Origin of the sequence: Arthrobacter sp. KNU-44, assembly GCF_051843155.1 — a bacterium.
Lineage (GTDB): Bacteria > Actinomycetota > Actinomycetes > Actinomycetales > Micrococcaceae > Arthrobacter.
On record NZ_JBPXNG010000002.1, the window covers coordinates 573,312 to 686,865 of the forward strand.

Genomic DNA, 113,554 nt, shown 5'->3' on the forward strand with positions numbered 1-113,554 from the left:
CCGCGTCAGCAGTTCCATCGTGGGCGTGACGTCAACGGTCAGGAACTCCGTCACGTGCGGCGCCGTGAAAGCACTCTGCACCATCGCAGCGGCCGTGAACTTGCGGACTCCCTTGATAGGCGTCCGCGTCTCCCGCTCGGCGGAAACCCCGACGGCGGGAACGGCGACCGGTGCGGCCTCGGGAACCGAGACCTGTGCCTGGGCTCCGGCCGCGAAGTCCTGGACGTCGGAACGGGTGATCAAGCCTGCCGGCCCGGTTCCCGTGACCAGCGCGAGGTCAATTCCAAGATCCCTCGCCAACTTGCGGACCGGAGGCGTGGACCGTGGACGCTCCTGCTCCACCACGGGCTCGTTTGGAACGGCGGGCGGTGCGGGCTGTTCAACGACAGGAACGGGCTCGACGGCGGGAACGGGTTCCGGGGCGGGCTCGCGTTCGGCGGGGCCCCCGTCAAACATCCGCTGGCGTCGCGCCGGGCGTCCGGACTTTTCGACGACGGCGCCATAGCCTACGAGGTTCGGCTCACGCTTCGCCGCGGCCTCCGCCGTGCTTTCCGTGGAGGCGGCCTCACCGGAACCGGCAACGCCGGAAGGCGCAGTTCCGTCGTCGTCGACTTCAAAGGAAACGATCGGCTTGCCGACCTCCACAACGGAGCCGGCCTGTTCGTGCAGAGCGGCCACGGTTCCGGCGAAGGGTGAGGGCAACTCAACCACGGCCTTGGCCGTCTCGACCTCGGCAATGACCTGGTTCAGGGTCACGGTGTCCCCCACCGCGACCTTCCAACTGAGGATTTCCGACTCAGTGAGTCCTTCGCCGAGGTCGGGCAGCCTGAATTCCTTGATCATGGTGGCGCTCATCCTTCCAGCCCGCTCAGGGAGTTGCCGCGGCCGAGTGCCCGGTCCACACCGTCAAGAATCCTGTCCAGATCGGGCAGGTGGTGCATTTCGAGCTTTGAGTACGGGTACGGGATGTCGAATCCGGTGATCCGGACCGGCGCGGATTCAAGGTAGTTGAAGCACCGCTCGGTAATGCTGGCAGCAATTTCGGCGCCGAGCCCGCCGGACTGCGCGGCCTCGTGGGTGATGACGAGCCTGCCGGTCTTTCGGACGGACGCCTCCACTGCCTGGAAGTCGATCGGAGCCAGCGAGCGCAGGTCGATGACCTCCACGGAGACTCCTTCGTCGGCGGCGGCCATGGCCGCGTCGTTCGCGGTCTTCACGAGCGGGCCGTACGTCACCAAGGTGACGTCGCTGCCTGGTGTGACGACCTTGGCCTTCTCCATGGACAGCGCCATGGAAAGTTCCGCGGTCTCATCCACTTCGCCCTTGTCGTGGTAGCGGCGCTTGGGCTCGAAGTACAGCACCGGATCATCCGAGGCGATGGCCTGCTGGATCATGGTGTACGCATCCTGCGGGTTGGAGACGCTGATGACGCGCAGGCCCGAGGTGTGGGTGAAGTACGCTTCCGGAGACTCGGAGTGGTGCTCGGGTGAGCCGATTCCGCCGCCGAAGGGAACGCGGATGGTGATGGGCATCTTGACGCGGCCCTGTGTCCGGTAGTGCATCTTGGCTACCTGGCTGACGATCTGGTCGAAAGCCGGGTAGATGAAGCCATCGAATTGAATTTCGCAGACCGGCCGGTAGCCGCGGTAGGCCAATCCGACGGCGGTGCCGATAATCGCGGATTCCGCCAAGGGAGTGTCAACCACCCGGTGTGTGCCGAAGTCTTTCTGGAGGCCGTCGGTGACCCGGAAAACACCGCCGAGCGCACCGATGTCCTCGCCCATGAGGATAACTTTGGGATCGTTTTCGAGGGACTTGCGCAGGCCGGCGTTGATGGCGCGGGCGAAGGTCAGCTTGCTCATCAGAGTGCACCTTCCTGGGTTGATCCGCTGAAGCTTTCCAGATAGCGGGAGTAGTGGTCCTTCTGGCGTTCGATCCAGGAGTTGGGAGTGCTGTACACGTGCTTGAAGAGGTCGAGCGGCTGGGGATCGGGCATATTGATGACTCCTGCCCTCAAGCTCTTTGCGACCTCGTCCGCTTTGGCCTGGGTCTTGGCTTCAAGCCCTTCCGTCAGGAGGCCCTTGGTCCGAAGCAGCGCCTTGAGCCGGCTAATCGGGTCCTTGGCCGCCCAGTCCTCAAGCTCGTTGGCGTCGCGGTAACGGGTGGGATCATCCGCCGTCGTGTGCGGGCCCATGCGGTAGGTCACGGCTTCGATGAACGTAGGTCCGCCGCCCTTGCGGGCCCGGTCCAGCGCAATCCGGGTGACCGCCAGAACAGCCAGGACGTCGTTCCCGTCGACCCGCATGCTGGGGATTCCGAAGCCCGAGGCACGGTCGGCGATCTGGATGTGTGACTGGATCCGGACCGGTTCGGAGATGGCCCAGTGGTTGTTCTGGCAGATGAAGACCACGGGCACTTGGAAGCTCGCCGCGAAGACCATTGCCTCGTTGACGTCGCCTTCGCTCGTGGCGCCGTCGCCGAAGTAGGCAACTGCAACGGAGTCTGCACCGTCGTACTGGATGCCCATCGCGTAGCCGGTGGCGTGCAGCGATTGCGAGCCGATGATGATCTGCTGGGTGGCAATGTTGTGGCGGTACGGGTCCCAGCCGGCCGAAGCATTGCCGCGCCAGGCGCGGACCAAGTCTGTTGGTTCCACGCCGCGGCAGTAGGCGACGCCGTTGTCACGGTAGCTGGGGAAGACAAAGTCGTCGTCCCGGAGGGCCCGGCCCGAACCGATCTGCGACGCTTCCTGGCCAAGCAGCGGCGGCCACAAGGCCAGTTCGCCCTGACGCTGCAAGGCCGTGGCCTCGGCGTCGATGCGCCGGATGACCATCATGTCCTCATACAGCGAGCACAGTTGCTCGTCCGTAACATCGCTGACCCAGAGATCGAACTCCGGGTGGCTGATGCGTTCCCCTTCCGGGGAAATCAGTTGGACCAGATCCCCGCCGGTCCGACGCGGGCTTGCTGCACTGATTCCGGGATTCGAAGCCTTGTAGGCGTCCTGGCCGGGTTCGTCCGTCAACACAGTTGATCGCACCTTTCAGCTCGTGCTCGCAGGCCTTTGGAGGGACTTGTGATCCAACCGCGGGCCAGCATCCGGGCGTCGTCGCCTGGATTAATTGTGACCCTACTCACAATGCTCATTGGGTACAACCACCGCTGAAAATTCTGCGCATTCTGCCCTATCCAGACGGTGGGCACCGTGCTAACGTTGCGCATTATGCAAGCTTTGGATGGCACCGACACACGCCTGCTTTCGGCCATGGCGAAGGACCCCCGCGGCACGGTTGTCGCCTTGGCGCAGAAGCTGGGATTATCGCGGAATACGGTTCAGGCGCGGATGGCCCAACTGGAAAAGAAGCACGCGTTTCTCTCCTTCGAGCGGCGCATCAACCCTGCGGCCCTGGGCTATCCCCTCATGGCGTTCATCTCGGTGCATGTGCAGCAGCAAAAGCTTGGACAGCTTGCCTTGGACCTCGCGGAAATCCCGGAAATCCTGGAGGGGTACGGCCTGACCGGTTCGGCTGACCTGCTGCTGCGGGTGGTGGCGCTCGACGCCGAGGATTTGTTCCGGATCAACGGCAAGATCCTTGCGTGTGACGGAGTGGAACGAACCGACACCGCCATGTCGATGGGCGAATTGATTCCCTTCCGGGTGCAGCCGTTGTTGAACCGGAACACCAAGAAAGCGCTCCGTACCGGCTGAGTCGGGACAACGTCGAAAAAATTCGTCCCATCCCACCCATCCATAACCCCGGGTGGTCCGAATAACTGGTTGAGAGCCCCGTCCGGGGTTTCGAACACAAGGCCGGATATGAAACCGGCCATACCGGAAGGTTTGGACCATGCGCACTTCGCCCAACCGCCTGATCGCCACCATCTTTGGCGCCGTCTACCTGCTCGTGGGTGTCGTTGGATTCTTCGTCACCTCGGGAATTGGATTCTTCGCCACCGAGGGTGCCAATCTGATCATCTTTGCGGTAAACCCCCTGCACAACATCATCCACCTCGCCATCGGCGCCGCCCTTCTCTACGCGGGCATGAACAGCACTGTGCTGTCCAAGACCATCAACACCACGGTCGGCGCGGTCTACTTGCTTGTCGGCATCCTCGGACTGTTCCTTGTGGGCTCCGCCCTTAACATCATTGCCCTCAACGGCGCAGACAACGTCCTGCACCTCGCAAGCGCAGTGGTGCTCCTCGGCATCGGGCTCTCGCAGGACAAGGTTCCGGCCGCCACCGCCAGGGCCCACGTCTAGAAACCTCGAAACCCATAAGGAGCCGTCCGTGTCAGCTCAAGCAGCGACGTCCGTTGGACCCACCGCCGGGGCATCCCTCACCCTGTTTTCGTGCTTCGCGGGCATGGGGGCCGGCCTCGTGGAACTTTCCATCGCATCGAGCTACATTTCGAGCCGGGGACCGCTGGTGTGGGCGGGCGGCGTCTTCGCGGCCTGGGGCCTGGCGCTGCTGGCGAGCTCGATTGCCAGTCTCCAGCGGGGGCGGCTCCGGTTCCGTAAGCCGACAACCATGGGCCTCCTCGTCGCCGTCATTGTCCATGTTGGATTCCTGGTTGGCGGCATGGCCCAAAGAGTGCTCGACGGCGGGCATCTGGCGGCTCTTTTCCTGGTCCTGATGGCTCTGGGATCCTCTGCCTGGCTCGCCCGCAGGTTCCTAGAGGACGACGGCGGAGCCACCTCGGGTTCCCCGAGGGCCGGCGCGCTCTTAGGGGCTGCCTTCGCCGCCGCCGTCGTCGTCGCAGCAATTACGACGCCGGGCCTCGCCGCCTCGGTGGCCGGAGCGCACGCCGTCCCGCACGGAGAGCACTCGCTGCCGGGCGGCCATAACCACTAAGGCGTCCCGCCAATCTGCAGCAGAAATCCCTCCCACACTGAGTGCGGGAGGGATTACTGCTTGTTGGACCGGTAGGCCTAGTGGTTCACCGCTTTCTCGGCTCCGACGCCGGTCAGGGAACGGACTTCCATCTCGGCCTGCTTCGACGTGTCTTCGCGCCGCTTGTCCAGGACGGTTCCGAGCCAGCCAAGCAGGAAGGCGAGCGGAATGGACACGATACCCGGGTTGCTCAGCGGGAAGATCGCGAAGTTAGCGCCCGGGATCATTGACGTTTTGGCACCGGAAACAACCGGCGACAAGGCAATCAGGATGATGGCCGCCGACAGTCCGCCGTACATGCTCCACGTGGCGCCCTGGGTGGTGAACTTCTTCCAGAACAGGGAGTAGAGGATGGTCGGCAAATTCGCTGATGCCGCCACTGCGAAGGCGAGGGCGACGAGGAACGCTACGTTCTGGCCATTGGCGAAAATACCGCCAATGATCGCAAGGACCCCGATGACCACCACGGTCCGCCGGGCCACTTTGACCTCGGTTCCGGCGCCGGCCTTGCCCTTGGAAATGACGTTTGCATAGATATCGTGGGCGAACGACGTCGCTGCCGTGATCGTCAAACCGGCCACCACCGCAAGGATCGTAGCGAACGCGACGGCCGAGATGAAGCCGAGCAGCAAAGGCCCGCCCAGGTGGAACGCCAGGAGCGGCGCAGCGGAGTTCACCCCGCCCGGGGCCGATTTGATGGTGTCGGCTCCAACGAGGGCTGCCGCGCCGTAGCCGAGGACCAGGGTAAACAGATAGAACAACCCGATCAGCCAGATGGACCAGACCACCGATTTGCGGGCTTCCTTCGCCGTGGGCACAGTGTAGAAGCGCATCAGCACGTGTGGCAGGGCGGCCGTGCCGAGGACGAGTGCCAAGCCGAGGGACAGGAAGTCCAGCTTGGAGGTCTCGGTCTTGCCGTACTGCAGGCCGGGGTTCAGCACGTTGGGGTTCTTGGCAGAGTCTGCGGCAGCACCCAACAGGTTCGACAGGTTGAAGCCGTAGATGGACAGCACCCAGAGCGTCATGACTGCCGCACCGCAGATGAGCAGCACGGCTTTGATGATCTGGACCCAAGTGGTGCCCTTCATTCCTCCGATCAGCACGTACATGATCATGAGGGCGCCGACGACGACAATCACCAAGGCTTGTCCGCCCCAGTCGCTGATGCCCAGGAGCAAGGAAATGAGGCTTCCGGCGCCGGCCATCTGCGCCAGCAGGTAGAAAAAGCAGACGACCAAAGTCGTGAGGGCCGCGGCGATCCGCACCGGTCGCTGGCGCAGCCGGAAGGAAAGCACATCGGCCATGGTGAACTTACCCGTGTTGCGCATGAGTTCGGCGACAAGCAGCAACGCGACAAGCCATGCGACGAGGAACCCGATCGAATACAGGAAGCCGTCGTAGCCGTTGACGGCGATCGCCCCGGTGATCCCGAGGAAGGAGGCCGCGGAGAGGTAGTCGCCGGCGATGGCGGTGCCGTTCTGCGAACCGGTGAACGAGCGCCCGGCGGCATAGTAGTCGGCAGCCGTTTTGTTGTTCCGGCTGGCCCGGAGGACGATCACCATGGTGACCAGGACAAACAGGGCGAAGATTCCCATGTTCAACAGCGTGGTGTCCTTCAGAGCGGCAACGTTGACCATCGGGACCATGGCACTCATTTCGCTGCCCCCCTCACGGTGCTGCCCTTGTCGAACTCATGGCCCTCGATCTCATTTCGGATTTCCGTGGCTATCGGGTCCAGTTTGCTGTTGGAGTAGTGAACGTACCAGCCCGTAATTCCGAAAGTTGAGACGAACTGCAGCAGGCCCAAGACCAAGCCGACGTTGATGTTGCCCCACAGCTTGGTGGACATGAAGCCCACCGCGTAGTCAGCCAGCAGGACGTAAGCGAAGTACCAAAGCAGGAATGCGATGGCCATTGGAAAGACAAAACTGCGGTGGCGCTTGCGAAGCTCCTGAAACTGCCCCGTTTGCTGGACTTCCTGGAAATCAACGGACGCTGCTGCGTCCGGTGTCTGGGCCTCGTTACCCATGGCTTCCTCCTGGTTGTGGACGTCTACATCGACCACACTCCTGGCCGATGTGACTGGAATCACTATCCGCCCGGCGGCTGCGCCACTTCCAGATTCACCGGCACAGGCGTCGCCCAGCGGGCACGTTGCTGCGCCGAACGGTGGGTTCGCTAGTCTTGCTCCATGCCGGATTCCCCGCTCGTCACCGCCGCCGCCATTGCGGTCATCGTGCTCGCCGTGGCGATCGTCGTCGGGGTCGGCCTCAAGGTGATCCGTTCCTTCCGCGAACTGGGAACCGATGCCGAGAGGGCCACCTACCAGACCCTGCACGCGGCGTCGCGCGCGGGACAGCACCTGCGCACCGGGCTCCACGCGGCGGGAGCGGCCAAGGCGAGCAAGCAATTGCGTTCCCTGCTTGGCTGCGACGCCCTGGCGATCACCGACACCGAGTCAGTCCTGGCGTGGGATGGCGCGGCGGAAGAACTCAAAGCGGTACTGATGGAGCTCGCCTCGGGAGTGCTCTCCGACGGGCGGACCGTGGTTGTCCCGGCTTCGCACGCACTGAACGCCGTCGTCGCGCCGATCAGGGCCGGAAACCGCGTGGTGGGAGCCGTCGCAGCCTTCGCCCCGCAAACCGGTGCCGGGTTGGTCCGCGCGACAAGCGAGCTGGCCGACTGGGTGGCCGTGCAAGTCGAATTGGCCGAGCTCGATGCTTCACGCACCTTGCTCATGGAGGCCGAAGTCAGGGCCCTGCGCGCACAAATCAGCCCCCACTTCATCTACAACTCGCTCAACGCAATTGCCTCATTCATCAATACTGACCCCGCCAGGGCGAGGGAGTTGGTGGTCGAGTTCGCGGATTTCACCCGGTATTCCTTCCGCCGCCACGGTGATTTCACCACCCTGGCGGAGGAACTTCGGAGCATCGACCGCTACTTGCTGTTGGAGAAGGCACGCTTCGGAGACCGGGTGCAAGTGAGCCTCCGGATCGCGCCCGAAGTCCTGAGCACTGTGATTCCCTTCCTGAGCCTGCAACCGCTCGTGGAAAACGCCGTGCGCCATGGGCTTGAAGCGAAGGAAGGACCCGGGCACATCACCATCTGCGCCAACGACTCCGGGGCGTTCGCGGAGGTCACCATCGAGGACGACGGCGTGGGCATTGATCCGGAACACCTGCGCTCTGTCCTGGCGGGGCACGCCGACGGCGACCACGTTGGACTGCGAAACGTCGATGCCCGACTTCGGCAGGTCTACGGGGACGAACACGGCCTCGTCATCGAAACCGCACCGGGCGAGGGCACCTTGATCACCATCCGCGTGCCAAAGTCCCAGCCGAGCCATGATGCCTGAGGCTAACCTATAACCATGATCAACGTACTCGTCGCCGACGACGAGCTCCCCGCCGTTGAAGAGCTCGCCTACCTGCTGGGTCGGGACGAGCGCATCGGTGCCATCCACCGCGCAGTCTCGGGCGCCGAAGCCCTCAGCGCCCTCGAAGCGGAATCCGTGGACGCTGTCTTCCTGGACATCCACATGCCCGCGCTTTCCGGTTTGGACATCGCCCGCGCCATCTCGCGCAGCGCCCGCCCTCCCGCCGTCGTCTTCGTCACCGCCGACGAGGACTGTGCGCTTGAGGCGTTCGAACTGGCCGCGGTCGACTATCTGCTCAAACCGGTGCGTGCCGAGCGCCTGGCGAGGTCCATCAGCCGCATCAGCGAGCTCATCAAGGACGGCAGCAAGGTGCCCGAGATGATCACCGTCGACCAAGGCGGAACCACCCGCATGATCCGGAGGGACGACGTCAGCTACGTCCAGGCTCAGGGAGACTACGCCCGGCTGCACACCGCAGAGGCGAGCTACCTGATCCGGGTATCCCTGAGCGACCTCGAACAGCAGTGGGCGGAAGCCGGATTCATCCGCATCCACCGCTCCTATCTGATGTCCCTCAACCACGTGGGGCATATGAAACTCGCCGCGGCCCGGCCAAGTGTCACCGTTGCCGGCGCCGAACTGCCGATCAGCCGCAGGCATCTTCCGGCCGTGCGGGACAAACTCGAGGCCACCCGGATCCGGCCACAAGGATGACCCGCGTCAGGGTCACGGCCCCGCAGTCAGCTGCCCGGATAGCCCCGATGCGTCCATACCATTCGCGCGAGGCCGCCGAGGACTCGGACGTCGGGCAGGTCTTCGTCCGGTCACTCATCCGTTCGCAGTTGCGCCTGGCTGTGGTTGTGGCTTCCGGATTCCTGCTGGTCCTGGCCGCCTACGGCTCCATGGTGGCGCTGGTCCCCCCGCTCGCGCAAATGCGGATTCTCGGCATCCCGGTCAATTGGATCATTCTTGGAGCGGCACTTTATCCGGTGATCGGCCTGAGCGCCTGGCTGTACAACCGCTCCGCGGCAAGGAACGAAGCCCGCTACCGCGATCTTGTGGAGGAGAAGTGAATCCCGCCGTCGGGCTCGCCGCTTTTGTGGGTGTCGCGCTCGCGACGGCGGCGATCGGCTTCTACGGCTTGCGCATTTCGCGCACCACCGGCGACTTTTACGTGGCATCCCGCACTGTCCGGCCATGGTGGAACGCCTCGGCGATCGGCGGCGAATACCTGTCGGCCGCGAGTTTCCTGGGGGTCGCAGGACTGATCCTACTGACCGGGACGGATGCTCTGTGGTTCCCCGTGGGCTACACGGCCGGCTACCTGATGCTGCTGCTGTTCGTGGCCGCGCCCTTGCGACGATCGGGCGCCTACACGATTCCGGATTTCACGGAGGCCAGGCTCGAGTCGAAAGCCGTTCGACGCGTGACGAGCCTTATCGTCGTGGCAGTCGGATGGCTCTACATCGTGCCGCAGCTTCAAGGCGCCGGGCTCACCATCCGGATCAGCACGGGATTGCCTTCCTGGGTGGGCTCCATCGCCGTCGTCGCCGTGGTCTGCGTGACGGTAGTGGTCGGTGGCATGCGCTCCATCACCTTCGTCCAGGCTTTCCAATACTGGCTCAAGTTAACGGCGTTGGCAGTGCCTGTCGTGTTCCTGCTGCTGAACCAGACCGGCGGCGGCTCACCGGTCCTTGCGGAGGCATCCAGCAATCCCACGGGCCTCCCCGCAGCCGGGCTCTACCAGACTGTCTCGCTCCTGGTGGCACTGCTTTTCGGAACGCTGGGACTCCCCCACGTCCTTGTGCGCTTCTACACCAACCCGGACGGCCAATCGGCCCGCCGGACCACCCTTATCGTGCTGGGCCTGTTGTCGGTCTTCTATTTGTTCCCGACGGCGTCCGGCCTGCTCGGGCGGGTCTTCGCACCTGAGCTTGCACGCAACGGACGGCCCGACGCCATGGTCCTGCTGCTGCCTGGAAAGCTGCTCGGTGGCGTGCCCGGCGATCTGCTGTCGGCGTTGGTGGTCGCTGGCGCATTTGCCGCATTCCTCTCGACGACGTCGGGATTGGTGGTTTCGCTGGCCGGCGTTATCAGCCAGGACCTTCTTGGCGGGAGCGTGCACGGATTCCGGGTGGCCACCCTCCTGGCGGTCGCCGTCCCCCTGGCTTTTGCGTTCACCACGGATTCGATGGCCCTGGCCGGCAGTGTAGGGCTGGTGTTCGCTTTCACGGCGTCCACCATTTGTCCGGTCCTGGTCCTGGGCATTTGGTGGCGGGGCCTGAGCGACGCAGGCGCGATTGCCGGCATGCTGACGGGAGCCGTCCTGTGCGGGGGTGCGCTCGTATCGAGCACGATCATCGGTTCCGCCGCGCCCGGATGGATTGCCCAGCCCGCGGCGTGGACGGTTCCGGCCGCGTTTGCCGTGATGGTGCTCGTCTCGCGGGCCACGAAACACCGGATCCCCGGGACCGTGACCCGGCTTATGACCAGGCTCCATGTCCCGGAACGGCCGGTGGCCACGGAGCGCCAGCTCCGTTGAGGGATTTCGGCCGAGGGCGCTGAAGGCGCCGGGCGCTGAAGGCGCCGGGCGCTGAAGGCGCCGGGCGCTGAAGGCGCCGGGCGCTGAAGGCGCCGGGCGCTGAAGGCGCCGGGCGCTGAAGGCGCCGGGCGCTGAAGGCGCCGGGAGCCCGGCTGTCTTTGCTAGTCGATCGCCGCCATGAGCTCGACGACCCGGTCTAGGAAAGCATCAACCTGCGCCTCTTCGTAGCCGTCGCGCCCGCGGGCCTCGGAGAATGCGGCTCGGCGGACGTTGTCGACGCTCAACGGTTTGTCGTTCTCCAGGTAACCGATCAGGGAGACGCACAAGGCATCGACCTCGGCGATGTTGTAGCTCCGCGCACGCTTCTTGTCCGGCCGGCGGAAACGTTCGCCATCGGGCCTGTGCAAACGGCCGCGCAACACTCCGGAGAGTTTGCCGATTTTCAGCAACCAGGCGTCCTCGCCTTCGGCAGCGATCAGCTCGTCGCGTTCACGCCGGGCGAAGGCATCTTCGAGGCGGTCCAATGCGGCGTCCACAGCGGTGGCGTCGTAGCCCCCCTTGACAGGATCAAACGAAACCGCACGGACATCGCTGCTGCCGATTTTCTCCGAGGCCTCGGCCCTGTTTTCAAAAGACAACCGGGCGCGCTGGAAAAACTGGTCCACTTGCTTTGCGTTGTAGCCGTACTTGCTGTGCGCCACGCGCTCAAATGCTGCGGGGATCTGGCGACGAATGTCCACTGCCACTGCTTTCCTTCTGGGTGGTTGTCAGGCGCCGCTCAACAGCGCGAAAAGAATATATGCTGACGGAGCCGCGAAGACGATCGAGTCGAGCCGGTCCATGATCCCGCCGTGTCCGGGCAGGATGCTACTCATGTCCTTGACGCCAAGTTCCCGTTTGACCATGGACTCCGCGAGGTCACCGGCGGTAGCCGCGGCCACCATGCCTACGGCAAGCACCACGCCGACCCACCAGGGCCTGCCCAGGACGAAGATGCTGGCGAGGATCCCGATGACCATGGCGCCTGCCACCGAGCCAGCGAACCCTTCCCAGGTCTTTTTGGGGCTGATCTTGGGAGCCATCGGATGCTTGCCGAACAGCGCCCCGACGAGGTACCCGAAAGTATCGTTGGACACTACCAGCAGCAACATCACGGCAATCTGCCAGGCACCCGCCGGAACCTGCCCGGCGGGCCAGGGACCCGCCGTCGTCGCTCCCCCGCCCGTGTGGAGAGGCAGGATGGCAAAGCTGATCAGGAAAGGCACCCAGGCAAGCGTGAAGATTCCGGAGAAGACGCTGCGCGGAGCGCCGGCAGCGCTTTCAAGCGAACGCCAGAGCAGGACGGCCGTGCTGCTCAGCACCATCGCGAAGAGCAGGCTTTCGGTGCCACCGAAGTAAGCCGCCAGCGGCATCGCCACGGTACCGGTCAGCACGGGGATGATCGGCATCCTGGTGCCCTGGGCTTCGAGCGCACGAAAAATTTCCCACACGCCGAGGACCGCAAACGCGGTGGTCAGGAGAACGAAACCCAGCGGCAGGAACAGCAGCCCGCCGAGAACGGCAAAGAGCATGGCGAGCCCGACGCCGATGGCGGCCGGAAGATTCCGGCCGGCCTTGGGCGTTGGGTTGCCTCGTTGGCGTCTGGCGCGGGTGGGAATTCCCTGCGCGGGCGCCGGCTCAGCCTCGCTCATCAGACCTCGAGCAGCTCGGCTTCCTTGCGCTTGAGGAGCTCGTCGATACCGTCGACGTGTGCCTTGGTGATCGCGTCGAGTTCCTTTTCGCCGCGGGCACCCTCGTCTTCGCCGGCTTCGCCGTCCTTGACGAGCTTGTCCAGGGCGTCCTTGGCCTTGCGCCGGATGCTTCGGATGGAAACCTTTGCGTCCTCACCCTTGCCCTTGACGATCTTGACGTATTCCTTGCGGCGTTCCTGGGTGAGCTCCGGGATGGTGATCCGGATGACGTTGCCGTCGTTGGACGGATTGGCGCCGACCTCGGAGTCGCTCAAGGCCCTTTCGATGTCGCGCATTGAGGTCTTGTCAAAGGGCGTGATCAGGATGGTCCTGGCGTCCGGAATAGCGAAGGAAGCCAGCTGCTGCAGAGGTGTGGGGGTGCCGTAGTATTCCACGATCACCTTGTTGTAGAGTCCGGGGTTCGCACGACCGGTACGGATCGACGCGAAATCCTCCTTGGCTACCTCGACCGCCTTGTCCATCTTTTCCCCGGCTTCGAGCAAGGTTTCTTCGATCACGGTTTCTCCTCAGAAATAGTCGCGCCCCGGTCCACGGGCCGCAATGCACAATAAATTTCCGCCCCTGCGGGCGGAAGAGTCCTAGAAATATCCTAGCCCTTGCTAGGGGGTGACCAGGGTGCCCAGCTTTTCGCCGAGAATGGCCCGGGTGACGTTCCCTTCGCCTTCCATGCCGAAGACAACCATGGACAAATTGTTGTCCTTGCACATGGTCATGGCCGTCTGGTCCATGACGCGGATGTCACGGCGCAGGGCCTCGTCGTAGCTGAGCTTTTCGAGTTTCTCGGCCGTGGGATCCTTCTTGGGATCCGCGGTGTACACGCCATCCACACCGCTCTTCGCCATGAGGACGACGTCGGCATGCACTTCGAGTGCACGCTGGGCCGCCACGGTGTCAGTGGAGAAGTACGGAAGACCTGCGCCTGCACCGAAGATGACGACGCGGCCCTTCTCCATGTGGCGGATGGCACGGCGCGGAATGTAGGCCTCGGCTACCTGTCCCATCGTGATGGCGCTCTGAACGCGGGTCTCGACGCCGGCCTGCTCCAGGAAATCCTGCAGCGCCAGGCAATTCATGACAGTGCCGAGCATTCCCATGTAGTCGGCGCGGGAACGGTCCATGCCGCTCTGTGACAGTTCGGCGCCGCGGAAGAAGTTACCGCCGCCGACGACGATTGCCACCTCGACCTCGGAAACAGCGGCGGCGATTTGCTTGGCGATGGCGCGGACGGTTTCCGGGTCCACACCAAGCTTCCCGCCTCCGATGACCTCGCCGGACAGCTTCAGCAGTACACGACGACGGGTCTTCTCCGGATGGCTTGCAGTGTTCTCGGTTTCCATGGTGCCTTCCCGTTTGTGGACTCTGGCTAGATTATCTTGCTGGGGGCCGGGCAGAAAGCTGCCGGCCGTGGATGCACTCGGTGCGGGCCTGTCGTTGCATGCAAAAGGGGCGGCCACCGAAGTGACCACCCCTTTTGTATGTCTAACTAGTTTCCGACGCGGAAACGGGCAACGGCAGTTGCCTTGACACCGGCCTCTTCGAGGACCTGTGCAACGGTCTTCTTGGAGTCCTTGGCGAATGCCTGGTCCAGGAGAACTTCACCCTTGTAGAAGCCCGTCACGCGGCCTTCGACGATCTTGGTGAGAGCGGCTTCCGGCTTGCCTTCGGCCTTGGCGGTCTCTTCGGCGATGCGGCGCTCGGACTCGACCAGCTCGGCCGGGACGTCTTCGCGGCTCAGGTAGTTCGGGGCCATTGCTGCAACGTGGACGGCAACGTCGTGGGCTGCGGTAGCAGCGGCGTCGCCCTCGCCCTCAACGGCGAACAGGACGCCGACCTGGGCCGGGAGGTCCTTGGAGGTCTTGTGCAGGTAAGCGTCAACCGTGCCGCCTTCAATGCGGGCAATGCGGCGGACAACAACCTTTTCGCCGAGAACGGCGCCTTCTTCGACGACAACCTCGGAAAGGGGCTTGCCGTCGACGTCGATGGCCAGCAGGGTCTCGAGGTCGGCAGCGCCGGACTCGACGGCGACGGCCAGGACCTTGTCGGCCAGCTGGATGAACTTGTCAGCCTTGGCGACGAAGTCGGTCTCGCAGTTGACCTCGATCATTACGCCAACGCCGCCGGTGACCTTGGCTGCAACCAGGCCTTCAGCGGTGGAGCGGCCTTCACGCTTGGTAGCGCCCTTGAGGCCCTTGATGCGGATGATCTCGATGGCCTTCTCGGCGTCGCCGTTGGCCTCGTCAAGAGCCTTCTTGACGTCCATCATGCCGGCGCCGGTGCGCTCGCGCAGGGCCTTGATGTCAGCAGCAGTGTAGTTCGCCATGTGAACCCCTCTGTCTAGAAATTTATGTGTTTACGGACTGACAGGACGGCAGCCCACCTAGTGGGCCGCCATCCTGTCAGTAGCTCCCCGCATCGAAATTGGTGCGGGAAAGGTCCGGATTTACTTGTCTGCTTCGGCTTCGCCAGCAGCAGCTTCGGTGGCCTCGGCGGCCGGGGCTTCGACAGCTTCCGCAGCCGGAGCTTCAGCAGCTTCTGCAACCGGGGCTTCGGCCGGAGCCTCAGCAACCGGAGCTTCAGCAGCTTCGGCCTTGCTGCCTTCGAGGAGCTCGCGCTCCCACTCAGCCAGCGGCTCTTCCGGAGCCTCTGCAGCACCGGTTGCGCGCTGGTTACGGGCGATGAGGCCCTCAGCAACGGCGTCGGCAACCACGCGGGTCAACAGGTTTACGGAGCGGATGGCGTCGTCGTTACCCGGGATCGGGAAGTCAACTTCGTCGGGATCGCAGTTGGTGTCCAGGATGGCAACAACCGGGATGTTCAGCTTCTTGGCTTCGTCAACAGCCAGGTGTTCCTTCTTCGTGTCAACAACCCACAGAACGGAAGGAGCCTTGGTCAGGTTGCGGATACCACCGAGGTTGGTTTCCAGCTTGGTGAGTTCACGGCGAAGGAGCAGGAGCTCCTTCTTGGTGTAACCCGAGCCTGCGACGTCCTCGAAGTTGATCTCTTCGAGTTCCTTCATGCGCTGGATGCGCTTGGCAACGGTCTGGAAGTTGGTGAGCATACCGCCCAACCAACGCTGGTTGACGTACGGCTGGCCAACACGGGTAGCCTGCTCGGAAATTGCTTCCTGAGCCTGCTTCTTGGTGCCGACGAACAGGACGGTGCCGCCGTGGGCGACAGTAGCCTTGACGAACTCGAAAGCGCGGTCGATGTAGGACAGCGACTGCTGAAGGTCAATGATGTAGATGCCGTTGCGCTCCGTGAAGATAAATCGCTTCATCTTCGGGTTCCAACGACGGGTCTGGTGTCCAAAGTGGACGCCGCTGTCAAGCAGCTGGCGCATTGTTACGACGGGCATGCCGACGCTCCTTCCGGCAGGTCATTCATGAGAGAGCCACACGGGCCGCTCTTACCCTGCCAATAGTTGACGGTTAATTAGCCGGACCCGAACGGGCCGTGGCTCCTGGCATCCATTGCACTTCTCATCCGGCCAATGACTCGCCGGACCGCAAGAGGCACAATCCTCCGCAGCACTGAATCCATGAGGATTCGCAGTTGGAGGGTTGGATACGCGTAGTCAGCCTGGGACCCCCGCGCAACTGAATGAGAAGCGCTTCTGAACAAGCTTGAGGGCACAGCAAACTGCTCCACCAAGTGTACTACAGCGCCTCCAGCCTTATGACCGCAAAGCCCCGGATTCAGCCTCCATCCTCCGGCAGGTTTCCCGCACCGTTTTCCACATAGCCGAACTGGCGGCTTCCGGACACTCCGGCGCCGACGAAGGCTTGGTCCATGAGAACTGCACATCTTCCGGCCCACGTTCTTTTGCTCGTTGCCTTGGGCACGGCGCCTGCCGCCGCGTCGTCGCCGCCGGGCGCGACCAGCCCGTCCGGAATCCGCCCGGGCTGGGCGTGGCCGCTCTCCCCCAAGCCGGCGGTCCTGCGCGGCTTCGACCCTCCGGACAAGCCGTGGTTGAGCGGGCACCGCGGCGTGGATTTACGAGCAGCGGACGACGGCGTCACAGTCGCCACGCCCGCCGACGGCACCGTGAGCTTCGTGGGCGTCGTGGTGGACCGCCCGGTGATCACCATCGACCACGGGGGCGGGCTACGGAGCAGCTTAGAGCCCGTGGACAGCGAACTCGCAGAGGGCGCCACGGTCAACAAGGGCCAATCCATCGGCGTAGTGAGAATCGGCCACTGCGCGGGATCACCGTGCCTCCACTGGGGAGTGCGGAATGGGGACGACTACGTCAACCCGCTCGCCTTCGTCACGGATCTCCGGCCTTCCGTGTTGCTTCCGCTACACGATGTGCTGCCTCTAGACGATGGCGGAAATGCCCGTGATGGCCCTTCCCGTGACAAGGGTGTTGATTTCGTGGGTGCCCTCGTAGGAGTAGATCGCCTCGGCGTCGGCGAAGATCTTTGCCATCCCATAGTCCGTGACAATGCCGTTGCCGCCCAGGATGCCGCGGCCCAGGGCAACGCTTTCGCGCATGCGGGCCGTAGTGAAGGCTTTCGCCAGCGCGGACTGCTCGTCCTTGGCCACGCCGGCATCCTCAAGTTGAGCGAGACGGACCATCATGCCCATGGAGCTCACTGTGTTGCCCAGGATCTGCACGAGTTGTTGCTGCACCAATTGGAACGATGCCAGGGGCCTCCCGAACTGCATCCGTTCAACCGCGTAGCGGCGGGCGACGTCGAATGCCGCAAGCTGCTGGCCCACAGCCTGCCACGCGACCGAAAGCCGCGTGACTTTGAGCACCTTGTTGGTGTCCCTGAAGCTGTTGGCATTGGCCAGTTTGAAGAAGTCCGGGACCACCACGTTCTCAAGGGTGATATCGGCGTTCTGGACGGTGCGCAGCGAGATCTTGTTCTCGATCTTGCTGGCCTTGAAACCGGGGAGGCTCGTGTCCACCAGGAACCCCTTGACCTGGTTGTCGCCGAGGTCGCGGGCGAAGACCACAACCCAGTCCGAGAAAGTGGCATTGCCGATCCAGCGCTTGGCCCCGTTGAGGATCCAGTTGCCGCCGTCGCGGCGCGCAGTGGTCCGGGTGCCGCCTGCGACGTCCGAGCCGCCCAATGGCTCGGTCAGCCCAAAGGCGCCGATCTTCTTGAGGGAGTATATGTCGGGCAGCCAGGCGTCCTGCTGCTCTCGAGATGCCAGCGCTTCGATGGAGCCAGTGAACAAGCCATCATGAACGCCCATGAACGTGGCAATCGAGGCATCGGCGCGGGTTGCCTCTGCGTGCACAAGGCCAGCGAACACGTTGGAATAGCCTTGCCGCCTGACCGGACTGACGAGGTCAATCTCGGCCAGTTTGGGAATCAGGTCCATGGGGAATTCCCCGCGGTTCCAGCAATCGACGGCAATCGGTTTGACCTCACGGGAAAGGAAAGCCCGGATCTCGGCCAGTCGGTCCTGCTCCTTGCCCGTGAGCAATTGCTCAAAGCCATAGAAGTCGCCGTCGGCGTACGGGAGATCCTCGAGGTCGATTGCTGCCTTGGACATGACACTCCTTCGCGTAAGTTACTGGTGAGTAACTTACAGCAATGACAGTGCTCCACACAAGCAAGCAGGTGCACCGACCTCTTGGCGGACTGCTGTCTTGCGTAGCGTCATCGTCCGAAGCGCGAATGGTTGCCGTTAACCTCCGGGTCTCCCGGTGTTTGCCCTTTACAGGGTTCCCTCCCAGCCCGCCTCCATAGGTTGGCGGGGACATCGTTTCCCCAATCTAAGGACGATTTTCAATGCCTGTTACACCCAACAAGCTCAAGCGGACCTCGATGGTATTGATCAGCGCCGCAGTCGCTGCTTCTACTCTTGCCTCCGTTGCCCTGCCGGCATCCGCCGCTGACGAGGGCGAAGCACACGCCGCGGCCGCTGGATTCACCGTGAAGACCTTCTCCCCGGTCGGCACCGAGTCAGCACCTGACGACATCACGCGGATGGGCGACTCCGTGTACGTCTCGTTCCAGAATGGCGTAGGCCCCTTGGGCGAGGCTTCTGCAAACGGCACCACAGCCAGCACTGTTCAGCAGTTCAGCCTCGACGGAAAGCCCGGCAAGTCCTGGCAAGTCACGGGCAAGGTTGACGGGCTTACGGCCGATCCGGAACACCACCGTCTCCTCCTCACCGCCAACGAGGACGGCAACTCGAGCTTCTCGACCCTCAGCCCTGAGCAGGCCAAGCCGCTGACCACGTACACATATTCGGGCCTCACCCACGGTGGGGGAACCGATGCCGTATCTGTCGTGAACGGCAAGATCCTCGTCAGTGCCTCGGCGCCGGTTGATACTTCGGGTCCCGCCGCCTATTCCGTCGCATTGGAAGGCGCCACCGCCAAACTGACGCCCCTTTTCGGCGACAGCGCTAAGGCTACCGCAGCCAATGGCCCCCAGGCTGGAAAGGCGACCACGCTCGGCCTGACGGACCCGGACTCCAACACACAGGTTCCGGCGGCCGCTCCGCGGTTCAAGAACTCGTTCATGCTTGATGCGCAGGCGGACCAGCAGTTGATCTTCGCTTCCAACCCGGGCAGCAGCAAGCAAGCTCTCCAGGTGCTTTCGGTTGCCCAGCCCTTGGATGACACCGTCTTCGCGGCCCACTCCAACCAGACCCTCCTGGTCACGGATCCGAAGGACAACAAGGTCTTCTCCATCACTGGCCCGTTCAAGGCCGGCGAAGCCGTCTCCACGGTGGTGCCCGACGCCGGACCCGCCTACCTGGCAAACCTGGACTTGGGAACGGGCGCTCTCGCCCCGATCAAGGAACTCGCCTCCATCCAGCCCAAGGGCTTGATGTTCACCGGCGGCGCCGGGGACGACTCCAACGAAGGTCAGCGCTCCGAGTAACGCCCGCATTCGAAAGAACCCCTGACCGCGCTTCCGCGCGTCAGGGGTTTCTTTTGTTTCGGGCTAAAGGGCCCCTCACGTGTCTGCTTGTCCTAAAGGGTCAGACGACTCGTTCCCGTAGTGCCGTCTTGGTAGGTCACTTCGACCTCGGCACCATCGCTCGACGCGTTCCGCAGTTCGTCTCCTGGCAGCCACAAGGCGAAGCGTCCCCGGGACACGGTCGCTGTCACGCCCCCGTGGGTCCGGCTTCTATAGACGATTGAGAGAATGTCAGAGCCCGCGATGCCGGCCGCCAAGGAAATGTCGCCTGCGCTCATGGTTCCCGTCCCTAGAGCTGTGGCGGTCATCTCACGCGGGCCCGGAACCGTGTGAGGGCTGGACTTTCCAACCGATCCGATCATGCCCTTACCGAAAAGACTGACGGCGTCATCGGTGATACACAGCGCCGAAAACCCGCCCTCACCCGTGAGCACCACCGTGGTCCACACGCCGCGCCGCTCGGCAATCGCTACCGCAGCCGAGTCGACGTCGTCAGCGTACATTCCACCCCCTACATGCTTCTTGGATTCGCGGCACTCCGCGGCGGCACTGGCACGTTCAGTTTCAGTCATGCCGGCCGGAACGGGCGTCCAGCTGGCAAACGCAGGATCCCCGCCTGACAAGGACGGCAAGACAACCAGGCCTGCAGTGACCACCGCCACCATTCCTCCGACCACGGCGACCCTGCGGGAGGTCCATCTGCTGCTTTGAGGCCTACGATTGCGGGCGGCGCTCCTCATCGAGGGGCGCTCGGATGGTGTCTCTGCCGGGTCGGTGGACAAGATGCGGAGAAGATCGGCGTCGGCCCTTTCACTGTCGACGGGGGCCCTGTGGTCCGCGGCGTCCAGTGATCGAAGCAGAGTATCGATCTCTTGATTGCGCGTCATGGCGTGGTTGTCCTTTCGAAAGAAGCCGCAGGTGTGCGGGACTGCCGGGGTAGGTGTTCGAGGAGAAGGCGAAGGGCTCGGCGGGCGCGGCTCACTCGCAGACGGAAGGCGACCGGTGAGATGCCGAGTACTGCGGCTGCCTGTGGTGCTTTGAGGTCTTCGAAGACAATAAGGCCCAAGGCCTCCTGATGGACCTCCGATAGCGCACGCCATGCCCTGCCTAGGTCCACGCGATTCACGATCGGGTCAGCGTCTTCGTCGAGGTAGGCCAGAGCGGCGGAGTCTGCGAGACGAACACCGAGTGCTAAACGACGCCGTTCGCCCCGGTGGGTGTTTAGCAGAATGTTTCGCGTAATGCCGAACATCCATGCCCTCGCGTCACCATGGCTGCTCGGCAACTCATCGAGGCGGCGCCACACGACAAGGAATGCGTCGGCGACGACGTCTTCGGCGTGGTCAGGGTGGGCGCGGCGTTGAACAAATCTCATGAGCTCTGGGTAGACGAGTTCATACAGCAATCTGAAGGTGCGCTCCCGGTCAGGAGCGTTGGAAGGGTGCCTCATGCTCTATACCTGTCTGCCACCCGCCCAAGTGTGTCGCACCTTGCGCATTGGTGCCGGAATCGACCCGCGTGGTCGCCCCGGCTGAGCGATTCAGTCTGCTGGGCCCAGCCGAATCCGAAGCCATGCGTCGATGTGTTCGAGGGCGGCCCGTGCCATCGGCGTCGCGTGCCCGGTGAAGCCGTGGGGGGAAGCGGGATAAATTCGCAGATCGACCTCGACACCGGCGGCCGACAGCTCCGTGGCCATGGCGAGATTGTCTTCCAGGAGGATGTCGTCGCTGCCGATCACGATCAGGATCGGCGGTAGGCCCGCGGGCTCGGCGAAGAGCGGCGAGAGGTCGGGGTGTGTGCGATCCGGAGCGGTCCCCGCATAGGCGTGGAGAAAATACTCGTCGGCGATCCGGCGTCCGGCCGGCGTCTTCGCGGCGAGGTCATAAGTGCCGAACTGCAGCACCCCGCCGCCGAAAGCCGTGACCCCGCGGTCGCGCAACCGCACAAGCGTAGACAACGCCAGCGTCGCCCCCGCAGAAAAGCCACCGATAGCGAGTTTGGCTGTGCCAAAACGGCGTTCGGCATGCTCCACCAGCCACAGCGCCGCTGTCTCGCAGTCGTCGGGTGCGGAAGGCCACGGGTGCTCCGGAGCGAGTCGATAATCCACGCTGACCACTGCAATACCCAGCGCATCCGCAAGCCGCCTGTTGCGAACGTCGCTTCCGGCGGCCGAGCCCATGTAGAAGCCGCCGCCGTGGATTTCCAGGAATACGCCCGCCACCGGGGCACTGGCCGGCACGTGGATCCGGACAGGAACGCTTCGCCCATGCGCGCTTGCCAGTTCTGCGATTGGCCGTGGATCGCACTGCGCAGGTGCCGCCGCTCTCGCTCGGAATGCGAGCAGCTCTTCCCGACTGCCCGGCCCACGGCCAGCCGGCCGCCGGGCGTAGAAAGCGCGGGATTCATCGACGAGTGACCACAGTCCAGGATCGATCAGCGAGGGCAATTCGAAGCTCACAGGATAACTCTAGGATGCGCATCCGGCGAGCGAAGAAGAGAGGCCACCGTGGCGCGTTCGGCCTGGCAGGAGCAGTATGGAGGGATGAACGCTCCCAGCGCCGATAGTCCGGCGCAGGGTGGCCCCGTTGTTTCCGGTGCCCGCCTGCACCCGTGGAGCCGTTATGTGGCCCTGGGTGATTCCTTTACCGAAGGGGTAGGAGATCCGGAGCCTCGCAGCCCTGGGGGCTTGCGAGGCTGGGCGGACCGGGTCGCGGAAGAACTGAGCGCCGGACACGACGATTTCGCTTACGCGAATCTGGCGGTCCGCGGACGGTTGCTCCATCAGATCCTGGATGAGCAGGTCGGCCCCGCACTTGCCCTGCAGCCGGATCTGATCACTCTCAATGCCGGGGGCAATGACCTGATCTTCCGCAGAAGCGATCCCGACAAACTCGCCGTCCGGATGGACGCCGGCGTGCAACTCCTCGCCGCTGCCGGCGCAACGGTTGTACTGTTTGCCGGACCGGACTGGGGCGCTACGCCCGTGTTGGGACACACCCGCGCCAGGGTGGCCATCTTCAACGAGAACCTGCGCACCATCGCCGCACGCCACGATGCGGTAATCGCCGACCTCTGGGCCCTGCGCCAACTCACCCACCCACGAATGTGGGATCCGGACCGGCTGCACTTCTCCCCCTTGGGACAGCACACCATCGCAATCATGGTGCTGGATACCCTCAACGTCGCCCATGCCTTGGAACCGATGACACCGAAAGACCTACCCGGGCGCAGCTGGCGCGAAGCTAGGACCGATGACATTGTGTGGGCACGCGAGCACTTGTTCCCATGGGTGCTGCAACGTCTCAAACAACGAATCTCCGACGACGGGCGGCACGCAAAGCGGCCGGATCCCGGCCCCGTGTTTGGCGCCTGGATGCCCCCCGGAACGTTCGTGGGAAACGATCCGCCAAACTAGTCGCGAACTCTCGGGTCCTCGACCGCGGATGTGATGAGACCGCGTTGGTGCCGTCCACGAGGGAAGGATTCCTTGTAACAATCGTTACACTTTGCTTTGTGACTAGTGAACAGCGCACGTCCTGGCTCGTGATGATCGTCCAGGTTCCCTCCCAACCCTCCAGGCACCGGGTAGCCGTTTGGCGGGAGCTTCGCCGTTTCGGCGCGGTTCCCGTGGGGCAGGGTGCCTGGACCGCCCCGGACGTTCCGGTGTGCAGGACGGGTGCCGAGAGGGCCCGTGAGCTGGCTCGGGCCGGCGACGGAGAACTCGTTTTGCTGACGACGAACGCTGACGACGCCGATGCCGCCCAGCTGCGCAGGCTTTTCGAAGCGGCCAGGGCCGATGAGTGGGCCGAGTTCACGGCGGACTGCGGCAAATTCAACGAAGAAGTTGCCAAGGAAATCGCGAAGCGCAAGTTCACCCTGGCCGAACTGGAGGAAGAAGAGCAGAGCCTGGAGAGGCTTCGCCGATGGTTCCGCAGCAACCGCTCCAAGGCGGTCTTCGCCAGCCCGCTGGTCGATGCGGCGGAGACCGAACTTGCCCGGTGCGCCGCGGTTCTTGAAAAATTTTCAGATCTTGTCTACCTTCAGGTGCACCAGTGAGCCCCACCAGGACCGCCCGGGAGATCCACGGGCATACCATTCCTCTCTACGCAGCGGGTTTCGTGACTGCTTTCGGGGCCCACAGCATTGCTTCAGGAATAGGGGCCCAGAGCGGGAACATCGGCCTGAGCCTGCTCAACCTAGGCATCCTGCTGGCCGTTTACGATCTGGCCGAAGTGTTTCTCAAGCCCGTCTTCGGTGCCCTCAGTGACCGGATAGGCGCCAAGCCGGTCATCGTCTGGGGCCTTCTGGCATTCGCCGGTTTCTCGCTGTTGGGGTTGTGGGCGGCGGACCCGCTCCCGCTGGGCCTGACCCGTCTGGGCCAGGGAGCAGCCGCAGCGGCATTTTCTCCTGCTTCATCGGCCACCGTGGCACGACTGGCCGGCGGCAGGAACGCAGGGAAATACTTCGGCCGGTACGGATCCTGGAAAGGCCTCGGCTACGTCCTCGGCCCGCTCCTGGGAGCTGGCCTGATCCATGTCGGGGGCTTCGCGCTGCTCTTTGCGGTCCTGTCAGCCCTCGCGGCGGCCACCGCTGTATGGGTAGCGGTGAGCCTGCCACGGTTCGAACCCGTTCCCCGGACCAGATACACCGTCCTTGACCTCGCCCGGCAGATCACCGAACGGAGCTTCCTCGTGCCGACGACTGTACTGGCAGCGTCCACGGGCGCACTAGGCGCGGCCATCGGGTTCCTGCCGGCCCTCGCCACCCGTCACGGGCTCGATCCCGTTGCGGGGACCGCCGCCGTAAGTGTCCTGGCCATCGCTTCGGCCATCATCCAGCCATGGATCGGGAAACGACGTGACCAGCAAAGGATCGGCGACACGGCGGGAATAAGGGCCGGGCTGCTGCTCTCCGCCGCGGGCGTCGGAATCGTAGCCCTCGCCCCGGGACCCCTCACCGTGTTCATCGCCGCCCTCCTGATCGGGGCCGGGGTCGGAACGGCCACCCCGCTCGCGTTCGCCCATTTGGCCGACAACACGCCCCACAGCCGGATGGGCAGGACCATGGGCTCTGCCGAGCTCGGCAGGGAACTCGGTGACGCAGGCGGACCATTGATAGTCGGAAGCCTCGCCACCCTGGGCGGACTGCCATTGGGCCTGGGTGCACTCGCCATGCTCATAGGCGCATCAACCGCACCGCGTCTCGATCGCACCAAATAGGCCATCAAGCCGCGGCCGGGCAAACGCCAAAGGCCCCGGCAACCGCCAGGATACCGGCGCCTTCCGGGTAGGGCTACTCGGACTTGACATTGACGGCAACCAGCCCCTCGCTCACGCTTGAAGCATGGCCACCAAACTATCCGGAGTGATCCTCGGGACCTTCCCGCAGCTGCGCTTCGAACCCACCGCCAAGCGGATCCGCGCGAGCCTGGGCGGGAACACCGTCGTCGACACCCTGCACGCGTGGCTGGTCTGGGAGCCGAAGCGCATTACCCCGATTTTTGCCGTGCCGGAGGCTGAACTTCTGGCAGAGCTGACACCGCCCGGCGGCCCAGCGGCCGACGTCCCGGAGCTCGCCGTCAGGCTGTCCGCAGACTCACTCCCGTCGCTGGATCCGCGCACGGGGTTCGGCCGGCACACCACCCCCGGCGAACAGCTGGATGTCGTGACAGGGACGACGACGGCTGCCGGAGCCGCGTTCCGCCCGGACGACCCAGACCTGGCCGGGTATGTCGTCCTGGATTTCGCCGCCTTTCAGTGGAGGGAAGACGACGAGGAGATCATCGGACACCCCCGCGACCCGTTCCACCGCGTGGACATCCGGGCGTCATCCCTGTCGGTCGAGGTCTCCCTCGACCAGGTCCCACTCGCCAGGACAAACGGCGCGCAACTCCTGTACGAGACGCTCCTCCCCGTCCGTTACTACATCCCGCCTGAGGACGTGCGGCTGGACCTCATGGAGGAGAGCCCCAAGAGGACCGTGTGCCCTTACAAGGGCGAAGCCCGCTACTGGACCTACCCCGGCACCGAGGACGGCAGGAATGTCGCTTGGAGCTACGACCGGCGCTTCCGCGACGCCGCGCAGATCCACGGGCTGGTGAGCTTCTTCAATGAAAGGGTGGACCTGACGGTCGACGGCGTCCTGCAACCCCGGCCGGTAACGCCTTGGTCGCGGCCGCAGGGACCTGGCTCGCTGCTTCGAGCCGGGCGTGCTGGTCTGTTTCGCGGACGGTAAGGCCGGACAGGCCCAGGCCGACGGCGATGAACGCGGCGCCGAGCAGGAACGGGGCCGGCCGCAGTCCGTAGGTGGCGGCGACGTAGCCGGTGGCCAGGGCAGTGCCCGCGACGCCGAGGTAGCCGGAGGCTTCGTTCAGGCCCATGGCCAGGCCGCGGCGGGAGGGACCGACGAGGTCCATTTTCATCGTCACGGTGGTGGACCAGGTCAGGCCCTGGCTGATGCCTAGGACGATGTTGGCCGCGACGTTCCATGCCCAGGACGGGCCGAAGATCAGAAACAGCCCGAACGCCAGGATGTAGGTCAGGGCGGAGGTGTGCTTGTCCAGGTGGAAGACCTGCCCGGCGAGCAGCGGCAGCACCGTGCGTTCCTGCCCAGCGTGCCGCCGACGAAGGCGTTGACGGCGACCAGGAGGATGAACTGGGCCAGATTCTGCCGCAGCCCCAGGACAGGAGGTTCCGTTGTCCGGTTAGGGTTGCTGCTCGGTTTCACGGGTCCGGGTGTCGGCTCAGGAGGCGGGGCTGACGGTGCGGGACCGGGCCCAGAAGATGACGGGGATCAGCAGCAGGGCCAGGACCCCGCCGGCTATCGACAGGACCGCGTAGCTTGTCTGGGCCATGACGAGCCCTGACATTGCCCCGCCGCCGGCACCGGCGACGGCGATCAGCACATCGACGGCTCCCTGGGTGCGGGCCCGGTTCGCCGGGACGGTCGCGTCCACGAGCAGGGCGGTTCCGGAGATCAGTCCCAGGTTCCAGCCCATGCCCAGCAGCGCCAGGGCCAGGATGAGCAGGCCGAGGGAGTCCGCCGGGGCCATGGCCGCGGTGAATCCGGCCGCGAGCAGGGTCAAGCCGGAGGCGATGGCCATCGGGGTGCGGCCGATGCGGTCCACGAGGATGCCGGTGAACAGGGAGGGCAGGTACATCGATCCGATGTGGATGCCGATGACGAGGCCGACCTCGGAGAGCGGGTGGCCATGGGCGCGCATGTGGACCGGTGTCATGGTCATGATGGCGACCATCGCGACCTGGGTGAGGACCATGACGGCGGCCCCCACGTACACTCCGGTGCCGGGCTGCCCGGCGGGCCGGGGCGTGCCGGCCGGGCCGGGAGCCAGTGTGGAGGACTCCAGTTCCCTGGCGAGCAGGAAGGGATCCGGGCGCAGCAGGGTGAACAGCACGGCTCCGGCGGATGCGTAGGCGGCCGCGGCGAGCAGGAACGGACCGGCGAGGGCGGGAATGCCCAGGCTCGCGGCGAACCGGCCCAGCACGTCGACCAGGTTCGGGCCGACCACGGCGCCGAGGGTCGTGAAGACCATGGCGATGCTGACCGCGGTGCCGCGGCGGGAGACCGGGGCGAGGTCGGTGCCTGCGTAGCGTGCCTGCAGGTTCGTCGCGGTGCCCGCCCCGTAGATGAACAAGGAAATAAAGAGCAAGGGGATACTGTCGATGACGGCTGCGCCGACGACGCCGAGGGCGCCGAGGGCTCCGGCGGCGAAGCCCAGAGCCAGCCCGGTCCGGCGGCCCAGTCGCTGGGTGGTGGCTCCGACAAGGAATGCCGCCAGCGCCGAGCCGAGGGTGAACAACCCGGCGGGCAGGCCGGCGGCGCCGTCCCCGCCGAGCATGGACTGGGCGAGCAGCGCGCCGACGGTGACCCCGGCGGCCAGGCCTGCCCCGCCCAGGATCTGGCTGGTCGCGACCACGATCAGGGTCCGGCGGTGAAGGGATTCCTGCACGGCTGCGTCAGCGCGGATGCGCGCCCCGAGCAGCGCCATCTGCTCACGCGGTTGCATCGAGATCCACCTCGCGGGTTGCCCGCCACTCGATGATGCCTTCATCCATGGCCATCGCCGGGATGTCCCTGACCGTCAGCCACGCCGCGGCGTCCCTGGCGAGCCTGCAGAACTCGCCGCGGCAGTACACGACCACGGGCTTACCGGCCGGGATCTCACCAACACGGTCCTGCAGCTCCGCCAGGGGAATGGACACCGCTCCGGGGAAATGCGCCGCCTCGTACTCGGAGAGGGGGCGGACATCGAGGACTGTCATGCCGGAGGTGACGTCGGCCGGATCGATGGTCCTGACCGGAGGCTGGGCGCCGCCGGGTGCGAAATAGGTTGCCAGCGCGTCCCGTAGGGCGGGGGAACGCAGCATTCCCACCCGCTTGATGGCCAGGTACATCTGGGCCACGTCATCGCCGGCAAGCTGGTACAGGATGGTGGTCCGCACCCGCCGTGTCCGGACCAGGCCCGCCCGTTTCAAGAGCTGCAGGTGCGCCGAGACCGTGGTCATCCCCATCCCCAGCATTGTGGAGAGCGTTTCCACGGGGTGCTCGCCCTGGGCCAGGAGCTCGATCAGCTCCAGCCGTTTACCGTTCGACACCGCCTTGGCGATGCGGGCCAGCTGATCGAAGACTTCCAGCTTCTCCTCGCCCGAAGGCGTAGTCCATGACTCCATGGAATAACACAATACGCCCGGAGGGTGATCCGGGAAGGGGCCCGCTTGAAGGAAATCCGGTGAGCTCAGGCCGGCGCTATTCCTTGCCCGTGCGCACGGTCAGGGGGTATCGGAAAGGTCTTCGGGGCTGAGGCGGAAGCGCACTCGGCGCAGCAGGCGACGGATTCGGGCCCGGCACCATGCCCTGGTCCCGCGGCGGTCTCCATCGCCTGGCCTGGGGCTGCGGTGCCAACGGTCACTGCCGTGTCCGGGTCCGCAGCGGCCGGTGCGCAGCAGTCATCCAGGGCTGGCCGGTCGGCTCCGGGGCCGGCCTCGGTCGTGGTCCCGGAGTGTCCGGCATAGGCGACGGCGCAGCACGCGTCCCCGCGCCAGGCGTTGATGCCTTCGCGGACGGCGATCGCCGCGATGGCCAGGGCCGCGACGGGGTCCGCCCACCACCAGCCCAGCGTGCTGTTGAGCACGAGCCCGGCCAGCAGCACCGCGGAGAGGTATGTGCACAGCAGGGTCTGCTTGGAATCGGCCACCGCCGTGCGGGAACCCAGTTCCCGCCCGGCGCGGCGCTGGGCCCAGGACAGCACGGGCATGATCCCCAGGCTGAGGGCGGCAATGATGATGCCCGGGGTCGAATGCTGCGGCTCGCCCGCACCGGTCAGTGCGCGGGCGGCGTCAGCGGTCACGAAGGCGGCCAGGGCGAAGAAGGACACCGCGATGATGCGAAGCGTCAGGTGCTCGCGGCGTTCCGGGTCCCGGGCGGAGAACTGCCAGGACAGAGCCAGGGCGGAGGTGACTTCGATGACCGAGTCCAGGCCGAAGCCGATCAGCGCGGAGGAATCCGCGACGCCGCCGGCCCAGAGCGCGGCGACGGCCTCGATGAGGTTGTAGCTGATCGTGGCAGCGGCGAACAGGCGGATGCGCCGGCTCAGCACCGCCCGGCGGCCGTCCGAAGAGGCCAAGGTGGTTGCGGTGCTCATGCCAGGCAAGTCCCGTCCGGGGCGCAGCAGGCCGGGTCCACGGCGAGCACCACCCCGAGCAGGTCCTTGATTGCCTGGCCCAGCCGGGGGTCCGCGAGTACGTACCGGGTCCGTCTCCCGTCCGGGACGGCCACGACGAGCCCGCAGCCGCGCAGGCAGGCCAGGTGGTTGGACATGCTCTGCCTGGACACCTCCAGGGAGTCGGCTAGCTCGGACGGGTAGGCCGGCGCGCCGGCCAGGGCCAGCAGGACCCGGGCCCGGGTCGGGTCCGAGACCGCGTAGCCGAAACGGGCAAGCACCGGGGCATGGGTGAGGGTTTCCATGACGAAACAGTACATCAGACTCTGTATTCAGAGGATGCTGTATTCCGGTTTCGTTATCCGGGGCTGCGCGGAGCGTACATGATGACCACGACGCCGAGCAGGCAGATGACTGCCCCGATGATGTCCCAGCGGTCCGGCCGGAAAAGCTTCAAACTGCCGAGGGCATGGTGAAGTCCCCGCCGCACTACGCGCTCCGGGCCATACGACGCCCTCCAGAGCGGCCACGCAACCTCTGGTTTGGAAGGGAGGCCCGGGTGTACGATCCCGGTACTGTGTCGTCGTACCGGGAGAAAACAATGTCTATCTCAGAGCAATCTTTGGCGGCGTTTCGAGACTCCTTCGGCGGCGAGGTCTTGGCTCCAGGAGAAAATGGCTATGACACGGCCAGATCAGTATGGAACGGCGACATTGACCGGCGCCCGGCACTGATCGTCCGGCCAACGGACGCTTCACAGGTGGCAGCAGCGATCAGCTATGCCCTAGCCGAAGGGGTTGAGCTTTCCGTGCGGGGCGGCGGGCACAGCTACGCGGGCCACTCGGTTTGCGACGACGGGCTGATGATTGACCTGAGTGCCATGAACGCCGTGAGTGTTGACCCGCAGTCCCGCAGAGCCCGTTGCGGCGGCGGCACTACCTGGCTCGAGCTTGACGCGGCGACTCAGGAGCATGGGCTCGGAATGACCGGCGGGTTCATCAGCCACACGGGGGTGGCGGGTTTGACGTTGGGGGGCGGAATGGGCTGGCTCACAGCCCGGACCGGGCTGAGCTGCGACAGCCTTGTCGCTGCGGAGCTGGTGACCGCAGACGGACGCGTCGTCACCGCCTCGGAGAAAGCGAATCCGGATCTCTTCTGGGCCTTGCGGGGCGGAGGGGGCAACTTCGGGGTGGTCACCAGCTTTGAATTTGCCCTTCATGACGTTCCACCGCTGGCCCAATTGGCCTTGTTCTTCTGGGATCCCGAGCACGGAAAGGAAGGCCTGCGGTTCAGCCGCGATTTCGTAGCGACCTTGCCTGACACCATGGGCTCCCTGATCGCCGGCTTGAGCGCACCGCCTGCGCCGTTTGTTCCCCCGGAGTACCAAGGACAGCCTGGTTTTGTACTGGCGGTCGTCGGATGGGGCACCGCGGAGGAGCACGAATCCGTCCTTCAGCCTATCCGGCGGATGACACCCCAGCCCCAGTGGCAGATGCTGTCCCCGATCCCTTACGTCCAGCTGCAGCAGATGTTCAACGAAAGCGCCCCGTGGGGCACCCAGGCTTACGAAAAGGCCCTGACCCTAGATGATCTGAGCAACGATGCCATCGACGTCTTTGCCGACTTCCTGCCCCGCAAGGCGTCCCCGTTGTCGTTCGTCCCGGTTTTCCCGCTAGGCGGCGCGTTCGCCCGGACCGCGGATGCGGACAGCGCGTTCGGCGGCAGCCGGGGAGCCAAATGGGTCTTCAACATCTCCGCAGCCTCCCCCACGCCCGAGATGTTCGACGCGGACCGGGCCTGGGTCCGTGAATTCTGGGCGGCGATGCGGCCTTACGCAGCCGGGGCGGGGACCTATGTGAATTTCCTGTCCGACGCCGACGACGAAGACCGGGTCAGGGCCTCCTACGGGGCAGAGAAATACGATCGGCTCGCCCGGATCAAGACTGAATGGGACCCCGGCAACGTGTTCCACCGAAACGCCAACATCCGCCCGGACAGCGGGGCGGCCAGAACCCCGGCATGATGAGACCGCAGCTCACCGTCACTCTGACCTGGCCGCCAGGAGACACAGGACAAGTCCATGCCCGCCGACGCAGTCCCTGCCTCAGCACGTTCCGGCATGCGAGGCTTAACACCGCTGCAGAGTGAGTTCAACTCATGGAGACGTTTCTCCGCCTCCGACCAAGTGGAGTGGGTCCGGCCCAGCTGATCAACCGGCCTCACGCCAGACTCTGGGAGAAGATCGCGGCGTTGATGTCCGATGATTCGCCAATCGCTGTCTGATCAACCACCATGGCCTGGGGCTGACCACGACCTTCAAGCACACCGGTTGGGGCGTGTTGTTTTGCCCGGGGCCGCCATTGAGTTCACCAGCCGGCGGGCATAAAGTCGGCACGAAGCATCATCGGCACTGCAGGAACCGGGGACATCATGGATTCGGCGAGCGAACGCCGGCGGGGGGACGGCCAGGAGCGTTTCGTCATCGATCTGGCCGGGGTTGGGCCCGGTATGCTGCCGGTTGTCGGGGGAAAGGCGCTGAATCTTGGGATCCTCGCCGCTGCCGGGCTGCCGGTGCCTGGCGGGTTCTGCCTGACGACGGCGGCCTACCGGACGGTCGTAGCGGACCTGGACGGGCTTGGCGCAACGCTCGACGCAATGCGCCCGGGGGTCCCACCGGACCTGCTCGAGGCCTCCGCACGTACGCGCGCACTCATTCTGGATGCCGCGGTTCCAGAGCCTGTGGCCGATGCGCTCCGAGCCGCTTACGCGGAATTGGGACGCGACGTGCCAGTCGCCGTACGATCTTCCGCGACCGCCGAAGACCTTCCCGAGGCCAGTTTCGCTGGCCAGCAAGACACCTTTTTGAATGTTGCCGGCATGGATGCCCTCCTGGATGCGGTCCGGCGATGCTGGGGTTCGCTGTGGACGGACCGTGCGGTCGCCTATCGTGCCGCGAACGGGATCGGGCAGGGCGAGGTCGGAATCGCCGTCGTCGTCCAGCGGATGGTGCAGGCCGAGGCATCGGGTGTCCTGTTCACCGCGAACCCGGTAACCGGCACCCGCAGGCAGGCCGTGATAGACGCTGGCCGGGGGCTCGGGGATGCGGTGGTGTCGGGCGGCGTCAACCCCGACCATTTCGTGTTGGACACCTCCAGCGGCCGGGTGCTGGAGCGTCCGCCAGGGAGCCAACGTGGACAGGCGAGCGCTGTCGGGAGACCGTGCATGACGGACGCGCAGCTGGGTGAGCTGTCCGCATTGGGCGCCGGCGTTGAGGATATTTTCGGCGCTCCACAGGACCTCGAATGGGCCGTGGACGCGGCAGGGAAGATCTGGCTGACCCAGTCAAGGCCAATCACCACGCTGTATCCGGTGCCGGAGGGCGTGGATCCGGCCGCAGGAGCCCGCGTTTTCCTGTGTGCCAGCCTGGCCCAAGGACTCGTCCGGCCGATCACGCCGATGGGGCTGGCCCTGTTCCAGCGCCTGAGCACCGCCAACGACAGCGGATGGCAGATGCCAGGGGCCGGGCTGCGGCCATACGTGGACCTGACCCCGGTGGTCCGAAGCAAGGGCGGCCGGAGGACCTTGCTCAGGACGTTTCGAGTTGCGGAGGCACGGTCCGCCGGGCTCCTGCACACCCTCTACGACGATCCGAGGTTCTCCGTGGTCCGGGGATCCCGCACCCCGAACATCTTTGCCGGGGACATCGTCAGGCAGCTGATCCAGCTGCCGTCCCGGCTGGCCGAGGCCGCATGGCGGCCGGAGGCAGCGCTGCAGCGCGTGCGGAGATTCGCGGACGAGCTAGAGAAGCGGCTGGAATTTGGCGAACCAGCAACCGCGGTGCAGCGCATGGACTATGTGGATCGCGTCATGCCCGGGGCCTTTGCGAACGCGGTGCCGAAGGTGATCGCGGCGCCCGCCGCCGGGTTTGTGCTGTTGGGTGTGGCCCGATGGTTGCTGCGCGGAATAGCCGCGCCCGGGGAACTGCAGGCAGTTCTGCGCGGCCTGCCCAATAACGTCACCACGGACATGGACCTGCAACTGTGGCAGCTGGCCACCAAGGTTCGTTCTGATCCAGCCGCCACCGAGGTCCTGGCGGCGGAGCCAGCAACTGAATTGTCCCGTCGGTACGCCGCAGGCACGCTTCCGCCGGTTCTGCAGGAAAGGCTGGGGGCGTTTCTAGGGCGCTTTGGCCACCGGGCAGTCGCGGAGATCGACTTGGGGATGCCGCGCTGGGGGGAGGACCCGGCGCATCTTCTGGGCGCCATCGCCAATTACCTGCGGGTCACCGATCCGGAGCAGGCTCCGGACGTCCAGTTCGCGCGCGCCGCCGCCCAGGCAGAGGAGAAGGCCGCGGATTTGGTGGCCAGGGCTGCCCGGCGCGGCAGGCTGCGGGCGGCGATTGTTCGGTTGGCGCTGCGCCGGGCACGGCAGCTGTGCGGGTTGCGCGAGCAGCCCAAATACTACCTGGTGGTGATTCTTGCGGCGCTGAGGCGGCAACTGGCAGCCGTGGGCGCGGAGCTCGCCCGCTCCGACCGGATTGCCGAGGCAAGCGACGTCTTCTTTCTCCAGCCGGACGAGGTGCGGGTGGGGCTGCGTGGAGCGGATCTGCATCAGCTGGTGGCCGGCCGACGGCGTGTCTACGAGCGAGAGCTGCGCCGCCGGTACATTCCGCGGCTATTGCTGTCCGACGGCACGGACGTGGAGGCCGCGGCGGCCCGAACTTCAGGACTGGCGGTGGCGGAAGGGGAGCCTCGGCGGCTGGTGCTCTCTGGCAGCCCGGCGTCTGCCGGCATCGCCACCGGCAAAGCTAGGGTGATCCTGGACCCGGTCGGCGCGCACCTGGAGCCGGGCGAGATCCTGGTGGCGCCGTCGACGGACCCCGGCTGGACGCCGTTGTTCCTTACCGCCGGGGCATTGGTCATGGAGATGGGCGGAACCATTTCGCACGGGGCGGTGGTGGCCCGCGAATACGGCATCCCGGCTGTCGTCGGCGTCCCCGACGCCACCCTGCGGCTCGTTACCGGGCAGACCATCACCGTTGACGGCGCCGCCGGAACCATCACCCGCGCAGATGAGGACAATAGCTGAGGAGCGCCGCTTAAAACGGCCTCTTGCGACCTGCCCGCGACAAGGCCTCAGCAAGGGGACCCTATTCCAGGCTTGTCGCTCGGCAACATGCCACCATCCAGCAGGCTGCCGGAACAAAGGGCCTCGAACAGCGCATCGACGCCCTCCAGACGGCCCTCCGGACCCAATCGTCGGAACTCGAGCGCCTCGAAGCAGGGAACGCGGAGCAACAGGCGATGGCTCGGCTCCGGCCTGAACGGCATCGGCCGAACAACCGGTGACCTCGTCACGGAAACCGACGCGAAGGCCGTTTTAGACGATGTCGCCCACCCGGATACCGGCGCTCCGATGGGCCGGGCACACGGCCAAGCCACCATCGTCCAAAACAATAGTGGGCAAACGTTACTCGGCACGCTGTCGCCGGATTTGACCTCACGTTCAGCGTCCCCAAGTCCGTCTCCGTGCTCTGGGCGCTAGGCCCCACCTTCAGGAAGACCGTCGGAACACTGCTGGAGGCTTCGTCAGGAGTGGCTGCCGCTTCCGCCCAGCTTGGCCACTCCAGCGAGAACGTGACCAGGAAGCACTACGTCCAGAAGACGCACGAGGCACCTGATAACACCTCGCTGCTCGAGGCGTTCGGTAACTAGCTCGATTCGTTTCCGGTGGGTTTCCGGTGGATGGCCACCTGAGAACGTCAAAACGAAAGAGCCCCTGACCTGCGTTTCCGCAGTTCAGGGGCTCTTTTCAGGTAGGGCTACTCGGACTTGAACCGAGGACCTTAGGATTATGAGTCCCGCGCTCTAACCAGCTGAGCTATAGCCCCGAGTCACCGGGGACGCTTTGTCAGCGTCCCCGGCCAAAACACTCTAGCAAAACAATTCGGCTCCTGATGCCAAGCAGGAGCCTACGCCGCGCTCGTGTGGCTAGATGACCTTGTCCTCATAGCTCGCCCCGCGGTAGAGGTCCTCGAACGTCTGCAATGTGCCTTGGATGCTGTGCGGCTCCACCATGGCGCGGCTGGCCTTGCCCATGGCTTCGAGTTCGCCGGCCGGCAGGCGGAAGAGCTCGGTGATCCGGGCTGCCAGTTCATTGCTGTCCCCTGGCGTGAACAGATGCCCGTTCTCGCCTTCACGCACAAGGTGCGGCAGGGCCATCGCGTTGGCGAGAAGAACCGGAGTCGACGCCGACATCGCCTCGAGCGTCACGAGGGACTGCAGTTCGGCGGTTCCGGGCATGCAGAACAGGTCCGCCCGAATGTACGCCTTCCTCAGGTCCTCGTCGCTGGCGAGGCCCAGGAACCTGACCCGCTCGCCCAGGCCCAGGCGCTTGGCTTGGGCCTCCAAAGCGGCACGGACCTCTCCGCCGCCGACGATTTCAAGATGCACATTGAGTTCGGCGGGTGTTTTGGAGACGGCGTCGATCAGGACGTTCACATGCTTTTCTTCAGCAAGGCGGCCGACGAAGAGAACGGTGGGGTTGGCATGCGGCTCGATTTCTTCGCCCGGCGCAAGTTCGTAAGCCGCCGCGTCAATACCGTTGGACAGAGGCAGGACCTTGCGGAGGAAGGCGTGCTGGTGCATTGCCTTCGCGGCCAGCGGCGTGGGAGTAGTGACGACATCGGCCTGGCCCATGACCTTGCCCATGTCTTTCCACGAGACCCGCCCGATGATGTCCTTGAACCACTGCGGGAACGGCAAGAACGGGTTCAGGTTTTCGGGCATGAAGTGGTTGGTGGCGATGATCCGGATGCCCCGCTTCTTCGCCTCGTAGAGAACATGTTCGCCGATCATGTAGTGGCTTTGGATGTGAACGACGTCGGGCTTCACCTTGTCGAAGAGCATCCGAATGTCGTTCTTGATTTCCCAGGGGTAGCAGATGCGAAAGTACTCGTGCGTAAAGACTCCGTGGGACTTCAAGCGGTGCACGGTGCCTTCATCCCCGAACTCGGTGAAGCTCTTGCCGTTGTCCGCCCGGCAGGCCAGCACATGGACGTTGTGCCCCCGCGCCTTCATGCCTTTGGCAAGCCGGTACCCGAACTGTGCAGCACCGTTGACCTGCGGGCGGTAGGTCTCCGCCGCGATCAGGATGGTGAGGGGTTTGTTGGTTTCGGGAACAGTCACGTGGAGAACTCCTGATGGTCACGGTGCGAACATCGCAAAACGTTTGGCCCTGCGGTGTCTTCGCCGGTTGCCTGCCGCGGGTGTGCGGGGCACGGTTGTCGAACTTTGCCCTAGGCCTTCCGGCTTGCAGCCGCCTTCGCGTCACGTTTTCGCTTGGTGACCTCGGGATGGTGCCGGCTCAGGGCAATAACCCCCACGATAGCAAGGGAAGCGGCCACGGCCATGCCGATTGCAAGCACGGCGTGGACATCGGGACGAAGCTCACCCAAAATTGCGATCCCGATGGCAATTCCGACAATGGGGTCCACCACAGTCAGCCCTGCGATCACCAAATCCGGTGGCCCACCGGAGTAGGCACTCTGCACGAACCACGAACCAAGCCCGCCGGCAGCGGCGATTGCCACCACCGTGTACCACTGAACGTTAAGCAAAAAGTGCCCGTTCGGGTCCAGCAGGTGCCGGCCGATGATGCGCGTCAGCACCGCGACGAATCCGAACAACACCCCGGCTCCCAGGATGTACACGAAAGCACTCAAGCGGTGCCGGAACATGACAGCCAACGTTCCAAAAAGCCCGACGGCGAGGGTCAACAGGAGCACGATGGTTATTTCGTCCTCGCCGCTGACGTGGTGGTTCTCCTGGGTGGCGTTGACAGCCAGCAGGACGAACATCGCCGAGCCAGTCACGCAAGCAGAGATCGCCACCACCGTGCCGCGATTGATTGCAAGTCCCTGGTCCTTGGCATTGACCACCGTGGTGATGACCAAGGCGATGGCTCCGATGGGCTGCACCACCGTCAAGGGTGCCGACACCAAGGCGATAGCGTTCATCCCCATGCCCAAGGCGAGCAACAGCAGGCCGAGCATCCACCGCGGATTTCTGAGAAGCCTCAAAAAACCCTTGGAACTGAGGGCGAGGCCGCCGGTATCGGCCTTAACCGCGCTGCCCTGGCGCTGGGCGCCAATGGCAAGGCAAAAGGCGCCAAGCACCGCAAGAAGGACTGCGAACCAGGCCATCAGCTGCGACCGCCGTCGTTGGCTTTGAGTTCTTTGCCCTTACGCAGGATTGCCCAGAAATAGTTGTAGGCCGCCACCCAGTGCCCCAGCAGACCCAGGCCCAGGCAGATCCATGCGATCACGAAGTACACACCGGTGTAGGGAATCGCGAGCCTCGAGAGGACCAGAAGAGGCGTGCCCAGCAGCAGGAACGCGGTCCTGATCTTGCCGATCCGGCTCACCGGGAGGTCGGGGTGGCTATGGAAATAGAACAATGACGCAGTGGCAAGCACGACGTCGGGCACCACGAGGGCGGCCAGGTACCACCAATCCACCACACCGGCGATGGCGAGCGTGACAGCGACGGCGATGAGTGCCAGGCGGTCCGCGACGGGATCGAGGATGCGGCCCAGTTTGGAGGTCTGGTTGAAACGCCGCGCGACGTAGCCATCCACCCAGTCAGTGCCGCCCATGATGGCGAGAACCAGTACGGCGAAACCGTATTCTCTTTGCCACAGCACCAGCCACACGAACAGCGGGACGCCCATGAAGCGCAACACGGTGAGGAAATTTGGGACGGTGAAGATGAGATCGTGGTCGATCTGTGGCTGGCCCGGGCGTGCGCCTGCACCGATGAACCTCACCTGTCCCCCTTTCCGTAGTTCGCAGCTGACGCTGCTGCTTGCCGTCCCGATTACTTCTTGAACAGCTTCCGCAGTCCTACTGCGGCCACCGTGGCGGAAGCGGCGAAGAGAAACAGCTCTTTCCAGCGCGCGGCGAGCCGCTCCGGCAGCCCGGCAGGAACTTTCTCACTGAAATCTGCGAGCTTGTCGGCAGCGAACCGGCGTCCGTCGTCGAACTTTTGCCCGGCAACGTCGCGGAGGACCTTTCCCTGGGTCTTGACGTCGAGCTCGACGCCGAGCTGATCGCGAACGTCGGCGAGGTGCTCGCGGCGCTGCTCCAGACGGCGGAGCAGCTCAGCTTCGCTTGGGGCGGGGGGTTGCTCTGCTTTGTGTGCTTCTGCCTTGGCGGCTTTTTCAGCCTTGGCTTTCTCAGCTGCGGCGGCTTTCGCTGCCTCCGCTGCCTTGTAGGCTTCCGACGAGGGGTCGAGGATGCTGGCATCGAAGGAAGTGCCCTCCTTGACTATGCCGAGATCGTGCTTGATGCCGCGGATGGTCTTCTCAGGCACAAGCGGCATGGCGCCTTTGAACCCGCGGAATGCCACGAGTGCCCCGATAAGAATGATCAAAAGGAACGCCGCCGCAACCACAAGCGCAGCCAGCCACGGTGGCATGACCGTGGCCAGGCCCAAGATTGCCGCCACAACCAGGGCGATGACGAGCAAAGAGAGAAAGATCAGCGCAACGCCAGCGAAAGCGCCGGCAACACCCAGCTGTTTGCCTTTGCCCTTAAGTTCAAGCTTGGCCAGGCTGATTTCGTCGTTGAGCTGCCGCGGCGCGAGCCGGGCTGCAAGTTTCAGGGTGTTCGGCAATGCCGAAATGCCCGGGCGTTGGCCAGCCCGGCCGCTGTGACGTCCACTCATAGGTTCCGCCTCACTGCTTCCATCTTGCTCCTACCCGGCTCCGGCACGGAGACGAATACAGCCGCCCACGCGCACCTGTCCACAAAACTACCATTCAGCTTCAGCCTCAACTTCCGGGGCGGTCCTGCGGCGCGCCCCAGCCATCGCTGATAAATATGATCTGTCGCACATAGGATTGATAATCGTGAACACTCCCCCTGTACCGGGCGATTCCCTTAGTCGACGCGAAAAACTCCTCTACATCCTGCTACTTGGCGCATTGACCGCCTTGGGTCCATTCACAGTGGATCTCTATTTGCCGGCGTTTCCCGCGCTGGAGCATCATTTCGACGTGTCAGCGGCTGCGATCCAACTCACACTCACCGGCACAACGGTGGGCTTCGCCATTGGCCAATTGATGGTGGGTCCGTTCAGCGACAAATTCGGGCGCCGCATGCCCTTGATCCTGGCAACGGCCCTGCACATCGGGTCTTCCCTCGGCGCCGCGCTGTCCACGGACATCAGCACCCTTGCCCTTTTCCGCGTCCTGATGGGCGTCGGTGCAGCCGGCGGTGGCGTAGTGGCCATGGCGATGGTCCGGGACCTCTTCGCGGGCTACGCCATGGTGCGGATGTTCTCCCGCATGTCGCTGGTGAATGGCCTGGCGCCTATTTTGGCTCCTATCATCGGTTCACAACTGCTGTTGGTGATGCCATGGCCCGGGATCTTCTACTTCCTGGCGAGCTACGGAATCCTCGTGTTCATTGCCGCGGTTTTCCTTATCCGGGAAACGTATCCTGCCGAACTCCGCCGGCAGACGACGTCGACGGCGGGCCAGCGTTACAAGGCCGTGTTCGCCGACCGGATTTTCGTTGGGATGCTGCTCGTAGGCGGCTTCAACTTCGGCGGACTGTTTGCCTACCTGTCCGCGTCCACTTTCCTGTTCCAACAGGTCTACAACTTTTCCCCGCAGGAATACGGCCTGCTGTTCGGTGTCAATTCCTTGGGCATCGTCGCTGGCGTCCAGATCAGCTCCAGGGTCATCCGGCGGGTGGCACCCCAATGGATCATGGCGTTCGCCACGGCCTGGATGCTGCTCATGGCCCTTTTGATTGTGGTGTTCGATCTGCTCGGCTTCGGCCTATGGGGCGTCATGGTCCCGTTGTGGTTCTACATCCTTGCCACCGGGTTCATGTTCCCCTGCGTCCAGGTGATTGCCCTGGCCAACCATGGCGCGCAGGCCGGAACCGCGGCCTCCTTGCTGGGTGCCTCGAACTTCCTGATGGCCGGCATCATCCCGCCCGTGGTTGGCTGGCTGGGCGTCGGTTCTGCCGTTCCTATGGGGGCCGTCCAGGCTGTGTGCCTCGCAAGCGCCGTGGCGGCCCTCTGGCTCGTCGTGCGGCCCCGGTCGGTCCCCTCCATCCACTAATCCGCCCATCCACTGATGCGGCTGTCCCCTGATTCGAGAAGCCCGGGCGTCGGCACGGAGAAGTAGGCTCAAACCATGACGCGCAAACCGCACCGCAACGGCAGGGGACTTTTCCTCGGAGCGGTGCTTGGCGCCGTCGTCGGCTTCCTGCTGGGCCGTGGGGCCGGAAACCCTGTGTTCGGAGCGCTGCTGGGCGCCGTCGTCGGTTCCGCAATCCTCTACCGGATCAATCCCGGGCCATGGAAACGGGACTAAGCAGGCCTTCCGTTGCTTCGAGGCCTGTTGCCGGTCATGGCCCGGCGATAAAGTTGAGATGTGCCCCGTTGGCAGGAACTACAGCCTATTCCAGCCCCATGGCAGCGCAGGGATGATGGCATCCTGCCGCTGTGGTGGGATCGTCTATGCACCGTGACAAGTCCGCAATCCGCGGCACTTTACGCGGCCGGGCTCTTCACCGAGGACCGCCGCCGGCCGATTGCGCAGTGGTTCAATCCGACAAACGGCGCGGCCCTGCTCGTGGCTCCGGAGACCTCCCCCGAATGGCCCGTCCAACGCTTCGGAATCTTTTACGCCCCGCCTGGCGGCGGATTCACCCGCGTCCACTCCGCCGCCCACGAATGGCACCCGCGGGAGCCGAGGACGCCGCCCACCGAAGATGACGCCTTCCAGTCCGCCGTGGCCGAGGCAGCGAGATTCCTTCAAGTGGAAATGGATTTCGTTTGACGACTTGGCGATGAGAATCTGCCCATTCGGGCAATTGCGCAAAATCAGACAAACCGAGACAAAAAACAGGTCCCGCACCAATAAAACCGGTGCGGGACCTTTGCGCTCCTCCGACTGGACTTGAACCAGTAACCCTTCGATTAACAGTCGAATGCTCTGCCAATTGAGCTACGGAGGAATGAAGCGGTTATGACTTTAGCAAAGGTTTTGCCTCAAGTGAAATCGAGCCCCGGCCCCCACGGGAAGGGCAGCAGAATACCCCTCCCGGGTATCGCCAAATGCCGCGGAGCCGACGCCCTCACCGAGGATAGGATAGTCCGACGCGCCTGAGGCGCATACGTAGAGCCTCCGAAGCGCATCCGTGACGGAAAGGAACAGAAGGAAGCATGCCTAAGAACTGGTCAGCCGAGGACAACGTGACGGAAGTTGCCGAGGACGTCTTCTTCGTCCAAGGGCCTGCCGTCAACTGGACGATCCTCAAGCGGGGCAAGGAATTCACCCTCATTGACACGGGCTATCCCGGGAACTGGCCATTGCTCCAATCGAGCATGAATTTCCTTGGGCTGGCTATGGAAAATGCTGCCGGAGTTCTCCTGACGCATGGTCACTCGGATCACATCGGCAATGCCGCCAGAATATCCGCGATGGGTATTCCGGTATTTGCGTCCCAGGCGGAGTTGCCGAACATCCGCCGGGAGGTCCTGGAACAAGTCACCGTCAAAGATCTTGGATCGCGGATCCTCCGCCCGAGGGTCGGCGTGTGGGCGGTACACGCCATCCGCTCGGGGGGCCTGTCCGACGTCGCGGTCCCGGGCGTCGCCGCGATGACCCAGGACATTCTCGACGGGCTCTCGGGATCTCCCCGAATCGTCCCCACGGGCGGGCATACCAGCGGCCACGTGTCCTTCTTCGTCCCTTCAGCCAAGGCCGTGGTCACCGGGGACGCGCTCGTCACGGGCCACGCCGTCAGTCCGGTCCACGGTCCGCAGTTGTTGCCCGCTGTCTTCCATCACCGTCCGGCGGAGACCTTGGCCAGCGTTGAGGTGCTTAGGCAATTGGGCGCTGAGACCATCCTGCCGGGTCATGGGCCGATGGTGAGCGTGCTCGACGGGGCAATCGAGCTCGTCTCTGAGGGAAGGTACTCGCCTTTCGCTTGAGTCGGCGGCCTTGGGGCCGGATACGCGCATCGGAGCCTGAGTGGACGAGCGGGAGACCGGGTCTAAAACGGGTACCACCCACTCTTAACCCGTGCGATGGATAGCCAATAGGCTCCGGACCTGGGGATTCTGACCCGGTCTGTTCAGAAAAAGGGGAAGCCGATGCGGCTCCTGACCATACTGTTCCGGCGGCCCACTTGGTTCCGCTGGGCCACGGCCGCGTCCGTGCTGTTTTTGCTGGGCTACTCCGCTGTCTACTTGGCGCCTGCCGCGCGTGCGGCACTTCCGAAAACAATCATCAGCCTGACCTTCGACGACGGCAATGCCGATCAGCTCCCGGCCGAACAGTTACTGAAGTCGCTCGGATTGCACGGCACCTTCTTCATTACGACCAGCTGGATCGATAATCCGTCATGGCTCACCCGTGCCAACCTGAACAGCATCGCCGCGGATGGCAACGAGATCGGCGGCCACACCATCACCCACCCGGACCTCACCACGTTGTCCACTTCGGCCGCAACCAACGAGGTTTGCGGCGGGCGGACCACGCTCGCCAGCTGGGGATTCAACGCCACCGATTTCGCCTATCCCTTCGCCGCCGAAAACTCTTCCGTCGAGCAAATCGTGAAGAATTGCGGGTTTGCGAGTGCGCGCAATTTGGGTGATATCCGTTCGCCTGCGAGTTGCTCGAGCTGCCCCTTCGCGGAAACCCTCCCCCCGGCCAATCCCTACAACACGGCGGCACCGGACGAAGTCGACAGCACGTGGACGCTGCAGAACCTCGAGGACCTGGTTACGAACGCGGAACCAGGAGGGGGCTGGGTCCAGCTGACCTTCCACCACATCGCGGTCGGAACAGATCCCACTTTGACTATCGATCCCAATCTCTTCAAGACTTTTGTCACATGGCTGGCTGCGAGAACGGCCAACGGAACCACGTCAGTTCAAACGGTCGCCCAGGCCCTGGGCAATGTGCCCAACCAGCCCCCGGTAGCCGCCTTCACATCCTCGACGGCGGGTCTGACAGCCACGTTTGACGGTTCGACTTCGACCGATCCGAACGGGACCGTGGCCTCTTACAGCTGGGACTTCGGCGACGCCTCCGCGGCAGGCACCGGCGTGAAGCCATCGCACACTTACGCCACAGCAGGAACGTACCAGGTGAAGCTGACGGTGACCGATAACTCCGGCCTCACGGGGAACGTCACGCACGCGGTGACTGTAGCTGCCGCCGCGACCGCGCCTGCCGCACCGACGGGTGTCAGCGCGACGGCGGGCAACGCTTCGGCGTCCGTGTCGTGGACGGCGCCGGGCAACGGCGGGTCCCCGATCACTTCCTATGCGGTGACGCCTTCGTCCGGGGGCACGGCCTTGGCTCCGGTGACGGTTACCGGGAATCCGCCCTCGACGACCGCGACCGTCACCGGACTGACCAACGGCACGGCCTACACGTTCACGGTCACCGCCACGAACGCCGTCGGGACCTCCGCGCCCTCCGCGGCCTCGGCCCCCGTCACCCCGACGGCCCCGACCGCACCCGCCTCACCGACAGGTGTGAGCGCGACGGCGGGCAACGCCTCCGCAGTGGTGTCCTGGACGGCGCCGGCCAACGGCGGCTCCCCCATCACTTCGTATGCGGTGACGCCTACCTCCGGGGGCACGTCTCTGGCTCCGGTGACGGTTACCGGGAATCCGCCCTCGACGACGGCGACCGTCACCGGGCTGACCAACGGCGCGGCCTACACGTTCACGGTCACGGCCACGAACGCCGTCGGAACCTCCGTGCCCTCCGCGGCCTCGGCCCCGGTCACCCCGACGGCCCCGGTTCCGGGCGTTGTCAACGGCGGGTTCGAATCCGGGCTCAGCTCCTGGACCACCGGCGGCGCCAGGGCACCGGTGGCCTCCGCCGTTGCCCACACCGGCACCGGCTCCGCGCTCCTCGGATTGGCGTCGGGGGCCGAGCCGCTCGGGGACAGTTCCCTGTCCCAGATGATCACCGTCCCCGCCGCCGGGACCTCCACCCTGTCCTTCTGGTACCAGCCGCACACCGCCGACGAGACCTGCACCGGCACCGCCTGCCGCTACGACTGGATGGAAGCGCAGGTCCGCACCACCAGCGGCACGGTCCTGGCCAGCCTGTTCAAGCTCTGCAGCGACTCCGGCACCTGGACCCAGCTCAGCGCCAACCTCTCCGCCTACAACGGGCAGAGCATCGTGCTCTGGTTCAACGTCCACCTCGACGGTTCCAGCCCGGCCGATGACACCTGGATGTACCTGGACGACGTGGCCCTCACCAACACCCAGACCAACCCCACGGCACCCGCCGCCCCCACCGGGGTCACCGCGACCGCGGGCAACGCCTCCGCGGCCGTGTCCTGGACCGCCCCGGCCAACGGCGGCTCCCCGGTCACCTCCTACACCATCACCCCGCACGCCGGCGCCACCACCCTGGCCCCGGTCACCGTCACCGGGAACCCGCCCGCCACCAGCACCAACGTCACCGGCCTGGCCAACGGCACCGCCTACACCTTCACCGTCACCGCCACCAACGCCGTCGGCACCTCCGTTGCCTCGGCGGCCTCGGCACCGGTCACCCCCACCGGAACCACCAGCTCGGCCATCACCAACGGCGGCTTCGAATCCGGACTCAGCTCCTGGATCACCGGCGGCGTCAGGGCACCCGTGGCCTCCACCACCGCGCACACCGGCACCGGCTCCGCGCTCCTGGGCCTGGCCTCCGGGGCGGAACCGCTCGGCGACAGCAGCCTGTCCCAGACCATCACCGTCCCCGCCACCGGAACCACCACCCTGTCCTTCTGGTACCAGCCCCACAGCCAGGAAGACCCCTGCACCGGCAACACCTGCCCGTACGACTGGATGGAAGCACAAGTCCGCACCACCACCGGCACCACCCTGGGCAGCCTCTTCAAACTCTGCAACAACAACGGCACCTGGACCCAGCTCACCGCCGACCTCACCGCCTACAAAGGCCAGACCATCACCCTCTGGTTCAACGTCCACCTCGACGGCTCCACCCCCGCCGACGACACCTGGATGTACCTCGACGACGTCACCCTCACCACCCGATAGTCGCCCTCACGATCAGGTAAACGAATCAGACGCCAAAAATCCCCGCCCTCTACTGGGGACGGGGATTTTTGAGCAACGGTGCAATGGGTCTTCAGGTCATAAAGCACCCACGGCATCAACGTCAAGGAAGAGGAATAGCCATGGCAAAGCCCGAATTTGAGTTCACCCCTACGGAATCGGTGGACTTCACACCCTGCAACCCGCATATCGAGGGCCTGTCCGAGGCCATCCTGGCGCGGGATTCAGACAATGACTGCGTCACGCGCATCCTGAAGTTCGAGCCGGGCACTGACACCTCCCCCAACGGCGTTCTGACCCACGAATTCTGGGAAGAGGTCTTCATCTTCGAAGGCTCGTTTGTGGACAAACGGCTCGGCCGGACCTTCAAAGCCGGCGACTGGGCGACCCGTCCTCCGGGTATGGAACACGGTCCGTGGGTCTCCGAGAACGGGGCCAAGATGTTCGAAGTCCGGTACTACACGGAGCGGAGCCACTGACAAGAGCCTGGCCCCCACGAACGGGCTGGGTACGAAAAAGCCCCGCCGGCACGCGGCTGACGGAGATTCGGACTCAAAGATCCTCCGACTGTGCTTGACCCAGTCACCCTTCGATTATTGGTCCGGAATGCTCCGGTACTACGACTTGGTTTACGCTCTCCTTGCGGCTGCCGCCCTGTGATCCGTTCAGCTCCAAGACGAATGTGTCTACCGACACCGACCTTGCTGTGTGATTCCTGTCCGGCGGCGAAAATGCAAAGGCACGGCAGTGGGACGAGATCCGTTGGCGTCAGCCAAGCCGTGGCTCGGTTCGCCGGACCGTTCGCGCCAGCCAGGCCGTGACTTGGTCAGCCGGCATCGGCTTACTCCAGAGATAGCCCTGGGCATGGTGGACGCCGAGACGTCGAAGTTCGGCGAGTTGCTTGGGGGTTTCAACTCCTTCGGCGATCACGACCAGGTCGAGGGTCCGTGCCATGCCCAGGATGAGTTCGATGATGGAGGCCCTTTGCGGGTCCGTGCCGAGTACTTCAACAAAGGACCGGTCGATCTTCAGGGTCCGGGCGGACATCCACTGAATGTAGCCCAATGAGGAGTAACCTGTGCCGAAGTCATCGATGGAAAGCCCGACACCGAGATCGTGCAGCCGGTGGAGGGTCTCAGATGGCAGCTCCGGTTGCTCCATCAACACGGTTTCGGTGATTTCCAGGTTGACCGCCGCTGGATCGATGCCCGCCGCTAGGGCCGCCGCGTGCACGATGTCCGGGAAGTCGGGGGTCACGAGCTGGCGGGCGGAAATGTTCACCGCGGCCCAGAGGTTCCCGGCTCCCGGAACACTGGAGCGCCACCGCTGGACCTGGGCCAGTGCTTCGTTGAGCACCCAGGTTCCGATTGGAACGATGAGGCCTGTCTCCTCGGCAATGGGGATGAACGTGTCCGGCATGATCAGTCCGTGTTCACGATGACGCCAGCGCAAGAGGGCCTCAAACCCGACCGTTTGTTCCGTGTCCAGTTCAATGATGGGTTGGTATTCCAGGAACAGTTCATCCCGTTCCAAAGCCACGCGCAGGTCGGATTGCAGGTCCAGGCGCCCGGCTGCCTGCCCGGTTGTACGGGAGTCATAGACCACTGAGCCGTCTCCACCGGCGGCCTTTGCTTCATACATGGCCGTGTCCGCGCCGTGAAGCAACGATTCCGCAGTATCTCCCGGTCCCGAGACCGCGATCCCGACGCTGACGTTGAGGAAGATCCTTCGTCCGTCAATATTGAACGGCTGGCGGGTCGCCATCCTGATGCGTTCCGCAGCAGCGGCGGCGTCGCGGATACCCAGGTTCTCGCAGACAATGACGAATTCGTCGCCACCGAATCGGCCCACGGTATCGCCCGAGCGGACGGCAGTCTGGAGCCGCTCGCCGAGCAGGATCAAGAGAGCGTCCCCGGCAGTGTGCCCGATGCCGTCATTGACTAGCTTGAACCGGTCGACGTCAACGAACATCACCACCACCCGCCGGGACGCCCGCGCCAAGAAGCCCTGGAGGACGTCGATGAGCAGATATCTGTTCGGCAGGCCTGTCAACGCGTCGTGGCGGGCCTGCCATTCAAGAACCTGTTCGGCGTCTTTACGGTCAGTGATGTCCATGACCGTCGCCAGGAAGCGCAACGGTGCCCCGTTATTGGCGTCATGGGTCATTCTTCCCTGGGACTGCATCCACCGAAGCTCGCCGTCGGCCCTAATGATCCGGAACTCGTACTCAACACGCTTCGTGCCTGAATCAAGCGCCCGCCGCGCCGCCTGGATTAGCTCCAGGTCCTCGGGGTGGACCAGGGCCAGAGACTGTTTTCGTGAGACCAGTTCACCCGGGGCCAGTCCGTAGATCCGGGCATATTCATCTGAGTGCGACCACCGATTCGAAACGATGTCGTGTTCGACGATGCCCATGTGAACCATTTCCTGGGCCGCTACGAGACGTTCAAGCTCGGCAGCGGCCACCTGCAGACGTTTCAGCTCAGTGATGTCCCGGGTGATTTCCGTCGACACTGCCACCGCCGCGACCGACATGGCAGCTATGCCTCGGACCGGACTGACCGTGGCATACACCGTGAACCCACGTCCCATTCGGTGCTGCATCCAGAACTCACCTGCCCAGCCTTGGCCCGCGGCGATCCCGTCCGTGATCTCCCGCAGGGTCACCGCCTGCACCTGTAAGTCCAGGCCGGCGATGATCCCAAGCTCGCTGATTTTACGACCAAGGACCTCCGTGGACCCGAAACCGTAGAGCCGTTCGGAGGCATGGTTCCAATAGGTCACCCGCCACGTGTTGTCGAGTCCGATCACCGACTGTTGGATTTCCTCCAGCAACAGCGCCTGCATCACCAGATCATCATGCTTTACTACAGGCATTGTCCCCGTCCCCGCCACCATCCGGCGCCGCCAGTAACTACCGGAAGGTCGTAAGCGTCAACCTACAGCCGACTGAGGGGCTTCGCGTTCATTTCCAGAGACCTGGGCCGCGGCGCGGCGGTTTCGGCTGCGCTGACCGTGCGCGGCTTCAGGGCAATAAGGGGTGAGACCCAAGTAGGCCTGAAACCTGCCACGTTCGTCACTGGAGCATGCTTTTCGAAGCTAATCCACTATCCCTTCGCTGATCTGCTGGGCCACGGACTGCCGGACACGAAAAATCCCCGCCAGCACGCGGCTGACGGGGATTCCGACTCAAAGCTCCTCCGACTGGACTTGAACCAGTAACCCTTCGATTAACAGTCGAATGCTCTGCCAATTGAGCTACGGAGGAATGAAGCGTGTACAAGCCTAACAAAGGGCCGCCGGGAAACGAAATCGGCGCAGGAAAGGCTTCAGTTATCCATGCGGAGGGCGCGGCGCTGCATTTCCAGCTGCATGAGTTCCCGGTTGAGGCGTTGGAACTCTTCCGGCTGGGCCGAGGCATCCAGTCGCTGCAATTGGCCCATCTTGTCCGCCTTGACCCTGGTGATCTGCAGTTCGAAAAGCCGGGCCAGGATGTCGCGGCAATAACGCTGCAGCGCTTCGGGAGTGCTGGCGGGCAGCGGAACGACTGCAAGCTCGGAGACCAGGCCTTGGAGCGGCTCCGGGACTTCCCGGCGAATCCCTTCCACCCAAGCCACAGGGTCACCCGCGTGGGCCAGCCCGGCGGCCCGGACGGCAGTGTGCACGGCTGAGTAGGCAGGGGTGACGAAGTGGCAGGCTTCAAACCGTTCCCATGCGCCACCGATGAGCGCAGCTTCGCCACCCAGGACGGCGGGGTTCTGGATGACCACTTCGAGGGCCTGCCGCTCCATGGCGGCAATGGGATCCCTCGGATCCGGGCGCATGAAGGCGATGGGAGCGTCCGACGGCGGTGCTGCCGCCGGCTGGCCGGCCTGGCCCGGCGTTGTGCCTTGCCCGGCACCCGTGGCTCCTGCGGTGCTCGCAGCCCCCGCAGTACCCGGCGCGCCGGAAGCAGCGCGTTTGGCAGCCAAACCCACAGCCCGGCTGACTTCCTCAATGGGCATGCCGAGCCAGCCTGCCAGCTCGCGGACATATGCTGGGCGGATGCCCGAATCACGGATCTGCGCAACCACCGGGGCCGATTCCCGCAGGGCTGAGACACGGCCTTCCACGGTGTCCAGGTTGTGGCGTTTGAGGGACGCCCGGATCGCGAATTCGAACAGCGGGCGGCGGGTGGCGATCAAGTCCCGGACAGCTGCATCCCCCTTCAGTTGGCGCAAGTCACAGGGGTCTGCTCCGCTCGGTTCCACGGCCACGTACGTCTGCGCGACGAAACGCTGGTCCTCCTCGAAGGCGCGCAATGCCGCTTTCTGGCCGGCGGCGTCGCCGTCGAAAGTGAAGATGACCTCTCCCCCGGTACCGTCGTCGGACAGCAAGCGGCGGGCGATCTTGATGTGGTCTGTACCGAAAGCCGTACCGCATGTGGCCACAGCGGTACCGACTCCGGCAAGGTGGCAGGCCATGACGTCCGTGTACCCCTCCACCACCACCAGTTGCCGGTCTTTGGCGATGCTCCGCTTGGCGAGGTCGATGCCGTAGAGGACCTGGGACTTCTTGTAGAGCACAGTCTCCGGAGTGTTCAGGTATTTCGGGCCTTGGTCGTCCTCGTACAGCTTCCGGGCGCCGAATCCGATCGTGTCGCCGGCGATGTCCCGGATGGGCCAGATGAGCCGGCCTCGGAAGCGGTCGTAGATGCCCCTGTTTCCTTCGGAAAACATCCCCGTCAGCTTCAATTCGGCATCCGTGAACCCGCGTCCGCGCAGGTGTTTCAGGAGCGAGTCCCAACCCTGCGGCGCGTAGCCGACGCCGAACTGCTCGGCTGCGGTCCGATCGAAACCGCGGCCATGGAGGAAGTTGCGGCCCTCGGCGGCACCTGCCGTGAGCAGCTGGGCGCGGAAGAATTCGTCGGCGATCTTGTGGGCATCCAGCAGCCGTTGGCGCTTGCCGACCTCTTCGCGGTTGGGACCCGTGCCTCCGTCTTCATAACGCAGCTCGTAGCCGATCCGGGCCGCGAGCTTTTCCACGGCTTCGTGGAAGGAGCTGTGGTCCATCTTCTGGACGAAGGAGATCGCATCGCCGTCTTCACCGCAGCCGAAGCAATGGTACCGGCCTACTTGGGGACGGACAGTGAACGACGGCGAGCGCTCGTCGTGGAAGGGACAGAGGCCCTTGAAAGTGCCCAGGCCCGCGCCTTTGAGGGTGACGTAGCCGTCCACCACTTCCTTGATATCGGTGCGCTGGCGTACTTCGTCGATATCTTCACGTTTGATCAGGCCAGCCACGTCACCATCCTAGTCGCTTCGCGCGGGCGGTCCTTGAGCGGGCCAACAACTCGAGGCGGCCTACCAGAGCGACGGCAGGCTGCCCACAAGACGTTCGTACATCGCCAGCGCCGATGCGTCCGTCAGGGACGCCACCTGGTCGATGACGACGCGAAGCCGGGCGCCGTCGTCGGGGGCGTCCCGCCAGTCCGCGGCGAACATCGGTTCCAGGTGCCGGTCTCCGCTCGCGTTGAGTACGCCCACCAACGCGTGCAGGACTTCGCGCTGCCGCTCATAGACGGGCTGCCGATGGTCGGTGGAGATCACGAACGTGGTGGCAAGGCCCTTCATGGCGGCGATCTCCGTGACGGTTTCCTCCGCGACCATGAGTTCGGCGCCGTAGCGCGTGAGGTGGTCCGGGCCGAAGCGGGCACGCGTGGTCTCAAGGGCACTCTGGCAGAACCGGCCGATCAGCTGGCTGGTCATGTCCTTCAGCGCCGCCATCGACTTGCGGCTGCCATCGGCCTCGCGGACCCACACGCTCGTGGCTTCGAGGCGGGCCAGAGCGGCATCGATTTCGGCGGGATCGTTGTGGGGCAGGTACCACTGCTTGGTGTACCCCACCACTCGGGCCCGGTGATCGGGATTGTCCAGCCACTTGAGCTGGAAGTGGCCGGCAACGATGGCATCCTCAACGTCGTGGACGGAGTAGGAGATATCGTCAGCCAGGTCCATCACCTGGGCCTCGATGCAGGAGCGGTTGCCCGGCGCGCCGTCCCGAAGCCACGTAAAAACGGGCAGATCGTCTTCATAAGCACCGAATTTGCTGCTCCGCTGTCCGTGGATGACGGGCGCGTCGATGGCGGACCACGGGTATTTGGACGCTGCGTCAAGGCTCGCGCGGGTCAGGTTCAGGCCCGCGGGCCGGCCGTCGGCAGCAAGGACCTTCGGTTCAAGGCGGGTGAGCAGGCGCAGGGTCTGGGCGTTGCCTTCGAAGCCGCCGATTCCGTGGGCTACCTCGTTGAGCGCGGATTCCCCGTTGTGGCCGAAAGGCGGGTGGCCGAGGTCGTGGCTCAGGCACGCCGTGTCCACAACATCCGGATCGCAACCGAGAGCGCGGCCCAACTCGCGGCCCACCTGGGCCACTTCAAGGCTGTGCGTCAGGCGGGTACGGACGAAGTCGTCGGTGTCCGGTGCCACCACTTGGGTTTTGGCCCCGAGCCGCCGGAGGGCTGACGAATGCAACACCCGTGCCCGGTCCCTCTCGAAGTCCGAGCGGTAGGTATTCTTCCGGGGTTCCTGGACCCAGCGTGCCGAGTCGGCTTCCACATAGCCTGGAATGCCCGTTGCGTTTTCGGCCGGGCGTGCTGCAGACATCGCTTCAGTTCCCATGGGTATCTGCCTCCTCCGCTTGCCGTTCACCGGCGTCTTTTCAGCCGGTGCCTATGCAGCCAGTTTTCCATGACTCTGGCCGTGCGCGTGCACGCGGCGGCCCCGGCAGCGGTTTAGCCGCCTGAGACGTCGAGTTCGGCTGCGGCGATATCGCGCGTCTGATCCGCGTCCATCTGCCGGCTGAGCAGCCAGTCCTTTGGCAAGGCCGGCTTCTTCGGGGAACCCGCCCGTCCACGTGGGCCCTCCGAGTCGATGCCCGGGTACGGCAGGTCCATGTCCAGTTGGTCCAGGAGCTCGCGCAGGACCTCGAGGGTTGGCACGGTAGCCAGTTTGGCGCGCAGTTCGCCACCCACGACGTAGCCCTTGAAGTACCAGGCCATGTGCTTGCGGATCTCTCGCAGCGCCTTGTACTCGTCGTTGCCGAAGGTTTCGATCATGAGCTCGGCGTGCCGGTAGACGCCGTCGGCTACCTCGCGCAGGCCGGGACGGTGGCGCTCATCGCTTCCCTCAAACGCTGCCTGGAGGTCACCGAAAAGCCACGGGCGGCCTTGGCAGCCACGGCCCACCACGACGCCGTCAATCCCGGTTTCACGTACCATGCGGACTGCGTCTTCTGCGGACCAGATATCGCCGTTGCCCAGGACGGGAATGTCGGGGAGGGCCTCGCGCAGCCGTGCGATCGCGGACCAGTCGGCCTGGCCGGAGTAGAACTGCGCGGCCGTGCGGCCGTGGAGCGCGACGGCGGCTACGCCGGAATCGCGGGCGATGCGGCCGGCGTCGAGGTACGTGAGGTGGTCCTCGTCAATGCCCTTGCGCATCTTGATGGTGAGCGGGATATCGCCCTTGGAGGCTTCCTTGACGGCGGTCTGGACGATCGAGGTGAAGAGGTCGATCTTCCACGGGAGGGCGGATCCGCCGCCGCGCCGGGTGACCTTGGGCACGGGACAGCCGAAGTTGAGGTCGATGTGGTCCGCCCGGTCTTCCTCGACGAGCATGCGTACGGCCTGGCCCACGGTGACAGGGTCCACGCCGTACAGCTGTACGGAACGGACCTTTTCGTCGTCGTCGTGGGAGATGATGCGCAACGATTCCGGCGTGCGCTCCACCAGGGCACGGGAGGTCACCATCTCCGCGACATACAGGCCGCCGCCGTATTCACGGCACAGCCGGCGGAAGGCCGAGTTCGTGATCCCGGCCATCGGGGCAAGGATCACGGGGGTGTCCACGGTGATCCGGCCGAGCTGCAGCGGGGGCAGTTCGAGCTTGGGCGAAGGGGGCGTTGCTACTACAGTCACCCGTCCATTGTCTCAAAGCGGGGCAAATCGGCTGACCGGCCGAAGACGTGGGTCCGGGCCGACTGCTCGGCCCGGAACGCAGCCCCCGGCCCGCACCCACCTAGTCGGACCGCTAGAGCAGCCAGCCGTTGTCTTCGGCGATGCGCACGGCCTCGGCGCGGGTCCGGCCGCCGGTCTTGGCCATCGCGGCGGACAGGTAGTTCCGCACGGTCCCTTCGGAAAGCATCGCCGACTTCGCAATATCGGCAACCGTTCCACCGTCGGACGCCGCCTTGAGCACCTCGCCCTCGCGCTCGGTCAGCGGGCTGTCTCCCGCGGTCAATGATTCCGCCGCGAGCACGGGGTCCACCACCCTAAGCCCGCGATGGACGCGGCGCACGGCCTCGGCCAATTGCCGCGCGGGCGTGTCCTTGACGACGAATCCGGAGGCACCGGCCTGCATGGCGCGCTTGAGGTAGCCGGGCCGTCCGAAGGTGGTCACCATGAGGACCCGGCACGACGGCGCGGCCCGCCGCACGGCCGCAGCCGCGCTGATGCCGTCCAGGCCAGGCATCTCGACGTCAAGCATTGCCACGTCGGCGGAGTGCTCGACGACGGCGGCCGCCACCCCGGTCCCGTCGCCCAGTTCCGCGACCACCTCGATGTCCGGCTCCAGTCCCAGCAAAGCCGCGAGTGCTCCGCGCACGAGCGCCTGATCGTCTGCGATCACCAATCGGATGCTCATACCTCCACCGCCAATCTGAACCCTCCCAGGTCACTCGGGCCAATGCTGACGGTTCCCCCGGCGGCACCCACGCGTTCGCGGATCCCGGCCAGTCCGTTCCCGGGGCGGCCCCCGGAGGCCGGGCCGACGCCGTCGTCCTCCACCAGGACGCTCGACGCCGTCAACCGGACGCGGCAGCGCGCGGCCCCGGAGTGCCGCACCACGTTGGTGACACCTTCGCGCAGCACCCAGCCGAAGAGCTCCCTGTGCCGCGCCGGAACCTGTTCCACGGTTCCCGGCAGTTCGGCGTCGATCCCGGCCGATTCCAAGGCCGTCCGGGCGACGGCGAGCTCCGCAAGGACGTTGATTCCGCGATAACCGGCCACTGTGGCCCGGACGTCGGCGAGCGCACCTCGGGCCAAGTCCTGCACCGCCGAGATCTCGGCTGCCGCACGGTCGCGGCCAAGGTAGTCGCCGGGGACGGTGTCCAGCATCCGGCCGGCCAATTCGGCCTTCACGGCGATCACCGTCAGGGAGTGCCCCAAGATGTCGTGCATGTCCCTGGCCACGCGGCTGCGCTCTGCTGCGACGGCTGCGTCGGCCAGTTCAGTCTGCGCTTCGCGGAGCCGTGCGGTCTGCCGGATCAGCCGCGCGAAGGCGGACATCATGAGGCCAAGGGACAAGATGATCCCCGCCTGCAGCAGGGCCTGCTCCCCGTTGCCCGTCACCAGCTGGGTGGTGAAGGAGACGAGGGCCAAAGCGACGATGAGGAAGAAATCCGTGCGCGGCGGAAGGGATGTCATGGCGATGGCGCAGGCGAGGAACGTCCAGGTCCACAAGGCTTCCCTTCCGATGATGAGGATCATCAGCCCGTTCAGCGCCAGCAGGATGCAGACGGACACGATGCCCGCCGGGACGCCCAGGCTCCAACTGATCTGGGGCAGGAAGACGTAGGCCGCGAAGAACACGATCAAGGACGCCGACGCCGCCATTTTCCAGGCGAGCGGCTCGTCCACGGACCACACGATGTTCCACGTCGGCCAGGCCCAGAGCAGGATGGAGAGTCCCGCACCGATGAACCAGCCCCGTGGCCCGGGACCGCGGAACATCGTCATGGTGCCCACCCTAGCGGCCTGTTCAGACACGTTTCGTGTCGCGGCGGAAGGCCATGGCAGCCCCGGCCACGAAGATCACGAGCCAGATGAGCACGTTGAGGATCCACGCCCAGTCGAACTCTCCGGTGATGGGGCTCCGGGCCAATTGCCCGATCCCGTATGCGGGCGTGAACTTGGCGATGTTCCCGAAGGTCTCCCCCATGATCTCGATCGGCATGAACAGTCCACCGAGCATGGCAAGGATGGCCAGGGCCGGGCCGAGGATCTGCATGACGTTCTGGCTCGGCATGAGGTATCCGACGAACAAGCCAAGTGCCGCGAAGACCAGGGAGCCGAGCCAAGCGACAAGCCCCGCTGTCAGCCAGGTCTGGGCATCCATGGTGACACCGGCCAGGGCACCGATGGCGAATTGGGCCACGACGGCTACGAGGGACAGCGTCAGCGCGGCCATTGCTTTCACCGCGATGTACGCACCGGGCAGGAGGGGGGTGAGGCGAAGCTGGCGGCTCCAGCCTTGGGCACGTTCCACTGCCACTTGGCTACCGGCGCCCGTAGCAGCGGTCATCGCGGCATAGACCGTGAGGCTGATGAGGATGTACTGGCCGTAGCTGTGTCCGTTGGGCAGGAGCTTGTCCTTGTTGGACAAGCCGAAAATGAAGAAGAAGATGGCCGGCATGAATACCGTGAAAATGATGGTCCGACGGTTCCGGAGCATCCGCTTGATCTCGATCCAGAGGAATGTGCGGTTGACCCCGCCGGTGGACGGCTTCCGTTCCTGGACGACTGTTGCCGTGCTCATATGAGGTCTCCTTCAAAAGTGATGCTCGTGGATTCCGGTACGGCATCGTCTCCGGTGAGGGCCACGAAGGCCTCCTCGAGGTTGTTGGCCGCCACTTCAACGTCGTGGGCGCCCGTGCTATTGAGCAGGTACCGCACGACGGCGTCCGAGTCGCCAGTGCGGACGGTGAGGCGGCCGCCGTCGTAATCCATGCTCTCCACAGGCGGCATCCCGGCCAGCAGTCCGCGCTCTGTTGCCGGAAGCGAAGCCTTGACGGTGCGGCCGGAGGCTAGGTTCTTGATCTGGGCGGCGGTGCCGTCCGCCACGATGCTGCCTTGCCGGACCAGGACAATCCTGTCCGCGTAGGCGTCTGCTTCTTCGAGGTAATGCGTGGCGAAGATGACGGTCCGTCCGCGCTGGGCGTCGGTCCTGATGGCGTTCCAGAAGTCGCGTCGTCCCGCGACATCCATGCCGGTAGTGGGCTCGTCCAGGATCAGCAATCCGGGATCGGAGACGAGGGCCATGGCGAAGCGCAGCCGTTGCTGCTGGCCACCTGAGCACTTTTCCACCTTGCGGTCGGCGATCTCCAGGATGCCCGCCCGCGCCAGGACTTCGTCCACGGGCCGGGAGGAGTCGAACATGGCGGCGTTGAGCTGCACGGTCTCGCGCACGGTGATGTCCCGCAGCAAGCCGCCGGTCTGCATCACCGCTGCCACCTGGCCACGGGCGATGGCTCCCCGGGGAGTGTGGCCGAAGATGGAAACGCTTCCCTGGTCCGGGGCGCTCAATCCGAGGATCATGTCGATGGTGGTGGTCTTGCCCGCCCCGTTGGGACCGAGGAACGCCACCACCTCCCCCGGCTGGACGGTCAGGTCCAGGCCGCGGACGGCACGGACCTTCCCGAAGCTCTTGTGCAGTCCGGCGGCGTGGACTGCCGGCACACTCGCTGTTGTCATGACTCTCCTTGGCTTTGGTTTACTCCACTACCCATCAAAGCCGAGATCCGCGTCCGGTGCCCGGGCGTGTGTCACCAATGAGGGATGACAAATGTCATCGACGGCTAGCGGCGCTCGGCTTCCCTGCGTGCCCGCCTGGTCATGACGACGGCGGCAAGCTCGCCAGTGTCGAACGATTCGAAGGCATCGGCGGACCCGGCGGTTTCAAGCTCGCGGACGTTGCCGTCGTCGTGGGTTGCTTCCGGATCCCCCGTGCCGGCGGCTTTCGCATCCTCCGTGCCGGCGGCCGCGAGCCGCCGCGGACCGGTCGCCTTGACCACCAGTACTGCGATCAAGGTGGTCACCGGGATGGCAAGCACCAGGCCGATGGAGCCCACCAGCGTGCGGATGACTTCCTCGGACAATTCGGCACTGGTGAGGGCATCGACCAGCGGGCGGTCGTACAGCATCACAATGATCAAGAGGGGAAGCGCAGCACCGGCGTAGGCGAAGGCGATGGTGTAGACGGTGGAGGCGATGTGGTCCCGGCCGATCCTCATGGCTGAACTGAACAGCTTGCGCGCGCCGGTTTCAGGCGCCAGCTCGTAGAGTTCCCACACGGCGGCGGACTGGGTGATGGTCACGTCGTTGAGGACTCCGAGCCCGGAGATAATCAGCCCGCACAGGATGATGCCGGACAGGGAGATCTTGTCCGACATATTCACGAGTGTGGCGCCCTCGCTGGTGGCGATCCCGGTCAGGTTGGCCGCATCCGTGGCCCAGGCCGCCAGCAGCGCTGTAATTCCGAGGCCGAAGATCGTGCCCAGCAACGCGGTGGAGGTCTTGGCCGAGAATCCGTGGGCGAAATAGAGCACCCCGATCATGATGGCGGTGGAGCCGACCAATGCCACGAGCAGCGGCGGTTTGCCTTCCACCAATCCGGGAAGCATGAAGCTGACCATCACCACGTAGGCTCCGGCCAGTCCAAGGAGCGCCCTGAAGCCGCGCCAGCGCGCGACCGCAATGACCACCACGGCATACAGGAGAGCCAGAAGCGCCATGGGAACGGCCCGCACGAAGTCCAGGAAAACGTACGACGGCGAGCCGTTGCCTGCCGCTGCGCCCTGCACCTTGGAGAGGTTCAGGTAGCGGATGCTGTCCCCCACTTTGACGCCGTGGGACTTGGCGACATCCGGGTTGATGACCACTTTGACGGGGCTGCCGCCGTTATCCGGCTGCGTGGACGCGAAGGTGCATTGGGACCCTTGCGGCTGTGTGCCGCTGCTTTGGTTCGTACCGCTGCTTTGGTTCGTACCGCTCGTGCCGGGAGCCTGGGTCCCCTGCGTGCAGTTTTCCTGGGTGACGGCTTGGATCTTGCCGGTATCAAACGTCACCCCGGGAGCGGCCGCGTAGGGGCTCGCGAAGGTGATGCCTTCCTTGCTCCCTGACGGCCACATCACAAGCATGGCAACGATCGTGAGCACGGCAATCGGGGCCAGCACGGCCACGAGGAGCCAGTTGGCCCGCTTGCGTGCCGCGAGTGCCAGCGGGCTTGGCTCGAAATGCCCTGTGTGTCCGTGTGAATGGCCGTGACCCATTAGCTGCAAAACCTCATGCCCACAAGCCTACGTGGGGCAGCGCTGCGTCCCACCCAACTGACTCGCAGTTGTTGTCGTTATGAGCCTTCAAAACGACAACAACTGCGAGTCAGTTGGGCCAGCCGGGGAAGAACAGTTATTCGCTGACCACCAGGGTGTCCGCGCCGCGGAGCTTCGCCTTGCCCAACTCCAGCAAGGGATCGACGACGGCGCGCACTGCCGTCATGGAATCGTCCACCTCGAGGAGCACGGGGTGCTGATGGGCAATGAGCGCCAGCAGGTCACGGATTGCGGCGCGCGCCTCGTCATCCTGCAAAAGCGGATCGTGGCCAAGGAACACTTCCGAGGGCTCGTCCGAGCTGCCCTGGGCGTAGCTGATGGCGAAGGCCTGCAGCTTGCCCTTGCGGGTGGCCGGAACGCCCGAGCCAAAGGCACTCGCCTTGGGCGCACGCAGCACCACCGCGCCGTGTGCCCCCGTCAGGTCATCGAGGAACAGCCGCTGCACAGTGGGGATGCCGAGCACTCCCGGGTTATCCCAGTGGTGCACGGCGGTGTAGTACCGGCCTACGACGTCGCTCAATTCCACGGATCCCGTGGCTAGGTCTTCCACCTGCTCGGAGGCCGCTGCTTCGGAGCCGTCTCCAAACACCGGAAGCCTGAGCGGCTCGGGGTCAACCACCACGAGCTGCGAACGCTGGATGGGTGCAAGTCCCGCCCACTCGGCGAAGGCGGCGCCGGCCGTGCCGGGCTCCACCTTGCTGCGCAGCTTTGTGACCCCCGACGGCGCCTGCTCGGCTTCGCGCCGCAGCATGGTCAGGAGCGTGGCCCCTATCCCGCTCCGGCGGTGGTCCTTGGCAACCTCGATGTAGGCCCAGAGCCGTTCCGGGTGCAGGGAGGCCTCGTGGACCACACCTGCCGCCACCGGGATGCCGATGCCGTCCACGACGTCTTCGGCCACGATGCACCGGCGCCAAGGCTGGCTTTGGCCGCTATTGCTCGACGGCGCCAGGGCTGCGCGGAATTGCTGGGCCGGCAGGGTCTCGGGCCCGCCCCACATTTCCAGGAGGACGAGGTCGTCGCCCTCACGCCATTCGCGGTATTCGATGGACACGCTTAGGCGCCGATCAGTCGTGCGGCCAGGTAGCCCTCCACCTTGTCCAGGGACACGCGTTCCTGGCTCATGGTGTCGCGCTCACGGATGGTGACGGCCTGGTCGTCGAGGGTGTCGAAGTCCACGGTGATGCAGAACGGGGTGCCGATCTCGTCCTGGCGACGGTAGCGGCGGCCGATGGCGCCGGCGTCGTCGAAGTCGATGTTCCAGTTCTTGCGCAGCTGGGCGCCCAAGTCCTTTGCCTTCGGGGACAGGTCCTCGTTGCGGCTCAAGGGCAGCACGGCTGCCTTGACCGGTGCCAGGCGCGGATCAAGCTTCAGGACAGTGCGGACATCGACGCCGCCCTTGGCGTTGGGTGCCTCGTCCTCCGTGTAGGCGTCCACAAGGAAGGCCATGAAGGAACGCGTCAGGCCGGCGGCCGGTTCAATGACGTACGGCGTGTAGCGCTCGTTGGTGGCCTGGTTGAAGTAGCTGAGGTCCTGGCCGGATGCCTTCGAGTGAGTCGAGAGGTCGAAGTCGGTGCGGTTGGCGATGCCCTCGAGCTCGCCCCACTCGGAGCCCTGGAAACCGAAGCGGTATTCAATATCCGTGGTGCCCTTGGAGTAGTGGCTGAGCTTGTCCAGCGGGTGCTCGTAGAAACGCAGGTTCTCCGGCCGGATACCCAGATCGGTGTACCAGGACATGCGTTCCTTCATCCAGTACTGGTGCCATTCTTCGTCGGTGCCCGGCTCGACGAAGAATTCCATCTCCATTTGTTCGAACTCGCGGGTGCGGAAGATGAAGTTGCCCGGCGTGATCTCGTTCCGGAAGGACTTGCCGATCTGGCCGATGCCGAACGGCGGCTTCTTGCGGGATGTGGTGAGCACGTTGCTGAAGTTGACGAAGATGCCCTGCGCGGTTTCCGGGCGCAGGTAGTGCAGGCCTTCTTCACTGGCCACTGGGCCCAGGAAGGTCTTGAGCAGGCCGGAGAACTCCTGAGGTTCGGTCCATTGGCCGCGGGTGCCGCAGTTGGCGCAGGCAATGTCCTTGAGGCCGTTTTCGGCGGGACGGCCCTTCTTTTCCTCGTACTCTTCCTCGAGGTGGTCGGCGCGGTAGCGCTTGTGGCAGGAAAGGCACTCGACCAGGGGGTCGGAGAACACGTCGACGTGGCCGGAGGCTTCCCATACTTGGCGGGGCAGGATCACGGAGGAATCGAGGCCTACAACATCTTCGCGGCCGCGGACAACGCTCTGCCACCACTGGCGCTTGATGTTTTCCTTGAGTTCGGCACCGAGGGGACCGTAGTCCCATGCGGACCGGGAGCCACCATAGATTTCACCGGCCTGGAACACGAAGCCCCTCCGCTTGGAGAGGGAAATGACCTGGTCGAGGACGGATTTTGCTGCCATGGGTAACTCCAATGTTCTACAGGGCCGCTGGGTGCGGTCCGTGCTTGTGCGCGTAGGTAATGCTGTGCAGGAAGCTGCGTGTCCTAGCCTACCGGCCTTTGGGTGCTGTCCTGCTTCCGGGACTGGCCCGGCTAGCCCTTGCCGGGGCGGCGGGACGAGAGCGCACCCTTCGGCCACGGCAAGGTGGCGACGATGATGGCGAACAGGGTCAGCAAGGTGCCAAGAATCGTGGGCAAGGCCACCACGGTTCCTGGAGCCGGCAGGACCAGGTCAAGCGCGAGCGATCCGAGCAGCTGGCCCGCAATCATTCCCAGCCCGGTGACCAGGACACCGAGGCTGCGGACCAACAAGGCAGCCAGGCCGATAAAGACGCAGCCCATCGGCCCGCCCAAGTAATACCACCATTCGGCGGGCAGGGCGTGGCCAGGACCAAGCAGCGACAACTTGATCAGCCAGGCGATCCAGAGAATGACTGTTCCAGCCACGAAATTCACCAGCGTCGCGGCGATAGGGCTGCCGTAGTGCACGGTCGCTGTACCGTTCATCGCCTGCTGGAAACTCATGAGGCAACCCGCCACGACCGGCAACAGGATCGGCAGCAGCAAGGACCCGACGTCGGCGGCTGCCCCAAGGCGCGGCGAGACGGCCCAGACGACGGCGGCGATCGTCAGGATGCTGCCGAGGATGCGGACCCCGGTGATCGAGCGTTTGCCGCCGGGACCGATGCCGAGCCGGTCCACGAGCAGTCCGCTCAGGGTCTGGCCAGTGACCGCGGCGACCGTAAACAAGGCCACGCCAAGCAAGCCGACCGTGAAAGATTGCGCGAACACGAACAGGGCGCCGATACCGCCGGCCAGGACATAGAACCGCGGAAAACTGCGCTCCTTGAGGGCGGGCAGGACCCTTCGCAGGGCGGCGCGGCCTTTCGGCAGCGCCAGTCCGATCGCCGCGATCAGTACCAGCCCGGTGGTGAAACTCACGACGGCGGCCGCGATGCCGTCGTCGAGCGTTGCTCCCAGGGCGCCATTGATCCGGCCCTGAAGCGGGATCACGAGCCCGGTGGCCACGGCGAGGAGCAGTCCGGTGAGCAAGGGGCGGGACGACTGCGGCATTTTCACCACCTTACTTCAGGCATCATTGCTTGTATGAGCAACCCGGAAATCGAAGAAATCCCCATCCGCGACGACATGATCCGCCTTGGTCAGCTCCTGAAGCTCGCCAATCTGGTGGAGGACGGCGTGGAAGCTACGGAACTCATCAAGAACGGCCTGGTCAAAGTCAACGGCGAGATCGACGATCGCCGGGGCCGCCAGCTCCATGTCGGCGACACCGTGACCGTCAACGGGCAGACGGTGCGGATCACCGCCGCTTCCTAGCTATTGGCAACGCGGGGTCACTTATGGCCCATTAAGTGCCTCGGAATGGGCCGTAAGTGACCCCGCGTTGCTTTCAGACGGACGCGAGGACCTTGTGCTCCAGGAATTCGCATACGTGGCCGATTTCCTGCTCGTTGATGCCGTGCCACATACCCGTGTAGAGCACCTTGGTGAGGTCCGTGTGCTTTCGCACCCACCCCATGGTGTATTCGATCTTGTCGGGGGTGATGACAGGGTCCTGCTGGTCCCGGCCCCAGAAGAGCGGCACGGAACCGTCCAGTTCGGCGTCACGGAAGGCGGGGTCGGCATCGGCGTCCACGACGAAGCCTGAAAGCCCGACGACGGCGGCAAAGTCCGCCGGGCGCTGACGGAGCAGCGAGGTTGCCATGGCCATGCCCATGGAAAATCCGAGGAGCGTCACCGAGCTGTGGTTGGACTTGCACGAGTCCAACCAGGAAAACACGTACTCCGCGGCGTCCTTGACGGCGTCGAGCGAGTAGTCGATGGACGCCGTGAGCGGGAACCACGTGAAGCCTGGGCCCGTCGCGATCGGCGCGCGGAGCGAAGCGACGACGAAGTCCCGGGGCAACAGCCCGGCAAGGCTGAAGAGGTCTTGCTCGTTGGAGCCGTAACCGTGCAACAGGACCAGCAACGGCTTTCCAGCCCGCTCCTCCTCTTCGTGGGACCACAAAACGACCGGGGCGGGAAAGGCAGAAGCTTGACTCATGGGACTATTCTTACAGTTACCCATGAGTAACAAGCTACGGGCGCGTAGCGTTGCAGCAAGAGGCAGGATATGAACGTGAGTGACACTGATTCCATGGTGGAGGCAAAGCCGCACGAGCGGATTCATCCGTGGACGCGCTACGTGGCACTCGGTGATTCCTTTACCGAAGGCATCGGCGACCCGGAACCCAACAATCCAGGGGGACATCGCGGCTGGGCCGACCGCGTAGCCGAGGAACTGAGCAGGGGACACCGGGATTTCGCCTACGCTAACCTCGCCATCCGCGGGCGGCTGCTCCAGCAGATCCTCGACGAACAACTTGGCCCGTGCATGGACCTCAAGCCGGACCTCGTGAGCATCTCCGCAGGCGGCAACGACCTCATCCGTCCCGGCGGCGATCCGGACGCCCTGGCCGAGAAACTCGATGCCGCCGTGCAGACCCTGAGTTCCGAAGGCGCCACCGTGGTTCTCTTCAACGGCCCGGACACCTTGTCGTCAGTACTCGGCCGGATCCGCGGCAAGGTGGCCATCTACAACGAAAACCTCCGCACGGTGGCCGCCCGCAACGATGCCGTGATCGCTGATATGTGGTCCCTGCGGCAGCTCTCCAACTCCCAGATGTGGGACGAAGACCGCCTGCATTTCTCCCCGCTCGGCCACCACACGATCGCCGCGATGGTCCTCGACTCACTCAATGTGCCGCATAGCCTCGAACCACTGTTCCCCAAGCCGCTCCCCCAGCGCAGTTGGCGCGAAGCCCGCTCGGGCGACCTCGTATGGGCACGGGAGTATTTTGTCCCCTGGGTCATCCGCAGGATCCGGCACCGGTCCTCCGGTGACGGCATCCTGCCGAAACGCCCGACGCCGGGACCCGTCTTCGGTCCTGCCGACACCTTCCTGCCCCGGAGTTGAGCGGGAACCACAGGGCGGGTCACGGGGGGCGGGGCTAAGCTGGTGAAAGACCTAGGAGGCCTGTACCGTGAACAATTTGATCTTCTGGATCATCGTCTGCTCTTGGCTGATTCCGATGGGGATCCGCATGTACAACCGCTCGCGCCAACGCAGGCTCCGGGACTTCCCTCCGCAGAATTACCCCGGTCAGCCCTATCCTCCGCAGACCAACCCCGTCGGATACCCGGAGCAACCCCCGGTAATTTTCCCGGCTGAGCCGCAACCCCCGGTGGCGACGCCCGTACCGCAGGCCGCTCCGCCGTCGTCGGCTGCTCCGCAAACGAACAGCGCGCCCCAGCCGAACAGCGCGCCCCAAGGCTACCGGGCACGGAAACTGGCCGAACTGGACCAGGAGTACAGCGACGGGAAAATCGCCATGGAGGATTACATGAAGCTCCGCCAGGAGATCATGAACGGCTGATTCAGCCGAAGAAGGCTTCGCGCAACTGGGGGCCGAGCTGGCCGATCTCGGTGAGGAAACCGTCGTGCCCGATCGGCGCCTGGATTACGTGAACCGGGACCTCTCCGGGCAAGGCCTTGGCCAGCTCGTGGGATTGTTCCGGGAAGTAGAGCCGGTCCGAGTCCACCGACGCAACGAAGAACTTCGCCGTTGCCACGGACAGCGCCTCCTCCAATGAGCCGCGGCCGCGGGTGATGTCGTGGCTCATGAGGGCCTCGGTGATGGCGATGTAGCTGTTGGCGTCGAAGCGCTGGACCAGCTTGCGTCCCTGGTGGTCGAGGTAGCTCTCCACCTGGTAGCGGCCGCGGTCCCCCAGCGCGGCAGCCTGGAGGGGTGCCTCGCCGCCTTGGGCGTTCCTGCCGAAGCGGAAGTCCAGTTCATCCGCCGAACGGTAGGTGATGTGGGCGATCCGCCGGGCAAGGGCCAACCCCGCCTCGGGCGCGGCCTGGCCATAGTAGTCACCGCCGTTGAAGTCGGCGTCCTGCCGGATGGCGAGCGTCTGGGCCTGCGCGAACGCGATCTGCTCGGCAGTGCTGTACGCCCCGATCGAAATCACGGCGCATCGCTCGACCCGGCCCGGATAGCCGACAGCCCATTCGAGTGCACGGGCACCGCCCATGGACCCGCCCACGACGGTGTGCCAGCTGCGGATCCCTAGAGCGTCGGCGAGCCGGGCTTCGGCTACGGTGCTGTCCCTCAGCGTCACCAGAGGGAAGCGGGAACCCCACGGTTTGCCGTCAGGAGCGCTCGACGACGGCCCGGTGCTGCCGTAGCAGCCTCCCACGATGTTGACGGAGACCACGAAGTAGCGGTCCGTGTCGATGGTGGCGCCCGGACCAACGAGTTGCTCCCACCAGCCTTCTTCGTCGCTCTCGCCACGGGCCACATGGGTGCTGCCCGTCAGGGCGTGTTCCACCAGGACGGCGTTCGAAGCGTCGGCATTGAGCCGCCCCCATGTTTCGTACGCAAGGAGGACCTCCGGCAGGAAACCTCCGGCCTCCAGTTCGAGTCCGCCCACGGAAACATATTTGAGTGTTCCGTCCTGGGTACCGGAAAGGGGTATGGCTGTTGCAGCAATTGTCATTCGTTGACACCTCACATCGCGCTTGCCCGCCGCCAACACAGCGAAGGGCCAGGTCTTCACCCGGGGCACCCCGCCGCGAATGGAGGGTTGCCGGCCAGCAAGCCGGGGCTGTCGCTGGCACTCATGACCTATAGGAAGAGTCTAGGAAAACCGGACCCCTTCTGACGAAGATTATGACACCTTTGTGACACTTGACCGTGTTTTGTTCACGAAGCAGGGACCAAGGAGGCCGGCTGGCGAAGATTCATGTTGCGTCGCCCGCCGGCCTCCTGCGCCATCCGGAGCGGCACTAGCTGCCCTTCGCCGCCCGGAATCCTGACTCGAGGTCCGCGAGGATGTCGTCGATGTGCTCGATCCCGACGGACAGCCGCACCAGGCCCGGGGTCACTCCGGCCACGGCCTGCCGTTCGGGGGTCAGCTGGCTGTGTGTCGTGGACGCGGGGTGGATAACCAAGGAATGGACGTCCCCGATGTTTGCCACGTGCGAATGCAGTTCCAGGGCGTCCACGAAGCGTTTGCCGGCGTCGATCCCGCCGCGGATGGTGAAGGACACCACCGCGCCGGTGCCGCGGGGTCCGTACTTCCGCCCGCGCTCGAACCACGGACTGGAAGGCAGCCCCGCGTACGCGACCGATTCGACGTCGTCGCGCCCTTCGAGCCATTGCGCCACTTTCGTGGCGTTCTCCACGTGGCGTTCCACCCGCAGGCTGAGGGTTTCGATTCCCTGGGAGATCAGGAAAGCGTTGAACGGTGAAACTGCCGAGCCAAGGTCGCGCAGGAGCTGGACCCGGGCCTTGAGGATGTAGGAGAGGTTCGCGCCGAGGGCACCGTCCTTGCCGAGGTCCCGGGCATAGACCAGGCCGTTATAGCTGGGGTCCGGAGTGTTGAAGTTGGGGAACCGCTCGGGGTCCTTGCCGAAATCGAAGTTGCCGGAGTCCACGATGACTCCGGCAATGGCGGATCCGTGCCCGCCCAGGTACTTGGTGGCCGAATGCACCACGATGTCCGCGCCCCACTCGATGGGCCGGATCAGGTAGGGCGTGGCGAGGGTGTTGTCGACGACGAGCGGGACTCCGGCTTCGTGCGCGATGCGGGAGACGCCCTCGATGTCCAAAACGTCCTGGCGCGGGTTGGAGACGACTTCGGCGAAGAACAGCTTGGTGTTTGGCTGCACGGCGTCACGCCAGTGTTCGAGGTTGTCCGGGTCCTCGACGAAGGTGACCGAGATTCCGAATTTCTTCAGCGTGTGCGCCAGCAGGTTGTATGTGCCGCCGTAGAGGCTCGGGCTGGCGACCAGGTGGTCGCCAGCCTCGGCGACGTTGAGGATGGCGAACGTTTCCGCGGCCTGGCCGGAGCTCAGCAGGAGTGCCGCGAGTCCACCCTCCAGGCTCGCTATGCGCTGTTCCACCGCATCCTGCGTGGGGTTGCCGATCCGGGTGTAGATGGGTGCCAGCTCGGCGAGCGCAAAGCGGTTGGCCGCGCTTTCCGCGCTGGGAAAGACGAACGAAGTGGTCTGGTAGATGGGAAGTGCCCGGGCGCCGGTGGCGGCGTCCGGCTCCTGGCCGGCGTGGATCTGGCGCGTTTCGAATGACCATCCTTGCGACATGCGGACTCCTGGTTGTCTGGGCTCTTGCCGTGTTTCAGCCTGCCGGGCTGAAGTATTCAGCCTGCCGGCGTTCGGTTGGCGCCAGTCTATGGACGGTATTGCGGGCTCCGGAAGGTTTGTGACGAACACAGTAGTTTTCGGTCCCGGCGCGTCCTGAAGTGACTCTGAGCTGCCTTTTCGATACATCCCACCTTGGTTAGGCTTGACTTAGCTGAGAGCTCCATCACAAAGTGCCAAGATGAAGCCATGCGCATGGATCACGTCTCTTACGCTTGTGAACGAGATGGCCTCTTGGCCACCACCGAGCGAATTTCCGCAGCATTGGGAGTGGACGCAGTCCGGGGCGGAGTGCATCCGCGCTTCGGTACCCGGAACATGATCATCCCCCTTGCTGACCACAAATACCTGGAAGTTGTCGAGGTCCTAGACCACCCGGCATCCGACAAGGCACCTTTTGGACAAGCAGTCCGTGCACGCTCCGCCGCAGGAGGCGGTTGGATGGGCTGGTGCGTCGCTGTTGACGACCTGAGCCCGTTCGAAGAGCGGCTCGGACGCGCCGCTGTCCCCGGCAACCGCAAGTTTCCGGACGGCCGCGAACTCGTTTGGTCGCAGATCGGCATCCTGGGACTCATCGCCGATCCCCAGGTTCCGTACCTGCTCCGTTGGGAGGGCGACCCTGCACTTCACCCGTCCCTCGTGTACCCAAGCGACGTCAAGATGTCCAGCCTCACCATTGCCGGCTCCGCGGAACGGGTTACCGAATGGCTCGGAGAACCCGTGGAGAAGCCGCTTGAGGACGTTGCTGTCCAATGGATGGCTCCGCACGGAACGCCGGGCATCATGTCGGTAACGTTCGAAACCGCCAACGGAGCCGTCACGATCTGACGGACCAACGGGCCAGGATGGCCCGGAAAACTTCGGCCGCCATTATGCGGGTGCCAATGACGTCACCCCGCAATGGCGGCCGAAACCTTTTAACGCGCCCCTAGCCCAGCCCGATGGCCTTGCCGAAGACACTGAAGCCGACGAACGCCACAATGTCCAGGAGGGCGTGGGCCACCACGAGCGGCATGACCCTTTTGGTCTTCGTGTATATCCAGCCGAACACGAGGCCCATGACGGCATTGCCGATGAAAGGTCCGAAGCCTTGGTACAGGTGGTAGCTGCCGCGAAGGAGCGCGCTGAGCACGATCGCCAGCGGGGTGCTCCACCCGAACTTCCCGAACCGGTCCAGGAGGTAGCCCACCACGATCACTTCTTCGACGACGGCGTGCCGCACCGCGGAGAGGACCAGCACCGGCACGGTCCACCAGTAGGAGTCCAGGCCGCTGGGAATGATCGCTGTGGTGATCCCCAGGGCGCGGCCGGCAGCATAGAGGCCCAGCGACGGGATCCCGATCAGCGCGGCGAGGCCTAGTCCTTGCAACGCGTCGCGGCCCGGGCGGGCGAAGTTGAAGCCCAGCCGGGTGAAACCCGAGGGGCTCTCCGCCGTTTGGCGGTGCAAAGACAGGAAGTAGAACACCAACACCACCGGGACCAGGGCGAACGTGATATCCAACAGCTGGTAGGTGAGATCGAAGTACTCGCGCGTGCTCTGCGAGCGGTTGAGGGTGGACGTCGCATGGGCCAAAGGCCCCTGGGTCATCTTGTCCAGCAACTGCACCACGGAGTACACGGCCGATTGGCCGAGGGACAGGCCAAGGACAATCAGTACTTCGGCGCGCAACCGGCGCGTTGAGGCTAGGAGCATGCTCCTATCTTGCCTGCATTTGCCTGATGTTTCCCCTGAGCCCGGCCACCCGGAGTCCGTTTGCATGGCCAGGCGTCTCCTGACCCTATGCTTGGTGGGATGAGCGCGCCAGCACGAATCTTCATGATCCGGCACGGCCAGTCCGCCGCCAACGCCGACACTTCCATCTACAACCGTGTGCCCGATTACCGTATCCCGTTGACGGAGCTCGGCATCGAGCAGGCACGGGCCGCGGGTGAGGCACTGCGCAGGAAGCTCGACGGCGAATCCGTGTGCGTTTATGTCTCGCCGTACCTTCGGGCATACCAGACCCTCGAGGCACTGAATCTGGGCGGCCTCACGGAAAGGGTGATCGAGGAGCCCCGGCTGCGTGAACAGGACTGGGCCAACTTCCAGATTGCCGGAGACATCGGGGACCAGAAGGAGCTCCGCAACCTCTACGGGCACTTCTTCTACCGCTTCCGCGAGGGCGAATCAGGTTCCGATGTCTACGACCGGATTTCGTCCTTCATGGAAACCCTGTACCGGCATTGGGAGAAACCCGACTACGCGCCCAACACCCTGCTGGTGACCCATGGCCTCACCATGCGGCTCTTCTGCATGCGGTGGTTCCACTGGTCGGTGGAGTACTTCGAGTCCCTCAACAACCCGGGCAACGCGGAGCTACGGACACTGATCCGCAACGACCAGGACAAGTACGATCTGGACACGCCGTTCAGCCAGTGGGTGCGGCGCAGCACGGACGAAACCGTGTTGAACGCTCCCCCGATGGTCTTTTGACGGCCATCTAACAGAGCTAGGCGTCCTTGGCCACGATCACTTCGGTGCCGCCGGCTTCAAACGCAGCTTTGTCCTCTGCCGTGATGCCCGAATCCGTGATGAGCCGGCGGAAATCGTACCCGGCCATCGCCGCGAAGGCACGCTTGCCGATCTTCGTGGAGTCGGCGAGGACATAGGAGTCGGTGGCGCGCCGGGCCATGACGGTATTCACCATGGCTTCTCCCTCGTCGGTGATGGTGGGGCCGATCTTCGGATCGACTCCGTTGACGCCGATGAAGGCGATGTCCAAGGCAACCTTCTGCATGATGACATCGGTGTAGGGCCCGACAAGTTCGTAGGAACGCGGGTTCAGGATGCCGCCGGTGACCATGATCTTGATGTTGGGACGCACGGCAAGCTGGGCGGCGATATTGATTGCGTTGGTGACCACCGTCAGCATGGGCCTGTTGGAGGGCGCGTTCAGGTCTTCGCGGGTGGACAGCACCTGGGCCAGGGCCGTATTGGTGGTGCCTCCGCTGAGTCCGATCACGGCCCCGGGCATGATGAGCTCCGAGGCTGCCAAGGCAATCTGCTGCTTTGCCTCGGCGTGATCATCCCTGTTGTAGCGCCCCGGAAGTTCGTAGGCGACCGATCCTGTGGTTGCTCCGCCACGGGTACGGCTCAGGAGCCGCTGCTTGGCGAGGCTGTCCAGATCACGGCGCGCCGTGGCCGGCGAGACGGCCAGTCGGGTCACGATATCCTCGACCTCAACATGCCCTGACTCGGCGAGGAGATCAAGGATGGCTGTCAGTCGATCGTTGCGGGTCATCACGAACCTTCCGGAAATTGGGACTAGTTCACTTTCGCGAACAGCGTCAGCAGACGTGCGGTTTCCAGCACCAAGGCGTCCCGTCCGGCCTTGATGTACTTGCGGGAGTCCACCACCGAGGGGTTGGCATCCAGGTACTCACGGACGGCGCGGGTGAAGAACCCGTTCAAGTGTGTGGATACGTTGATCTTAGTCATACCGGCCCGGATTGCCGCCACCAGCGTTTCATCTGCTACGCCTGAGGATCCGTGCAGGACGAGCGGCAGCTGGACGGCCTCCTTGAGCCGGGTGATGAGGGCCAGGTCCAAGGCTGCGCTGCGTTCCGTCATGGCGTGCGAGGAACCGACGGCGACGGCGAGGGCGTCGACGCCGGTGGCTTCCACGAAGGATCTAGCCTCGGCCGGATCCGTGCGGACTCCCGGGGCATGGGCACCGTCCTTGCCTCCCACCTTGCCGAGTTCGGCCTCGACGTAGACCCCGTGGTCCTGGGCGTATTTGGCGACCCGACGCGTGACTTCAACATTCGAGCCATAGGGCAAGTGCGCACCGTCGTACATGACGGAACCGAACCCGAGGTCGACAGCCTGCATAGCCAGCTCTTCGGATTCGGCGTGGTCCAGGTGCAGGGCCACGGGCACCGAAGAGTCCCGGGCGATGGACATGGCACCCCGGGCAATCGGGACGAGTCCGCCGTGGAACCGGACGCAGTTCTCCGATATTTGCAGGATCAGCGGGACACCAGCCGTCTCCGCCCCGGCAACAAGGCCTTCGGCGGTTTCGAGGTGGACGACATTGAAGGCGCCCTGTCCGATTCCGTTGGTCGCGGCGGTATCCATGAGTTCCCGTGTGCTGACGAGCGTCACAGGGTCTCCTTCCAGCTGAGAATAAGTTGGTCTTCGAGGTCCGCGTAGAGCGGTGAGATCTCACCGGCGGCCGGCATGAGCACCGCGGCGGCGGACCAGGCTGTCGCCCGGCGGAGGATCGTGGGGATGTCCGTGATCCCGTCGGCGAGCGCGACGGCGGCCGCCGCCACTCCGGCGTCGCCGGCTCCGGTGGGGTTGCCGCTGAGCGGTTCCGGGAGCCGGGCGCTCCAGTAGCCTCCGGGGGACGCATGGTGGAACGCGAGCATGCCTTCAGCGCCGGCACTGACCAGTACCGTCTTGGCCCCGAGGGCGATCAATCGCCCTGCGGCCACGTCAAGGCTGCTTTCCCCTGTTGCTTCAAGGAGTTCGTGATTGTTGGGCTTGAGGAGGTCCGCCCCGGCCCGCGCGGCGGCGATGATCCCGGGACCGGAAGTATCGACGACGGCGGGAATCCCGGCGTCGTGCGCCAGGCGCACCAGCGCCGGGTAGAAGTCGGCCGGCGCGCCGGGTGGCAGGCTGCCGGAACCGACAAGCACTCCCGCGCTTTGCCCGTCAAGGGCGTCGACGACGGCGGCGGCCAGCGCCTGCCATTCGGACGCTTGGAGGGGACTGCCCTCTTCATTGAAGATGGACGTTTCGCCGCCCACCGTGTCCACGAGCGCAATGCTGCGCCGTGTTTCCGCGGCGACCGGAATGAGGCGATGCGGTACGCCGCTGCTGAGCAGTTCGGCGGCGAATTCGGCACCGGACGTGCCGCCCGAGGGCGCGATCGCCAGCACGGGATGGCCCAGCTGGTGGGCCACGCGCGCAACATTGAGGCCCTTTCCGCCTGCGCGGCTGAGGGGTCCGGCAACGCGATGGCTTGCTCCGGGGGTGATTCCGGCGACGTGGTAGCTGAGGTCGATGGCCGGATTAGGCGTGACGGTGATGACCCTTTTCATGGCCTGGTTCACCGCCCCGTCCCCGTGCCGGAGGCGGCCTTCGCGGCCGGGAGCAAGGCCCGTGCCCTCATGGCGGCGCCGAGCAAACCTGCATCCTGGCCGAGCTGGGCGCGCATGATGATGGGCCGGCGCTGGAAATCGAGCAGCTCATCGAGGCGCGAACGCAGTGGCTGCAGGAGTCCTTCACCCGCTTCGGCAAGCCCGCCGCCAACCACCACTGCTTCGGTGCCAATGATGCTGACGCATTGGCTGAGGCTGAAAGCGAGGGCGTCCACCGCGTCGGCCCAGATCCTTGCCGCAAGTGCATCGCCCGCTGTGGCCCGTTCAAGGACTTCACGGGCACCGGCGCGCGGTGTTCCGGCTTTGTCGCTGTAACGCCGGGCGATCGCTCCGGCGGAGCCGACGGCCTCAAGGATAGTGGTCCCGGGACCGTCGGGGTCCGGTACGAGGGCGTGGCCCAGTTCCCCGGCGAAGCCGCCTGCGCGCACCGGGTACCCGTCGGAGATGACGGCGGCGGCGATCCCCGTGCCGACCACCATCACCACGACGTTGCGAAAATCGCGGGCCGCTCCGAACCGGAATTCGGCTTCGGCGGCCGTGCTGACATCGTGGCCGAAGGAGACCGGCAGCCCGAGGCGTTGCGCGGCCTTTTCCCCAAAGGGAAAGTTCCGCCAGCCCAGGTTCGCCGAATAGATCCCTACTCCGGTGTCGGAATCAACGATTCCCGGAACCACAATGCACGCGGCTTTCGCTGGGTGGCCGGGGAATTCAGCGGCAAATTCCGAGGCCAATGCCTCGACTGCGTCCAGGATCGCCTCGCCCGGCCGCAAGGGATCATGCGGCGTAGCGGTGCGGCGCAGGCCAAGGACATTCCCGGCTGTGTCGACAAGGCCTGCCTTCAGATCCGTCCCGCCGACGTCGAAGGCCAGGACTGCGGATTCAGCGGCTCCGAGAACCATGGGATTGCCTAGGCCGTGGCGTTCAGGACAACAGAGCGCGTGAGGTTGCGCGGCAGATCGGGGTTGAGGCCGCGCACGCGTGCCCGCTCCAAGGTGACCTTATGGACCCGGGCCAGCTCGGCGAGCGGATGCTTGCCGGTGTTGACGTAGAGGGCGCCCGTGCGGCCCATGTCGGCGTCGAGGCCCTCGGGCTGCGGGCCGAAGATCCACGTCACGCGGCCTGGGGCGGCAATGGAAATGGGACCGTGCCGGTACTCCATCGCCGGATAGGATTCGGTCCAGCCCTGCACTGCTTCGCGCATCTTGAGTCCGGCTTCGTGGGCCAGGCCAACGGTCCAGCCGGTACCGAGGAAGGTGAACTGTTCGGCGTCGAGCAACTCCTGGGAAACAGGCTCGGTGACGGCAGTGCGGGCATCCTCAATCGCCGTGCCGAGTTCGATACCAAGGCTCGTCAGGAGGTACACGAGGGCTGTGGTGGCAAAGCGGGTCTGGACCACCGATTTCTCGTCGGCGTAGGGAAGGCCGATCACGGCGTTGGCCAGGGTGGTGATGGGTGAATTTACGTCGCCGATCACGGCGATAGTGCGGACTTTTCCACGCAAGGCTTCAAGGAGCTCAAGCACCTCAGTGGTGGTGCCGGAGCGGGTAATGGCGATCACGGCGTCGTACTGGCGGCCGGCGCTGTTGTGATTGAGGAAGGCTTCGGACGCTGCAAAGGCGTCGGTGACGCCCTTGCCCGCGGATTCGCGGGCGGCGGCATAGCTCTGCGCCATGAACCATGAGGTACCGCAACCGACGACGGCGATCCGCTCACCGTCAGCGGGAAGCAGGTGCTCCGCCTTGGATTGCTCGATGGCCCGCTTCCAGACCTCGGGCTGCGAAACAAGCTCTTCTTCCATGAAGGCCCCGAGGGTGTTGTTACTCATCGCACTTACCATTCCTGTCCGCGCTTCTTCGACGCACTCTTCAACGCACTCTTCAACGGTCAATGATTTGACGTTTTATGATCCATATAAACACTAAACGATCATATTCAATCGCACAAGGATCGCGACGGCGCCTCGACGCGCCTGGCAAATGGGAATGACCAACCTTAGGGAGGAACCCCGCCCTGGCGTCGCTAGAGTGCACAAGAAAAAGCAGGGCCCCTCCATCTGGAGAGGCCCTGCCTTGTTGACTCGAGAGCGCCGCTAGAGCGCCCGCACGCCTGCCCGCCACACCGCGGAAGTCAGCGGGATACCGGGCCGGTACGCCAGGTGCGTCGCCGACGGCGCCTTGAGCATGTGGAGGTCGGCGCGGTGCCCGACGGCGATCGAACCCACCGCCCGTTCGCCGTCGACGTCGTTCCCCGACTCCCTGCCCAGTGCCAGCGCACCCCCATACGTGGCCGCCCGGACGGCTTCGTGGACGCTCAGGTGCATCTGCAACACCGCAGTAGTGACGCAGAAGGCGATGGAGCTCGTGTAGGAGGTGCCGGGGTTGCAGTTCGCGGCCAAGGCAATCTGCACCCCCGCGTCGATCAACGCACGGCCCGGGGCAAGCGGCTGGCGGGTGGAAAGATCGCAAGCGGGCAGGCACGTGGCCACCGTGCCCCGCGCACCCGTTCCGGTGGAGGCATCCCAGCCCCTCCATGTTCCGGCGAGCGCCTCGATGTCGGCCGCTGAAAGGTAATTGACATGGTCAACGCTGGCCGCGCCGAACTCCACTGCCAACTGCACGCCGGGGCCTTCACCCAATTGGTTGCCGTGGACACGCAGGCCCAGTCCCGCATCGCGGCAGGCGGTCAGGACACGGCGCGACTGCTCTTCGGTGAACGCGCCGCGCTCGCAGAAAACGTCGGCCCAGCTGACGTACGGGCGGACGGCGTCAAGCATCGGACCGCAGACGAGGTCCGTGTATGCCTCGGCGTCGGCTCCGGCCGGAACCAAGTGCGCGCCGAGGTAGGTGACTTCATCCACGGTCGCTGCCGCGATCCGTGCACTGCGTGCCTCGTTCTCCAGGTCCAGTCCGTAGCCGGTCTTGCTCTCGAGATAGGTGGTGCCTTGGGAGACGGCTTCGGCCACGCGCCCGGCAGCGAGGCGGGTCAGTTCCTCGTCGCTCGCGGCGCGCGTGGCGCGCGTGGTGACAGCGATCCCGCCGGCGCTGTAGCTCTGGCCGGCCATCCTGGCCTCGAATTCGGCCGTGCGGTCGCCAGCGAAAATCAGGTGCGAGTGCGAGTCCACCCAGCCCGGGAGCACCGCGCGGCCTTCCGCGTCCACATGCTCATCAGCCGCGGGAGCCTCCGACACCGGACCGATCCAGGAAATCCGCTCACCTTCGATCACCACGGCGGCGTCCTTGAGAACGCGATGCTCCGCGTCCTGGGTCATCAGTTCGCCAATGTTGCTGATCAGTGTGCTCGTCTGCCCGCTCATGAACCTATTGTTCATCGGCGGATGGACCAACGGGCCGCCGCGAGCTCCCTCGGTGTCCGGGATGCCGGACTGATGCCCGGCGCGGAGGCAACATTCGCCGATCCCAGGATCTCCGCGGCGGCGAGTTCGGCGATTGCCGAGGACGTCTGGAAACCGTAACCACCTTGGCCCGCAAGCCAAAAAAAACCGGGAGCCTCGGCGTCGAAACCCACCACCGGAACCCCGTCGGCAGCTTCAGTACGCAAGCCTGTCCATCCCTTTGCCACGGAGCGGATGCCCAGCGACGTGATCGAATTCAGCCGGGCCACGAGCTCTTCCACGTCGCCGGGCCGCGGCTGCGCGTCTTCAGGCCCGCTCGGCACCGTTTCCGATGGCGAAATGAGCACTTGCTCCCCCTCGCGCCGGAAATAGTAGGAATCATCCGCTGCCGCGACCATCGGGGTGCCTGGCGCAAGCGGGCGTTCGACGTCAACGATTGCCGCCGTGCGCCGGAACGGCTGCAAGCCCAGCTTTTCCACCCCGCTGAGGACCGCGAGTTCGTCCGCCCAGGCACCTGCCGCGTTGACGACGACGGCGGACTGGAAACCTTCCAGCCCGGCGCCCAATTGCCAGCCGGAACCGAGCCGTTGGGCAGAATGGACCCGGGCTCCGGTGATGATATCCACTCCCCCGGCCTCGGCGCGTTGGCGGTGGTCTTCCAACAGCACGGGCGCATTACAGGCGAACGACCCCGTGTCCAGGCCTGCGGCCGTGAAGGCGCCGGGATTCAGCGCCGGGCACAGCTCAAGGGCTTCGGCGTGCGTGATGGGGTGCATGTGCCCGCTGGCTTCTGCCTTGACGGTGGCTTCGTCGCCCACCAACATGAACGAGCGCGGTTCCAGCACCGGCACCGGCAACGCAGCATCGCGGGCTGCCATCAGCTCCAGCGTGCGGACGGTTAGTTCCTGTACGACGGCGGGTCCGTAGCTTGGGATCAGCTGCCGGGCTGAGCGGGAGGACGTGTGGTAGGCCAGTGTCTGTTCGGCTTCCACGAGCGCCACCGAACACCGGCCGGCCAGCGCTGAAGCCAGCGACAACCCGGCGATGCCGCCACCGACAATTACCACATCATAATTCGCAGCCATCCCCCCATCCTGTCAGCGCATACGCCCAGATGCGAGGGGCCGGCTCGGGACTCGCCGCGCCCGTCCCAGCGGGCCTATTCCAGAGCGGACGGCTTGATGCCGCTGTAGGGGGTCCACCACGTGAGCGGTTCCGTGACGGTGAAGCGCCGCCCGGAGATCGAATCCGCGGGAACCCGCACGAAATGGTCCTTCTTGCCGGATTCCCAAGGAAACAGGGGCAGCGAGAACGAGTTGATGACGTCGTCGAGCTGTTTGACGGGCGCCGCTTTGCCATGGAGCACAACGCTCCACGCGACTCCGGTGTTCGGGTCGACTCCGTCCACCTCCATGGCCACCGGGAACTCGCCCAGAGCCGCGGCGAGCTTTGTGCCCGCTCCCGTCCTGAAGACAACCGTCCCCTGGTCCACGGTGTAGTTGATCGGAAAAATGTCAGGGTGGTCTCCGAGCCACACGGCCAGCCTGCCGACAGACACGCCCCTCAGGAGATTCCAGCATTGCTGCGAATCCAACACCTCGGTTACACGTTGTGCTGCATCTTTGTCCATGCTGCAGATACTAGGCCTCCGATCCTCTGCGGGACAGGGCTTAGGCGAAGGGGTTCAGCGCAGGTATTGGAGCTCCTTGAAATGGCTGATGTAGTCGTCCAGGAGCGCTTCTGCCACCCTGACCGAGTCCACGAGCGGGTTCATCGCCATCGCCTTGTAGGCGGACCGCCGGGAACCCGTGAGCGCAGCGTCGATCGTGGCGCGTTCCACCGCTTTGGCGTTGACGACGAGCCCGCGCGCGTAGTCCGGAAGAGCCTTGGCCGGCAGCAAGCGGGCTCCGTCTGCGTCTACGAGGCAGGGCGCCTCGATGACGGCGTCGGCGTCGAGTTCTGCCAGGGTGCCGCTATTGGGGAGGTTCAGGATCAGTCGGGCCGTTTCGCCCTGGCTGATGGCACGCATGATCGCCAAGGCTACGGCCTCGTAGCCGCCGGATACCAGGTCCTCGGCGTCGCGTTCGAACGTACCGGCCGCGTCCCTGTTGCTTTGCATGTACGTCTCTTCGCGATCGAGCTTGGTCTTTTCCCAGAGCCTGAGGGCCGATTTCGACGACGGGACCCCCTCGGCGGGCCCCGCACCGCCGTCGTTCGCTTCCGCCAGCCCGCTGTAGAAGGACGACTGCTGCCGCGCCAAGTAGGCGCCGCGGGTGGTTTCGGCGCGCCGGTCGGCGTCGAGCGCTTCCCGCCTGAAGTAGTAGTAATGCAGATACTCGTTGGGAACCGCGCCCAAGGCTTTGATCCACGAAGCGCCGAAAAGCCGGCCCTCTTCAAACGATTCGATGGCGCTGTCGTCGTCGAGGAGCCGCGGCAGGACATCTTCATCGTCGACTACCAGCCCGCGCAGCCAGCCCAGATGGTTCAGGCCGATGTAGTCGATCTGCACGGAACCGTCCCGGAAGGCTGCCGCGCCGCGGTGGATTCCGGCTGCGAGCAGGCATCGCCTGGCCAGCCCCACCGGCGAATCGCAGATCCCCACCACCTTGTTGCCGAGGACCCGCGTCATCACCTCGGTGATGACCCCGGCTGGATTGGTGAAGTTGATGAACCAGGCGTGTGGAGCATGTTTCTTCACGGCCTCGGCGATGTCCAGGACCACGGGAATGGTCCGCAGGGCGTAGGAAATCCCCCCGGCACCCACGGTCTCCTGCCCGATAACCCCATGCTCCAGGGCAATACGTTCATCGGCGGCGCGCCCCTCCAGGCCACCCACCCGGATGGCGGAGAAGATGAAGTCCGTGCCGGGCAATGCTTCTGACAGCTCCGTGAACAGCCCCACTGCGGGCGCGTCAGGCACCCCCTCGGCCATGTCGGCCAGGACCCTCGCCACCACGCCCAGGCGCGCGGGGTCGGCGTCGAACAGCCTTAGTTCGGTGACCCGGCCGGGCCCGTGGTCAGACAGCAGTGCTGAATAGACCAGGGGTACCCGGAATCCCCCGCCGCCCAGGATGGTGAGGATCATGGGAACTCAGAGCCCCGCGGCTGCGCGGCTCTTCACGAAGGCCTCGACACACGCCTCGACGTCCTCAGAGCTGTGTGCGGCCGAGAGCTGCACGCGGATCCGGGCAGCTCCCTTGGGCACCACGGGGTAGCTGAACGCCGTGACGAACACTCCGTGGTGGAGCATCTCGTCGGCGACCTTCGCGGCCGCCACGGCGTCGCCGAACATCACAGGAATGATGGCGTGCTCGCCGTCGAGCAGTTCGAAGCCTTCCTCGCTCATGCGGCGGCGGAACAAGGCGGCGTTCTCGAAGAGCCTGGAGCGGAGCTCGCCCGAACCCTGGACCAGCTCAATGGCCTTGATGGTGGCTGCGACGATTGCGGGGGCGAGGGAGTTGGAGAAAAGGTACGGGCGGGCCTTCTGGCGCAGCATGGCGACGATTTCGCTGCGGCCGGAGACGTAGCCGCCCGAAGCACCGCCAAGGGCCTTGCCGAACGTGCCGGTGTAGATGTCGATCCTGTCGGAAACGCCCGCGTGTTCCGGGGTTCCGGCACCGGTTGCTCCCATGAAGCCTACGGCGTGGGAATCATCCACCATGACCAGCGCGTCGTGCTTTTCCGCGAGATCGCAAATGGCCTCGAGCGGAGCAAGGTAGCCGTCCATGGAGAAAACGCCGTCCGTCACGATGATCTTGCGGCGGGCCGGGGTCTCGCCGGTTGAGGCCTCGATGAGCTTGGCTTCGAGGTCAGCCATGTCCTGGTTGGCGTAGCGGAAGCGCTTGGCCTTGCTGAGCCGGATGCCGTCGATGATGGAGGCGTGGTTCAGGGAATCGGAGATGATGGCGTCCTCGGCCCCGAACAGGGACTCGAAAACGCCTCCGTTGGCGTCGAAGCAGCTGGAGAAGAGGATGGTGTCTTCGGTTCCAAGGAACTGTGAGACGCGCGCCTCGAGTTCGAGGTGCAGGTCCTGGGTGCCGCAGATGAAGCGGACGGATGCCATGCCGAAGCCGCGCTCGTCCATAGCGGACTTGGCTGCGGCGATGATGTCCGGGTGGTCTGCCAGGCCAAGGTAGTTGTTGGCGCAGAAGTTCAAGACGGTGTTCGCCGGCTGGCCGAGCTGGCCTGCGGAGATGTGGCTGGCCTGCGGCGAGTCAATGTGGCGTTCGGTTTTGAAGAGGCCTGCGGTGCGGATCTCTTCAAGTTCGCCCTGCAGCTGGTCTTTGATACTTGAGTACATGGTGGCTCCTGGTACTGGGGTCTTGGGGAGGACTTTACGGTGTCTTAGATTTCGGTCCAGTCGAGGACGACCTTGCCGCCCGTGCCGGCGCGGGCGATTTCGAAGCCCTTTTCCCAGTCGGTGGCGGGCAGCTTTTCCGTGACGACGGCGGAAATGTGGTTGTGCAGTACGGGGTTTGAGGACAGCATGGCGCTCATGGCGTACCAGGTTTCGTACATCTCGCGGCCGTAGATGCCCTTAAGGGTCAGCATGTGTGTGACCACTTTGCCCCAGTCAATGTCAATGGACTGGCTGGGCAAGCCAAGCATGGCGATCCGTCCGCCGTGGTTCATGTTGTTGATCATCTCAGGCAGGGCCGTGGGATGCCCGGACATTTCCAGGCCGATGTCGAATCCTTCGCGCATGCCAAGCTCGAGCTGGGCATCCTTGACGCGCATCTTCGACACGTCAACGGCGAGGTCCACACCCATCTTCCGGGCGAGTTCAAGGCGGGGCGCGGAGACGTCGGTGATGGCGATCTTGCGGGCACCGGCATGGCGCGCGACGGCGATTGCCATGAGTCCGATGGGGCCGGCACCTGTGATGAGGACGTCCTCGCCGACGAGGGGGAAGCTCAGTGCGGTGTGGACGGCGTTGCCGAAGGGGTCGAAGATGGCGCCGAGCTCAGGAGTGATGGAAGGATCCTGGTGGACCCAGACGTTGGTCTCCGGGATGACAACGTATTCGGCAAAAGCACCATCGCGTTGCACGCCCACGGACACCGTGTGGATGCACATCTGGCGGCGGCCTGCGCGGCAATTGCGGCAGATACCGCAGACCACGTGGCCTTCACCGGACACACGGTCACCGACCTTGACGTCCCGGACGTCCTCGCCGACGGAGACCACTTCGCCGTAGAACTCGTGTCCCGCAATCAGCGGGGTCTCGATGATGCCCTGCGCCCACGCGTCCCAGGACTGGATGTGCAGGTCCGTTCCGCAGATGCCGGTGGTCATGACGCGGATCTTGACGTCGCTGGGACCTGCCTCCGGTTCGGGCCGTTCGGCGAGTTCGAAACCAGCGTGGGGACCGGACTTGTAGAGAGCCTTCATGGGTCTTCCTAACTCAAGGGATTGGGCCGTTTGTGTGCCGTTTCACTTCATTGAAACCCCACGGACGGTTTAGCACAACTAGGTTTTTCTCAATCAACGAATTAGCATTTGCTAAATGGAAGTACATCAGCTCCAAATGCTCAGGGAACTAGGAGATCTCGGCAGTGTCAAGGCCGTGGCCGAGACGCTCATGGTCACTCCCTCGGCCGTCTCCCAGCAGCTCGCCCTCTTGCAGAAGTCGGTGGACGTGCCCCTGACCCGCAAGGAGGGCCGGGCCCTGGTGCTCACCGATGCGGGCCGGGTCCTGGCCGACGCCGGAGCCGCCGTCGTGAATGCGCTCGCGGACGCCCAGGCCGCCATTGGCGCGTACCACGACTCACCGGGCTCCACTGTGACCGTGAGCGCCTTCCACAGCGCGGGCCAGGCTTTGTTCGCTCCGCTCGCGGCCTTGCTGACCACCGCGCGCAACGCGGGTCCGGAAAACAGCGTTCCCCGCGTGAAGCTCGCCGACGAAGACGTTGCCCAGGAAGACTTTCCGGGCCTGGCCGCCCGATATGACCTTGTGCTGGCGCACCGGATGGAGCACAGCCCCGGGTGGCCCACCGACAAAGTCGCCGTGATCCCGCTCGCCGACGAGCCGCTCGACGTCGCGTTGCCTGCCGGACACCCGCTCGCGGCGCGACGCGAACTCAGGCCGGCCGACGTCGTCGGGCAGCCCTGGGTGACCAGCCGCGCCGGCTACTCCCCCGCGGACGTGCTGGCCGCCGTCGTCGCTGTCAGCGGGCGCCCGGCGGATGTCCTGCACCGCATCAACGACTACTCCACGGTGGCCTCGCTCGTGGCGGACGGCGGCGCGATAGGTTTGCTCCCGCGGTTCACCGCCCAGCGGGTACTGGACGCCGGCGTGGTGCTGCGACCGCTGGCGGGGGTGAATTCCGTGCGCAAGATCGACATCCTGGCGAGGCCGGAAACCCTGAAACGGAAATCGGTCATGACGGTCTGCGAAGCGCTGCAGACTGTCATGACCGAACTTTCCGGGGGCACGTCACCTGGCGCCGCCCAGCCCAACTGACTCGCATTTGTTGTCGTTATGAGGCTCTAAAACGACAATAACTGCGAGTTAGCTGGGGGCACGCGACGCTAGGGTTCCCGCACCCGGGCTGGTTGGCCCGCGTTGAAGTACTCCACGAGCTCTTCGGGCAAGGCCGGAACCAGCTTCGCGCAACCGTCGCCGCGGAGGGACTCGGTGGCGAGCACGCCCGCCGCCACGGCCTCCCGGGCTGCGATCGGCGAAGTCGCCGTGGTTCCGCCATCCCTTGCGAAGCGCAGGAACTCAGCTATGAGCAAGGGGTCCGCGCCGCCATGGCCGCCTTCTCCGTCGCGGATCTCCACCTTCTGGTCGGGCTCGGCGAAACCGGAGGTTGTCCGGGTGGTCCAGACATAGATCTGGTCGCCGGCTCCGTCACCGAAGTTCTCGATCCTGCCCTTGGTGCCGATCACCGTGTAGTTCCGCCAATAGTCCGGGGTGAAATGGCACTGCTGGTACGAGGCGAGTACGCCGTTGCCTAGGACCATGTTCATCATCGAGATGTCCTCGACGTCGATCGTCTCGGCGAGGTCCGTCTGTTCGGTGGGGGGCCAATTGTCCACGGAGAACCAATCACCCATCCGGCGTGCCGTGTTGTCGCGGCGGGAAGCGACGTCGCCGTAAACGGCCAGCTCGCCGATCGCCTGCACCTTGGTGCTGTATCCCCCGGCGAGCCAGTGGATGACGTCGATGTCGTGCGCGCCCTTTTGCAGCAGCAGCCCTGTGGTGTTGGCACGCTGGGCATGCCAATCCTTGAAATAGTAGTCCCCGCCGTTCCCCACGAAGTGCCGGCACCAGACTGCCTTGACGTCGCCGATGGTCCCGGCCTGGATGATGTCGCGCATCTGCACCACCACCGGCATGTGCCGCATGTTGTGGCCCACATAGAGTCGCGTTCCGGTGTCGAAGGCCGTCTGGAGGATAAGATCGGCTGCCTCCAACGTGACATCAAGCGGTTTCTCGCAGAAAGTGGGGATGCCGGCTTTGAGCGTCCGGACGGCGACGGCGGCGTGCTGGTTGTCCGGCGTCAGGACCAGGACCGCGTCCAGGCCGGAGTCCAACAGGACGTCCAGATCGTCGGTGATGACCGCCGTCGGGATCTTCCCGGCCGCGTCCGCCCTGCCGCGCTCGCCCAGATCGCACACGACGGTGACTTCCGAACCGTGGCCGGGCTTGTGCGCGTGGCGCCACAGCGACGACCGCAAGCCGAATCCGACGATGCCTACTTTGAGGTCCATAAGTACTATTCCTAACTAGATAAGTTGATGCGTCGGCGTGTTTGACCCACGCGCTGCGCGATTCCCTGGTTGACCAGCTCGCGGACCCTTCGGTAATGAAGGGGGTCGTAGCTGAAGCTGTCCATGGCGAGGCTCCCGCCCGAGCCGTTCGTATCGATGAACGCGAGTGCCTCCTCGCGACCGGCCAGCGTTGCCAGGAGCGAGAGTGCCCGGTGGTCCCACATGGCCTGGGCGAACACCTTGTAACGGATCGACTCCCACGGCACCCCATCCGGTCCCGGGTAGACCATGAAGGCGTCGCCGCCCGGAAACGCTCCTCCGGCGCAGGTGTCCTTGAACGGGTCCACAGGCGCCAACGAGTGGGCCGTGTTGTAGAAGTTGAATCCCCAATGCAGGAAGCCCGCGCATTCCAGGGCATATAGCTGGTGACCCAAAACCCGGTTCCGCACTGAAGGCATGGAAATGAACCGGTTGGCGACGCCGGCGTCCTGGGCGACGCAGTAGTAGACCCACAGGTCCTTCACCCCGGCCGCCAGGAACGGTGCCACGGCATCACTTGCCACCACGGGTTTGGGAACTGCTCCGCTGTTGTAGAACTCAAAGTCGCTCAGGGCGTCAACCACCGTCAACCCGTCCAGGAGGTCCGCGACGACGTCCTTTGCTTGCTTGTATCCGGCCAGGGCTTGCGCGCCCGCTGGTTCATCGGAAATGTGGAAAATGACCCGGTCAAGAGACCAGTGCTCTGCCAGGAAGGAACGCAGGGCAGGCAGCAGCCCGGCCATCAGCTCCCGGTAAGACGGCGACGTCGACGGCACGTCCCAGCCAAAGCGCCGCTCCATTCCGCGGGCAGTCTCGACATAGATCGCCGGCGTCGCCTTGGCCCCCCATTGCGTGAAGAGGTGGGCAATTTCCAGGTACTGGATGCCATGTTTGGCGCAAAGATCCACCCATCGCAGCAGCTTGCTGAAATCAAAGCGGTAGCCGGAATCCTCGCGGATCCCGATCAGCTGGGTGGGCAGCCGGGTTCCCCCTACGGCTGTGTCGAGCGGAGGAGTCCACGTGGGCGTCAGCAGCGAGTTGGCTCCCATCCTTGCCGCGGACCCGATGAAGGCGTCGATGATCGACCAATGCTCTTCGCTGAAGACGCCGACGCCGTAATGGCTCGCCAAGCCGTCACAGTGGAACCAGTGGGCGTTCACGATCTCCAGTTCCGGGGCTTGAGCCGCGAGGACAGTGACTTCGATAGTGGTGCTGAAGAGCACGCGGCCCCCCACGTCCCGTACCGAGATCCCGAATTCGTGATCGCCCGCATTCTCCGCGGATGGCACCACGAAGTCGATCCATGCGGCGCTCCACTGCCCGTAGAGGGGCTTGATCAGACCATCCGGGGTGGGTCGCAAAAGGTCGGGATACAAACCGGGAGTGTCCCGGTCATAGCCACCGTCATGCTGCGGGAATGCCGCCAATGAACACGGCACCAGTTCAACCTGCGAAATGGTGGCAATTCCTGCCGCCGGACCATCGACTGCAACCTCCAACGCCCCTGACAGCCGAAAATCGTGTTTCATGGGCGGCCGGAGAGCCACCTGGATCGACGCAGTCTCGCCGGGGAAAACGGACATCGGGATGGTCCTGTCGAACGGCCGTGGTGGATCGTCCGGGTAGACCTTTTCCAAGGAGTCGACCAGCACGAACGACCAGCCGTCCAGCTGGACCGGGTTCTGTTCCGTCAAGGGCTGCGATCCTTTCCTACGTGAGTCTCTACGTGGGTGCCCACTTGGTTTTTACTTGAGTCCGGAGCGGCCGATGCCTGCCATCACACGCTTCTGCATGAGCAGGAACATGATCAGGATTGGCGCCATGGCCATGAGCGATGCCGCCATGAGGATCGGGTAATTGTTGGCGTGCTCACCCTGGAGATTCGAAAGCCCGACGCTCAATGGTGCGGCGTTCGCCGTCGACGTCACCACCAAAGGCCACAAGAGGTCATTCCAGGACCACAGCACGGTAATGATGACCAGGGCCCACAAGCCGTTTGCCGCGAGGGGCAGCATGACCCGGAAGAAGATCTGGAACGGATTGGCACCGTCGAGCCGTGCCGCGTCTTCGAGTTCGTCCGGAAGCCCCATGAAGAACTGGCGCATCAGGAAAAGGCCGAAGGCGCTGAAGATGCCCGGAGCCACGATGCCGGCGATGCTGTTCAGCCACCCCAGGTTCTGGATGATCTGGTACTGCGGGATCAGGAACAACTGGGACGGCACCATGATGATCGACAAGACTATGGCCAGGATGAGCCCCTTGAACCGGAATTGCATCCGAGCGAAGGCGTAACCCGCCAAAGAGCAGAGGAGCACCTGGCCGAACACCCTCATGACAGTGATTGCTACCGTCACCCAGAGCTGTGAACCGAAATTCATGGAGGTGAAGACGTCCGCGAAGTTATGCCATTGGACGACGCTGGGCCACAGGGTGGGCGGCGTGCTCTGGACTTCGGCGTTCGTCGAAAGCGACATGACGATCTGGTACAGGAGGGGCGAGATCATGGCCAACCCGCCAATGCTCAGTACACAATGTGCCAGGACGTTCGAGCCCTGTTTGCCGCCTTTGGCACCTTTGCGATCGGCGCCCTTGGCGCCCTTGGTGCCGCGGATCTTGCGGTCGCGGCCCGCGGGTTCAGAGGGTTCGCCTCCAGCGTGAGATGGCCTTGCCGAAGCGATCTGTCGGGATTCGACACCGCCTTTTGTGGAGAGCATCGATTCAGACATAGTTGACCCACCTCTTCTGGATACGGAATTGGAAAGCGGTCAGAAGAGCGATGATGACGAGGATCAGGATGCCGATGGCTGCCGCATAGCCCTTGTCGTTCTGCAGGAAGGCCTGGTTGTAGAAGATGTACACGAGGCTTTGCGTCTGAGGCATGGCCAGGTTCGCTTTCCCCATCATCACGTACAGCAAATCGAACAGCTGGAAGCCGCTGATCACGGTGACGATCGTGACAAAGAAGATGCTGGGCGTCAGCAGCGGGACGGTAATGCTGAAGAACTGGCGGACCCGGCTGGCCCCGTCCATTTCCGCGGCTTCGAAGAGCTCCCGAGGGATCTCGCGCAGTCCCGCGCTGATGATGATGAGGTTGAATCCCAGCGACATCCAAAGCCCCACGGTAGCCACGGCAAGGAGTGCAAACCCCGGCGTCGATGTCCAGTAAGGCCCCTGGATCCCGAACAAGCCCAGGAACCAGTTGATGGGACCGAAGTCACCGTTGTAGATCAACCTCCACACGATCCCGACGGCGGCCGGCATGGTGATGTAGGGAATGAAGTACAGCGTCCGGTACAGGGCCGCAAAGCGCAGGCCGGGACGCTCGATCAGGGACGCAAGGATGACCGCAATAGGAATCCCCAGCAGGACGACGACTGTATAGATCAGCGTATTGAGGATTGATTGCGGAATAGTGGAATCCGCGAACATCCGCACGTAATTGTCCAGGCCGATGAACTTGGTTCCGCCGAAGACACCCCACTTGGTGAAGCTGTAGTAGAACGTCTGGACGATCGGCCAAAGATAGAACACTCCGATGCCCGCAACAGTAGGCACCACGAACAACCATGGCCACCAGCCATCCGACTTCGATTTTCCTTTGCGGCGATCCCCGGCGGGTTGGACGGCCCGGCCGTTTTTGGGCGCCGGCGTCAGGGTCTGGGATTTCATGATTCTTTGGCCAGCGCGGCATTCATCTGGCTGGCAAGGTCCTTGGCGACGTCCGCAACCGGCTTGGTCCCGGCGAACGCCTGGGGCAGCAAGGTGTTCTCGAGTTCGTTCCAGGCGGCCGTGTTGGCCGACGCCGGGTAGGGCGAGGCATCCTTGGCCAGGTCAAGGAAGACGTTGAGGTCGACAGAGGGAACGGACTTGACCCAGGCATCCTGCGTGCCGTTGAAGGCCGGGATGACGGTTCCGGTTTCCGCCTGGATCTTGGCAGCATCCTGGGTTCCCAGGAAGGCCACGAACGCCTGCGCCGCGGCCGGGTTCTTCGCATTGGCGGGAATCACGTTGGCAAGTCCGTGGATCACGCTCTGGTTGCTCTTCGGCCCCTTCGGGAGGCTGACAATGCCAAGATCTTCCCCAAGGGCCTTTTGGGCCGGCCCGACGGTCCAGGAGCCGTCCATGGTCATAGCCAATTTCCTGGACGTGAACATGTCGCTCGAAGAGGTGTCCGTCAATTGCTGCATCGAGGGAGATACGCCGGATTCGATCAGGTCGCGCCAGAATTGAAGGCCGGCGATTGAGCCGGCGGAGTCGTATCCGGACTTCTTGCCGTCAGTCGAGATGATGGTCCCACCGGCTTCGATCATCGTGTTGTAGTAGCTGGTCTGGCCGCCCGTGAGGTCGCCGGCATACCCGTAGATACCTTTGCCCTGGTAGAACTTGGAGAGCTTGGCGCCGGCGGATTTCACATCGTCCCAGGTCCAGTTGGACGTCGGCTCCGGCACCCCGGCTTCCTTGAAGAGGGCCTTGTTGTAGAAGAGCGCGCTGGTATCGAAGTCCTTGGGCACCCCGTAGAACGCCCCGTCGACGGTGTACAGATCCACCAGCGCTTTGGGGTAATTGGCCGTGTCCACTGCCTTGCCGGACACCAGTCCGTCCAAGGGCAACAGCTGGTTGTTTTGCGCGTAAAGCTTGATGTGCGGACCATTCATCCAGAAAACATCTGGCAGGGTGTTGCTGCTTGCCTGGGTTTGGATCTTCGTCCAGTAGGCCGAACCCTTCGACGGCGTGACGTCGATGGTGACCTTGATGTTCGGGTATTGCTTGTTGAATTCAGTCACGATCTTCTGCATCGCGGGCTTCTGTGCCGCGTCCCAGATGGCGTAACTCAGCTCGGCGCTCAGGTCCTTCGCGGGAGCAGCGTAGGCGGCCTTGGCTGCGCTACCCCCCGCGGCACTGTTCCCGCCGCAAGCGGCAAGCGAGACGACGGCGGCACCGGCAGCCGCAAAGGAAAGGAATGACCTGCGGGTCACGTTGTGGTTCATAAGAATTCTCCGATGTCTTGGTCAGAAGACCGACGGTCCTTCGGGGGCGGGCCCGCATTCGGCGAACAGCCAACCCAACTGGTGTTGTGCAGTTGATCACATCATGTTAATCGTTTAAAGGCAAGATCTCGGATGATCTTTCCTTAACTTTTACTGGCAGAAAACGTCACTAAAGTGCATGGAGTGCGGGTTGTGCGATCATCCGGCACGTGCCTCGACACGCTGCGTGGATAGTCCGGGCTTAGCCCGAGGGCCCCGGTTCATACCGTAGGCCCTGGCTTTCACACCGAGGGCGCTGAGTCCCTCACGATGAGCTTCCAGGGGAATTCCAGAATGCCGGCAGGCCCATCGGGATTCTCTGCCCGGTCGAGCAGGAATGCGGCCAGGCCATGGAAAAAGCCCTCGGGACCAACGGTGGTCAACGACGGCGTCATGCGCTCGCCTTCTGTGGTGTTGCCGATACCGAGCACTTCAACGTCTCCGGGAATGCGAAGTTGCAGCCGCTGGGCCGCATGGATGGCGGCTATCGCCGCGAAGTCCGTGGTCGCATAGATCGCGGTCGGCCGATCCGCCCGCTGCAGGAGCCGCAACGCTGCGTCGAACGCGCTGAGCCCGTCGCGGTCATACGTCTCGACGTAGTCGTCCCGGTAGTCCAAACCAGCCCTGGCCAGGCCGCGGGTGTAGGCACCAAAGCGGATGTCGAGGGTGCTTGTCGAATGTGTCGAGGAGATCAGGCAACCCACCCGGTGGTGCCGCCCCGTGAGGTGATCCACCGCCTGGTCGCAAGACGAACCGGCCACGGGCCGTACGACGTCGAACCCTTCAGGTTCCATGGTGTCGCTGAAGACCACCAAGCGCTGCAGCCTCGCCGCCTGTGCCAGCAGTTCGGCATCCCCGGGTTCCTCGGCGCCGTCGATGAATGTCACGTCCGCGTTTTGGCGTTTGAGTGCCACCCGCCAGTCGGTATCGGCCAGAATCATGGGCGTAATGCCCCGCTGGGCGGCGGCCGTACCAACAGCGCGGCTGACATCCAATGCCCACGGATCAGAGATCATTGTCAGCGACAACATGAGCAGGTTCGTTCGGCCGGTGCGGATGGCCCTTGCCGACTGGTTGGGGCGGTACCCGAGGGCCAGGGCCGCCTCTTGAACCCGCAGCACGGTAGCGGGCGCCACCCCGGACCCGCTCCTGCTGCCGTCTTTGCCGCTCCTGCCTGACAGCACGTAGGACACAGTCGCCGTCGAAACCCCGGCTGCCGCCGCCACGGACTTGATCGTGGGGCGCATTCGTCTCCTTTTGGGCTAAGACACCGGACCATTGGTCGCGGTTCGGCGGTAGTAGCATCATAGCCAGACGAGCGGGCGCAGAGTCAGGAAGAGACGCTCCCGTAGCCAAGCCGTCGTCCGCCATCAGTGGGCCCGGCGGGCAAGGTACCCCCGATAATTCGCGTGGCCGTGACCGTGGCGCCGCTCTTGGTACCGGAGACTGCGACGGTGTCGCCCGCCTTCAGGTCGGTGGCCTTGATGGTTTGAAGAGATGGACGGCGGCCCTGGGTGCCTGTTCCGGCAGCAGGGAACCTGACGATGGTGGTAGACGATGTGATCGCGTAGCTCTGCGTGAAGCCGTCGTCGCTCTTCACGGAAATGCTCGAATCGCTGACCGACTGCACGGAGCCACGCTGCGTCACCAGGGTCGTGTAGCTGCCGTCGTTGTTCTTGACCGTAAACTCACCGTGGATCCCCGGGCCTGCGAAGCCGCGTGGAAGCACCGGGAACGGCCGGGCCTTGCCGGGCGACGGGGTGGCGGGCGAAGTAGCCCCGGGCGACGGGGAGGCAGGCGATGCCGTGCTCGTCGGCGTCGCGCTCACTACGTAGGCGGGGATGATCTGGCCGGCAGCCCAGACTGCGGCCACACCACCGCCGGTCAACACGACGGCGATACCGCCCGCGATGAGGGCCTTGCGAAGCCCCGGAGTCATGGTGGACATGGCCGAATCCTTCCTCCGCTCCTCCCCGGGCCGGTAAGGGGCGGGCAGCAAAGAACTGATGACTCCATAATGAGCCTTGAAGCTGTGTGAGGGCTGTGGATCCAGACACAACTAGGTCGCAGTTGTTGTCGTTTTGAAGGCTCATAACGACTGTGAGGATTGGAGTGGCTGGTCTGGGACTGGCTGGCAGAGTAGGTGCTGGCCGTTCCGCCCTGCGGTCGTGACTCACATAACGGCTGGCCCCGTCGGGGTGCCATTTTAGTGACTTGTCCGTCCGCGGGGTGGGCGGCCGGTACCTGCCCGGCCCACCTCGGTGACTTGATCAGAAGGTTGCCCGCCCTGTTTGACGGGGCGTGGCTCGTCACAGTGCTGTTCCGAAGTGACCTCTACCCGGACTGGTACCGGCCGTTTGCGGCCCTGACCATATCCGCGAAATAGAGGAAAGTGCCGGAACCGCTATGACTATCGTTGCGCATTCCCACCCGTTTGTCGTCGGCGTCGACACCCACGCCAAAAACCATGTCTACGCCATCATCACCGCTACCGGGGAACTGCTCCAGACCCGGGATTTCCCGACCACCAGCGCCGGCATCAACCGGGCCATCGCCTGGGTCGCGCGCCGCACCGGCGCCGATCTGGGGACCCTGTGGGTGATCGAGGGCGCCGCGTCCTATGGCGCCCTGCTCGCCGGTGCCGTCGGCGCCGCCGGCTACCAGGTCGCCGAAGCCGCCCGGATGGACGCCCGCACCCACCGCGGAGTCGGCAAGTCCGATGTGTTGGACGCGCACCGGATCGCCGCGGCCGTCCTGCCCCTCCGGGAGCAGCAGCTGCGCCGCCCGCGGCTGAACGAAGGGATCCGTGCAGCCTTGCGGGTCCTGGTCACCGCGCGGGAGTCCATGACCACCGAGCGCACACGGTCCGTGAACGCACTGACCGCGCTCCTGAGGGTGAACGATCTGGGCCTGGACGCCCGCAAACCCCTGACCGGAACCCAGATCGCCGAGGTCTCCCGTTGGCGGGCCCGCGAAGAACCGCTGGCATTGTCCGTTGCCCGCTCCGAAGCGGTCCGGCTGGCCAGACACATCAGCGAACTCGACGCGGACATCAAAACCAACGGCTCCCGGATCACCGAACTGGTCGAAATCAGCGAAGCCGCGCCCCTGCTGCAGGAAACCGGATTCGGTCCCGTCACCGCCGCAATCTGCCTGACCGCGTGGTCCCATCAGGGCCGGGTCCGTTCCGAGGCCGCCTTCGCTTCCCTGGCCGGGGTCAGCCCGATCCCGGCCTCCTCCGGGAACACCGTCCGGCACCGGCTCAACCGCGGCGGCGACAGAACCCTGAACAAAGCCCTGCACATGATCGCCCTCAGCAGGATGACCTTCGACACCGAGACCATCGGATACGTCCAGAAACGACAAGCCGAAGGACGGACCAAAAGGGAGATCCGCCGGTGCGTGAAACGCTATCTCGCCCGACGGATCTACCGAACACTCAACAACACAAACCCAACACCCAGCCACGCTTGACGAACCATAGAAGGGTCATTAACTGCGACCTAGTTGGGTGAGGCGCGTGGGGGGCGCGTGGGATCAGCCTTCGACGCCGAGCCTCTCCAGGATCAGTTCCTTGACGCGGCCGGCGTCGGCCTGCCCACGGGTGGCCTTCATGACTCCGCCGACGATCGCACCGATGGCCTGCAGCTTGCCGCTGCGGATCTTCTCCGCGACGTCGGGCTGGGCCGCCAATGCGGCGTCGATCGCTTCCAGCAGGGGGCCGTCGTCGGACACGACGGCGAGGCCGCGCTTCTCGACGATCTCGGCCGGAGTGCCCTCGCCGGCGAGGACGCCGTCGAGCACCTGGGAAGCCATCTTGTTGTTGATCTTGCCGCCCTCGACGAGCTTGTTGAGCTCCACGATGGTTTTCGGCGTGACGCCGAGTTCGGAGGGGTCGACGTCGGCCGTCTTGGCACGTCCGACGATCTCGCCCATCCACCACTTGCGGGACACGGAGGCGCTGGCACCGGCGGCGATGGTTTCCTCGATGGAGTCCATGACGCCGGCATTCACGACGTCGCGGAACTCGAGGTCCGAATAGCCCCAGTCGGCCTGGAGCCGCTTGCGGCGGGCTGCGGGCGGCTCGGGCAGCCTGGCGCGCAGCTCTTCGACCCACTCGCGGGACGCCAGGACCGGAACGAGGTCCGGCTCCGGGAAGTAGCGGTAGTCGTCGGCGTCGGACTTTGCGCGGCCCGACGTCGTGGTGCGCGTGTCCTCGTGCCAGTGGCGCGTTTCCTGGATGACCGGCTCACCGGAGTCCAAAACGGCGGCGTGGCGCTGGATTTCGTATCGGACGGCGTGCTCGACGGCGCGCAGCGAGTTCACGTTCTTCGTCTCGGAACGGATGCCGAAACGTTCGCGGCCGTGCGGGCGCAGGGAGACGTTGGCATCGCAGCGGACGTTGCCGCGTTCCATCTTGGCGTCGGAAACGCCGAGGTTCTTGACGATTTCGCGCACTGCGGCAACGTAGGCCTTGGCGAGCTCGGGTGCCCGGCTGCCTGCGCCCTCGATCGGCTTGGTGACGATTTCCACGAGCGGGACACCGGAACGGTTGTAGTCCACCAACGAGTAGTCGGCACCCTGGATGCGGCCTGTGGCGCCACCCATGTGGGTCAGCTTGCCGGCGTCCTCTTCCATGTGTGCGCGTTCGATCTCGACACGGAACACGGTGCCGTCCGAGAGTTCGATGTCCAGGTATCCGTCGTACGCGATGGGCTCGTCGTACTGGGACGTCTGGAAGTTCTTCGGGGTGTCCGGGTAGAAGTAGTTCTTCCGGGCGAAGCGGCAGTACTCGGCGATCTTGCAGTTCAGGGCAAGGCCGATCTTGATGGAGGACTCCACCGCCGTTTTGTTCACCACTGGCAGGACGCCGGGCATGCCGAGGTCCACCTCGTTGACGTTGGTGTTCGGCTCGTCGCCGAAGACGTTCGGGGCTGAGGAGAACATCTTGGTCTTGGTGTTGAGCTCCACGTGGACCTCGAAGCCAAGGACGGGATCGTACTTCTCCATGGCCTCTTCGAAGCTGAGGATGGCGTCGGTAGACATCAGTTGGAACCTCCGGCGATGGTGGAGCTGGAACCAAGAACAGGGGCGCGGTCCAGTAAGGGGCCGCCCCATTTCTCTTCGAGCAAGGATTCAAGGACAGCGCCCACGCGGTACAGGCGGGCGTCCTCGCGGGCAGGCGCCAGCAGCTGGATGCCTACGGGGAGGCCGTCTTCGTCCGCCAGTCCGCCAGGCAGGGACAATCCGGGGATACCGGCCATGTTCGCCGGGATCGTGGCGACGTCGTTGAGGTACATGGCCAGCGGATCGTCCAGCTTCTCCCCCAGCTTGAAGGCTGTAGTGGGAGCCGTCGGCGAAATCAGGACGTCGGCCTGCGCGAACGCGGCCTCGAAGTCACGCTGGATGAGCGTGCGGACCTTCTGCGCCGAGCCGTAGTACGCGTCGTAGTAGCCGGCGCTCAGGGCGTAGGTGCCCAGGATGATGCGTCGCTTGACCTCATCGCCGAAACCGGCGGCGCGGGTAGCGGCCATGACGCGTTCGATCGTCATGGGGCCGTCCTTGGGCAGGACACGCAAGCCGTAGCGGACGCCGTCGAACTTGGCCAGGTTGCTGGAAACCTCGGACGGCATGATCAGGTAGTAGGCGCCCAGCGCGTACTTGAAGTTGGGGCAGGAAACCTCGACGATCTCCGCGCCGGCCTCCTTGAGCAGCTCAAGGGACTCGTTGAAACGGTTCTCGACGCCGGCCTGGTAGCCCTCGCCGTGGAGTTCCTTGATGATGCCGATCTTCATACCCGTGACGTTGCCCGTCTTGGCTGCGGCAACGAGGGTGTCGAAGGGGTCCGTCAGCGAGGTGGAGTCGAAGGGGTCGTGGCCGCCGATGACTTCCTGCAGCAAGGCCGAGTCGAGCACGGTCCGCGAAACCGGGCCGATCTGGTCCAGCGACGACGCCATAGCGATGGCGCCATAGCGCGACACTGCACCGTAAGTGGGCTTCATGCCGACCGTGCCGGTGACGGCGCCGGGCTGGCGGATGGATCCGCCGGTGTCCGTGCCGAGGGCCAGCGGAGCTTCGAAAGCTGCGACGGCGGCCGCGGAGCCACCGCCCGAGCCGCCCGGAATGCGGTCCAGGTCCCACGGGTTGCGGGTGGGGCCGTAAGCCGAGTGTTCCGTGGAGGACCCCATGGCGAATTCGTCCAGGTTGGTCTTGCCAAGGATGGGCATCTTCGCTGCGCGCAGCTTCTTGATGACGGTGGCGTCATAGGGGCTGTGCCAGCCCTCGAGGATCTTGGAACCGGCCGTGGTGGGCTGGCCGATGGTGACGATGAGGTCCTTGACGGCGATGGGCACGCCGGCGAGCTCGTGCAGCGCCTCGGCTTCGGCACCGCCGGCGGCGCGGATCGCGTCCACCTCGGCGGCCACGGCGAGCGCTTCTTCGGCGTTGACGTGCAGGAATGCGTTGACTAGCCCGTCAACGTCGGCAATGCGGTCCAGGTACGCCTGGGTGACCTCAACGGACGTGACCTCGCGCGCGGCCAGCTTGGCGGCCAACTGTGCCGCGGACAGGCGGATGAGTTCGGAGTTGTTCAATTCAGTCATTCGCTTAGTCCTCATCCAGGATTGCCGGAACCTTGAAGCGGCCCTCGAAGGAATCCGGAGCCCCGGACAACGCCTGCTCGGCCGTAAAGGTGTGGCCCACGACGTCCTCACGGAATACGTTGCTCAACGGAATCGGGTGGGACGTGGCCGGGACATCGTCCCCGGCGGCTTCGCTGACGGACTTCACCGAATCCACGATGACGGCAAGCTCGCCGGCCATCCTGTCCAGCTCTTCAGCACTCATTTCAATGTGAGCCAGACGCGCAAGATGCGCGACGTCGTCACGGTTGATCGCAGCCATGGATCTCCCCTGCAAAGTTCAAATGGTTTTCCGGACTAGTCTACGTGGGTTGGACCCCGAACAACGCGGGGTCACTTACGGCCCATCCGGAGGTCCCGAATGGGCCGTAAGTGACCCCGCGTTGCTGGTTGCTTTGTTAACCGATGCCGATGGCTCCCGTCAGCATGCCGACTGCGAGCATGACGACGGAGATGACGGCCGTGCGCCAGAGGACCTTTTTATGGTGGTCTCCCAGTTCAACCTTCGCCAGGGACACCAGCAGCAGGATCGCTGGGACCAGGGGGCTCTGGAGGTGGAAGGGCTGGCCGGTGATGGAGGCGCGCGCCATTTCCGCGCCGCTGATGCCGTAGTGCGCGGCGGTTTCGCTCAGGACCGGCAGGACGCCGAAGTAGAAGGCGTCGTTGCTCATGAAGAACGTCATCGGGATGCTGAGCAGGCCGGTGATGACGGCCATGAACGGGCCCATCTCGGCGGGGATGATGTGGACGAGCCACGCCGACATCTCCTTGACCATGCCGGTGCCGTTGAGGACACCCGTGAGGACGGCTGCAGCCATGACCATGCTGACCACAGCCACGATGGACGGCGCGTGGGCCACCAGCTGCGCGCCCTGTTCCTTGACCTTGGGGAAGTTCACCAACAGGGCAATCGCGGAACCCACCATGAAGACGTACGGCAGCGGCACCAGGTTGGCCACGAGCATCACCATGACAGCGACCGTCAGTCCGAGGTTGAACCAGAAGAGCTTCGGGCGCAGGGTCTTGCGGTTGGGATCGAGAGCGGTGTCGGTCAAGCCGGTGTCGGCGAGGTCAACGAGGGTTTCAGTGCGTTCCAGGACCACGACGCCGGAGCCTCCGCCGGTGCCAGTACCACCGCGTTGCGTGCCGCCGTCGAACGCGTCACCGGCGTCAGCGACGTCGCCCCAGATCTCGGGAGCCGTGGCGCGGAGGCGGTTGCGCTCCTGCAGGCCCAAGAGCCAGGAGAACACGAAGACCACGACAAGGCCTGCGATCAGGGAGGGAACCATCGGGACAAACACGTCGTTGACATCGATCTTGAGGGCGGTGGCGGCGCGGGCCGTGGGGCCACCCCACGGCAGGATGTTCATGGTGCCGTTGGCCAGGCCGGCCACGCAGGTCAGGACCACAGGGCTCATCTTCAAACGCAGGTACACGGGCAGCATCGCTGCGGTGGTGAGGATGAAGGTGGTGGAGCCGTCGCCGTCGAGCGATACTGCGGCCGCGAGGATGGCGGTGCCCAGGACCACTTTGGCGGGGTCGTTGCCCAGCTTGCGGAGGATGAACTTCACCAGGGGGTCGAACAGGCCGACGTCGATCATGAGTCCGAAGTACACGATCGCGAACATCAGGAGGGCGGCCGTGGACGTCATGGACTTCATCGAGTCCATCACCATACTTCCGATGCCAAGACCGGCACCGGCAAACAGGCCGAAGATGGTGGGAACGATGATCAGCGCCAGAACGGGCGTCAACTTCTTTGTCATGATCAGGACCATGAACACCGCAATCATTGCGAATCCAAGCAATACCAGCACAGCCGGCTCCTTACTACAGTGAACGGCATCACGTCGATGTGATGCGCGATACAGAACGTATAGTGGCGACGCTCACGGCAAGGCCTTTGTGGGATTTGATGGACATACTGCTGATTGAGAGCATTTTGCTCATTGTGCTCAATGCTTCAATGGAGAGGTAGACGTAGAAATACAGCGCCGCTGCTGCCCCGCTCCAGCCGGCCAATCCCCGCCGGAAGGAGGCAGCATGCCCAGGCTTGCCCTGCGGTTCTCGACGCAGACCCTGCTCCTGCAACTCGGCGTCGTCCTTTTGGTGGTGCTGCTAAGCGGCTCCGTCCATGCGTGGCTCGTCTATGGTCGGATCGGCACGGAGGCGGAGAACCAGGCGCTGACTTTGGCACGCACCGTGGCCTCGGACCCCGCGCTCCGCTCCCAGGTCGAAGCCATCAGCAAAGAGCCCGGAACCCCACCCGCCACCGTTCTCGCGGCCGGACCCATCCAAGCTGCTGCCGAGGCCGCCAGGAGCCGCACCGGTGCTTTGTTCGTGGTGGTCACGGACGAGACCGGCCTGCGGCTGGCCCACCCGGACCGGGTCCGTCTCGGCGAACGGGTCAGCACGGACCCCTCGGATGCCCTCTCCGGGAAGGAAGTCACCACTCGGAACACCGGAACCTTGGGACCATCGGCGGGCGCCAAGGTCCCGGTCTTCGCTCCAGGTTCCGCAGCGACAGGTTCCGCAGCGACAGGTTCCGCAGCGACGGTGGTGGGCGAAGTCAGCGTCGGCTATTCCATGGAGTCGCTCGGCCAAAGCCTTGCCGAGGACATCGTCCCGATTGCCCTGACCGCTGCGGGCTCCCTGGTGGCCGGCGTCCTCGCATCGTTCCTCCTCCGTCGTCGTTTGCAGCGCCTAACCCTTGGCCTCGAACCCGAGGAGATCAGCACTCTGGTGCATGACCAGGTGGCCGTGCTTCAGGGCGTGGACGACGGCGTGATCGGCATTTCCGCTGATGGCCGCATCACCGTCTTCAATGCCGCGGCGAGGCGGCTGCTCGGCATGCCGGAAGGCTCAGGAACTCCTGGCTCCCCCGCCACGGCCGGCTCGGCCCGGTCCGGCACCGACTTGGCGGGCACTGACATGGCGGGCACTGACTGGGAAAGGGCCGCCGTCCCGGCGAAGCTCAAGGCCCTCACTCAACCCTCTGCGCACGACGCCGAAGCAGTGGAAATCGTGGCGGGCGGCCGGGTCTTGGTTGCCAACGCCCGCAAGGCGCTGCACCGCAAGGAGGATCTCGGCTGGGTGGTCATGCTCAGGGACCGCACCGAGCTGCAGCAGCTGACGCGCCAGCTCGACGCCGTAGGCACCATGTCCGCCGCGCTGCGGGCCCAGCGCCACGAATTCGCGAACCAGCTCCATACGATCGCCGGCTTCATGAGCATCGGCCAACACGGCCAGGCCAAGGACTATCTCGCCAGGATCTCCGCCACCGGGCCGCTGAAGTTTCCTGTCCAGCAAGCCGAGCTCCTCCAGGATCCGTATTTGCAGGCGTTCGTCGGCGCGAAAAGCGTGGAAGCGGACGAGCGGGGGGTGGCGCTGCGGATCGGCCCCGAGACCTTGGTGCGGGAGCACGTCACCGAGCCGCAGGACGTCACCACGGTGCTCGGCAACCTGATCGACAACGCAGTCAACGCCGCCGTCGCCGGCTCTTCGACCCAACGCTGGGTGGAGCTTGAGCTGCTCGACGAACCAGGGCCCGACGGCGGCACGCTGCACATCGTCGTCGCGGACTCCGGCGACGGCCTCGGCGGTGTCGAGCCCGAAAGGGTTTTCGTGGAAGGATTCACGACGGCGGAGCCCGCCGAGGGCGGTATTGCCAGGGCCGGCGGGCAGGGACTCGGCCTCGCACTGGTCCTGCAACTCGCCCGCCGTCGGGGTGGCGATGTGCGCGTCCTGGACCCGGGTTCGACAGGCGGCCCAGGCGCCGTCTTTATGGCCACGATGCCGGGCGTGACGGGCACGCCGGACAATGCCGTCCGGGCCGTACCACCCGCAGCTGAACGCAAGGAAGGACACCAGTGAGCGAAGACTTCAGGGTGTTGATCGTGGATGACGATTTCCACGTCGCCAAGCTCCATGCCGCCTATGTGGACTCTGTGGCCGGTTTCCTTGCCCTGGCCCCGGTGGGATCCACGGCGCAGGCGCTCCAGTCTGTGCATAGCCTTCGGCCGGACCTTGTGTTGCTGGACGTTTATCTCCCGGACGGCTCAGGCTTGGATCTGCTGGGCCAACTCGATGTGGATGCCATGATGCTGACTGCGGCATCCGATGCGGTGTCTATCAGGACCGCCCTGCGCCGCGGGGCCTTGGCGTATCTCCTGAAACCGTTCACCGCTGAATCTCTGTCGCAGCAACTGCGTTCGTACGCCAGATACCGGAGAATCCTCGGCCGCCAACATGCCGTGGACCAGGACACGATCGAGCGGGCCAAGCGGGCGCTCGTGGCAGGTGACGTGGCGCCGTCGGGAAAGCCTCGTTCGGCGACCGAGGCGTCCGTGCTGGAATCCTTGGCACCGGGGGAACAATACTCGGCCACGGAAGTGGCCGAACGGGTGGGCGTCTCGCGCGCCACGGCGCAACGGTACCTGTCCTCGCTGGCCGATGATGGCGCCGTCGAGATCCAACTGCGTTACGGCACCACGGGCCGCCCGGAACACCGCTACGGCGTCCCCGCGCGGCTCTCCCCCAAGTAGCTGCCCACCCAACTGACTCGCAGTAGATGCCGTTATGAGGCGTCAAAACGACACCTAATGCGAGTTAGTTGGGCTGCTTACGCGCTCTTCTGGGCCACCAGTTCGATCTCGACCAGCATTTCCGGGTCGAGGAACGGCAGGACGTGGACCAGGGAAAGGGTGGGACGGATCTCGCCGAAGACCTCGCCGTGTGCGCGGCCGGCGTCTTCCCACTTGCTGATGTCCGTCAGGTAAAGCTTGGACTGCACGACGTCGTCGTAAGCGAACCCGGCGTCAGCCAGGACCGCTCCCAGCTTTTCGAGGATGTATTTGGTCTGCGAGTAGAAGTCGTCGCCGACGATCGCGTTCTTGCCGTCAACGGTTCCGGACGCCGCCGTGGCCGAAATGAAGAGTGTATTGTCCACCTGGACCGCACGGGAGTATCCAAGGGTCTGTTCCCAGACCGAGCCCGTGCCGAATGTCTTGCGCATGCCGCGCCTTTCTCAGTTTCCGCACCCGGCCCGATGACCGGGGTTTACGAGGAAACCTTATGGCTGGCGGACATCCTGCCGGTAAACGAATAGTTTTATGTCGGTCCCGGGTACGAACCAATCACGCTCCGGCTCGCGCTCGAATCCGGTCTTGGCGTAGAGGGCATTCGCGCTTTCCCATGTGGCGCCTGTCGTGAGGGAAACGGCGTTGATGCCATCCATGGAACGGGCTTGGTCGACTACTGCCTGGACGAGGGCGCGTCCCGCGCCCGAGCGCTGAACCTCCGGATCAACCACCAAGGTGCGCATTTCGAGTTCGTCAGGAAGGCCAATGTCCGAAAAGTCGCCGCCGGCCCTGGCCGACGTGACGGAGCCGATAACCTGGCCATCGCGCTCGGCGACGAAAACGTCGGCATACCGGGCGCGGCCGGCCACATCGCGCAGCTTCTCCAAGTACGGGTGATCCGGGCTGCCGTAGTAGCCAGCGGTCACGTAAGACGCCATCGTGACTCGGGCTACGGCGTCGTAGTCTTCGGGCAGGGCGGGACGGACGGTAATCTGCGAATGCACTGATCCATGGTAGTCGGGTCCGCGGGGGACGACCTGCCAAAGCGGCGTTTCCGTGACCGAACTATCACCCGGGACCCGACACTCGCTCAGACATACGCCCCAATCCCCCAACGCTCGCTCAGACATACGTGAGCGAGCGTCCAAGGAAAACCCCGGATACGTGAGCGAGCGTCGTAAAATACGACGGCGGCGGGCGGCTTCGCGGCGCCCCGCCCCCGACGCTCGCTCAGATATACGCCTCAATCCCACAACGCTCGCTCAGATATAAGTGAGCGCGGAACTGGGGTCGCTCGCCGCGGCCGGAGCCTGACATCAGGATGTTGGGTGCACGAGTCACCGGCGGGGCCAGTTCCAGGGCGGTCCCTCCAGTGCAGCGAGGTCCTTGATCCTTGTCTCCCCCAGGTCCTTGTACAGCTCATGCTGATGAACGCGTCCGCTCTCCCGCAAGGCAGCGATCAGGGGCGCAGAGTGGGAGACCACAATCAGCTGGCTGCGCTCACCGGCCTGAACGATGAGCTGGGCCAGCGCCGGCATGAGATCCACATGCAGACTGGTTTCCGGCTCGTTGAGAACCATGAGCTCCGGCGGCCTCGGCGTCAGAAGCGCCGCAACCAACATGAGGTAGCGGAGTGTGCCATCGGACAGTTCGGCGGCCGCCATGGCCCGAAGCATACCCGGCTGTTGGAGCTCGACGCTGAAGCGACCATCGACGACGGCGATCCGCAGCCTACTGCCCGGGAAAGCGCTGCCGATCGCGTCGTCGAGCAGACCGTCCTGGCCGGTTTCGCGGAGTGTCTGCAAGGCTGCCGCAAGATCACCCCCGGAATGGTGGAGGACGGGAGTCCTGGTGCCGATTTGCGCCTGACGGGCTGGAGCTTCATGGTCGGTGCGGAAGTGGTCATAGAAACGCCAAGACCGCACCATGTCCCGAACCCTGAGTACCTCCGGGGCCCTGTCATAGTCAGAGACTTCTGTGAGCATGCTTTCGTAAGCGTGCAGGCGACGGGACAGTTCCACCCATTCGCCTTTCCCGCCTCTCAGCCGGGCAACGGCCCCTTTGCGGTCCACGAGCACCGACCCGGGCCTGGCTACCGGGCCGGAAAATACGTGCTCTCGCTTGATCTCCGGATCCCTGTTGAAAGCGGACGGGACGGTCCTGCCAATGGCGTCGTCAAAAGCGCCAGCGGGAACGGGCAGTCCCAGGTCGATCAGGTAGCCGAAGTCATCTCCGGAGAAACCCAGTTTCAGGTTGACGGATGCCTTCCGGACTGTTCCCTGCACCGGCGCTTCACCCCGCCGCATGGCATCGCTGATGGTTTCTGGTCCGGCCCATAACGTTGAGCTGAGCCCCCCATCGCGGGCCAAGGAACCCACCACGTTCGCGGAATCGCTCCCGGCACACTCAGACAGGAGCCGCAAAGCACGGTAAAGCGAGGACTTGCCGCTGCCATTGGAGCCGGTGACCAAGTCCAGGCCATGCAGCTCCATGGTCAGGTCCCGGATGGAACGGTAGTTCGAAATCGCCAGCGTCCGTATCATCGAAGACTCCGCGATCCTAAAGCGGGAACTTGCCCGAGAGCTCAAGGGTTCCCGCGCAGGTCCACGCTTCCAAACGGTCCGCGTCTGTGGGTCCGCCGTCCAGCGGGCTGGTCAGCCGTGGGCGGCGGACCCAGCAGCCGGCTTCCTCGGCGATCAGGGCACCTGCCGCGTAGTCGTGTTCGTTGAGCCCCCGCTCCCCGAAGGCGTCGTGGGTTCCATCGGCCACGAGGCAGAGATCCAATGCGGCGGAGCCGAGCCTGCGGAGATCGGCAAAACCTTCCATGAGGTTTCCGAGCCCGGCGAACTGCTCGGCCCTCGTGGCGGGATCGTAGCTGAACCCGGAGGCCACAATCAGCCCCGTACGGCCCAGCAGCGGTCCGCTCAACTGGGTGCGCTCCCCGTTTTCTTCAAGCCACGCTCCGTGGCCGCGTGCCGCCGAGTAGATGCGTCCAAGCGCCGGGGCGTTGACGACGCCGGCCAGCCAGACGCCGTCGGCATCAGCAACGGCCACGGACGTGGCGTAGTAGACGATATTCCGGATGAAGTTGGTGGTGCCGTCCAGCGGATCGATCGACCATCGGTAGCCACTGGGCTCCTCGGGCCGCGTGGTGCCGTGCTCTTCGCCCGTGATGGTGTCGTGCGGGCGGGCCGCGGTAATTGCGCCCCGCACAGCGTTCTCCGCCGCGACGTCGAAGGCCGTCACCCAGTCGCCGGCGTCACCTTTGTTCACGACGCCGAGGTTCCCGGCCGAGTTGGGGCCCGCAGGCCTGGCCGCGAGCACCTCCGCTCCTGCCGCGGCGGCCGCGTGGGCGACAGCGAGAAGCTCCAAGACATCGGCCGTCATTCGGCGGCGTCCGCTTCCGCCGCGGCAGCGCCAGCCAGAGAAACCGCTGCGTCTTCATCATCCGGAGCCGCGCCGCCGACGGGTTCCAGGACGCCGTCGAGCAATGCCTTGAAGCCGTCCTCGTCCAACACCCGGATGCCAAGCTGCTCTGCCTTGTCCAGTTTGGAGCCTGCGTTCTCCCCGGCCACGACGTAACTGGTGTTCTTGGAAACGGAGCCGGCTGCCTTGCCGCCCCTGATGATGATGGCTTCCTTGGCTTCGTCCCGGCTCAGCGTGGGGAGGGAGCCCGTCACCACGATGGTGAGGCCTTCAAGGTTCCGCTGGATACCGGCGTCGCGTTCGTCAACCATGCGCACACCGGCAGCTGCCCAGCTATCAACGATTTCCTGGTGCCAGTCAACGGCAAACCATTCCTTGAGTGCCGCGGCAATGGTCGGTCCCACCCCGTTGACGTTGGCCAGTTCCTCCTCAGAGGCGGCCCGGATTGCTTCCATGCTGCCAAGAGCGGTGGCCAGGGCGCGGGACGCAGTGGGGCCGACGTGCCGGATGGACAGGGCAACCAGGACGCGCCAGAGGGGTTGCGTCTTGGCTTTCTCGAGTTCCTTGAACAGTTTGTCCGTGGTGGCTGTGGGTTTGGAGGGTGTCTTGGCGGTGGCCTTGGAATAGAAGTAGGGCACCAGTTCGAACGTTCCCGTGCCCACGCCTTTGGAGCGCTTCTCACGGTGGATGCGGACCTCGGCGAGATCCTCCGGTGTGAGGCTGAACAAGGCCGCTTCGCTGCGCAGGGGCGGAGTTTCCGGTTCCGCAGGCTGGGTGAGCGCGATGGCTGCTTCCCACCCCAGTGCCTCAATGTCGAAAGCGCCCCTGCTCGCCACGTGGAAGACACGCTCGCGCAGCTGGGACGGGCAGGACTTCGCGTTGGGACAGCGGATATCGACGTCGCCTTCCTTCGCCGGAGCCAGGGGCGTGTGGCAGGACGGGCATTCCGTGGGCATCACGAACTCACGGACGGGAGGATCCTGCTGGTCTCGCAACGCCAATACCGGCCCGACGATCTCAGGAATGACGTCTCCGGCCTTCCGCAGAATCACGATGTCGCCGATCATGACGCCCTTGGCCTTGACCACGTCCTGGTTGTGCAGGGTAGCCATCTCCACGGTGGATCCGGCCACCTTGACCGGTTCCATCACCCCGTAGGGAGTGACGCGGCCGGTGCGGCCGACGTTGACCTGGATGTCCAGCAGCTTGGTGTGGACTTCCTCCGGCGGGTATTTGTAGGCAACCGCCCAACGAGGCACCCGAGAGGTGTAGCCGAGGGCACGCTGCGTGGCGAAGTCGTCGATTTTGACCACGATGCCGTCGATCTCGTGCAGGAGGTCGTGCCGGTGTTCGCCAAAGTGCTTGATGAAGTCGAGGACCTCCTCGAAGGAGTCCAGAACCTTCAAATAGGGGCTGACCGGCAGGCCCCACTCCTCCAACAGCTTGTACGTTTCCGACTGGCTCGTGGAGTCAAGGCCTTCGCGGGCCCCGATGCCGTGGACGAACATCCTCAACGGACGTTTGGCGGTTTCCGCGGGGTCTTTCTGGCGCAGCGAGCCGGCCGCGGCGTTGCGTGGATTGGCCAACGGCGCCTTGCCGGCTTCGATCAGCGCCTCGTTGAATTCGGCGAAAGCCTTGGACGGAATGAAGACTTCACCCCGGATCTCCACCTCGGACGGAAATCCGCTGCCGCTGAGCTGGCGCGGGATCTCCTTGATGGTGAGCACGTTGTGGGTGATGTCCTCGCCCGTGGTGCCGTCTCCGCGCGTGGCGGCACGTACAAGCTTGCCGTCGCGGTAGAGCAGGTTCACTGCCAGGCCGTCGATCTTCAGCTCCGTCAGCCACGCAATGCGGGTAGCCGCGGTGCCCAGCTTTTCGACCGAAGCCTCAGCCTTGCGGACCCAAGCTTCCAACTCGTCCAGCGAGAAGACATCCTCCAGGCTGTACATTCTCTGGAGGTGCTCGACGGCGGCGAAAGCGGCCGAAACCTCTCCGCCCACTTCCTGCGTGGGCGAATCGTTGGACACGAGCTCGGGATGCAAAGCCTCGAGCTCCTCAAGGCGGCGGTAGAGGGAGTCGAACTCGGCATCCGAAACAGTCGGCGCATCTTCCTGGTAGTACGCATAGCGGTACTTGCGGACGAGGTCTGCGAGGTTTTCGTACTCTTCCCGTACGGCTTCCGTTGGAACTGCGGTTTCGCTCTCTGCTGTGCTCACGTACCTATCTTGCCGCAAAGCAGCGACAAAATAGGGCCCCCGGACGGGAAGCAGGGACCACAAGCAGGAATCAGTGCGAGAAGCGGTGACGGCTCCACAAAGCGAAGGCAATGCCGCCCGCCGCCACCAAAAGCACGCCGCCCATGATGGCGATCACGGCGAACATGTCAGAACCCGGCCCTTTTGTACCGCTCACCGCGGCAGCCTGGGTCGCCTTGAGGCCGTCTTGGATCGGGGTATTCCAATTGGACGACGCCGACGGCGAGGCACTAGCCGTCGGGCTGCCCGACGGGGTAGCCGAGCTCGAGGCTACCGGAGCCTCCGACGGCGCAACGCTGGGTTCCGGCTCCGGGGTCACCTGCGTCATGGGGGCCGGTTCGGGCGCGGCGGGTGCCGGCACAACCGGTGCGGGTGCCGGGACCGCCGGCGCGACGACGGGTGGCTTGGTGGGCGCGGGATCCACGACCTTCGGCTGGGTTGGCGTGGGCTCGGTTGGTGCCGGGTCCGGGGCCGGGGCCGGGGAAACTTGTCCCTGCCCGGGAGGCCCGACGGTCTCGGCATGGGCCGAAAGCAACGGGAAAGCGCACATCACCACAGCCATGGCAATGCCCGCGAGGGCCACGGAGAACGGGCGTCGCACGGCGGTACGGGTCGCGCCGCCAGAGCGCGCGGAGGAGCGTTGTGTCATGTTTACCTCTGCAGGACGGCACAGGCCGCCCGGAGTTGGGGTGGTATTGACCGGAATCTTCCTACAAAGTCCGGGCGTGTCGCAAATCCCGTCCCCCAAAAACGCCATCGGCAGGAGCCTGCACCAGTCCCTTCGGCGTCGTTCTACTCGATCCTGGCATCCACCACAATCGCGGTGACATTGTCCCGTCCGCCACTCAGCAACGCCTCCTGAATGAGGGCATCCACCGCGTCTTGGGGCTTCTCCACCGCGCGCAGGATCCGGGACATGTGCTCGTCGCTCAGCTCCCCGGTGAGTCCGTCCGAGCAGATCAGCATCCGGTCCCCATCCTGGATGGGCAGCAACCAGAAGTCCGCTTCGTTTTCCCCGCCTGTACCGAGGGCGCGGGTCACCACATGGCGGCGCGGATGCACCGTGGCTTCTTCACGCGTGATGCTTCCGGCCTCCACGAGTTCCTGGACTTCCGAATGGTCCACGCTCACCTGCCTGAAATCGCCCCGGCTCAAGCGATACGTGCGCGAATCGCCGACGTTCATGACCAGCCAATATGGAACGCCCATGTGCTCAGCGACAACGACGCCGGTGAGCGTAGTTCCGGCGCGGCCACCCGTGGCATTCCGGATCTGGGAGTCGGCGGCAAGGATGCACTCTTGCATGGCAACAGCGGTCGCCGAGCGGACTCCGGACGCCAATTGGGGCATGCTGCCGAGGGTCCGTACGCACAACGCGCTGGCAATCTCGCCCGCCTCGTGGCCGCCCATGCCGTCAGCGACCGCGAAGACCGGATCCTCCGCGATGAGCGAATCTTCGTTGAGTTCCCGGCTGTGTCCGCGGTCCGTCCCGTAGCCATAGCTCAACGTGAATCCGGGCTCGGGGGAGGTCGCTGCAGAGGGTGAAGTCATCAGTCGAGAACCAGTCCCTTGCCAAGGCCGCGGGCAAGCCGGACGGGGAGGATTTCCCCGAAACCACGAACGTTCTCGGCCGTCTGCGGAACCAGGACGAAGCGTTCGTCCTGGCCTAGCGCTGCTGCCGTCATCTCGTCCACGAGGACCGTGCCGGGTTCGGCCAAGGCGGTGAGGCGGGCCGCGAGGTTGACGGTGGGGCCGTAAATATCGCCGAGGCGGGAAAGGATCCGTCCCCAGACCATGGCGACGCGGGCTTCCGGCAGGATTTCGTCTTCCGTGAAGGCCTGGGCGAGGGCCAAGGAGATCTCAGCGCCGGCGGCCGGCGTCTCGGCGATGTAGAGGACTTCGTCGCCGACGGTCTTGACGAGGCGCCCTCCGCCGATGGAGATGATTTCCGCGCATTTGTTCTCGAAGCGCTGGACCAACTGGGCCAGGGTTTTCTCGTTCATGCGGCGTGACAGGCTCGTGTAGGAGACGAGGTCGGCAAAGCCCACGGCGCGCGCCAAGGGCAAAGGGGCATCGTCTTCGTCCCCTTCGCGGCCGGCTTCGCTCGCCTGAAGACCTGCCTCTGCTCGGACGGCCAGGCGCTGCACACCGGCGTTCATCTGGCGGCGCCACGAGTACAGAAGGATCTCTTCCATGGCGTCGACGAGGTTGGGCAGTTCATTGACCAACTGTTTGCGGGCAACGGCGTCGGGAATGCCTTGCTGCATCACCATGTCTTCGATGAGGGCCTCGACTTGCCACACCACCATCCGGTCGGTCATTTGGCCGATCGCGCGCGTCACGGAAATGGCGGCTTCCTCGGTGAGCTTTCCTGCGCGGACGAGGTCAAGGATGGTGGAAAGCGCAGCGAGGTCGCGCTCAGTGAACGCGACGTCCTGGTCGCCGAAGTTGGGGAAACCCAGCGCTCGCCACAGCTTGCGGGCAGACAACAGCGAGACGCCTGCTCCGGCCGCCACTTCGCGTCGCCGGAGTTTGCGTTCGCCGCCCAGGAGCCTGGTTTCCAGGGCCTTGATGGCAAGCCGTTCTGAAGACAGGGCGCCGGTTGGCGGGGACACTACGGGGAGGACCCCTGTTAGTGCTTGGTCCACGGAAGGTTCGGGCACGGCGTCGGGCTCGTGGTCCATGTACTCAGGCTCCTGCTCGTCAACGCTCATCTCTTCCACCTTCTCTCATATCCCAGGGCAACGCGGCATCCGGGTCGTCAACTGGTCCAGCAAAACTGTCAAAATCGCCGGTCTCTTGCCCGGCGCCGGGGCCGAACCTGACATTCGCCGGAAGCTCGGCCATGGCATCCAGGATGAAACTTCGAAACTTGCCGACCTCCGGGACATCCGCGAGAACGGCCTCGCCGGGGTGCCCGGTATCCAAGGATATATTCCCGGAGCGCAATATCCGTTGGAGCAGCGATTGTTGAATCCCCACGCTACGCACCGCAGCCAGCGGAACCTGCCAGTCGCCGCGGCGAAGCATTCCGAAACGGGCAACTATCCGGCCGCTTGTCAGGATGTACCGTATGCCGCGCCAGCGGATGAATCGCGGGAGGCTGTAGCCGAGCAGCACGATCGCCACTAGGGCCAGGCACGCGGTAACCAACCATTGGGTCCAGTCGCTTGTGATGACCGGAATCAATTTGCCCGGTCCGCCCTTGACAATCCATGCACAGGCGAACGCGGCGGCAGCGGGGACGAGTATGAATGTCAGGACGGGACCAAAGAGCATCCTGGGCTGCTGCCGCGTGATCACGATGACTTGCTCCCCACGCAGGAGCTCTTTACGCATAACCGCTTTCGGTAGCCCTCAGGTGGACGACGTCGCCGGCGGTCACGACGTGCTCGCGGCCACCATGGTCCACCACTAAAAGGGAACCATATTCATCCAACCTGGACGCATGCCCCACCAATTCGTGGTCGCCGGGCAAATGGGCCTTTACTTCGCGTCCCAAGGTGACCATGACAGCTTCTACCCGCTTGTGCAGGGAGGAGCCGCCGGCCAATCCCGCTGTAGGGTCGCCGTCGGCATTGCAGAAACTGCGGTACAGCGTTGCGAAGCGGGAGAGATAGTTGCGAAGAAGGACAGTGCGGTCCGTGGTGGTGGCACCTTCAAGCAGGAGGGACGTTGCCGTGGGGACAGGCAATTCATCCTCGCCGAGCGTGACGTTGAGGCCGGTACCCAGGATCACCGCCGGAACCGAGCCATCGCCCATCGGCCCCATCTGGGCCAGGATGCCGGCGATCTTTTTGCCCCGGACGAGGACGTCGTTGGGCCACTTGATCTCCGCAGGCAGGCCCGCGGTTTCCAGGAGGGTCTCACGCAAGGCGAGCGCACCCAGGAGGGAGAGCCAGGAGTAGCTCTGGGTCGGGACGGGCAGTCCTTGGGAATTCACGGGGCGCAGGACGATCGAAACGGAAATCGCCGAACGTGCGGGAGATTCCCAATGACGGTCGAGCCGGCCGCGCGCCGCCGTCTGGTGCTCGGCGGTGAGGACTGCGAGGTCGCCCCATTCCTTGGGCTCCGTGGTAACGGCGCGCAGCAGATCAGCGTTGGTGGAACCGGTGGTCTCCACGATCTTCAATTGCGAAATACCGGCGGCCGCGAGGAAGTCGGGATGAAGCAGGGCATCACGGTCCAGGCCCGGGCGCGGGGCACGTGGTTCGGTGCTGGCAGGCTGTTCGACATCCATAGACAGAATCCTATCCAGCCAGGCAGGTCCCGGAAGAAGTTCTCCGCTTAGAGGAAGATATCCGGCACCAGCTTCTCCTCCGGGGCACCCAGACTGTAGGGCCTGAAGTCCGAAACGCCCGCAGCCCGCAACACCTGTTCGTCCGTGTAGAAGTTGCCCGAACTTGCCGAACCGCCTGAGTCTGCGGTCAGGTGCGCGCCGGTCAGGACAGCGTGGGCAGCGTCGGCCATGATGTCCGAGCCTCGGGCGGCTTGGACGATTTGTTCCCCGCCCGGCATATTCCGGATGGCAGCAGTGTCGATCAGGGTGCAAGGCCAGAGCGAGTTGACCAACACGCCGTCGTCCTTGAGTTCTTCGGCCAGTCCCAGCGTGGTGAGGCTCATGCCGTACTTGGCCATGGTGTAGGCCAAGTGCATGCCGGCCCACTTCGGGTCGAGGTTCAACGGCGGCGAAAGAGTCAGGATATGGGCGTTGCCCGATTTCCGCAGGGCCGGAAGCGCGAGCTTGGACAGCAGGAAGGTGCCCCTGACGTTGATGTCCTGCATGAGGTCATAGCGTTTCATGTCAATCGCGTCAGTGCGGGAGAGATCTATCGCCGAGGCGTTGTTGATGACGACGTCGATTCCGCCAAAGCGTTCGACGGCGGCGGCAACCGCCGTGGCAACGTCGTCGTCGTTGCGGACGTCCCCAACGAGCGGCAGCGCCTGTCCGCCCGCTGCTTCCAGTTGCTCGGCGGCCGTGAAGACCGTTCCTTGCAGCTTGGGGTGGGGTTCTCCGGTCTTGGCCATGATGACGATGTTGGCGCCGTCGCGGGCCGCGCGGGTTGCGATTGCCAGGCCGATGCCGCGGCTGCCGCCGGACATCAGGATGGTGCGGCCCTTCAGAGATCCACGTGCCTGGTAGGGAAGGGCAGGGTTTGCAGAAGCATCGTTGCTTGAGGTCATGAGGACACTGTAGCCCAACTATGTTACTGGCGAGTAACATGGCTCGATGCTCGACTTGAAGTCCGAAAATTGTAGGGTTTCTACAGCGGTCTGTGGCTTTTGCGTCATTAGACTAGCCAACAGGGCCCGCACTTTGTACGGATGCTACTTAAGAGCGCATGCCTAACGAAGCAGTGCCAGCGTAAATCAGCTACAGAGCCGGAGATATTTGATGAGCCACGATCTGACAACGACAGCGGGAAAGATTGCCGACTTCCGCGACCGCCAGGCCCGTGCAGAACAACCTTCCGGCCCCGAAGCCATCGAGAAGCAGCATGCCCGCGGCAAGAACACCGCCCGCGAACGCATCGACATGCTCCTCGATGAAGACTCCTTCGTGGAGTTCGACGCTTTGGCCGTCCACCGCTCCACCGCGTTCGGCATGGAGAAGAAAAAGCCGCTCGGCGACGGGGTTGTCTCAGGCTATGGCACCGTTGATGGCCGCCTGGTGGCCATCTACAGCCAGGAATTCAGCGTCTACGGCGGCTCCCTGAGCCAGGTCAACGGCGAGAAGATCGTCAAGGTCCAGGAGTTCGCCCTCCGCAACGGCTGCCCGATGGTGGGCATCAACGACGGCGGCGGCGCGCGCATCCAGGAAGGCGTCGCCTCACTGGCGATGTTCGCCGACATCTTCCGCAACAACGTCCATTCTTCCGGCGTCGTCCCCCAGATTTCCCTCATCATGGGCCCGTGCGCCGGCGGCGCCGCCTACTCCCCCGCCCTCACCGACTACGTGGTGATGGTGGACAAGACCTCCCACATGTTCATTACCGGCCCAGACGTCATCAAGACCGTCACCGGCGAAGACGTGGACATGGAAACCCTCGGCGGCGCGCGCCAGCACAACGCCACCACCGGCACTGCGACGTACCTCGCCAGCGACGAAGCCGATGCGATCGAGTTCGTGCGCGAACTCCTGGACTTCCTGCCGTCCAACAACCTCTCCGAGGCACCCGTGCTGGAGCACGAGCAAGAGCTGGAGCTCGACGACGACGACCTCGCCCTGGACGCGCTCATCCCGGACTCGGCCAACCAGCCCTACGACATGCGCAAGGTCATCGAGCAGATCGTGGATGACGCCCATTTCCTCGAAATGCAGTCGCTCTACGCCCCCAACGTGATCATCGGCTATGGCCGGGTTGAAGGCCACACCGTCGGGATCGTGGCCAACCAGCCCATGCAGTTCGCCGGCACGCTGGACATCTCCGCTTCGGAAAAGGCAGCCCGCTTTGTCCGCCACTGCGATGCCTTCAATGTTCCGATCATCACTTTGGTGGACGTCCCCGGCTTCCTGCCCGGCAAGGACCAGGAATTCCAGGGCATCATCCGCCGCGGGGCCAAGCTGCTTTACGCGTACGCCGAGGCCACCGTGCCCAAACTGACGGTCATCACCCGCAAGGCCTACGGCGGAGCGTACATCGTGATGGGCTCCAAGAAGCTTGGGGCCGACCTCAACCTGGCCTGGCCCACGGCCCAGATCGGCGTCATGGGCGCCCAAGGTGCCGTGAACATCCTGTACCGCCGCGACCTTGCCGCCGTCGCCGAGGCCGGTGGCGACGTCGAAGGCAAGCGCGCCGAGATCATCCGCCAGTACGAGGAAGAACTCCTCAACCCCTACCAGGCGGCCGAGCTTGGCTACGTCGACGCCGTCATCGTGCCGTCGGAGACCCGCATCCAGATCATCAAGGGCCTTCGTGCGCTTCGCGACAAGCGCGCCAGCCTGCCCACCAAGAAGCACGGAAACATCCCTCTGTGAGCGCCGGACAGAACCTTCCTGACTCCGGGCCTGATTCCACTGACGTGGAGCCGGCGCAACCGTTGCTTTCGGTCGTCAAGGGAAACCCGACGCCGGAAGAGCTCGCGGCGCTTGCCGCCGTCGTCGCCTCCCTTGGATCGCCGGAGGAAGCCGAAACTCCCAAACCCAGCACGCGGCACTGGCTGCGACGGCAGCAACTGCGCATGGACCCCACTCCGGGGCCAGGCGCCTGGAAGCGCAGCCGGGGTTAAGTTCTGTGGTGCCCCAACTGAGTCGCATTTAATGTCGTTTTGAAGGCTCAAAACGACAACAACTGCGAGCTAGTTGGGTTGGCCTCCGAGACATCTGCAACAACCCTTTCACAAGAGTCTTGTCGCGGTTAGGCTCTTGGGGTGACTACTCCTAACACAGCTCCGGCACGCCTCCAGACTGCCATCGATGCGGTCGCCGACGCCTACACGGACACCCTTCTTGCCCTCAACCCGACCCTCGCCACCACCCTGGGCCTGCCCGGACACGAAACCGAGTACCAGGACTTCTCGCCTGCCGGCGCGGAGGCATTTGCCCAGGCAGCGCGCCGAACCCTCGATGAGCTGGCTGCCCTCGCACCGGCGGACGCTTCCGATGTCGTCACCCTTGACGCGATGCGGGAACGGCTCGGACTGGCCCTCGAGATCCACGAGTCAGGCTGGGACGCCGCGGACCTGAACAACATCGAGTCTCCGGCCCAAACCATCCGCGCGATCTTCGACCTCATGCCCACCGACACTGCCGAACACTGGGGGCACATCGCCGGCCGCGCGGCCAACATTGCTGAAGCGATCGACGGGTACATTGTTTCCCTTCGTTCAGCCAAGGAGGCAGGGAGAGTCTCCGCAGCCCGCCAAGTCAAGATCGTCATCGAACAGACCAGCAAATACGCGGCCGAGGACGGCTTCTTCGCCAAGCTCGCTTCGGAAGCATCCCTCGATGGGCAGCCGCTGCCGGTGGAACTGCAGGAAGAGCTCGACGCCGGTGCCGCCGTCGCGCGCTCCGCTTACTTGCGCCTCGCCGCCTTCCTCGAAGCGGAGCTTCTGCCCTTTGCTCCCGAAAAGGACGCGGTGGGCCGCGAACGCTACGCCCTGGCCTCACGTTTGTTCCTCGGAGCAACCGTGGACCTGGAGGAAACATACGCCTGGGGCGTGCAGGAACTCGACAGGATTATTGCCGAACAGGAGCGCGTAGCCGAGCAAATCAAGCCTGGCGCGTCCATCGAGGAAGCCAAAGCCATCCTCGACAACGATCCCGAGCGGCAAATCAAGG

At 64.6% G+C, this 113,554-nt stretch carries 105 protein-coding genes, 3 tRNA genes, 3 pseudogenes and 1 riboswitch (2 of these 112 only partly in view); of the genes and pseudogenes, 34 read left to right on the forward strand and 77 right to left on the reverse strand.

Annotated features, from left to right (window positions below; all coding sequences use genetic code 11):
- The 3 genes in view from ACSVHC_RS03470 to pdhA are tightly spaced (each overlapping or abutting the next) and all read right to left on the reverse strand, a layout consistent with a single transcriptional unit that may run on beyond the window.
- On the reverse strand, positions 1-855 hold the 5' portion of the coding sequence (locus tag ACSVHC_RS03470; RefSeq protein WP_437773071.1) for a dihydrolipoamide acetyltransferase family protein. It extends 564 nt beyond the left edge of the window; only the first 855 of its 1,419 coding nucleotides appear in the window; the start codon lies at positions 853-855; its stop codon lies off the left edge, out of view.
- Positions 852-1,862 (reverse strand): alpha-ketoacid dehydrogenase subunit beta, encoded by a 1,011-nt coding sequence (locus tag ACSVHC_RS03475; protein WP_437773070.1) that lies wholly within the window; start codon positions 1,860-1,862, stop codon positions 852-854. The genes ACSVHC_RS03470 and ACSVHC_RS03475 overlap by 4 nt, the downstream gene beginning before the upstream one ends.
- Positions 1,862-3,028, reverse strand: a complete 1,167-nt coding sequence (gene pdhA / locus ACSVHC_RS03480) for a pyruvate dehydrogenase (acetyl-transferring) E1 component subunit alpha (RefSeq protein ID WP_437773069.1) — start codon at positions 3,026-3,028, stop codon at positions 1,862-1,864. Before pdhA ends, ACSVHC_RS03475 begins: the two co-directional genes overlap by 1 nt.
- A gap of 195 nt (positions 3,029-3,223) precedes the next feature.
- On the opposite strand from pdhA, the gene ACSVHC_RS03485 reads away from it, so the two are divergent.
- From ACSVHC_RS03485 to ACSVHC_RS03495, 3 genes are all read left to right on the forward strand, one after another.
- Positions 3,224-3,709, forward strand: coding sequence for an Lrp/AsnC family transcriptional regulator (locus ACSVHC_RS03485; protein WP_078105724.1), 486 nt, complete (start codon positions 3,224-3,226; stop codon positions 3,707-3,709).
- A 139-nt stretch (positions 3,710-3,848) separates the two neighbouring features.
- Entirely contained in the window at positions 3,849-4,262 is a 414-nt protein-coding gene (locus tag ACSVHC_RS03490; protein ID WP_437773068.1) for a DUF4383 domain-containing protein, read from the forward strand.
- A gap of 28 nt (positions 4,263-4,290) precedes the next feature.
- The gene (locus ACSVHC_RS03495) at positions 4,291-4,854 is read left to right on the forward strand and encodes a hypothetical protein (protein WP_437773067.1); all 564 of its coding nucleotides are present in this window, start codon (positions 4,291-4,293) and stop codon (positions 4,852-4,854) included.
- A gap of 77 nt (positions 4,855-4,931) precedes the next feature.
- Here the strand turns inward: ACSVHC_RS03495 and ACSVHC_RS03500 are convergent, their stop codons facing one another.
- Both ACSVHC_RS03500 and ACSVHC_RS03505 read right to left on the reverse strand, forming a co-directional pair.
- Entirely contained in the window at positions 4,932-6,548 is a 1,617-nt protein-coding gene (locus ACSVHC_RS03500) for a solute symporter family protein (RefSeq protein ID WP_437773066.1), read from the reverse strand.
- Positions 6,545-6,922 carry a DUF485 domain-containing protein gene (locus ACSVHC_RS03505; protein ID WP_437773065.1) on the reverse strand — a complete coding sequence of 126 codons (378 nt, stop codon included), beginning with the start codon at positions 6,920-6,922 and terminating at the stop codon, positions 6,545-6,547. Before ACSVHC_RS03505 ends, ACSVHC_RS03500 begins: the two co-directional genes overlap by 4 nt.
- A 162-nt stretch (positions 6,923-7,084) precedes the next feature.
- On the opposite strand from ACSVHC_RS03505, the gene ACSVHC_RS03510 reads away from it, so the two are divergent.
- The 4 genes from ACSVHC_RS03510 to ACSVHC_RS03525 are packed head-to-tail and all read left to right on the forward strand — an operon-like array spanning position 7,085 to position 10,814.
- Positions 7,085-8,251, forward strand: a complete 1,167-nt coding sequence (locus ACSVHC_RS03510; RefSeq protein WP_236816591.1) for a histidine kinase — start codon at positions 7,085-7,087, stop codon at positions 8,249-8,251.
- A gap of 15 nt (positions 8,252-8,266) precedes the next feature.
- Positions 8,267-8,986 (forward strand): LytR/AlgR family response regulator transcription factor, encoded by a 720-nt coding sequence (locus tag ACSVHC_RS03515; protein WP_437773064.1) that lies wholly within the window; start codon positions 8,267-8,269, stop codon positions 8,984-8,986.
- Positions 8,983-9,345: a hypothetical protein gene (locus ACSVHC_RS03520; RefSeq protein WP_437773063.1), complete on the forward strand. Its 363-nt coding sequence runs from the start codon at positions 8,983-8,985 to the stop codon at positions 9,343-9,345. The genes ACSVHC_RS03515 and ACSVHC_RS03520 overlap by 4 nt, the downstream gene beginning before the upstream one ends.
- On the forward strand, positions 9,342-10,814 hold the full coding sequence (locus tag ACSVHC_RS03525) for a sodium/solute symporter (protein WP_439180585.1): 1,473 nt from the start codon (positions 9,342-9,344) through the stop codon (positions 10,812-10,814). Before ACSVHC_RS03520 ends, ACSVHC_RS03525 begins: the two co-directional genes overlap by 4 nt.
- Positions 10,815-10,975: 161 nt before the next feature.
- On the opposite strand, the gene ACSVHC_RS03530 is transcribed toward ACSVHC_RS03525, so the two are convergent.
- The 6 genes from ACSVHC_RS03530 to rpsB all read right to left on the reverse strand — a co-directional run bounded on the left by ACSVHC_RS03530 (position 10,976) and on the right by rpsB (position 15,920).
- Positions 10,976-11,560, reverse strand: a complete 585-nt coding sequence (locus ACSVHC_RS03530; protein ID WP_437773061.1) for a DivIVA domain-containing protein — start codon at positions 11,558-11,560, stop codon at positions 10,976-10,978.
- A gap of 21 nt (positions 11,561-11,581) precedes the next feature.
- The gene (locus tag ACSVHC_RS03535; RefSeq protein WP_437773060.1) at positions 11,582-12,505 is read right to left on the reverse strand and encodes a phosphatidate cytidylyltransferase; all 924 of its coding nucleotides are present in this window, start codon (positions 12,503-12,505) and stop codon (positions 11,582-11,584) included.
- Positions 12,505-13,062 carry a ribosome recycling factor gene (gene frr, locus ACSVHC_RS03540; RefSeq protein ID WP_078105729.1) on the reverse strand — a complete coding sequence of 186 codons (558 nt, stop codon included), beginning with the start codon at positions 13,060-13,062 and terminating at the stop codon, positions 12,505-12,507. The genes ACSVHC_RS03535 and frr overlap by 1 nt, the downstream gene beginning before the upstream one ends.
- Positions 13,063-13,164: 102 nt before the next feature.
- Entirely contained in the window at positions 13,165-13,902 is a 738-nt protein-coding gene (gene pyrH / locus ACSVHC_RS03545) for a UMP kinase (RefSeq protein WP_437773059.1), read from the reverse strand.
- A 146-nt stretch (positions 13,903-14,048) separates the two neighbouring features.
- The gene (tsf, locus tag ACSVHC_RS03550) at positions 14,049-14,885 is read right to left on the reverse strand and encodes a translation elongation factor Ts (protein WP_234753056.1); all 837 of its coding nucleotides are present in this window, start codon (positions 14,883-14,885) and stop codon (positions 14,049-14,051) included.
- Between the two features lie 120 nt (positions 14,886-15,005).
- The gene (gene rpsB, locus ACSVHC_RS03555) at positions 15,006-15,920 is read right to left on the reverse strand and encodes a 30S ribosomal protein S2 (RefSeq protein WP_437773058.1); all 915 of its coding nucleotides are present in this window, start codon (positions 15,918-15,920) and stop codon (positions 15,006-15,008) included.
- 434 nt (positions 15,921-16,354) lie between these two features.
- Here rpsB and ACSVHC_RS03560 point away from each other — a divergent pair.
- Positions 16,355-16,762, forward strand: a pseudogene (locus tag ACSVHC_RS03560) (peptidoglycan DD-metalloendopeptidase family protein); the annotation flags it as partial.
- 120 nt (positions 16,763-16,882) lie between these two features.
- Here the strand turns inward: ACSVHC_RS03560 and ACSVHC_RS03565 are convergent.
- A complete protein-coding gene (locus tag ACSVHC_RS03565; protein ID WP_437773057.1) occupies positions 16,883-18,073 on the reverse strand; it encodes an acyl-CoA dehydrogenase family protein in 1,191 nt (396 codons plus the stop codon).
- Between the two features lie 239 nt (positions 18,074-18,312).
- On the opposite strand from ACSVHC_RS03565, the gene ACSVHC_RS03570 reads away from it, so the two are divergent.
- Positions 18,313-19,416, forward strand: coding sequence for a hypothetical protein (locus ACSVHC_RS03570; RefSeq protein WP_437773056.1), 1,104 nt, complete (start codon positions 18,313-18,315; stop codon positions 19,414-19,416).
- Positions 19,417-19,508: 92 nt separating this feature from the next.
- On the opposite strand, the gene ACSVHC_RS03575 is transcribed toward ACSVHC_RS03570, so the two are convergent.
- The 3 genes from ACSVHC_RS03575 to ACSVHC_RS03585 form a co-directional block, all read right to left on the reverse strand.
- Positions 19,509-20,342, reverse strand: coding sequence for a hypothetical protein (locus ACSVHC_RS03575; RefSeq protein WP_437773055.1), 834 nt, complete (start codon positions 20,340-20,342; stop codon positions 19,509-19,511).
- Complete coding sequence (locus ACSVHC_RS03580; protein WP_439180586.1) at positions 20,339-20,905, reverse strand: RNA polymerase sigma factor; 567 nt, start codon at positions 20,903-20,905, stop codon at positions 20,339-20,341. The genes ACSVHC_RS03575 and ACSVHC_RS03580 overlap by 4 nt, the downstream gene beginning before the upstream one ends.
- A 90-nt stretch (positions 20,906-20,995) precedes the next feature.
- A complete protein-coding gene (locus tag ACSVHC_RS03585) occupies positions 20,996-21,913 on the reverse strand; it encodes an alpha/beta hydrolase (protein ID WP_439180587.1) in 918 nt (305 codons plus the stop codon).
- Between the two features lie 84 nt (positions 21,914-21,997).
- Here ACSVHC_RS03585 and ACSVHC_RS03590 point away from each other — a divergent pair, with 84 nt between their 5' ends.
- The 4 genes from ACSVHC_RS03590 (at position 21,998) to ACSVHC_RS03605 (ending at position 25,689) form a co-directional block, all read left to right on the forward strand.
- Positions 21,998-22,870, forward strand: a complete 873-nt coding sequence (locus tag ACSVHC_RS03590) for an SGNH/GDSL hydrolase family protein (protein WP_437773052.1) — start codon at positions 21,998-22,000, stop codon at positions 22,868-22,870.
- Between the two features lie 98 nt (positions 22,871-22,968).
- Complete coding sequence (locus ACSVHC_RS03595) at positions 22,969-23,511, forward strand: Chromate resistance protein ChrB (protein WP_437773051.1); 543 nt, start codon at positions 22,969-22,971, stop codon at positions 23,509-23,511.
- Positions 23,508-24,674 carry an MFS transporter gene (locus ACSVHC_RS03600; protein WP_437773050.1) on the forward strand — a complete coding sequence of 389 codons (1,167 nt, stop codon included), beginning with the start codon at positions 23,508-23,510 and terminating at the stop codon, positions 24,672-24,674. Before ACSVHC_RS03595 ends, ACSVHC_RS03600 begins: the two co-directional genes overlap by 4 nt.
- A 124-nt stretch (positions 24,675-24,798) precedes the next feature.
- A complete protein-coding gene (locus ACSVHC_RS03605; protein ID WP_439180588.1) occupies positions 24,799-25,689 on the forward strand; it encodes a DUF427 domain-containing protein in 891 nt (296 codons plus the stop codon).
- On the opposite strand, the pseudogene ACSVHC_RS03610 reads toward ACSVHC_RS03605, so the two are convergent.
- The 6 genes and pseudogenes from ACSVHC_RS03610 to ACSVHC_RS03635 form a co-directional block, all read right to left on the reverse strand.
- Positions 25,625-26,136 (reverse strand): annotated as a pseudogene (locus tag ACSVHC_RS03610) (MFS transporter); the annotation flags it as partial. The gene ACSVHC_RS03605 and the pseudogene ACSVHC_RS03610 overlap by 65 nt on opposite strands.
- Before the next feature lie 61 nt (positions 26,137-26,197).
- Positions 26,198-27,481 (reverse strand): MFS transporter, encoded by a 1,284-nt coding sequence (locus ACSVHC_RS03615; protein WP_437773048.1) that lies wholly within the window; start codon positions 27,479-27,481, stop codon positions 26,198-26,200.
- Positions 27,468-28,145, reverse strand: coding sequence for an ArsR/SmtB family transcription factor (locus tag ACSVHC_RS03620; RefSeq protein ID WP_437773047.1), 678 nt, complete (start codon positions 28,143-28,145; stop codon positions 27,468-27,470). Before ACSVHC_RS03620 ends, ACSVHC_RS03615 begins: the two co-directional genes overlap by 14 nt.
- 65 nt (positions 28,146-28,210) lie before the next feature.
- The gene (locus tag ACSVHC_RS03625) at positions 28,211-29,116 is read right to left on the reverse strand and encodes a cation transporter (protein WP_439180589.1); all 906 of its coding nucleotides are present in this window, start codon (positions 29,114-29,116) and stop codon (positions 28,211-28,213) included.
- Positions 29,113-29,439 carry an ArsR/SmtB family transcription factor gene (locus tag ACSVHC_RS03630; protein WP_437773045.1) on the reverse strand — a complete coding sequence of 109 codons (327 nt, stop codon included), beginning with the start codon at positions 29,437-29,439 and terminating at the stop codon, positions 29,113-29,115. The genes ACSVHC_RS03625 and ACSVHC_RS03630 overlap by 4 nt, the downstream gene beginning before the upstream one ends.
- A 53-nt stretch (positions 29,440-29,492) precedes the next feature.
- Positions 29,493-29,582 (reverse strand): annotated as a pseudogene (locus ACSVHC_RS03635) (YnfA family protein); the annotation flags it as partial.
- Between the two features lie 153 nt (positions 29,583-29,735).
- On the opposite strand from ACSVHC_RS03635, the gene ACSVHC_RS03640 reads away from it, so the two are divergent.
- The 3 genes from ACSVHC_RS03640 (at position 29,736) to ACSVHC_RS03650 (ending at position 34,848) form a co-directional block, all read left to right on the forward strand.
- Positions 29,736-31,157, forward strand: coding sequence for an FAD-binding oxidoreductase (locus ACSVHC_RS03640; RefSeq protein ID WP_437773044.1), 1,422 nt, complete (start codon positions 29,736-29,738; stop codon positions 31,155-31,157).
- 407 nt (positions 31,158-31,564) lie between these two features.
- Positions 31,565-34,222, forward strand: a complete 2,658-nt coding sequence (locus tag ACSVHC_RS03645) for a PEP/pyruvate-binding domain-containing protein (RefSeq protein WP_437773043.1) — start codon at positions 31,565-31,567, stop codon at positions 34,220-34,222.
- 440 nt (positions 34,223-34,662) lie between these two features.
- Positions 34,663-34,848, forward strand: a complete 186-nt coding sequence (locus tag ACSVHC_RS03650; RefSeq protein WP_439180591.1) for a hypothetical protein — start codon at positions 34,663-34,665, stop codon at positions 34,846-34,848.
- Positions 34,849-34,950: 102 nt separating this feature from the next.
- Here ACSVHC_RS03650 and ACSVHC_RS03655 read toward each other — a convergent pair.
- The 5 genes from ACSVHC_RS03655 to ACSVHC_RS03675 all read right to left on the reverse strand — a co-directional run bounded on the left by ACSVHC_RS03655 (position 34,951) and on the right by ACSVHC_RS03675 (position 38,859).
- Positions 34,951-35,024, reverse strand: a tRNA-Ile gene (locus ACSVHC_RS03655).
- A 100-nt stretch (positions 35,025-35,124) separates the two neighbouring features.
- Complete coding sequence (locus tag ACSVHC_RS03660; protein ID WP_437773041.1) at positions 35,125-36,321, reverse strand: glycosyltransferase; 1,197 nt, start codon at positions 36,319-36,321, stop codon at positions 35,125-35,127.
- Between the two features lie 110 nt (positions 36,322-36,431).
- Positions 36,432-37,337 (reverse strand): DMT family transporter, encoded by a 906-nt coding sequence (locus tag ACSVHC_RS03665; protein ID WP_437773040.1) that lies wholly within the window; start codon positions 37,335-37,337, stop codon positions 36,432-36,434.
- Positions 37,337-37,960, reverse strand: a complete 624-nt coding sequence (locus ACSVHC_RS03670) for a CDP-alcohol phosphatidyltransferase family protein (protein ID WP_437773039.1) — start codon at positions 37,958-37,960, stop codon at positions 37,337-37,339. The genes ACSVHC_RS03665 and ACSVHC_RS03670 overlap by 1 nt, the downstream gene beginning before the upstream one ends.
- Positions 37,961-38,010: 50 nt before the next feature.
- Positions 38,011-38,859: a phage holin family protein gene (locus ACSVHC_RS03675; RefSeq protein ID WP_437773038.1), complete on the reverse strand. Its 849-nt coding sequence runs from the start codon at positions 38,857-38,859 to the stop codon at positions 38,011-38,013.
- A gap of 178 nt (positions 38,860-39,037) precedes the next feature.
- Between ACSVHC_RS03675 and ACSVHC_RS03680 the strand changes: the two genes are divergently transcribed.
- The 3 genes from ACSVHC_RS03680 (at position 39,038) to ACSVHC_RS03690 (ending at position 40,990) form a co-directional block, all read left to right on the forward strand.
- Positions 39,038-40,267, forward strand: coding sequence for a multidrug effflux MFS transporter (locus ACSVHC_RS03680; RefSeq protein WP_437773982.1), 1,230 nt, complete (start codon positions 39,038-39,040; stop codon positions 40,265-40,267).
- A gap of 75 nt (positions 40,268-40,342) precedes the next feature.
- The gene (locus ACSVHC_RS03685) at positions 40,343-40,522 is read left to right on the forward strand and encodes a glycine zipper domain-containing protein (RefSeq protein WP_059387861.1); all 180 of its coding nucleotides are present in this window, start codon (positions 40,343-40,345) and stop codon (positions 40,520-40,522) included.
- Positions 40,523-40,582: 60 nt separating this feature from the next.
- The gene (locus ACSVHC_RS03690; RefSeq protein ID WP_234750734.1) at positions 40,583-40,990 is read left to right on the forward strand and encodes a hypothetical protein; all 408 of its coding nucleotides are present in this window, start codon (positions 40,583-40,585) and stop codon (positions 40,988-40,990) included.
- Positions 40,991-41,095: 105 nt separating this feature from the next.
- Here the strand turns inward: ACSVHC_RS03690 and ACSVHC_RS03695 are convergent.
- Positions 41,096-41,168 (reverse strand) — tRNA-Asn (locus tag ACSVHC_RS03695).
- Between the two features lie 208 nt (positions 41,169-41,376).
- On the opposite strand from ACSVHC_RS03695, the gene ACSVHC_RS03700 reads away from it, so the two are divergent.
- The 3 genes from ACSVHC_RS03700 to ACSVHC_RS03710 all read left to right on the forward strand — a co-directional run bounded on the left by ACSVHC_RS03700 (position 41,377) and on the right by ACSVHC_RS03710 (position 45,734).
- Positions 41,377-42,147: an MBL fold metallo-hydrolase gene (locus ACSVHC_RS03700; protein ID WP_439180592.1), complete on the forward strand. Its 771-nt coding sequence runs from the start codon at positions 41,377-41,379 to the stop codon at positions 42,145-42,147.
- A gap of 162 nt (positions 42,148-42,309) precedes the next feature.
- Positions 42,310-45,237, forward strand: a complete 2,928-nt coding sequence (locus ACSVHC_RS03705) for a fibronectin type III domain-containing protein (protein ID WP_439180593.1) — start codon at positions 42,310-42,312, stop codon at positions 45,235-45,237.
- A 140-nt stretch (positions 45,238-45,377) separates the two neighbouring features.
- Positions 45,378-45,734: a cupin domain-containing protein gene (locus ACSVHC_RS03710; protein ID WP_437773035.1), complete on the forward strand. Its 357-nt coding sequence runs from the start codon at positions 45,378-45,380 to the stop codon at positions 45,732-45,734.
- Positions 45,735-46,023: 289 nt separating this feature from the next.
- On the opposite strand, the gene ACSVHC_RS03715 is transcribed toward ACSVHC_RS03710, so the two are convergent.
- From ACSVHC_RS03715 to ACSVHC_RS03775, 13 genes are all read right to left on the reverse strand, one after another.
- A complete protein-coding gene (locus tag ACSVHC_RS03715) occupies positions 46,024-48,132 on the reverse strand; it encodes a sensor domain-containing protein (protein ID WP_437773034.1) in 2,109 nt (702 codons plus the stop codon).
- 318 nt (positions 48,133-48,450) lie between these two features.
- Positions 48,451-48,523 (reverse strand) — tRNA-Asn (locus tag ACSVHC_RS03720).
- Positions 48,524-48,584: 61 nt separating this feature from the next.
- Positions 48,585-50,537: a DNA primase gene (dnaG, locus tag ACSVHC_RS03725; protein ID WP_437773033.1), complete on the reverse strand. Its 1,953-nt coding sequence runs from the start codon at positions 50,535-50,537 to the stop codon at positions 48,585-48,587.
- 60 nt (positions 50,538-50,597) lie between these two features.
- Positions 50,598-51,908, reverse strand: a complete 1,311-nt coding sequence (locus tag ACSVHC_RS03730; protein WP_437773032.1) for a deoxyguanosinetriphosphate triphosphohydrolase — start codon at positions 51,906-51,908, stop codon at positions 50,598-50,600.
- Between the two features lie 113 nt (positions 51,909-52,021).
- Positions 52,022-53,203: a tRNA dihydrouridine synthase DusB gene (dusB, locus tag ACSVHC_RS03735; RefSeq protein WP_345449707.1), complete on the reverse strand. Its 1,182-nt coding sequence runs from the start codon at positions 53,201-53,203 to the stop codon at positions 52,022-52,024.
- 112 nt (positions 53,204-53,315) lie between these two features.
- Positions 53,316-53,927 (reverse strand): response regulator transcription factor, encoded by a 612-nt coding sequence (locus ACSVHC_RS03740; RefSeq protein ID WP_437773030.1) that lies wholly within the window; start codon positions 53,925-53,927, stop codon positions 53,316-53,318.
- Positions 53,924-55,021, reverse strand: a complete 1,098-nt coding sequence (locus ACSVHC_RS03745; protein WP_437773029.1) for a sensor histidine kinase — start codon at positions 55,019-55,021, stop codon at positions 53,924-53,926. The genes ACSVHC_RS03740 and ACSVHC_RS03745 overlap by 4 nt, the downstream gene beginning before the upstream one ends.
- 22 nt (positions 55,022-55,043) lie before the next feature.
- Positions 55,044-55,820, reverse strand: coding sequence for an ABC transporter permease (locus ACSVHC_RS03750; protein ID WP_437773028.1), 777 nt, complete (start codon positions 55,818-55,820; stop codon positions 55,044-55,046).
- Entirely contained in the window at positions 55,817-56,755 is a 939-nt protein-coding gene (locus tag ACSVHC_RS03755; protein ID WP_439180594.1) for an ABC transporter ATP-binding protein, read from the reverse strand. Before ACSVHC_RS03755 ends, ACSVHC_RS03750 begins: the two co-directional genes overlap by 4 nt.
- Positions 56,756-56,859: 104 nt before the next feature.
- Positions 56,860-58,332 (reverse strand): YibE/F family protein, encoded by a 1,473-nt coding sequence (locus ACSVHC_RS03760; RefSeq protein ID WP_439180595.1) that lies wholly within the window; start codon positions 58,330-58,332, stop codon positions 56,860-56,862.
- A 136-nt stretch (positions 58,333-58,468) separates the two neighbouring features.
- Positions 58,469-59,443 carry a GNAT family N-acetyltransferase gene (locus ACSVHC_RS03765; RefSeq protein ID WP_439180596.1) on the reverse strand — a complete coding sequence of 325 codons (975 nt, stop codon included), beginning with the start codon at positions 59,441-59,443 and terminating at the stop codon, positions 58,469-58,471.
- Positions 59,444-59,445: 2 nt separating this feature from the next.
- Positions 59,446-60,831, reverse strand: a complete 1,386-nt coding sequence (locus tag ACSVHC_RS03770) for a glycine--tRNA ligase (protein ID WP_345449700.1) — start codon at positions 60,829-60,831, stop codon at positions 59,446-59,448.
- 131 nt (positions 60,832-60,962) lie between these two features.
- Positions 60,963-61,943: a DMT family transporter gene (locus ACSVHC_RS03775; protein WP_437773024.1), complete on the reverse strand. Its 981-nt coding sequence runs from the start codon at positions 61,941-61,943 to the stop codon at positions 60,963-60,965.
- 33 nt (positions 61,944-61,976) lie between these two features.
- On the opposite strand from ACSVHC_RS03775, the gene ACSVHC_RS03780 reads away from it, so the two are divergent.
- Positions 61,977-62,207, forward strand: coding sequence for an RNA-binding S4 domain-containing protein (locus ACSVHC_RS03780; RefSeq protein ID WP_345449698.1), 231 nt, complete (start codon positions 61,977-61,979; stop codon positions 62,205-62,207).
- A gap of 73 nt (positions 62,208-62,280) precedes the next feature.
- On the opposite strand, the gene ACSVHC_RS03785 is transcribed toward ACSVHC_RS03780, so the two are convergent.
- A complete protein-coding gene (locus ACSVHC_RS03785; protein WP_437773023.1) occupies positions 62,281-62,934 on the reverse strand; it encodes an alpha/beta hydrolase in 654 nt (217 codons plus the stop codon).
- Positions 62,935-63,003: 69 nt separating this feature from the next.
- Between ACSVHC_RS03785 and ACSVHC_RS03790 the strand changes: the two genes are divergently transcribed.
- The gene (locus ACSVHC_RS03790) at positions 63,004-63,846 is read left to right on the forward strand and encodes an SGNH/GDSL hydrolase family protein (protein WP_437773022.1); all 843 of its coding nucleotides are present in this window, start codon (positions 63,004-63,006) and stop codon (positions 63,844-63,846) included.
- Positions 63,847-63,913: 67 nt separating this feature from the next.
- Entirely contained in the window at positions 63,914-64,306 is a 393-nt protein-coding gene (locus tag ACSVHC_RS03795; RefSeq protein ID WP_437773021.1) for a hypothetical protein, read from the forward strand.
- 1 nt (position 64,307) lies between these two features.
- Here ACSVHC_RS03795 and metX read toward each other — a convergent pair whose 3' ends face one another.
- Positions 64,308-65,429: a homoserine O-acetyltransferase MetX gene (gene metX / locus ACSVHC_RS03800; protein WP_437773020.1), complete on the reverse strand. Its 1,122-nt coding sequence runs from the start codon at positions 65,427-65,429 to the stop codon at positions 64,308-64,310.
- Between the two features lie 13 nt (positions 65,430-65,442).
- A riboswitch (SAM riboswitch) is annotated at positions 65,443-65,558 on the reverse strand.
- A gap of 160 nt (positions 65,559-65,718) precedes the next feature.
- Positions 65,719-67,035 (reverse strand): bifunctional o-acetylhomoserine/o-acetylserine sulfhydrylase, encoded by a 1,317-nt coding sequence (locus tag ACSVHC_RS03805; RefSeq protein ID WP_439180597.1) that lies wholly within the window; start codon positions 67,033-67,035, stop codon positions 65,719-65,721.
- Positions 67,036-67,281: 246 nt separating this feature from the next.
- Here ACSVHC_RS03805 and ACSVHC_RS03810 point away from each other — a divergent pair, with 246 nt between their 5' ends.
- Positions 67,282-67,920, forward strand: coding sequence for a VOC family protein (locus ACSVHC_RS03810; RefSeq protein WP_437773018.1), 639 nt, complete (start codon positions 67,282-67,284; stop codon positions 67,918-67,920).
- 100 nt (positions 67,921-68,020) lie between these two features.
- Here the strand turns inward: ACSVHC_RS03810 and ACSVHC_RS03815 are convergent, their stop codons facing one another.
- Positions 68,021-68,785 (reverse strand): CPBP family intramembrane glutamic endopeptidase, encoded by a 765-nt coding sequence (locus ACSVHC_RS03815; protein ID WP_437773017.1) that lies wholly within the window; start codon positions 68,783-68,785, stop codon positions 68,021-68,023.
- A gap of 99 nt (positions 68,786-68,884) precedes the next feature.
- Between ACSVHC_RS03815 and ACSVHC_RS03820 the strand changes: the two genes are divergently transcribed.
- Entirely contained in the window at positions 68,885-69,565 is a 681-nt protein-coding gene (locus tag ACSVHC_RS03820) for a histidine phosphatase family protein (protein WP_437773016.1), read from the forward strand.
- 16 nt (positions 69,566-69,581) lie between these two features.
- Here ACSVHC_RS03820 and ACSVHC_RS03825 read toward each other — a convergent pair whose 3' ends face one another.
- From ACSVHC_RS03825 to tdh, 11 genes are all read right to left on the reverse strand, one after another.
- Complete coding sequence (locus tag ACSVHC_RS03825) at positions 69,582-70,373, reverse strand: DeoR/GlpR family DNA-binding transcription regulator (protein ID WP_345449690.1); 792 nt, start codon at positions 70,371-70,373, stop codon at positions 69,582-69,584.
- 23 nt (positions 70,374-70,396) lie between these two features.
- A complete protein-coding gene (locus ACSVHC_RS03830) occupies positions 70,397-71,236 on the reverse strand; it encodes a class II fructose-bisphosphate aldolase (RefSeq protein WP_437773015.1) in 840 nt (279 codons plus the stop codon).
- Entirely contained in the window at positions 71,233-72,177 is a 945-nt protein-coding gene (locus ACSVHC_RS03835) for a 1-phosphofructokinase family hexose kinase (RefSeq protein WP_439180598.1), read from the reverse strand. The genes ACSVHC_RS03830 and ACSVHC_RS03835 overlap by 4 nt, the downstream gene beginning before the upstream one ends.
- A gap of 8 nt (positions 72,178-72,185) precedes the next feature.
- Positions 72,186-73,136, reverse strand: a complete 951-nt coding sequence (locus ACSVHC_RS03840) for an ROK family protein (protein WP_437773013.1) — start codon at positions 73,134-73,136, stop codon at positions 72,186-72,188.
- 8 nt (positions 73,137-73,144) lie between these two features.
- Positions 73,145-74,062 (reverse strand): SIS domain-containing protein, encoded by a 918-nt coding sequence (locus tag ACSVHC_RS03845; protein ID WP_437773012.1) that lies wholly within the window; start codon positions 74,060-74,062, stop codon positions 73,145-73,147.
- A gap of 264 nt (positions 74,063-74,326) precedes the next feature.
- Positions 74,327-75,550, reverse strand: a complete 1,224-nt coding sequence (gene hutI, locus ACSVHC_RS03850) for an imidazolonepropionase (RefSeq protein ID WP_437773011.1) — start codon at positions 75,548-75,550, stop codon at positions 74,327-74,329.
- 11 nt (positions 75,551-75,561) lie between these two features.
- Complete coding sequence (locus ACSVHC_RS03855) at positions 75,562-76,674, reverse strand: NAD(P)/FAD-dependent oxidoreductase (RefSeq protein ID WP_439180599.1); 1,113 nt, start codon at positions 76,672-76,674, stop codon at positions 75,562-75,564.
- Positions 76,675-76,748: 74 nt separating this feature from the next.
- Positions 76,749-77,219, reverse strand: a complete 471-nt coding sequence (locus tag ACSVHC_RS03860; protein WP_437773009.1) for a pyridoxamine 5'-phosphate oxidase family protein — start codon at positions 77,217-77,219, stop codon at positions 76,749-76,751.
- A 54-nt stretch (positions 77,220-77,273) separates the two neighbouring features.
- Positions 77,274-78,674 carry a 6-phospho-beta-glucosidase gene (locus tag ACSVHC_RS03865; RefSeq protein ID WP_437773008.1) on the reverse strand — a complete coding sequence of 467 codons (1,401 nt, stop codon included), beginning with the start codon at positions 78,672-78,674 and terminating at the stop codon, positions 77,274-77,276.
- A gap of 6 nt (positions 78,675-78,680) precedes the next feature.
- A complete protein-coding gene (locus ACSVHC_RS03870) occupies positions 78,681-79,889 on the reverse strand; it encodes a glycine C-acetyltransferase (RefSeq protein ID WP_437773007.1) in 1,209 nt (402 codons plus the stop codon).
- A 44-nt stretch (positions 79,890-79,933) separates the two neighbouring features.
- The gene (gene tdh, locus ACSVHC_RS03875) at positions 79,934-80,980 is read right to left on the reverse strand and encodes an L-threonine 3-dehydrogenase (protein ID WP_437773006.1); all 1,047 of its coding nucleotides are present in this window, start codon (positions 80,978-80,980) and stop codon (positions 79,934-79,936) included.
- Positions 80,981-81,095: 115 nt separating this feature from the next.
- Between tdh and ACSVHC_RS03880 the strand changes: the two genes are divergently transcribed.
- Entirely contained in the window at positions 81,096-82,052 is a 957-nt protein-coding gene (locus ACSVHC_RS03880; RefSeq protein WP_437773005.1) for a LysR family transcriptional regulator, read from the forward strand.
- Positions 82,053-82,120: 68 nt separating this feature from the next.
- Here ACSVHC_RS03880 and ACSVHC_RS03885 read toward each other — a convergent pair whose 3' ends face one another.
- The 7 genes from ACSVHC_RS03885 to ACSVHC_RS03915 all read right to left on the reverse strand — a co-directional run bounded on the left by ACSVHC_RS03885 (position 82,121) and on the right by ACSVHC_RS03915 (position 90,319).
- Positions 82,121-83,305: a Gfo/Idh/MocA family protein gene (locus ACSVHC_RS03885; protein ID WP_437773004.1), complete on the reverse strand. Its 1,185-nt coding sequence runs from the start codon at positions 83,303-83,305 to the stop codon at positions 82,121-82,123.
- 11 nt (positions 83,306-83,316) lie between these two features.
- Positions 83,317-85,038: a DUF4091 domain-containing protein gene (locus tag ACSVHC_RS03890; protein WP_437773003.1), complete on the reverse strand. Its 1,722-nt coding sequence runs from the start codon at positions 85,036-85,038 to the stop codon at positions 83,317-83,319.
- 51 nt (positions 85,039-85,089) lie between these two features.
- Positions 85,090-86,070: a carbohydrate ABC transporter permease gene (locus tag ACSVHC_RS03895; RefSeq protein WP_437773002.1), complete on the reverse strand. Its 981-nt coding sequence runs from the start codon at positions 86,068-86,070 to the stop codon at positions 85,090-85,092.
- A complete protein-coding gene (locus tag ACSVHC_RS03900; protein ID WP_437773001.1) occupies positions 86,063-87,013 on the reverse strand; it encodes a carbohydrate ABC transporter permease in 951 nt (316 codons plus the stop codon). The genes ACSVHC_RS03895 and ACSVHC_RS03900 overlap by 8 nt, the downstream gene beginning before the upstream one ends.
- Positions 87,010-88,332, reverse strand: coding sequence for an extracellular solute-binding protein (locus ACSVHC_RS03905; RefSeq protein ID WP_437773000.1), 1,323 nt, complete (start codon positions 88,330-88,332; stop codon positions 87,010-87,012). Before ACSVHC_RS03905 ends, ACSVHC_RS03900 begins: the two co-directional genes overlap by 4 nt.
- A gap of 281 nt (positions 88,333-88,613) precedes the next feature.
- The gene (locus ACSVHC_RS03910; protein ID WP_439180600.1) at positions 88,614-89,618 is read right to left on the reverse strand and encodes a LacI family DNA-binding transcriptional regulator; all 1,005 of its coding nucleotides are present in this window, start codon (positions 89,616-89,618) and stop codon (positions 88,614-88,616) included.
- Positions 89,619-89,701: 83 nt separating this feature from the next.
- The gene (locus ACSVHC_RS03915) at positions 89,702-90,319 is read right to left on the reverse strand and encodes a DUF5666 domain-containing protein (protein WP_437772998.1); all 618 of its coding nucleotides are present in this window, start codon (positions 90,317-90,319) and stop codon (positions 89,702-89,704) included.
- A gap of 458 nt (positions 90,320-90,777) precedes the next feature.
- On the opposite strand from ACSVHC_RS03915, the gene ACSVHC_RS03920 reads away from it, so the two are divergent.
- Entirely contained in the window at positions 90,778-91,845 is a 1,068-nt protein-coding gene (locus tag ACSVHC_RS03920; RefSeq protein WP_437770106.1) for an IS110 family RNA-guided transposase, read from the forward strand.
- Between the two features lie 63 nt (positions 91,846-91,908).
- Here the strand turns inward: ACSVHC_RS03920 and gatB are convergent, their stop codons facing one another.
- The 4 genes from gatB to ACSVHC_RS03940 all read right to left on the reverse strand — a co-directional run bounded on the left by gatB (position 91,909) and on the right by ACSVHC_RS03940 (position 96,829).
- Positions 91,909-93,417, reverse strand: coding sequence for an Asp-tRNA(Asn)/Glu-tRNA(Gln) amidotransferase subunit GatB (gene gatB / locus ACSVHC_RS03925; protein WP_439180601.1), 1,509 nt, complete (start codon positions 93,415-93,417; stop codon positions 91,909-91,911).
- Positions 93,417-94,973, reverse strand: coding sequence for an Asp-tRNA(Asn)/Glu-tRNA(Gln) amidotransferase subunit GatA (gene gatA / locus ACSVHC_RS03930; RefSeq protein WP_437772996.1), 1,557 nt, complete (start codon positions 94,971-94,973; stop codon positions 93,417-93,419). The genes gatB and gatA overlap by 1 nt, the downstream gene beginning before the upstream one ends.
- Positions 94,974-94,977: 4 nt before the next feature.
- Positions 94,978-95,274, reverse strand: a complete 297-nt coding sequence (gene gatC / locus ACSVHC_RS03935; RefSeq protein ID WP_078105822.1) for an Asp-tRNA(Asn)/Glu-tRNA(Gln) amidotransferase subunit GatC — start codon at positions 95,272-95,274, stop codon at positions 94,978-94,980.
- A gap of 136 nt (positions 95,275-95,410) precedes the next feature.
- The gene (locus tag ACSVHC_RS03940) at positions 95,411-96,829 is read right to left on the reverse strand and encodes a CitMHS family transporter (RefSeq protein WP_439180602.1); all 1,419 of its coding nucleotides are present in this window, start codon (positions 96,827-96,829) and stop codon (positions 95,411-95,413) included.
- A 226-nt stretch (positions 96,830-97,055) separates the two neighbouring features.
- Here ACSVHC_RS03940 and ACSVHC_RS03945 point away from each other — a divergent pair, with 226 nt between their 5' ends.
- Together ACSVHC_RS03945 and ACSVHC_RS03950 are read left to right on the forward strand one after the other, a co-directional pair.
- Positions 97,056-98,885 (forward strand): sensor histidine kinase, encoded by a 1,830-nt coding sequence (locus ACSVHC_RS03945; RefSeq protein WP_439180603.1) that lies wholly within the window; start codon positions 97,056-97,058, stop codon positions 98,883-98,885.
- Positions 98,882-99,556, forward strand: a complete 675-nt coding sequence (locus ACSVHC_RS03950) for a response regulator (RefSeq protein WP_437772993.1) — start codon at positions 98,882-98,884, stop codon at positions 99,554-99,556. The genes ACSVHC_RS03945 and ACSVHC_RS03950 overlap by 4 nt, the downstream gene beginning before the upstream one ends.
- Positions 99,557-99,633: 77 nt before the next feature.
- Here ACSVHC_RS03950 and ACSVHC_RS03955 read toward each other — a convergent pair whose 3' ends face one another.
- The 11 genes from ACSVHC_RS03955 to ACSVHC_RS04005 all read right to left on the reverse strand — a co-directional run bounded on the left by ACSVHC_RS03955 (position 99,634) and on the right by ACSVHC_RS04005 (position 110,457).
- The gene (locus ACSVHC_RS03955; RefSeq protein ID WP_437772992.1) at positions 99,634-100,026 is read right to left on the reverse strand and encodes a RidA family protein; all 393 of its coding nucleotides are present in this window, start codon (positions 100,024-100,026) and stop codon (positions 99,634-99,636) included.
- Between the two features lie 57 nt (positions 100,027-100,083).
- Positions 100,084-100,596, reverse strand: coding sequence for a GNAT family N-acetyltransferase (locus tag ACSVHC_RS03960; RefSeq protein ID WP_437772991.1), 513 nt, complete (start codon positions 100,594-100,596; stop codon positions 100,084-100,086).
- A 333-nt stretch (positions 100,597-100,929) separates the two neighbouring features.
- Entirely contained in the window at positions 100,930-102,135 is a 1,206-nt protein-coding gene (locus ACSVHC_RS03965; RefSeq protein WP_437772990.1) for an AAA family ATPase, read from the reverse strand.
- Positions 102,136-102,151: 16 nt separating this feature from the next.
- On the reverse strand, positions 102,152-102,979 hold the full coding sequence (locus tag ACSVHC_RS03970; RefSeq protein WP_437772989.1) for an inositol monophosphatase family protein: 828 nt from the start codon (positions 102,977-102,979) through the stop codon (positions 102,152-102,154).
- Entirely contained in the window at positions 102,976-105,234 is a 2,259-nt protein-coding gene (ligA, locus tag ACSVHC_RS03975; protein ID WP_439180604.1) for an NAD-dependent DNA ligase LigA, read from the reverse strand. The genes ACSVHC_RS03970 and ligA overlap by 4 nt, the downstream gene beginning before the upstream one ends.
- 70 nt (positions 105,235-105,304) lie before the next feature.
- Positions 105,305-105,922 (reverse strand): hypothetical protein, encoded by a 618-nt coding sequence (locus ACSVHC_RS03980; protein ID WP_437772987.1) that lies wholly within the window; start codon positions 105,920-105,922, stop codon positions 105,305-105,307.
- A 143-nt stretch (positions 105,923-106,065) separates the two neighbouring features.
- Positions 106,066-106,824 carry a PP2C family protein-serine/threonine phosphatase gene (locus tag ACSVHC_RS03985; RefSeq protein ID WP_437772986.1) on the reverse strand — a complete coding sequence of 253 codons (759 nt, stop codon included), beginning with the start codon at positions 106,822-106,824 and terminating at the stop codon, positions 106,066-106,068.
- Positions 106,824-107,987 carry an adenylate/guanylate cyclase domain-containing protein gene (locus ACSVHC_RS03990; protein ID WP_437772985.1) on the reverse strand — a complete coding sequence of 388 codons (1,164 nt, stop codon included), beginning with the start codon at positions 107,985-107,987 and terminating at the stop codon, positions 106,824-106,826. Before ACSVHC_RS03990 ends, ACSVHC_RS03985 begins: the two co-directional genes overlap by 1 nt.
- The gene (locus tag ACSVHC_RS03995) at positions 107,977-108,612 is read right to left on the reverse strand and encodes a PH domain-containing protein (protein ID WP_439180605.1); all 636 of its coding nucleotides are present in this window, start codon (positions 108,610-108,612) and stop codon (positions 107,977-107,979) included. Before ACSVHC_RS03995 ends, ACSVHC_RS03990 begins: the two co-directional genes overlap by 11 nt.
- Positions 108,605-109,513, reverse strand: a complete 909-nt coding sequence (locus tag ACSVHC_RS04000; RefSeq protein ID WP_437772983.1) for a biotin--[acetyl-CoA-carboxylase] ligase — start codon at positions 109,511-109,513, stop codon at positions 108,605-108,607. The genes ACSVHC_RS03995 and ACSVHC_RS04000 overlap by 8 nt, the downstream gene beginning before the upstream one ends.
- Positions 109,514-109,560: 47 nt before the next feature.
- On the reverse strand, positions 109,561-110,457 hold the full coding sequence (locus ACSVHC_RS04005) for an SDR family oxidoreductase (protein WP_437772982.1): 897 nt from the start codon (positions 110,455-110,457) through the stop codon (positions 109,561-109,563).
- Between the two features lie 211 nt (positions 110,458-110,668).
- On the opposite strand from ACSVHC_RS04005, the gene ACSVHC_RS04010 reads away from it, so the two are divergent.
- The 3 genes from ACSVHC_RS04010 to ACSVHC_RS04020 form a co-directional block, all read left to right on the forward strand.
- Positions 110,669-112,252: an acyl-CoA carboxylase subunit beta gene (locus tag ACSVHC_RS04010; protein ID WP_437772981.1), complete on the forward strand. Its 1,584-nt coding sequence runs from the start codon at positions 110,669-110,671 to the stop codon at positions 112,250-112,252.
- Positions 112,249-112,503 carry an acyl-CoA carboxylase subunit epsilon gene (locus ACSVHC_RS04015; RefSeq protein WP_437772980.1) on the forward strand — a complete coding sequence of 85 codons (255 nt, stop codon included), beginning with the start codon at positions 112,249-112,251 and terminating at the stop codon, positions 112,501-112,503. Before ACSVHC_RS04010 ends, ACSVHC_RS04015 begins: the two co-directional genes overlap by 4 nt.
- A gap of 141 nt (positions 112,504-112,644) precedes the next feature.
- Positions 112,645-113,554 carry the 5' portion of a DUF885 domain-containing protein gene (locus ACSVHC_RS04020; RefSeq protein WP_437772979.1) on the forward strand. 776 nt of this gene lie beyond the right edge of the window, so only the first 910 of its 1,686 coding nucleotides appear in the window; the start codon lies at positions 112,645-112,647; its stop codon lies off the right edge, out of view.

Coding starts and splice junctions, on each gene's coding strand:
- ACSVHC_RS03710 (WP_437773035.1), top strand. CDS start 45,378: ATGGCAAAGCCCGAATTTGAGTTCACCCCTACGGAATCGGTGGACTTC.
- ACSVHC_RS03755 (WP_439180594.1), bottom strand. CDS start 56,755: ATGACAACAGCGAGTGTGCCGGCAGTCCACGCCGCCGGACTGCACAAG.
- ACSVHC_RS03520 (WP_437773063.1), top strand. CDS start 8,983: ATGACCCGCGTCAGGGTCACGGCCCCGCAGTCAGCTGCCCGGATAGCC.
- ACSVHC_RS03605 (WP_439180588.1), top strand. CDS start 24,799: ATGGCCACCAAACTATCCGGAGTGATCCTCGGGACCTTCCCGCAGCTG.
- ACSVHC_RS03780 (WP_345449698.1), top strand. CDS start 61,977: ATGAGCAACCCGGAAATCGAAGAAATCCCCATCCGCGACGACATGATC.
- ACSVHC_RS04000 (WP_437772983.1), bottom strand. CDS start 109,513: ATGGATGTCGAACAGCCTGCCAGCACCGAACCACGTGCCCCGCGCCCG.
- ACSVHC_RS03855 (WP_439180599.1), bottom strand. CDS start 76,674: ATGGCTGCGAATTATGATGTGGTAATTGTCGGTGGCGGCATCGCCGGG.
- ACSVHC_RS03770 (WP_345449700.1), bottom strand. CDS start 60,831: ATGGCAGCAAAATCCGTCCTCGACCAGGTCATTTCCCTCTCCAAGCGG.
- ACSVHC_RS03870 (WP_437773007.1), bottom strand. CDS start 79,889: ATGTACTCAAGTATCAAAGACCAGCTGCAGGGCGAACTTGAAGAGATC.
- rpsB (WP_437773058.1), bottom strand. CDS start 15,920: ATGCCCGTCGTAACAATGCGCCAGCTGCTTGACAGCGGCGTCCACTTT.
- ACSVHC_RS03730 (WP_437773032.1), bottom strand. CDS start 51,908: ATGGGAACTGAAGCGATGTCTGCAGCACGCCCGGCCGAAAACGCAACG.
- ACSVHC_RS03750 (WP_437773028.1), bottom strand. CDS start 55,820: ATGAGCACGGCAACAGTCGTCCAGGAACGGAAGCCGTCCACCGGCGGG.
- pyrH (WP_437773059.1), bottom strand. CDS start 13,902: ATGGAAACCGAGAACACTGCAAGCCATCCGGAGAAGACCCGTCGTCGT.
- ACSVHC_RS03490 (WP_437773068.1), top strand. CDS start 3,849: ATGCGCACTTCGCCCAACCGCCTGATCGCCACCATCTTTGGCGCCGTC.
- ACSVHC_RS03575 (WP_437773055.1), bottom strand. CDS start 20,342: ATGACGCGCAATCAAGAGATCGATACTCTGCTTCGATCACTGGACGCC.
- ACSVHC_RS03620 (WP_437773047.1), bottom strand. CDS start 28,145: ATGGAGTCATGGACTACGCCTTCGGGCGAGGAGAAGCTGGAAGTCTTC.
- ACSVHC_RS03625 (WP_439180589.1), bottom strand. CDS start 29,116: ATGAGCACCGCAACCACCTTGGCCTCTTCGGACGGCCGCCGGGCGGTG.
- ACSVHC_RS03915 (WP_437772998.1), bottom strand. CDS start 90,319: ATGTCCACCATGACTCCGGGGCTTCGCAAGGCCCTCATCGCGGGCGGT.
- ACSVHC_RS03510 (WP_236816591.1), top strand. CDS start 7,085: ATGCCGGATTCCCCGCTCGTCACCGCCGCCGCCATTGCGGTCATCGTG.
- ACSVHC_RS03715 (WP_437773034.1), bottom strand. CDS start 48,132: ATGCCTGTAGTAAAGCATGATGATCTGGTGATGCAGGCGCTGTTGCTG.
- ACSVHC_RS03980 (WP_437772987.1), bottom strand. CDS start 105,922: ATGACACAACGCTCCTCCGCGCGCTCTGGCGGCGCGACCCGTACCGCC.
- ACSVHC_RS03785 (WP_437773023.1), bottom strand. CDS start 62,934: ATGAGTCAAGCTTCTGCCTTTCCCGCCCCGGTCGTTTTGTGGTCCCAC.
- ACSVHC_RS03865 (WP_437773008.1), bottom strand. CDS start 78,674: ATGATCCTCACCATCCTGGGCGGCGGGGGATTCCGGGTACCCCTGGTC.
- ACSVHC_RS03985 (WP_437772986.1), bottom strand. CDS start 106,824: ATGACTTCACCCTCTGCAGCGACCTCCCCCGAGCCCGGATTCACGTTG.
- ACSVHC_RS03580 (WP_439180586.1), bottom strand. CDS start 20,905: ATGAGGCACCCTTCCAACGCTCCTGACCGGGAGCGCACCTTCAGATTG.
- ACSVHC_RS03845 (WP_437773012.1), bottom strand. CDS start 74,062: ATGAGTAACAACACCCTCGGGGCCTTCATGGAAGAAGAGCTTGTTTCG.
- ACSVHC_RS03640 (WP_437773044.1), top strand. CDS start 29,736: ATGTCTATCTCAGAGCAATCTTTGGCGGCGTTTCGAGACTCCTTCGGC.
- ACSVHC_RS03590 (WP_437773052.1), top strand. CDS start 21,998: ATGAACGCTCCCAGCGCCGATAGTCCGGCGCAGGGTGGCCCCGTTGTT.
- ACSVHC_RS03965 (WP_437772990.1), bottom strand. CDS start 102,135: ATGATACGGACGCTGGCGATTTCGAACTACCGTTCCATCCGGGACCTG.
- gatC (WP_078105822.1), bottom strand. CDS start 95,274: ATGGCTGCGATCAACCGTGACGACGTCGCGCATCTTGCGCGTCTGGCT.
- ACSVHC_RS03485 (WP_078105724.1), top strand. CDS start 3,224: ATGCAAGCTTTGGATGGCACCGACACACGCCTGCTTTCGGCCATGGCG.
- ACSVHC_RS03645 (WP_437773043.1), top strand. CDS start 31,565: ATGGATTCGGCGAGCGAACGCCGGCGGGGGGACGGCCAGGAGCGTTTC.
- ACSVHC_RS03840 (WP_437773013.1), bottom strand. CDS start 73,136: ATGGTTCTCGGAGCCGCTGAATCCGCAGTCCTGGCCTTCGACGTCGGC.
- ACSVHC_RS03675 (WP_437773038.1), bottom strand. CDS start 38,859: ATGAGTGGACGTCACAGCGGCCGGGCTGGCCAACGCCCGGGCATTTCG.
- ACSVHC_RS03665 (WP_437773040.1), bottom strand. CDS start 37,337: ATGGCCTGGTTCGCAGTCCTTCTTGCGGTGCTTGGCGCCTTTTGCCTT.
- ACSVHC_RS03880 (WP_437773005.1), top strand. CDS start 81,096: ATGGAAGTACATCAGCTCCAAATGCTCAGGGAACTAGGAGATCTCGGC.
- ACSVHC_RS03905 (WP_437773000.1), bottom strand. CDS start 88,332: ATGAACCACAACGTGACCCGCAGGTCATTCCTTTCCTTTGCGGCTGCC.
- ACSVHC_RS03835 (WP_439180598.1), bottom strand. CDS start 72,177: ATGAAAAGGGTCATCACCGTCACGCCTAATCCGGCCATCGACCTCAGC.
- ACSVHC_RS03740 (WP_437773030.1), bottom strand. CDS start 53,927: ATGAGCATCCGATTGGTGATCGCAGACGATCAGGCGCTCGTGCGCGGA.
- ACSVHC_RS03815 (WP_437773017.1), bottom strand. CDS start 68,785: ATGCTCCTAGCCTCAACGCGCCGGTTGCGCGCCGAAGTACTGATTGTC.
- ACSVHC_RS03615 (WP_437773048.1), bottom strand. CDS start 27,481: ATGCAACCGCGTGAGCAGATGGCGCTGCTCGGGGCGCGCATCCGCGCT.
- ACSVHC_RS03515 (WP_437773064.1), top strand. CDS start 8,267: ATGATCAACGTACTCGTCGCCGACGACGAGCTCCCCGCCGTTGAAGAG.
- ACSVHC_RS03820 (WP_437773016.1), top strand. CDS start 68,885: ATGAGCGCGCCAGCACGAATCTTCATGATCCGGCACGGCCAGTCCGCC.
- gatB (WP_439180601.1), bottom strand. CDS start 93,417: ATGTCTACCGACGCCATCCTCAGCTTCGAAGAGGCCATGGAGAAGTAC.
- ACSVHC_RS03920 (WP_437770106.1), top strand. CDS start 90,778: ATGACTATCGTTGCGCATTCCCACCCGTTTGTCGTCGGCGTCGACACC.
- ACSVHC_RS03700 (WP_439180592.1), top strand. CDS start 41,377: ATGCCTAAGAACTGGTCAGCCGAGGACAACGTGACGGAAGTTGCCGAG.
- hutI (WP_437773011.1), bottom strand. CDS start 75,550: ATGAGCGGGCAGACGAGCACACTGATCAGCAACATTGGCGAACTGATG.
- ACSVHC_RS03505 (WP_437773065.1), bottom strand. CDS start 6,922: ATGGGTAACGAGGCCCAGACACCGGACGCAGCAGCGTCCGTTGATTTC.
- ACSVHC_RS03565 (WP_437773057.1), bottom strand. CDS start 18,073: ATGTCCAAGGCAGCAATCGACCTCGAGGATCTCCCGTACGCCGACGGC.
- ACSVHC_RS03810 (WP_437773018.1), top strand. CDS start 67,282: ATGCGCATGGATCACGTCTCTTACGCTTGTGAACGAGATGGCCTCTTG.
- ACSVHC_RS03885 (WP_437773004.1), bottom strand. CDS start 83,305: ATGGACCTCAAAGTAGGCATCGTCGGATTCGGCTTGCGGTCGTCGCTG.
- ACSVHC_RS03995 (WP_439180605.1), bottom strand. CDS start 108,612: ATGCGTAAAGAGCTCCTGCGTGGGGAGCAAGTCATCGTGATCACGCGG.
- ACSVHC_RS03685 (WP_059387861.1), top strand. CDS start 40,343: ATGACGCGCAAACCGCACCGCAACGGCAGGGGACTTTTCCTCGGAGCG.
- ACSVHC_RS03570 (WP_437773056.1), top strand. CDS start 18,313: ATGCCTGTTACACCCAACAAGCTCAAGCGGACCTCGATGGTATTGATC.
- ACSVHC_RS03475 (WP_437773070.1), bottom strand. CDS start 1,862: ATGAGCAAGCTGACCTTCGCCCGCGCCATCAACGCCGGCCTGCGCAAG.
- tsf (WP_234753056.1), bottom strand. CDS start 14,885: ATGGCGAACTACACTGCTGCTGACATCAAGGCCCTGCGCGAGCGCACC.
- ACSVHC_RS03955 (WP_437772992.1), bottom strand. CDS start 100,026: ATGCGCAAGACATTCGGCACGGGCTCGGTCTGGGAACAGACCCTTGGA.
- ACSVHC_RS03860 (WP_437773009.1), bottom strand. CDS start 77,219: ATGGACAAAGATGCAGCACAACGTGTAACCGAGGTGTTGGATTCGCAG.
- ACSVHC_RS03945 (WP_439180603.1), top strand. CDS start 97,056: ATGCCCAGGCTTGCCCTGCGGTTCTCGACGCAGACCCTGCTCCTGCAA.
- ACSVHC_RS03970 (WP_437772989.1), bottom strand. CDS start 102,979: ATGACGGCCGATGTCTTGGAGCTTCTCGCTGTCGCCCACGCGGCCGCC.
- ACSVHC_RS03825 (WP_345449690.1), bottom strand. CDS start 70,373: ATGACCCGCAACGATCGACTGACAGCCATCCTTGATCTCCTCGCCGAG.
- ACSVHC_RS04005 (WP_437772982.1), bottom strand. CDS start 110,457: ATGACCTCAAGCAACGATGCTTCTGCAAACCCTGCCCTTCCCTACCAG.
- ACSVHC_RS03775 (WP_437773024.1), bottom strand. CDS start 61,943: ATGCCGCAGTCGTCCCGCCCCTTGCTCACCGGACTGCTCCTCGCCGTG.
- ACSVHC_RS03790 (WP_437773022.1), top strand. CDS start 63,004: ATGAACGTGAGTGACACTGATTCCATGGTGGAGGCAAAGCCGCACGAG.
- ACSVHC_RS03760 (WP_439180595.1), bottom strand. CDS start 58,332: ATGGGTCACGGCCATTCACACGGACACACAGGGCATTTCGAGCCAAGC.
- ACSVHC_RS03535 (WP_437773060.1), bottom strand. CDS start 12,505: ATGAGCGAGGCTGAGCCGGCGCCCGCGCAGGGAATTCCCACCCGCGCC.
- ACSVHC_RS03805 (WP_439180597.1), bottom strand. CDS start 67,035: ATGTCGCAAGGATGGTCATTCGAAACGCGCCAGATCCACGCCGGCCAG.
- ACSVHC_RS03990 (WP_437772985.1), bottom strand. CDS start 107,987: ATGAGCGTTGACGAGCAGGAGCCTGAGTACATGGACCACGAGCCCGAC.
- tdh (WP_437773006.1), bottom strand. CDS start 80,980: ATGAAGGCTCTCTACAAGTCCGGTCCCCACGCTGGTTTCGAACTCGCC.
- metX (WP_437773020.1), bottom strand. CDS start 65,429: ATGACAATTGCTGCAACAGCCATACCCCTTTCCGGTACCCAGGACGGA.
- ACSVHC_RS03900 (WP_437773001.1), bottom strand. CDS start 87,013: ATGAAATCCCAGACCCTGACGCCGGCGCCCAAAAACGGCCGGGCCGTC.
- ACSVHC_RS03500 (WP_437773066.1), bottom strand. CDS start 6,548: ATGAGTGCCATGGTCCCGATGGTCAACGTTGCCGCTCTGAAGGACACC.
- ACSVHC_RS04010 (WP_437772981.1), top strand. CDS start 110,669: ATGAGCCACGATCTGACAACGACAGCGGGAAAGATTGCCGACTTCCGC.
- ACSVHC_RS03705 (WP_439180593.1), top strand. CDS start 42,310: ATGCGGCTCCTGACCATACTGTTCCGGCGGCCCACTTGGTTCCGCTGG.
- gatA (WP_437772996.1), bottom strand. CDS start 94,973: ATGACTGAATTGAACAACTCCGAACTCATCCGCCTGTCCGCGGCACAG.
- ACSVHC_RS03895 (WP_437773002.1), bottom strand. CDS start 86,070: ATGTCTGAATCGATGCTCTCCACAAAAGGCGGTGTCGAATCCCGACAG.
- ACSVHC_RS03910 (WP_439180600.1), bottom strand. CDS start 89,618: ATGCGCCCCACGATCAAGTCCGTGGCGGCGGCAGCCGGGGTTTCGACG.
- ACSVHC_RS03745 (WP_437773029.1), bottom strand. CDS start 55,021: ATGACGATGTTCCGCGGTCCCGGGCCACGGGGCTGGTTCATCGGTGCG.
- ACSVHC_RS03630 (WP_437773045.1), bottom strand. CDS start 29,439: ATGGAAACCCTCACCCATGCCCCGGTGCTTGCCCGTTTCGGCTACGCG.